Annotated in this window: 101 protein-coding genes and 3 tRNA genes (2 of these 104 running past the window's edge); 55 read left to right on the top strand and 49 right to left on the bottom strand. The window is 47.1% G+C overall.

The features are described from left to right. Positions 1 to 647 carry the 5' portion of a signal peptidase I gene (lepB, locus tag V7S65_RS13205; RefSeq protein WP_111577653.1) on the bottom strand. Its footprint begins 541 nt before the window's first position, so the window shows 647 of its 1,188 coding nt (coding positions 1–647); its start codon is at positions 645 to 647; the stop codon falls past the left edge of the window. A 345-nt stretch (positions 648 to 992) separates the two neighbouring features. On the opposite strand from lepB, the gene V7S65_RS13210 reads away from it, so the two are divergent. Together V7S65_RS13210 and V7S65_RS13215 are read left to right on the top strand one after the other, a co-directional pair. After that, complete coding sequence (locus tag V7S65_RS13210; protein WP_111577654.1) at positions 993 to 1,970, top strand: sugar phosphate isomerase/epimerase family protein; 978 nt, start codon at positions 993 to 995, stop codon at positions 1,968 to 1,970. Positions 1,971 to 2,195: 225 nt separating this feature from the next. Beyond that, positions 2,196 to 3,416 (top strand): tetratricopeptide repeat protein, encoded by a 1,221-nt coding sequence (locus tag V7S65_RS13215; RefSeq protein ID WP_336386820.1) that lies wholly within the window; start codon positions 2,196 to 2,198, stop codon positions 3,414 to 3,416. A gap of 47 nt (positions 3,417 to 3,463) precedes the next feature. On the opposite strand, the gene V7S65_RS13220 is transcribed toward V7S65_RS13215, so the two are convergent. Further along, complete coding sequence (locus tag V7S65_RS13220; RefSeq protein ID WP_336386819.1) at positions 3,464 to 4,132, bottom strand: ankyrin repeat domain-containing protein; 669 nt, start codon at positions 4,130 to 4,132, stop codon at positions 3,464 to 3,466. Between the two features lie 189 nt (positions 4,133 to 4,321). Between V7S65_RS13220 and V7S65_RS13225 the strand changes: the two genes are divergently transcribed. From V7S65_RS13225 to V7S65_RS13260, 8 genes are all read left to right on the top strand, one after another. After that, positions 4,322 to 4,957, top strand: a complete 636-nt coding sequence (locus tag V7S65_RS13225) for a (2Fe-2S)-binding protein (RefSeq protein ID WP_079470334.1) — start codon at positions 4,322 to 4,324, stop codon at positions 4,955 to 4,957. Further along, the gene (locus V7S65_RS13230) at positions 4,954 to 5,934 is read left to right on the top strand and encodes an FAD binding domain-containing protein (protein WP_079470335.1); all 981 of its coding nucleotides are present in this window, start codon (positions 4,954 to 4,956) and stop codon (positions 5,932 to 5,934) included. Before V7S65_RS13225 ends, V7S65_RS13230 begins: the two co-directional genes overlap by 4 nt. Further along, on the top strand, positions 5,931 to 8,168 hold the full coding sequence (locus tag V7S65_RS13235) for a xanthine dehydrogenase family protein molybdopterin-binding subunit (RefSeq protein WP_336386818.1): 2,238 nt from the start codon (positions 5,931 to 5,933) through the stop codon (positions 8,166 to 8,168). Before V7S65_RS13230 ends, V7S65_RS13235 begins: the two co-directional genes overlap by 4 nt. Further along, positions 8,165 to 9,319: an XdhC family protein gene (locus tag V7S65_RS13240; RefSeq protein WP_336386817.1), complete on the top strand. Its 1,155-nt coding sequence runs from the start codon at positions 8,165 to 8,167 to the stop codon at positions 9,317 to 9,319. The genes V7S65_RS13235 and V7S65_RS13240 overlap by 4 nt, the downstream gene beginning before the upstream one ends. Continuing rightward, complete coding sequence (locus V7S65_RS13245; protein ID WP_336386816.1) at positions 9,319 to 9,912, top strand: nucleotidyltransferase family protein; 594 nt, start codon at positions 9,319 to 9,321, stop codon at positions 9,910 to 9,912. The genes V7S65_RS13240 and V7S65_RS13245 overlap by 1 nt, the downstream gene beginning before the upstream one ends. Before the next feature lie 380 nt (positions 9,913 to 10,292). Beyond that, positions 10,293 to 11,186: a phytanoyl-CoA dioxygenase family protein gene (locus V7S65_RS13250; RefSeq protein WP_079470339.1), complete on the top strand. Its 894-nt coding sequence runs from the start codon at positions 10,293 to 10,295 to the stop codon at positions 11,184 to 11,186. Positions 11,187 to 11,199: 13 nt separating this feature from the next. Then, entirely contained in the window at positions 11,200 to 12,012 is an 813-nt protein-coding gene (locus tag V7S65_RS13255) for an SDR family NAD(P)-dependent oxidoreductase (RefSeq protein WP_336386815.1), read from the top strand. A gap of 100 nt (positions 12,013 to 12,112) precedes the next feature. Then, entirely contained in the window at positions 12,113 to 12,853 is a 741-nt protein-coding gene (locus tag V7S65_RS13260; protein ID WP_336386814.1) for a DUF72 domain-containing protein, read from the top strand. On the opposite strand, the gene V7S65_RS13265 is transcribed toward V7S65_RS13260, so the two are convergent. Then, positions 12,842 to 13,621, bottom strand: coding sequence for a DNA-formamidopyrimidine glycosylase family protein (locus tag V7S65_RS13265; RefSeq protein WP_336386813.1), 780 nt, complete (start codon positions 13,619 to 13,621; stop codon positions 12,842 to 12,844). The two genes, V7S65_RS13260 and V7S65_RS13265, sit on opposite strands and share 12 nt — an antisense overlap. Before the next feature lie 325 nt (positions 13,622 to 13,946). Here V7S65_RS13265 and V7S65_RS13270 point away from each other — a divergent pair, with 325 nt between their 5' ends. Continuing rightward, complete coding sequence (locus tag V7S65_RS13270; protein WP_336386812.1) at positions 13,947 to 14,705, top strand: murein L,D-transpeptidase catalytic domain family protein; 759 nt, start codon at positions 13,947 to 13,949, stop codon at positions 14,703 to 14,705. A 1-nt stretch (position 14,706) separates the two neighbouring features. Here V7S65_RS13270 and V7S65_RS13275 read toward each other — a convergent pair whose 3' ends face one another. Together V7S65_RS13275 and V7S65_RS13280 are read right to left on the bottom strand one after the other, a co-directional pair. Next, the gene (locus tag V7S65_RS13275; RefSeq protein ID WP_336386811.1) at positions 14,707 to 16,266 is read right to left on the bottom strand and encodes a L,D-transpeptidase family protein; all 1,560 of its coding nucleotides are present in this window, start codon (positions 16,264 to 16,266) and stop codon (positions 14,707 to 14,709) included. Positions 16,267 to 16,424: 158 nt separating this feature from the next. Next, positions 16,425 to 17,012, bottom strand: coding sequence for a hypothetical protein (locus V7S65_RS13280; protein WP_079470345.1), 588 nt, complete (start codon positions 17,010 to 17,012; stop codon positions 16,425 to 16,427). Between the two features lie 286 nt (positions 17,013 to 17,298). On the opposite strand from V7S65_RS13280, the gene V7S65_RS13285 reads away from it, so the two are divergent. The 6 genes from V7S65_RS13285 (at position 17,299) to V7S65_RS13310 (ending at position 22,420) form a co-directional block, all read left to right on the top strand. Continuing rightward, positions 17,299 to 18,057 carry a DUF5672 family protein gene (locus V7S65_RS13285; RefSeq protein ID WP_336386810.1) on the top strand — a complete coding sequence of 253 codons (759 nt, stop codon included), beginning with the start codon at positions 17,299 to 17,301 and terminating at the stop codon, positions 18,055 to 18,057. Between the two features lie 75 nt (positions 18,058 to 18,132). Further along, complete coding sequence (locus V7S65_RS13290; protein ID WP_111577665.1) at positions 18,133 to 19,083, top strand: nucleotide-diphospho-sugar transferase; 951 nt, start codon at positions 18,133 to 18,135, stop codon at positions 19,081 to 19,083. 35 nt (positions 19,084 to 19,118) lie between these two features. Further along, the gene (locus tag V7S65_RS13295) at positions 19,119 to 19,718 is read left to right on the top strand and encodes a class I SAM-dependent methyltransferase (RefSeq protein WP_336386809.1); all 600 of its coding nucleotides are present in this window, start codon (positions 19,119 to 19,121) and stop codon (positions 19,716 to 19,718) included. After that, the gene (locus V7S65_RS13300) at positions 19,697 to 20,710 is read left to right on the top strand and encodes a glycosyltransferase (protein ID WP_336386808.1); all 1,014 of its coding nucleotides are present in this window, start codon (positions 19,697 to 19,699) and stop codon (positions 20,708 to 20,710) included. The genes V7S65_RS13295 and V7S65_RS13300 overlap by 22 nt, the downstream gene beginning before the upstream one ends. Before the next feature lie 19 nt (positions 20,711 to 20,729). Beyond that, positions 20,730 to 21,728, top strand: a complete 999-nt coding sequence (locus tag V7S65_RS13305) for a glycosyltransferase (protein WP_336386807.1) — start codon at positions 20,730 to 20,732, stop codon at positions 21,726 to 21,728. Then, on the top strand, positions 21,728 to 22,420 hold the full coding sequence (locus V7S65_RS13310) for a hypothetical protein (RefSeq protein WP_136374537.1): 693 nt from the start codon (positions 21,728 to 21,730) through the stop codon (positions 22,418 to 22,420). The genes V7S65_RS13305 and V7S65_RS13310 overlap by 1 nt, the downstream gene beginning before the upstream one ends. 53 nt (positions 22,421 to 22,473) lie before the next feature. Here V7S65_RS13310 and V7S65_RS13315 read toward each other — a convergent pair whose 3' ends face one another. Both V7S65_RS13315 and V7S65_RS13320 read right to left on the bottom strand, forming a co-directional pair. Beyond that, the gene (locus V7S65_RS13315) at positions 22,474 to 25,011 is read right to left on the bottom strand and encodes a phosphocholine-specific phospholipase C (protein WP_336386806.1); all 2,538 of its coding nucleotides are present in this window, start codon (positions 25,009 to 25,011) and stop codon (positions 22,474 to 22,476) included. A 191-nt stretch (positions 25,012 to 25,202) separates the two neighbouring features. Beyond that, positions 25,203 to 25,622: a hypothetical protein gene (locus V7S65_RS13320; protein ID WP_079470353.1), complete on the bottom strand. Its 420-nt coding sequence runs from the start codon at positions 25,620 to 25,622 to the stop codon at positions 25,203 to 25,205. A gap of 79 nt (positions 25,623 to 25,701) precedes the next feature. On the opposite strand from V7S65_RS13320, the gene V7S65_RS13325 reads away from it, so the two are divergent. Then, positions 25,702 to 26,568: a helix-turn-helix transcriptional regulator gene (locus V7S65_RS13325; protein ID WP_336386805.1), complete on the top strand. Its 867-nt coding sequence runs from the start codon at positions 25,702 to 25,704 to the stop codon at positions 26,566 to 26,568. 61 nt (positions 26,569 to 26,629) lie between these two features. Further along, entirely contained in the window at positions 26,630 to 27,499 is an 870-nt protein-coding gene (locus V7S65_RS13330; protein ID WP_336386804.1) for a hypothetical protein, read from the top strand. 46 nt (positions 27,500 to 27,545) lie between these two features. Here V7S65_RS13330 and V7S65_RS13335 read toward each other — a convergent pair whose 3' ends face one another. From V7S65_RS13335 to V7S65_RS13350, 4 genes are all read right to left on the bottom strand, one after another. Next, on the bottom strand, positions 27,546 to 28,685 hold the full coding sequence (locus V7S65_RS13335) for a hypothetical protein (RefSeq protein ID WP_336386803.1): 1,140 nt from the start codon (positions 28,683 to 28,685) through the stop codon (positions 27,546 to 27,548). Between the two features lie 72 nt (positions 28,686 to 28,757). Beyond that, positions 28,758 to 30,566: an STN and carboxypeptidase regulatory-like domain-containing protein gene (locus tag V7S65_RS13340; protein ID WP_336386802.1), complete on the bottom strand. Its 1,809-nt coding sequence runs from the start codon at positions 30,564 to 30,566 to the stop codon at positions 28,758 to 28,760. 15 nt (positions 30,567 to 30,581) lie between these two features. Further along, positions 30,582 to 31,559 carry a FecR family protein gene (locus V7S65_RS13345; protein WP_111577675.1) on the bottom strand — a complete coding sequence of 326 codons (978 nt, stop codon included), beginning with the start codon at positions 31,557 to 31,559 and terminating at the stop codon, positions 30,582 to 30,584. Between the two features lie 10 nt (positions 31,560 to 31,569). Then, a complete protein-coding gene (locus V7S65_RS13350; protein ID WP_111577676.1) occupies positions 31,570 to 32,145 on the bottom strand; it encodes an RNA polymerase sigma-70 factor in 576 nt (191 codons plus the stop codon). Between the two features lie 415 nt (positions 32,146 to 32,560). On the opposite strand from V7S65_RS13350, the gene V7S65_RS13355 reads away from it, so the two are divergent. Next, positions 32,561 to 33,061 carry an OmpH family outer membrane protein gene (locus V7S65_RS13355; protein ID WP_079470359.1) on the top strand — a complete coding sequence of 167 codons (501 nt, stop codon included), beginning with the start codon at positions 32,561 to 32,563 and terminating at the stop codon, positions 33,059 to 33,061. A 138-nt stretch (positions 33,062 to 33,199) separates the two neighbouring features. On the opposite strand, the gene V7S65_RS13360 is transcribed toward V7S65_RS13355, so the two are convergent. Both V7S65_RS13360 and V7S65_RS13365 read right to left on the bottom strand, forming a co-directional pair. Next, entirely contained in the window at positions 33,200 to 33,493 is a 294-nt protein-coding gene (locus tag V7S65_RS13360) for a GNAT family N-acetyltransferase (RefSeq protein ID WP_159454320.1), read from the bottom strand. A gap of 183 nt (positions 33,494 to 33,676) precedes the next feature. Then, positions 33,677 to 34,549: an SMP-30/gluconolactonase/LRE family protein gene (locus V7S65_RS13365; RefSeq protein WP_336386801.1), complete on the bottom strand. Its 873-nt coding sequence runs from the start codon at positions 34,547 to 34,549 to the stop codon at positions 33,677 to 33,679. A 119-nt stretch (positions 34,550 to 34,668) separates the two neighbouring features. On the opposite strand from V7S65_RS13365, the gene V7S65_RS13370 reads away from it, so the two are divergent. Both V7S65_RS13370 and V7S65_RS13375 read left to right on the top strand, forming a co-directional pair. Then, a complete protein-coding gene (locus tag V7S65_RS13370) occupies positions 34,669 to 35,649 on the top strand; it encodes a DUF2157 domain-containing protein (RefSeq protein WP_336386800.1) in 981 nt (326 codons plus the stop codon). Beyond that, positions 35,636 to 36,805, top strand: coding sequence for a hypothetical protein (locus tag V7S65_RS13375; RefSeq protein WP_336386799.1), 1,170 nt, complete (start codon positions 35,636 to 35,638; stop codon positions 36,803 to 36,805). Before V7S65_RS13370 ends, V7S65_RS13375 begins: the two co-directional genes overlap by 14 nt. A gap of 70 nt (positions 36,806 to 36,875) precedes the next feature. On the opposite strand, the gene V7S65_RS13380 is transcribed toward V7S65_RS13375, so the two are convergent. The 5 genes from V7S65_RS13380 to V7S65_RS13400 all read right to left on the bottom strand — a co-directional run bounded on the left by V7S65_RS13380 (position 36,876) and on the right by V7S65_RS13400 (position 39,998). Next, positions 36,876 to 36,948 (bottom strand) — tRNA-Gly (locus tag V7S65_RS13380). 27 nt (positions 36,949 to 36,975) lie between these two features. After that, positions 36,976 to 37,051 (bottom strand) — tRNA-Gly (locus V7S65_RS13385). Between the two features lie 228 nt (positions 37,052 to 37,279). Then, the gene (locus V7S65_RS13390) at positions 37,280 to 38,506 is read right to left on the bottom strand and encodes a PepSY-associated TM helix domain-containing protein (RefSeq protein ID WP_336386798.1); all 1,227 of its coding nucleotides are present in this window, start codon (positions 38,504 to 38,506) and stop codon (positions 37,280 to 37,282) included. A gap of 165 nt (positions 38,507 to 38,671) precedes the next feature. Continuing rightward, a complete protein-coding gene (locus V7S65_RS13395; protein WP_079470365.1) occupies positions 38,672 to 38,872 on the bottom strand; it encodes a hypothetical protein in 201 nt (66 codons plus the stop codon). Between the two features lie 106 nt (positions 38,873 to 38,978). After that, positions 38,979 to 39,998 (bottom strand): glycosyltransferase family 2 protein, encoded by a 1,020-nt coding sequence (locus V7S65_RS13400; RefSeq protein WP_336386797.1) that lies wholly within the window; start codon positions 39,996 to 39,998, stop codon positions 38,979 to 38,981. Between the two features lie 118 nt (positions 39,999 to 40,116). On the opposite strand from V7S65_RS13400, the gene V7S65_RS13405 reads away from it, so the two are divergent. From V7S65_RS13405 to V7S65_RS13420, 4 genes are all read left to right on the top strand, one after another. Then, a complete protein-coding gene (locus V7S65_RS13405; protein ID WP_079470367.1) occupies positions 40,117 to 41,265 on the top strand; it encodes a sensor histidine kinase in 1,149 nt (382 codons plus the stop codon). 81 nt (positions 41,266 to 41,346) lie between these two features. After that, positions 41,347 to 41,430, top strand: a tRNA-Leu gene (locus V7S65_RS13410). Between the two features lie 337 nt (positions 41,431 to 41,767). Beyond that, positions 41,768 to 42,346, top strand: a complete 579-nt coding sequence (locus tag V7S65_RS13415; RefSeq protein WP_079470376.1) for a Crp/Fnr family transcriptional regulator — start codon at positions 41,768 to 41,770, stop codon at positions 42,344 to 42,346. A 115-nt stretch (positions 42,347 to 42,461) separates the two neighbouring features. Next, positions 42,462 to 42,974 carry a hypothetical protein gene (locus tag V7S65_RS13420; protein ID WP_336386796.1) on the top strand — a complete coding sequence of 171 codons (513 nt, stop codon included), beginning with the start codon at positions 42,462 to 42,464 and terminating at the stop codon, positions 42,972 to 42,974. An 84-nt stretch (positions 42,975 to 43,058) separates the two neighbouring features. Here V7S65_RS13420 and V7S65_RS13425 read toward each other — a convergent pair whose 3' ends face one another. The 3 genes from V7S65_RS13425 to V7S65_RS13435 all read right to left on the bottom strand — a co-directional run bounded on the left by V7S65_RS13425 (position 43,059) and on the right by V7S65_RS13435 (position 46,957). After that, positions 43,059 to 44,978 carry an alpha/beta hydrolase-fold protein gene (locus V7S65_RS13425; RefSeq protein WP_336386795.1) on the bottom strand — a complete coding sequence of 640 codons (1,920 nt, stop codon included), beginning with the start codon at positions 44,976 to 44,978 and terminating at the stop codon, positions 43,059 to 43,061. Positions 44,979 to 45,179: 201 nt separating this feature from the next. Then, positions 45,180 to 46,334: a FecR family protein gene (locus tag V7S65_RS13430; protein WP_336386794.1), complete on the bottom strand. Its 1,155-nt coding sequence runs from the start codon at positions 46,332 to 46,334 to the stop codon at positions 45,180 to 45,182. A 44-nt stretch (positions 46,335 to 46,378) separates the two neighbouring features. Next, on the bottom strand, positions 46,379 to 46,957 hold the full coding sequence (locus V7S65_RS13435) for a sigma-70 family RNA polymerase sigma factor (RefSeq protein ID WP_336386793.1): 579 nt from the start codon (positions 46,955 to 46,957) through the stop codon (positions 46,379 to 46,381). Positions 46,958 to 47,200: 243 nt separating this feature from the next. On the opposite strand from V7S65_RS13435, the gene V7S65_RS13440 reads away from it, so the two are divergent. The 8 genes from V7S65_RS13440 (at position 47,201) to V7S65_RS13475 (ending at position 59,070) form a co-directional block, all read left to right on the top strand. Beyond that, positions 47,201 to 50,683: a SusC/RagA family TonB-linked outer membrane protein gene (locus V7S65_RS13440; protein ID WP_336386792.1), complete on the top strand. Its 3,483-nt coding sequence runs from the start codon at positions 47,201 to 47,203 to the stop codon at positions 50,681 to 50,683. A 24-nt stretch (positions 50,684 to 50,707) separates the two neighbouring features. After that, complete coding sequence (locus V7S65_RS13445) at positions 50,708 to 52,690, top strand: RagB/SusD family nutrient uptake outer membrane protein (protein WP_336386791.1); 1,983 nt, start codon at positions 50,708 to 50,710, stop codon at positions 52,688 to 52,690. A gap of 43 nt (positions 52,691 to 52,733) precedes the next feature. Then, positions 52,734 to 53,945: a DUF5000 domain-containing lipoprotein gene (locus V7S65_RS13450; protein ID WP_336386790.1), complete on the top strand. Its 1,212-nt coding sequence runs from the start codon at positions 52,734 to 52,736 to the stop codon at positions 53,943 to 53,945. 29 nt (positions 53,946 to 53,974) lie between these two features. Continuing rightward, positions 53,975 to 55,180, top strand: a complete 1,206-nt coding sequence (locus tag V7S65_RS13455; protein WP_336386789.1) for a DUF4998 domain-containing protein — start codon at positions 53,975 to 53,977, stop codon at positions 55,178 to 55,180. 466 nt (positions 55,181 to 55,646) lie between these two features. Further along, positions 55,647 to 56,939 carry a DUF2130 domain-containing protein gene (locus tag V7S65_RS13460; RefSeq protein WP_079470381.1) on the top strand — a complete coding sequence of 431 codons (1,293 nt, stop codon included), beginning with the start codon at positions 55,647 to 55,649 and terminating at the stop codon, positions 56,937 to 56,939. A 10-nt stretch (positions 56,940 to 56,949) separates the two neighbouring features. Further along, complete coding sequence (locus V7S65_RS13465) at positions 56,950 to 57,570, top strand: HAD family hydrolase (protein WP_336386788.1); 621 nt, start codon at positions 56,950 to 56,952, stop codon at positions 57,568 to 57,570. Between the two features lie 203 nt (positions 57,571 to 57,773). Next, positions 57,774 to 58,418 carry a DUF4136 domain-containing protein gene (locus V7S65_RS13470; protein ID WP_079470382.1) on the top strand — a complete coding sequence of 215 codons (645 nt, stop codon included), beginning with the start codon at positions 57,774 to 57,776 and terminating at the stop codon, positions 58,416 to 58,418. Positions 58,419 to 58,449: 31 nt separating this feature from the next. Continuing rightward, positions 58,450 to 59,070 (top strand): outer membrane beta-barrel protein, encoded by a 621-nt coding sequence (locus tag V7S65_RS13475; protein WP_079470383.1) that lies wholly within the window; start codon positions 58,450 to 58,452, stop codon positions 59,068 to 59,070. A gap of 77 nt (positions 59,071 to 59,147) precedes the next feature. Here the strand turns inward: V7S65_RS13475 and V7S65_RS13480 are convergent, their stop codons facing one another. After that, on the bottom strand, positions 59,148 to 60,164 hold the full coding sequence (locus tag V7S65_RS13480) for an FAD:protein FMN transferase (protein ID WP_336386787.1): 1,017 nt from the start codon (positions 60,162 to 60,164) through the stop codon (positions 59,148 to 59,150). A 16-nt stretch (positions 60,165 to 60,180) separates the two neighbouring features. Further along, positions 60,181 to 61,359, bottom strand: a complete 1,179-nt coding sequence (locus V7S65_RS13485) for an acyl-CoA dehydrogenase family protein (protein WP_336386786.1) — start codon at positions 61,357 to 61,359, stop codon at positions 60,181 to 60,183. A gap of 308 nt (positions 61,360 to 61,667) precedes the next feature. Here V7S65_RS13485 and V7S65_RS13490 point away from each other — a divergent pair, with 308 nt between their 5' ends. Then, the gene (locus tag V7S65_RS13490; RefSeq protein WP_159454323.1) at positions 61,668 to 61,952 is read left to right on the top strand and encodes a YciI family protein; all 285 of its coding nucleotides are present in this window, start codon (positions 61,668 to 61,670) and stop codon (positions 61,950 to 61,952) included. Positions 61,953 to 62,024: 72 nt separating this feature from the next. Here the strand turns inward: V7S65_RS13490 and pyrF are convergent, their stop codons facing one another. From pyrF to V7S65_RS13505, 3 genes are all read right to left on the bottom strand, one after another. Next, entirely contained in the window at positions 62,025 to 62,846 is an 822-nt protein-coding gene (pyrF, locus tag V7S65_RS13495) for an orotidine-5'-phosphate decarboxylase (protein WP_079470387.1), read from the bottom strand. A gap of 215 nt (positions 62,847 to 63,061) precedes the next feature. Next, positions 63,062 to 63,688 (bottom strand): FMN-binding negative transcriptional regulator, encoded by a 627-nt coding sequence (locus V7S65_RS13500; RefSeq protein WP_336386785.1) that lies wholly within the window; start codon positions 63,686 to 63,688, stop codon positions 63,062 to 63,064. 70 nt (positions 63,689 to 63,758) lie between these two features. Continuing rightward, a complete protein-coding gene (locus V7S65_RS13505) occupies positions 63,759 to 64,856 on the bottom strand; it encodes an Mrp/NBP35 family ATP-binding protein (protein ID WP_079470389.1) in 1,098 nt (365 codons plus the stop codon). 189 nt (positions 64,857 to 65,045) lie between these two features. Between V7S65_RS13505 and V7S65_RS13510 the strand changes: the two genes are divergently transcribed. After that, positions 65,046 to 65,651, top strand: a complete 606-nt coding sequence (locus V7S65_RS13510; protein WP_227024489.1) for a carboxypeptidase-like regulatory domain-containing protein — start codon at positions 65,046 to 65,048, stop codon at positions 65,649 to 65,651. Positions 65,652 to 65,709: 58 nt separating this feature from the next. After that, the gene (locus V7S65_RS13515) at positions 65,710 to 66,594 is read left to right on the top strand and encodes a 3-hydroxyacyl-CoA dehydrogenase family protein (protein WP_336386784.1); all 885 of its coding nucleotides are present in this window, start codon (positions 65,710 to 65,712) and stop codon (positions 66,592 to 66,594) included. A gap of 141 nt (positions 66,595 to 66,735) precedes the next feature. Here the strand turns inward: V7S65_RS13515 and V7S65_RS13520 are convergent, their stop codons facing one another. From V7S65_RS13520 to ribD, 6 genes are all read right to left on the bottom strand, one after another. Further along, a complete protein-coding gene (locus V7S65_RS13520) occupies positions 66,736 to 67,347 on the bottom strand; it encodes an Imm25 family immunity protein (RefSeq protein WP_143313614.1) in 612 nt (203 codons plus the stop codon). A 14-nt stretch (positions 67,348 to 67,361) separates the two neighbouring features. Continuing rightward, positions 67,362 to 71,690 (bottom strand): DUF6531 domain-containing protein, encoded by a 4,329-nt coding sequence (locus V7S65_RS13525; RefSeq protein ID WP_336386783.1) that lies wholly within the window; start codon positions 71,688 to 71,690, stop codon positions 67,362 to 67,364. A 35-nt stretch (positions 71,691 to 71,725) separates the two neighbouring features. Beyond that, the gene (locus V7S65_RS13530) at positions 71,726 to 73,096 is read right to left on the bottom strand and encodes a hypothetical protein (RefSeq protein WP_336386782.1); all 1,371 of its coding nucleotides are present in this window, start codon (positions 73,094 to 73,096) and stop codon (positions 71,726 to 71,728) included. Positions 73,097 to 73,112: 16 nt separating this feature from the next. After that, positions 73,113 to 74,921, bottom strand: coding sequence for a type VI secretion system Vgr family protein (locus V7S65_RS13535; protein ID WP_159454324.1), 1,809 nt, complete (start codon positions 74,919 to 74,921; stop codon positions 73,113 to 73,115). Positions 74,922 to 75,206: 285 nt separating this feature from the next. Then, positions 75,207 to 75,809 carry an IMPACT family protein gene (locus tag V7S65_RS13540; protein ID WP_079470395.1) on the bottom strand — a complete coding sequence of 201 codons (603 nt, stop codon included), beginning with the start codon at positions 75,807 to 75,809 and terminating at the stop codon, positions 75,207 to 75,209. A 26-nt stretch (positions 75,810 to 75,835) separates the two neighbouring features. After that, complete coding sequence (gene ribD, locus V7S65_RS13545; RefSeq protein WP_336386781.1) at positions 75,836 to 76,879, bottom strand: bifunctional diaminohydroxyphosphoribosylaminopyrimidine deaminase/5-amino-6-(5-phosphoribosylamino)uracil reductase RibD; 1,044 nt, start codon at positions 76,877 to 76,879, stop codon at positions 75,836 to 75,838. 108 nt (positions 76,880 to 76,987) lie between these two features. Here ribD and prmC point away from each other — a divergent pair, with 108 nt between their 5' ends. Further along, the gene (prmC, locus tag V7S65_RS13550; RefSeq protein ID WP_159454325.1) at positions 76,988 to 77,842 is read left to right on the top strand and encodes a peptide chain release factor N(5)-glutamine methyltransferase; all 855 of its coding nucleotides are present in this window, start codon (positions 76,988 to 76,990) and stop codon (positions 77,840 to 77,842) included. Positions 77,843 to 77,897: 55 nt separating this feature from the next. On the opposite strand, the gene V7S65_RS13555 is transcribed toward prmC, so the two are convergent. The 3 genes from V7S65_RS13555 to pepT all read right to left on the bottom strand — a co-directional run bounded on the left by V7S65_RS13555 (position 77,898) and on the right by pepT (position 80,353). Continuing rightward, entirely contained in the window at positions 77,898 to 78,293 is a 396-nt protein-coding gene (locus V7S65_RS13555) for an ExbD/TolR family protein (RefSeq protein WP_079470398.1), read from the bottom strand. Positions 78,294 to 78,303: 10 nt separating this feature from the next. Then, positions 78,304 to 79,020 (bottom strand): MotA/TolQ/ExbB proton channel family protein, encoded by a 717-nt coding sequence (locus V7S65_RS13560; protein WP_079470399.1) that lies wholly within the window; start codon positions 79,018 to 79,020, stop codon positions 78,304 to 78,306. Between the two features lie 85 nt (positions 79,021 to 79,105). Continuing rightward, complete coding sequence (gene pepT, locus V7S65_RS13565) at positions 79,106 to 80,353, bottom strand: peptidase T (protein WP_336386780.1); 1,248 nt, start codon at positions 80,351 to 80,353, stop codon at positions 79,106 to 79,108. Between the two features lie 194 nt (positions 80,354 to 80,547). On the opposite strand from pepT, the gene metE reads away from it, so the two are divergent. Together metE and V7S65_RS13575 are read left to right on the top strand one after the other, a co-directional pair. After that, a complete protein-coding gene (gene metE, locus V7S65_RS13570; RefSeq protein WP_336386779.1) occupies positions 80,548 to 82,839 on the top strand; it encodes a 5-methyltetrahydropteroyltriglutamate--homocysteine S-methyltransferase in 2,292 nt (763 codons plus the stop codon). A gap of 80 nt (positions 82,840 to 82,919) precedes the next feature. Next, positions 82,920 to 83,114 (top strand): cysteine-rich CWC family protein, encoded by a 195-nt coding sequence (locus tag V7S65_RS13575; protein WP_079470401.1) that lies wholly within the window; start codon positions 82,920 to 82,922, stop codon positions 83,112 to 83,114. 71 nt (positions 83,115 to 83,185) lie between these two features. On the opposite strand, the gene V7S65_RS13580 is transcribed toward V7S65_RS13575, so the two are convergent. Further along, positions 83,186 to 83,614 carry an FKBP-type peptidyl-prolyl cis-trans isomerase gene (locus V7S65_RS13580; RefSeq protein WP_079470987.1) on the bottom strand — a complete coding sequence of 143 codons (429 nt, stop codon included), beginning with the start codon at positions 83,612 to 83,614 and terminating at the stop codon, positions 83,186 to 83,188. A gap of 104 nt (positions 83,615 to 83,718) precedes the next feature. Here V7S65_RS13580 and V7S65_RS13585 point away from each other — a divergent pair, with 104 nt between their 5' ends. Together V7S65_RS13585 and fmt are read left to right on the top strand one after the other, a co-directional pair. Further along, positions 83,719 to 84,885, top strand: coding sequence for an exo-beta-N-acetylmuramidase NamZ family protein (locus V7S65_RS13585; protein WP_336386778.1), 1,167 nt, complete (start codon positions 83,719 to 83,721; stop codon positions 84,883 to 84,885). Positions 84,886 to 84,956: 71 nt separating this feature from the next. Continuing rightward, a complete protein-coding gene (fmt, locus tag V7S65_RS13590; RefSeq protein WP_336386777.1) occupies positions 84,957 to 85,883 on the top strand; it encodes a methionyl-tRNA formyltransferase in 927 nt (308 codons plus the stop codon). Positions 85,884 to 86,085: 202 nt separating this feature from the next. On the opposite strand, the gene V7S65_RS13595 is transcribed toward fmt, so the two are convergent. The 7 genes from V7S65_RS13595 to hemH form a co-directional block, all read right to left on the bottom strand. Beyond that, positions 86,086 to 87,060, bottom strand: a complete 975-nt coding sequence (locus V7S65_RS13595) for a LysM peptidoglycan-binding domain-containing protein (RefSeq protein ID WP_336386776.1) — start codon at positions 87,058 to 87,060, stop codon at positions 86,086 to 86,088. Positions 87,061 to 87,269: 209 nt separating this feature from the next. Further along, the gene (locus V7S65_RS13600) at positions 87,270 to 88,673 is read right to left on the bottom strand and encodes a methyltransferase RsmF C-terminal domain-like protein (protein ID WP_079470405.1); all 1,404 of its coding nucleotides are present in this window, start codon (positions 88,671 to 88,673) and stop codon (positions 87,270 to 87,272) included. A 75-nt stretch (positions 88,674 to 88,748) separates the two neighbouring features. After that, on the bottom strand, positions 88,749 to 90,215 hold the full coding sequence (locus V7S65_RS13605; RefSeq protein WP_336386775.1) for an NAD(P)(+) transhydrogenase (Re/Si-specific) subunit beta: 1,467 nt from the start codon (positions 90,213 to 90,215) through the stop codon (positions 88,749 to 88,751). A gap of 96 nt (positions 90,216 to 90,311) precedes the next feature. Beyond that, positions 90,312 to 90,623, bottom strand: a complete 312-nt coding sequence (locus V7S65_RS13610; protein WP_079470407.1) for an NAD(P) transhydrogenase subunit alpha — start codon at positions 90,621 to 90,623, stop codon at positions 90,312 to 90,314. 29 nt (positions 90,624 to 90,652) lie between these two features. Continuing rightward, positions 90,653 to 91,783, bottom strand: coding sequence for a Re/Si-specific NAD(P)(+) transhydrogenase subunit alpha (locus tag V7S65_RS13615; RefSeq protein ID WP_111577702.1), 1,131 nt, complete (start codon positions 91,781 to 91,783; stop codon positions 90,653 to 90,655). 60 nt (positions 91,784 to 91,843) lie between these two features. Beyond that, positions 91,844 to 93,190, bottom strand: coding sequence for a protoporphyrinogen oxidase (hemG, locus tag V7S65_RS13620; RefSeq protein WP_336386774.1), 1,347 nt, complete (start codon positions 93,188 to 93,190; stop codon positions 91,844 to 91,846). 9 nt (positions 93,191 to 93,199) lie between these two features. After that, positions 93,200 to 94,243, bottom strand: a complete 1,044-nt coding sequence (gene hemH / locus V7S65_RS13625; protein WP_079470410.1) for a ferrochelatase — start codon at positions 94,241 to 94,243, stop codon at positions 93,200 to 93,202. 228 nt (positions 94,244 to 94,471) lie between these two features. Here hemH and hemA point away from each other — a divergent pair, with 228 nt between their 5' ends. The 11 genes from hemA (at position 94,472) to V7S65_RS13680 (ending at position 108,135) form a co-directional block, all read left to right on the top strand. Beyond that, the gene (gene hemA / locus V7S65_RS13630; protein ID WP_079470411.1) at positions 94,472 to 95,725 is read left to right on the top strand and encodes a glutamyl-tRNA reductase; all 1,254 of its coding nucleotides are present in this window, start codon (positions 94,472 to 94,474) and stop codon (positions 95,723 to 95,725) included. 4 nt (positions 95,726 to 95,729) lie between these two features. Further along, positions 95,730 to 96,650 carry a hydroxymethylbilane synthase gene (gene hemC / locus V7S65_RS13635; RefSeq protein ID WP_336386773.1) on the top strand — a complete coding sequence of 307 codons (921 nt, stop codon included), beginning with the start codon at positions 95,730 to 95,732 and terminating at the stop codon, positions 96,648 to 96,650. A 43-nt stretch (positions 96,651 to 96,693) separates the two neighbouring features. Continuing rightward, on the top strand, positions 96,694 to 97,419 hold the full coding sequence (locus V7S65_RS13640; RefSeq protein ID WP_339545865.1) for a uroporphyrinogen-III synthase: 726 nt from the start codon (positions 96,694 to 96,696) through the stop codon (positions 97,417 to 97,419). After that, entirely contained in the window at positions 97,416 to 98,444 is a 1,029-nt protein-coding gene (gene hemE / locus V7S65_RS13645) for a uroporphyrinogen decarboxylase (protein ID WP_336386771.1), read from the top strand. The genes V7S65_RS13640 and hemE overlap by 4 nt, the downstream gene beginning before the upstream one ends. 6 nt (positions 98,445 to 98,450) lie before the next feature. Continuing rightward, a complete protein-coding gene (gene hemF / locus V7S65_RS13650) occupies positions 98,451 to 99,362 on the top strand; it encodes an oxygen-dependent coproporphyrinogen oxidase (protein ID WP_079470415.1) in 912 nt (303 codons plus the stop codon). A gap of 45 nt (positions 99,363 to 99,407) precedes the next feature. Next, complete coding sequence (gene hemB, locus V7S65_RS13655) at positions 99,408 to 100,379, top strand: porphobilinogen synthase (protein ID WP_079470416.1); 972 nt, start codon at positions 99,408 to 99,410, stop codon at positions 100,377 to 100,379. Positions 100,380 to 100,415: 36 nt separating this feature from the next. Further along, complete coding sequence (hemL, locus tag V7S65_RS13660; protein WP_111577707.1) at positions 100,416 to 101,702, top strand: glutamate-1-semialdehyde 2,1-aminomutase; 1,287 nt, start codon at positions 100,416 to 100,418, stop codon at positions 101,700 to 101,702. A 154-nt stretch (positions 101,703 to 101,856) separates the two neighbouring features. Beyond that, complete coding sequence (locus tag V7S65_RS13665; RefSeq protein ID WP_336386770.1) at positions 101,857 to 102,282, top strand: hypothetical protein; 426 nt, start codon at positions 101,857 to 101,859, stop codon at positions 102,280 to 102,282. A 138-nt stretch (positions 102,283 to 102,420) separates the two neighbouring features. After that, entirely contained in the window at positions 102,421 to 103,539 is a 1,119-nt protein-coding gene (locus tag V7S65_RS13670) for an efflux RND transporter periplasmic adaptor subunit (RefSeq protein ID WP_336386769.1), read from the top strand. Positions 103,540 to 103,571: 32 nt separating this feature from the next. Further along, positions 103,572 to 106,712 (top strand): efflux RND transporter permease subunit, encoded by a 3,141-nt coding sequence (locus tag V7S65_RS13675; protein ID WP_336386768.1) that lies wholly within the window; start codon positions 103,572 to 103,574, stop codon positions 106,710 to 106,712. Beyond that, positions 106,705 to 108,135: an efflux transporter outer membrane subunit gene (locus tag V7S65_RS13680; protein ID WP_336386767.1), complete on the top strand. Its 1,431-nt coding sequence runs from the start codon at positions 106,705 to 106,707 to the stop codon at positions 108,133 to 108,135. Before V7S65_RS13675 ends, V7S65_RS13680 begins: the two co-directional genes overlap by 8 nt. A 48-nt stretch (positions 108,136 to 108,183) precedes the next feature. Here V7S65_RS13680 and V7S65_RS13685 read toward each other — a convergent pair whose 3' ends face one another. The 3 genes from V7S65_RS13685 to V7S65_RS13695 are packed head-to-tail and all read right to left on the bottom strand — an operon-like array spanning position 108,184 to position 110,569. Continuing rightward, positions 108,184 to 108,981 carry a carboxylesterase family protein gene (locus tag V7S65_RS13685; RefSeq protein WP_336386766.1) on the bottom strand — a complete coding sequence of 266 codons (798 nt, stop codon included), beginning with the start codon at positions 108,979 to 108,981 and terminating at the stop codon, positions 108,184 to 108,186. A gap of 37 nt (positions 108,982 to 109,018) precedes the next feature. Continuing rightward, positions 109,019 to 109,816: an O-methyltransferase gene (locus V7S65_RS13690; RefSeq protein WP_079470422.1), complete on the bottom strand. Its 798-nt coding sequence runs from the start codon at positions 109,814 to 109,816 to the stop codon at positions 109,019 to 109,021. Positions 109,817 to 109,831: 15 nt separating this feature from the next. Then, positions 109,832 to 110,569 carry a glycosyltransferase family 2 protein gene (locus tag V7S65_RS13695; RefSeq protein ID WP_079470423.1) on the bottom strand — a complete coding sequence of 246 codons (738 nt, stop codon included), beginning with the start codon at positions 110,567 to 110,569 and terminating at the stop codon, positions 109,832 to 109,834. A gap of 187 nt (positions 110,570 to 110,756) precedes the next feature. On the opposite strand from V7S65_RS13695, the gene V7S65_RS13700 reads away from it, so the two are divergent. After that, positions 110,757 to 112,085, top strand: coding sequence for a hypothetical protein (locus tag V7S65_RS13700; RefSeq protein WP_336386765.1), 1,329 nt, complete (start codon positions 110,757 to 110,759; stop codon positions 112,083 to 112,085). Positions 112,086 to 112,210: 125 nt separating this feature from the next. Then, on the top strand, positions 112,211 to 113,155 hold the full coding sequence (locus V7S65_RS13705) for a hydrogen peroxide-inducible genes activator (protein ID WP_079470425.1): 945 nt from the start codon (positions 112,211 to 112,213) through the stop codon (positions 113,153 to 113,155). Positions 113,156 to 113,219: 64 nt separating this feature from the next. On the opposite strand, the gene V7S65_RS13710 is transcribed toward V7S65_RS13705, so the two are convergent. The 3 genes from V7S65_RS13710 to prmA form a co-directional block, all read right to left on the bottom strand. Then, complete coding sequence (locus V7S65_RS13710) at positions 113,220 to 114,023, bottom strand: M48 family metallopeptidase (RefSeq protein ID WP_079470426.1); 804 nt, start codon at positions 114,021 to 114,023, stop codon at positions 113,220 to 113,222. Positions 114,024 to 114,129: 106 nt separating this feature from the next. Then, positions 114,130 to 114,771: a glycerol-3-phosphate 1-O-acyltransferase PlsY gene (plsY, locus tag V7S65_RS13715; protein WP_079470427.1), complete on the bottom strand. Its 642-nt coding sequence runs from the start codon at positions 114,769 to 114,771 to the stop codon at positions 114,130 to 114,132. 115 nt (positions 114,772 to 114,886) lie between these two features. After that, on the bottom strand, positions 114,887 to 115,343 hold the 3' portion of the coding sequence (gene prmA / locus V7S65_RS13720; RefSeq protein WP_336386764.1) for a 50S ribosomal protein L11 methyltransferase. 371 nt of this gene lie beyond the right edge of the window; 457 of the gene's 828 nt are visible here — the last part of the coding sequence; its start codon lies beyond the right edge, outside the window; its stop codon occupies positions 114,887 to 114,889.

A 115,343-nucleotide genomic window follows, 5' to 3' on the forward strand; every position in this document is an offset into this window, starting at 1 on the left:
TCTTTTTTATCCGGCATGGTAACATAATACCGCGCTTCAAAGTGTTCCGGTGAGGCCGTGGGCGCATGATTAATATACACGATGCCGTCGATGATCTGCAGCGTGTCACCCGGAACAGCGATGCATCGCTTGATCCAGTTTTCTCTTTTGTCGACTGGCCGGATTACAGGAGGAGGATAATTTTTATGAACGTATTCCGCACCAAGCGACCGCATATTCGTGTAGTAGTCCTCATCATCGCCGGTAATGGTTTTCAATACGGTATCCCCGCAGGGATAATTAAATACCACCACATCATTGTGTTGAATACTGCTGAAGCCCGGTAAACGTGTATAAGGCCACTGAACAGCGGTGGAAAAGGGTTTGGTGTTTCTGGTAAACGGAAGGGTGTGATGGGTAAAAGGCCATGCCAGTGGCGTGATGGGGATACGCGGACCGTAGCTGATTTTGCTGACAAAAATAAAATCGTTGATCAGCAATGTTTTTTCCATAGAAGCGCTGGGGATAACAAAAGCTTCAAAGATAAAGGTACGGATAAGGGTAGCGGCAACCACAGCAAAAAGAGCAGCTTCTATCCATTCTCTCACCTTCGATTTCTTCCGGGTACCTTCCTCTGGCTGCTTTACATCGCTGAAAGAAAAATTCATTTTACACGTGGTTTTGGATAAGTAACTACTAACAATTTAATTAATTATACCCACATCTTTTCAAAATTTATATGAGCAAAAAGGGCTGCTGTAATGACGCAGCAAGCAACGGGTAAAAACCTTTACAGCATTATCATACAGCCTAAATCAGCCTTTACTGCCATGAGACATCTGCGTTATTAAAAGCACGCATTTTATTGTACTATTATACCCGTTTCTGCAAAAAAGTATTATCTCCCGTATTTCTTTTTAAAAAATTTCAACAAGATAAAATCGTTTTATTAAATTGCTCTGCGTAACCACTTCAGTAGTTACACATTTACCCACGTTCCAAACATAATTACCATGCATACATCGAGACGTTCATTCATACAACAAACCGGGCTGATAGCCGCAGGTATGATGTTGCCCGGTGCTTTGGCCGCCATGACCGGCAACAAAGCGCTCCCAAAGAAAATAGGTTTGCAGCTGTATACCCTCCGCGAGCAGCTGGCCAAAGACCCTAAAGGTACGCTGGCCAAAGTAGCAGGTATCGGCTACAAAGAAGTAGAAACTTTTTACGGCTTCCAGGGTGCAGACGATAAAGGAGAATTCTGGGGACTGAAGCCCGCCGAACTGAATGCCGTATTGAAACAACACCAGCTTAGTACACCCAGCGGCCACTATCAGCTCAACGATTACCTGACCAAAGGCAATGGCAATGCGGATGCCCTGCAGCCACAGATCGACCTGGCTGCCGCACTCGGACAACAATATTTTATCGTTCCCGTACTCCCCCTCTCCCTCTGGGATAAGAAACTGGGCGCTGACGATTATAAGTTCATGGCCGAACAACTGAATAAAGCCGGTGAACAATGTAAAAAAGCAAATCTGAAGATCGGTTATCATAACCACTACTGGGAATTCAAACCGCTGGCAGACAGTAACAGCACCGGTTATGAAATCATGCTGAAAGAAACAGATCCTGCACTCGTTGCCTTTGAACTGGATCTTTTCTGGGCGGTAAAATCCGGTCGTGATCCAATCACCCTGTTTAAAGAAGCACCGGGCAGATTTGTAGCCTGGCATGTGAAAGACATGGACAAAGCTAATACTGCCAGTCTTACCGCCAGCGGCACGGAAAACAAAACCTCTATGGAGCTGCTCTCCGGCGTTACTTTTGCAGAAGTAGGAACCGGCAGCATCAACTTCTCCAAAATATTTGCCCAGGCAAAACTTGCCGGTGTAAAACATCTTTTCGTAGAGCAGGACAAAATTACTATCGATCCGTTCGACAGCGTAACGCAGAGTTATAAATATGTGAAGAACGTTTTGCTGAAATAACGGAGTTTGTCTTTTTCAGGATTAGACTGATTATACTGATTGAGGGATTTTACTTTTTGGATTTTATAAATGATTTTAAAAGATAAAGGGAGATACAAGCGGGTATTCGCTTATATCTCCCTTTATCTTTTAAAATCAAAAATGATCAAATCCCTCAATCAGTATAATCAGTCTAATCCTGAAAAAGACAAAATTCGCGTAGTTTTGCACCAAAGCAACTAACATATGGCGATGCATGAAATTGAAACATTGGTGGAACTATCTGTTCTTTGCCTGGATAAAAGCCAGGAAGAAGGACTGGATCGCAGGAGCCTCTTTTTTAATCTGTACAAATTACAACAGCAATACGATACCGGGTTTACCCATTTCCGGGTAATGGATGTATTAATCAAACATCATTTCGTATATACCTTTCCCGTTACTGCACATCCGGCTTATGCCGCGCATGCTGCCTGGTTTGATGCATTGGCTGCCAGTAAAAAGTTCAGCTTCATTTATGAAGAACCCACTGCTGAATGGAACCAGGAAACCAATCCTGTAGCGGGTTACGCTAACTTCGATTTCGCCACTCAATCCTATATTTTATACTGCGATGCCGGCTCCGCGCTCTGGGCGGCTATGGTAGCCAATGGCACCCTCACCGGTGATGACGCCATAGCGCCGGAAAAGATGGATACCTTCCCGCTGGCACATGAAGTAGCAGAAGCCGCCGGTGAACAAAAAGATAAAGACGTGCTGGGTCTGTGGTATCAGTTCCTTCCTTACCTGGTAATGGAAGCAGAACAGGAAGGTGAACCCATTCATTACAAAGCGCTGGAAGCCATACTGGAACTGGTGGTAGCCAATGATGCCATCCCGGATGAAGGATTGCCTCCGGCAGATGAACTGCCCGTAGGCGGTGAGCTGGGGAAATTCTGCAAGTGGTGGTACGCCCCCGCAGCAGATAAGATGCCTGCAACAGCGCCGGAAGAGACAGAAAAAGAAATAGACCTCGAAGCCGTACCATTTACAGAACAGGTGGATAAAAGCGCCGCCTGGTACGAGCAACAGGTAGTGCAGATCCTCCAGGATGCCAATGCAGCCATCACGCATATGGAAGACAGTGGCCCCAATGAAGCCACACAGCGAAGCGTTTATGAACGCCTGCAACAAGGATTAGTGTACGCTGATAAGGGACTGGAGTTGTCGCCCGGCCAGCCGCCGCTGCTCATGAACAAAGGCTCCATACTGATGCTGCTGGAACAATACGATCAGGCGCTGGCCGTTTATAACGAAGCGCTGGCCATTGCACCCGAAAATCCATATGTACATCTGAACCGGGCAGTACTCTTTTATCATATGGAACAGATCCCTGAAGCCATTGCCTCTTTTGAACACCTGCTGCAACTGGAACCGGGAAATGAATTTGCGCAACAGTGGCTTTCACATCTAAAAAACGGCGGGTGATTATCATCGCGCCTGCTGGCGGATATTAAAAGGTCTGAAGCATAAAACTACCTGGCGCCTGCCTGTTGCAGCATTTGTACGATCTCTTTATAATTTCTTTTCTGTGCATGTTGCAAAGGCGTTACGCCGTCTTTGTCCGCTATATTCGCATTGGCGCCCGCAGCAATCAGCATTTTTACCACCTGCTGATGCGCGGCGCCACCCTGGCCTAATATCACGGCCTCCAGGAGAGCAGTCCAGCCCAGGCGGTTGATGTGATCTACCGGGAAATTTTTATCTGCCAGCAATACCGCTATTACTTCAAGATGCGCACGCTCACAGGCAGGAATCAGCGCAGAGCCGCCGTAGCGGTTATAAACCTTATAATCTGCTCCGGGCATGTATAACTTTACCATATCCGTATAACCTTCAGCGCCGGCATACAGAAAGGGCGAGTTTAACAGCTGATCCTGCGCATTTACATTGGCGCCGGCTGCCGTCAATAATTTTGCGGCAGCAGTGTGATGATGATAGGTAGCCACCATTAATGGCGTGCGTCCCTGTGCATCTTTTGCCTCCAGCTGTTCGCCCCTGGCAATAGCTGTTTTGATGGCGCTGGTGTCGTTTCCGGCTGCCGCTTTGAAAATTGTATTATCACGTATCATCGTCTCCTTTTCTTTTTGTGCGCAGGCCGGATGTATGATCCAGAGCAGGCCCAGTAATAAAGTTAATCGCATTATGGAGGTTTGTTACACGAAAATAAAGCACCGTAGCGGTGATCAATGGTGTTATTCATGCATAAAACAGGACTAATTAAAACTACCTGTCTTCTTCCGCCCGGTAAAAAAGATATATCCGTTCATCTATTTTAAAAGCAAAATACCGGATTTATTTCCTAACTTATTAGTGATTAAATCTGGTAGAAAATGCCACAGGAAAACGACCAACAACACTATCCGCACAGGAAGGAAAAACATGAAGCCCGCCGCGACTTCCTGAAACAATCTTCCGCTATGATGGCACTGGCGCTCACGCCGCCGCTGGTAATAAAAGCGGCTCAGCACGATGAAGCCATTGCAGGCATCTTTGAAAAGATGCCGGTGAGCATGGAAATAAACGGTAAGAAAATAGAGGTTTCTGTAGAACCCCGTGTTACATTGCTGGATCTTCTCCGGGAACAACTGAATCTTACCGGCACCAAAAAAGGCTGCGATCATGGCCAGTGCGGCGCCTGTACGGTGCATGTAAACGGCCACCGCATTAATTCCTGTCTCACGCTCGCCGTTATGCAGGAAGGCAAAAAAATCACGACCATTGAGGGCCTCGCCAACGGCGAACAACTGCATCCGGTACAGGAAGCCTTTATTAAACACGATGGCTTCCAGTGTGGTTATTGTACGCCCGGCCAAATCATGTCGGCCGTAGCCTGCATCCGTGAAGGCCATGCCGGTTCCCCCGAAGAAATAAGAGAATTTATGAGTGGAAATATCTGCCGCTGCGGTGCATACGACAATATCGTTCACGCCATTACGGAAGTAAAACAGGGAGGGAAAACAGTATGAACCAATTCTCCTACGTACGCCCCGCGAGCCTGAAGGCAGCTATCGACGCGGTGGCAAAAGATAACACTGCCCGTTTCATCGCCGGCGGCACCAACCTGCTGGACCTGATGAAAAGCGGCGTGGTGATCCCGGAAAAACTGGTAGACATTAACCGTTTGCCGTTAAAAGATATCCAGTTAAATGGTAACACGCTGCATATAGGCGCCCTGGCACTTAACAGTGAACTGGCCGCACATGAACTGGTTACCACGCATCATCCGCTGCTGTCGCAGGCTTTACTGGCAGGCGCTTCACAGCAACTCCGCAATATGGCTACCGTAGGCGGCAATATGATGCAACGTACCCGCTGCACTTATTTTTATGATACTACCATGCCCTGCAATAAACGCAGCCCCAACAGCGGCTGTGGCGCTATTGGCGGCATCAACCGTATGCATGCCATCTTTGGCGCCAGCGAAAGCTGCATTGCCGTACACCCCAGCGATATGTGCGTGGCACTTGCTGCACTGGATGCTACCGTACTGGTAACCGGCCCGAAAGGTAACCGCCGCATTCCTTTTACAGATTTTCACCGCCTGCCGGGCAATACCCCGCAGCTGGATAACAACCTCGCAAAAGGAGAACTGATTACAGCAGTGGAAATTCCCGCTAACGCCTACACGAAAAATGTATACTACCTGAAGGTACGCGACCGCGCCTCATACGCATTTGCACTAGTATCTGTAGCCGCAGCGCTGGACATCAGCAATAATGTAATCCGGAGCGCCCGGCTGGCAATGGGCGGCGTAGCGCACAAACCCTGGCGACTATATGATGCCGAAAAAGCACTGGCCGGCAAAGCGCCTACGGAAGAAAATTTCCGCCATGCGGCAGACATTGCGTTGCAATCTGCCAAAGCATACACGCATAACCAATTTAAAACAGGTTTATCAGTCAACAGTATTCAAACCGCCTTACTTAAAGCTGCCAGCGTATGAAAAAGCAACAAACAGGACAGTCGATGGACCGTGTGGATGGCCGCCTGAAAGTAACCGGCGGCGCAAAATATTTCGCAGACCACCAGCTGCCGGAACTGCTGTATGCCGCACTGGTATGCAGCTCCATCAGCAACGGTACCATTAAAAGCATCAATACTACCAAAGCCCTCAGAGCCCCCGGCGTGCAGGATGTGATATCACATCTCAACGCCCCGCCGGTACCGGGATACAAAAATTCCGATCCCAATGCGAAAGACGGACTCAAAATATTCAAAGACGACCGCATCTACTCCAACGGTCAGCCGGTAGCTATCGTATTGGCCAACACGATGGAACGCGCTGTACACGCCGCTTCCCTCGTGGAAGTACAATACAACCAGGAAACGCATTACACCGATATGAATGCCAATATGGGTAAAGCCTTTCAGAATAACCGGATGAAAGACTATACACGCGGGGAAGCTGATGCCTGGAAAAAAGCGCCTGTTACCATTGACGCCACCTATAGCCTTCCGCTGGAAGTACATAACCCAATGGAACTGGCCGGCATCATTGCCCATTGGGATACACCGGACACACTGGTGCTCTACGCCAAAACACAGGGAGTAAAAAACGTACAGGATACCATCAAAAGATTATTCCAGATACCGGAACAGAATATCACTGTGCATTCGCAGTTTGTGGGCGGCGGATTTGGTATGGCATTACGTGTATGGCCGCTGGAAATAGCCACCATAGTGGCTGCAAAGAAAGTACGCAAACCAGTAAAACTGGTGATCACACGCGACCAGATGTTTACATTGGTAGGCTACCGGCCTAACGCAATACAACGATTAAGCCTGGGCGCCACTGCCGATGGTAAGCTCACTGGCATCACCCATGAAGCAGTAGCCGTTACGTCTCCCTACGAGGATTTTACAGAAGGCATTGTATCCATGAGCAAATTCATGTATGCCTGCCCCAATGTAACTACCCGGTACAAACTGGTACCGCTTAATATCAGCACGCCGATCTGGATGCGGGGCCCCGGCGAAGCTACCGGTGCATTTGCACTGGAATCGGCCATCGATGAACTGTCTTATAAACTCAACATCGATCCGCTGGAACTCCGGGTGCTGAACCATGCGGACACCGACCCTGAAAAAGATCTCCCTTTCTCCAGTAAATACCTCAAAGAAGCTTACCAGCTGGGAGCGGAGAAAATTGGATGGTCGAACCGGAAAGCCGCTCCCCGCAGTATGCAGGAAGATGGTATGCTGGTAGGCTATGGCATGAGCAGCGGCACCTTTGGCGCATTCCGCGGCAAAGCTACGGTATCGGCTACACTAAAAGCAGATGGTTCACTCATCCTGCAGAGTGCTGCCGCCGATATTGGCCCGGGTACTGCTACCGCAATGGTACAGATAGCTGCAGATGTAACCGGCATAGCGCCGGCAAAAATAAAATTCATGCTCGGCGAATCTGCCTACCCGTTTGCACCCCAGCAGGGCGGGTCCTCTACCGTGTCTACTTTAGGCAGCGCGGTAACAGACGCCTGTAAAGCATTGCAGCAGAAGCTGGCGGGTCTTGCAATCAGCCATGTACCGGCTTTTAAAAATGCCGCTCCGGAAACAATTATTTTTGAAGATGGACAACTGCTGAGAGCCGGACAATCTGAAAAAACATCTTACGAAACTATCTTACAACAACAACAGCTACCGGAAGTAAATGTAGTAGCCACTTCACAAAGCGGGGAAGAAAGAAAAAAATATTCCATGTATTCTTTCTCTGTGCATTTTACCAAAGTACATGTACATCCGGCTACCGGCGTGGTTCGTATAAAACATATTGTAAGCGTGGCAGATGCAGGTACCATCGTAAACGCCAAAACTGCCCGCAGCCAGATGATCGGCGGCGTAGTGGGCGGCATCGGTATGGCGCTCACCGAAGAAGCGGTTATGGATCACCGTTTCGGACGTTTTGTAAACAATAACTATGCAGACTATCACGTTCCGGTAAATGCAGATACGCCACCTACCGATGTATATTTTATTAACAAGAAAGATCCTTACATTAACCCGATGGGCTCAAAAGGCATGGGAGAAATAGCGCTGATCGGCTTTGCCGCCGCAGTTTCCAATGCCGTATACCACGCCACCGGTAAGCGGGTACGCGACCTGCCCATCACCCCGGATAAAGTACTGGATGAGAAAGGATATCAGCAATGGAAGCTGGAAAATAAAATGAGTACATGAAAGAACTGGAAGACATTGTAAAGTCATACCACGCTGCCTGCCGCCAGGGAATAAAAACGGCGCTGGCTACGGTAGTACATGTGGAAGGCTCTGCTTACCGCCAGCCAGGCGCAAGGATGCTGGTTACAGAAACCGGTATGCTCACCGGCGCCATCAGCGGCGGTTGCCTCGAAGGGGATGCCCTGCGTAAAGCGCAGCTGGTAATGATGCAGCAACGGCCCATGCTGGTGACTTACGATACCAACGATGAAGACGATGCCAAACTTGGCGTAGGACTTGGATGCAATGGTATCATTCATATACTGCTGGAACCCGTGAATGCAGAAGATCCCGGCAACCCCGTGGCTATGCTGCAGGAAATAACTTCCCATCGTACGCCCGCTGTACTGGTTACCCTGTTTACGCTGCGCCAGCGCAAAGCGCCGCAACCCGGTACCTGCCTGGTGCTCACCGCCAATGGTCAGTTGCATCACTGCATCACCGATGCTCAGCTGCAAAACGCCATCACCGCCGATGCACATCAGGCTTTGCAAACCCGCACTTCTTTTACAAAAACATACGTCTCTACCGGCAACGACTACACGACACATACGGCCTACATTCCGCCGGCGCCACAGCTATTAATTGCAGGTGCAGGCAACGATGTAATCCCGCTGGTGAAAATGGCAGCATTGCTCGGATGGCACACTACCGTTATTGATGGCCGCCCCGGTTACGCCACCACCATGCGTTTTCCGGAAGCCACACAGGTGATCACCGCCAAACCCGTACTGGTACTTCCACAGGTGCAAACAGATCAATATACCGTGGCAGTACTGATGACTCACAATTACAATTACGATCTTGCCCTGCTGGCGCAACTGCTCCCGCTGCCGTTGCCCTACATAGGGGTATTGGGGCCTGCCAAAAAACTACAGCGTATGCTCGACGAGCTGGCAGAAAGCGGCATCTGCATTTCCCCGATACAGCGGGAACGTATACACGGACCAGCCGGATTGGACCTGGGCGCTGAAACATCAGAGGAAATTGCCTTGTCTGTTATCAGTGAAATAAAATCCGTACTGTCTGCCGCTGCCGCTACATCACTGCGGGAAAAAACAACAGCTATCCATTCCCGCGAACAACAGATCATACATCAACAACAACTATAATGGAAACAACTGGTATCATCATCCTGGCCGCCGGCGCCTCTAAACGACTGGGAACACCCAAACAGCAACTCCCCTTCCAAAACAAAAGCCTGCTGCAAAACGTAGTGCACACGGCCCGTCAGTGCGATATGCCCACCGTAGTAGTGCTGGGCGCCTTTGCCACACAGATCAGGGAACAACTGGTGTCTGAAAAAGTACATACTGTTGTAAATCCCAACTGGCCTGCCGGTATAGGCGGCTCCATCCACACCGGGTTACAGCACCTGCTGCGTATAGCCCCTCACGTGAGTAATGCACTGCTGCTGCTATGTGACCAGCCTTTTATTACCACCGCGCTGCTGGAAGAAATGTTTGCGCTGAAAAACTCCTCCGGCAAAGCGATTGTAGCCTGCACCTACGGCAATTCCACCGGCACGCCGGCGCTTTTTGGCAAATCCTTTTTTCCACAATTGCTGGCACTCAATGGCCAGGAAGGCGCAAAGAAAATATTATTGCAACATCCGGAGCAGGTGGCTACGGTCGATTTCCCACAGGGAGCAGTGGATATAGATACCAATGGCGACTATGAGCAACTGCTCACCAGCACAAAATAAACCACCTTTTAAAGAGGCTTCTTCCCCGCAACTGTATATTTTCTTCCTGTCACCTCCCCTGAAAACCTTCATGGTCCTGTATTACAGGATCCTGATGAGATATTCTTTGCTTTTTCCTGAAAAATTTTTTTGGTAAATAAAATGACATGCTTATATTTGTCTACAAGATTGGTAGACTAATAAAAATCATACTCACCATGAACACAGATCAGCGTCATCGAAATCCGCGCCGGATAAGCGCCTCAACCAACCGCCTCACAATAGCGGCATCATATTGTTGTTGTTAACACCCACTCCCCTCTGCGGCCACCCCACCAATTGCCGCGATAGTATTTTCTATTTCAACAACTGATTTAACACTGTCAACAAAAATTTTCGTCATGAAAACGACCAACCAACCCGTATTCTCTCTCGCCGGGGGAGTAACTGCAGCGCACCTTGCCTGGTTTCGCACCTATGGCATCATACAGTTTAAAAATTTCCTCGATAAAAATGCACTCGCTACTGTGCATGAAGAAGTACAACGTGTACAGGAACTACTGATCCGGAATAACATTCAGAAAGTAAATGGCATTCCGCTCAAATTCGGTACAGACGTGGACGGCAGCCCGCTGATCCAGCGCATCGCCTTCGCATCGCATTATAGTAATGCATTGCGGGAACTGTTAAAAGACAAAAGACTGCAAACACTCACTGCTTTGCTGGGCCCCTACTCCGGCAGGATCGGTGAAAACGAAAAAGACGGACTGGTAGTAAACCACTACGTAAACACCACGGACAGCCAGTTTAAACAACTCGGCTGGCACACCGACAGCCCCCGCGATCTGTTCCTGGGCTCACGCATCCTGCCGATGCTCAATGTAGGCATTCACCTCGATGATTGCCCGCTGGACAATGGCGGCCTCAGAGTATTGCCCGGCACACATGAGCAGGGAATATTAAAACTGCTATTCAGAAAGAAATACTTCATAGACAATAACCCTGATGAAAAAGAAGTAGGCTTTGATATTGAAGCCGGCGATCTCACGGTTCACGACGGGCGCCTCTGGCACCGCGTGCAGCAGTCGCCCTACACTGGCGAAAAAAGCCGCAGAAGAGTGATGTATATTCCCATCATCACCGGCGCTTACCAGCCTAAAACGGCTGCCAGCCCTACTCCTTTTTATCACAAACTGGCACATCTGAAACAACATCTGTACGGTGGCAGACCACAGTGGGTGAATGTAAAAGCCCGGTCAGAAAGCCTTGCGGAAGTAAACACTCCATCTCTCTAAAAAATATAATCCGATGTCATACGCATTAATAACCGGCGCAGCAAAAGGAATAGGAAAAGCCATCGCTGCACAACTGGCGGAAAGAAATTATCATTTGCTGCTGGTAGATATAGATGAAAAAAGCCTCGCAGCTACCGCGGAAACACTTGCAGCGCAATATCACGTGAACGTACATACGTTGCACCAGGATCTGTCGGCCCCGGATGCTTTATCAAATGTTACCGGCTGGAGCAGCACCTGGCATCATTCGCTTTCCGTAGTGGTGAACAACGCCGGTTATGGTATCAACGGACCATTTGAGCAACTCACCCTACAGGAACAGTTCAACATCATTGATGTAAATATCAGGGCACAGGTAGGGTTATCCTATGCCTATATACCAGTGCTGCGGCAGTTTCCGAAAGCGTACCTGCTCAACCTCGCCAGCACAACGGCCTATCAAACCGTTCCATATCTCAATATTTACGCGTCTACAAAAGCCTTTGCGCTTTCCTTTACACGCGGACTCCGGTATGAACTCAGGCACTCCCCCATATCGGTCAGTGCCCTGAGTCCCGGCAGCACCGACACGGATTTCGTAAACCGGGCGCGCATGGGCGACTACACCCGTAATGTTGCCAACCGCTTCAATATGACGCCGGAAAAAGTCGCCAAAATTGCGGTAGACGGCCTCTTCAAAGGAAAAGCGGAGATCGTTCCCGGCTTCACCAATAAACTGAATGCCTGGCTGCCAAAATTCTTTCCCAAATTATTTGTGGAGAAAATTGCCGCGGGTATCTATGAACCAAAAGAGAAAGAAACCAGCACCGTAGCACTCACTGCCTGAAATACACCCTCTGCTTATATGAGAAAGCGGCATCGTACCTGGTGCCGCTTTCTTATGTATATGGGAACAACATTTGCAGCACTTCTATTCAAAAAAACGAATGGCAACTGCAGGCATTCATATCGGCACATCCGGCTGGAGCTACAGGCATTGGCGCGAAATATTTTATCCAACAGGATTAAAACCCGTTGACTATCTCCCCTGGTATGCAAAAAAATTTAAGGTAACAGAAATAAACACCAGCTTTTATCACCTGCCCAAACCGGCTACGGTAAAAGCCTGGGTAGAAAAGGTACCTGCACACTTCTATTTCTGTCCGAAGATCAGCAGGTATATCACCCATGTAAAAAGATTACTGGACCCCGAAGAATCTCTACCCAAATTCTTTGACCTCTTCGATCCCTTCATAAAACACCTGGGCCCCGTACTCATCCAGTTGCCTCCAACTGCCGCTTTTGAGGCAGCAAGAGCAGATCACTTCTTCAAAGTACTTACAAAAAACTATTCTGGTTATCACTTCGCATTAGAAGCGCGGCACCAAAGCTGGCTTTCCGGTGAAGCCACAGCTTTACTGCAGCAATACAAAATTGCCTGGGTGATTGCACTGTCGGGGCGCCGGTGGCCGTTTGCAGAAACCATTACCGCAAAACATATCTATGTCCGTTTCCACGGGCCAGACGGCAGGTACGATCAATTATATCCCGAAAAAACAATGGATACCTATGCGGGGAAATTCAAAGAGTGGCAACAGGACAAACATACTATCTGGGCATTTTTTAACAACGACGGGCACGGTTATGCTTTACAAAATGCACAGCAAATGATGGCGCTACTCAAATAGCTCCTGTTCGTCTGTATAATAAGTTTTCCGGCCACCACCGGTGTCTTTCTTAATAGGAACGCCACCGGGGCTTTCGGTTAATTTGGAGTTATGCACCAGCATAAAATCGCGGACCTCTCCATTAATGATATCAGGATTACTTTTCAGGATTTTCTTTTCCGCTCCTTCCAGGATCTTTTTTACTGATTTCAACAGCGCTTTGATCTTTGGGGCCGGTATTTTATTAGCGATAGAAAAAGGTGAAATTTTTGCGTCCCATAAAATATCATCTGCATACGCGTTTCCAATCCCCAATACATTGTGCTGATCCAGCAGGTATTTTTTAATGGTTATTTTCTTCTTTGCCAGCTGTGCTGCCAGGTAGCTTTCGTTGAAGTCTTTCGACATCGCATCCGGAGCAGTTTTCTCTTCCGGATCGAGAGTGATATTGGCAGCGGCCTGGAAATCCGTTAAGGCCAGCCCGGTACCATCTCCAAACAACAATTCTACAATGGTATACTTTTGCTCATTCTTCTTCTCAAACAAATATAATTTCCCATGCAACATTAAATGCATACCCAGCACATGCCCGTTTTTAAATACAAAATGCAGCTCCTTTCCCACCCGCTGTATGTGTTCCAATGCCTGCCCTTCCAATGCGGCCTGCAGGTCGGCTTCTTTGGTATGTAATTTCTTCGCATTCTTTACCGTAACAGACTTCAGTTTTTTATGAAGCAGCGCTTTTTCCAGGTTATGCCGGAAGGCTTGCAGATCAGGTAACTCAGGCATGATAAATATTTTTAAGATAAGTTAACGAATGTGCGGGAAATAATAAAGGGCCGGCAGCAATAACCGACCCGTTTTTTATGGCAGTTTTTTCCTTCTACGAAACAATAAACCAAAGATAATTATCATAACAGATCAGCTTATGCTGATATTGTCCATCATTTAACCAATATTAGCCACTTATAAATATTTTTCATGTATGTGAATAAGCTGTTAAAATAATTGCCCAGCGGCCTCAGACGCGACTTTGCGGGATTTTTAAACGCAAAAATCGCTATATTTGTGCCCTATGCCTTTTCTTTAAACCAATAAAACACGGAGTGTGAACATGAAATTGAAGCAAGTGATTAAACCGTTGATTTTTATTATTACAATTTGTCTTTTCGTATTTCTATTTACCAATTTCACCAACCTTACCACAGCTGGAACATCCACTGCAGCTACCCAACCGGCTACGGCTGTAAAAACTGACTCGGTTCAGCGGGAAAGTTTGTACGACATGATGCGGCTGGATACTACCGGTCTTTCCAGGGAGGCGTTTGAAAATGCGATGGTAGGATACGAACACCTGCAGGAAAACGGACGGATAAAAAATCCGGATATATTGTCTATTATCGACTTCTCCCTGCCCAGTACCAAAAAGCGTTTGTTTGTAATAGATCTGAAAAACAAACTATTACTTTTCAATACCCTCGTATCTCATGGCCGGAATTCCGGAAAAGATATCGCCAACGCTTTTTCCAACAAAATGAACAGCTTTAAAAGCAGTCTGGGTTTTTATGTTACCGGCGATACCTATAACGGCGAACATGGCTACTCCCTCCGCCTTGAAGGCGAAGAAGCCGGCATCAACGATAACGCCCTCAGCAGGGGTATTGTAATGCACAGTGCAAACTATGTAAATGACAACCTCGGTAAATTACAGGGTTATATTGGCCGCAGCCTGGGATGCCCCGCCATCCCCGAAAATGTGCACCGTAAAGTGATCAGCAGCATCAGGAATGGTACCTGCCTGTTTCTTTACAGCCCGGATAAATATTATTCCGCGCATACCAAAATCCTTGTAAAAGACAGCACTGCGTCTTAAATTATTTAAACAGCTTTTGCTGAAAAACGGCATCATGCCCATATACATCGGAGGCAAAGTATAACTTGCCTCCTTCCATCCATGCAGTGAAATAGGTAATAATCACCGGCACCGGGTCCTTCACCGCTACAAACTTTTCCTTTCCACTGTTCATAGCACTGTCAATTTTTTCGTTGGTCCATTGAGGTGAGCCTTCCAGGACAAACTGCGCCATTTTTACCGGATCTTTCAGCCGGATGCAACCATGACTGTACGCCCGGTTATCCCTTTCAAAAAGACTTTTCTCAGGCGTATCATGAAAGTAGATATTGTAACTGTTCGGGAACAGGAACTTCACCCGCCCCAGTGCGTTGCGCTGCCCCGGCCGCTGCCGGATAACCGGCAACCCGTTCGCCTGCCCGGTAACCTCCATACCTTTCGACGCCAGGTATCCCCTGTTGCGCTGGATGGCCGGCAGGATCTCCTTCCGTACAATGCTGCGGGGAATATTCCAGTAAGGACTAAACACCACCTGGTTCAGCATTCCTGAAAACATAGTAGTGCTGTGCCCTTCCTTTCCCACCACAATATCCATATCAAATAAACGTTTATCCCCGTCCGTTACATGAAGTATAAAAGCAGGTATGTTTACCAGGATCAGCTTCCCCTGCGGTTTTACAGGCATCCACTTCATGCGTTCCATATTTACCAGCAACTCCTGCAGCCGTTCTTCCGCAGGGATGTTTAACGCATTGATCACCGTATCATTCAAGACGCCGTTTTGCGTATATCCGTTGCTGTTACGGAATGTATTGACGGCCGTTTCCAGTTCATCATTAAATACATCGGTGCTGTCATTATTCTTCAGCTCCCCGGTTATCAGCAACCGTTTTTTTACAGCTATAATTTCGGGAGATGATTGCCCCTTTTTCAATCCCTTCTTTATTGCGGGCAATGGCTGCCAGCCACCATTTTTGACATATTCCCGGTAGGCTTTGAGCGGCTCTTTCATAGGAGCAACCGCCGGGAACATCTTATCATTGGTTTTAAGCATGGAATCTGCCAGCTCCATTACAGCGTAACGCTGTCCCGGCACCATATGCTCCAGCTGACCAATGCTGCCGCCGGTTTCCCTGAAATAGTTAATGAGCCGCCAGGTAAGCTGCAGTTCCGTTTTAATAATCTCTTTGTCGGTAGCGCTCACTACCAGGCTGTCTTCATCGATAAGGGCATTCAGCCGCTTATCAAGCGCCCGGTTGCTGGTGCTGTCTTTACTGTAATTATACAGGCTCCGGAAGGCGGCAGCCTGTTCTACCGGCCCCTTACTGTCGAACCAGGCAAATTCGAAGTTACGCGCATTGTAAAAGCTGCGTAGCCGGTTAGCGATGGTATCGTTCAGCTTTTCTGCGGTGATGAATGCGGCAATAGCCGAGCTGTCCAGGAACAAGTCGTTGTAGGCATTTTCCGGGGTAATCCCTGCATTCCGGGGACTAATGTGTTCATCAGACGTGGCAGGGGCAGATGGGGAGTTGCAGCCATTAAGCATGTATGCAAACAATGCAATCAGTAGTAGCCTTTTCATACCTGATCATCTATCAAATAGGAAGCCGGTTGCAGGATGCCCTTTTACCGGGGCAAAAAAAGAGCGGACGTAGCCGCCGCGGAACAAACTGTGCATATAGCGCAACAAAAAGTCCCCCTGCGGGGTGCAGGAGGACTTTCTCACAAAAAATATTTGCGCTAATTCTTTAGTCCCAGGTATTGTTGTACAGACTTATAATTTTTCCAGTCCACTCCACTGGCACTGCGGGCAGCAACGCCGCCGGGAACCAGCACGTAGCGGAACTGCTGGATCACTTTCTCACCGGGGTAATTGCCGGAGCTGAGATCATGACTGGCCAGGATGATGATGCCTCCTTCAGCAGCGCGGAAACTTACAAACAGGTAAGGATCCACATAAGGCAAAGGTACTATATAAGGCGCATCGGCGGAATCAAGGTTAAAGTAAACATTTATAACGCCCTTGGTCAGTATCTCTTTGGTCAGTTTTGGAATTTCGATGGAACCAATAAAGCCATCGCCGGTTGGCACGCCATTTTCATCCCGGATACTATCAAAGGCTACATTGAGCCACTCCGAGTAGATCACGTTCGCTACACCGGTATCGCCTTTGGGACCAGCAGGGCCGGCAGGACCGCCAGGACCCGCAGGGCCGGCTGGACCGGGATTTCCGGCAGGGCCCTGATCTCCATCTTTGGAGCAGGCAGCAAAAGCCAGAATTACAGCAAACAGAAACATGAGGGGCAGGTGACGGGAAGATAATTTCATAAAGGAAGATTTTGGATGATTTAATATAATTAATGATATGTGGAGATTCGAGGCAACGGGATCTTTACACGTTAGTCAATATACAAAAAAACAAATAACAAAAATGGTATAATTTAGTTCAAACACCCATCCATAACTCTCTCCCTTTTCTTAAACAAAATCGTCACTTGTTGGTTTAAATATAATGTGCCCCCTTTTTGTCATCTGAACCATTTCTTTAATAACCTATAATTAGAATATGACAGTGCGCCGTAAACTTTGTGTAATAATACCTGTACATAAATCTGTGCTATCTGAGGAAGAAGTTTTGTCCCTGCATGCATGCCACAGGCATCTGAAAGCATTCGACTGTTTCCTTGTTTACCCGGAAGGACTGCCCATTGATCGCTACCTGGCAATACATCCCGGGCTCAAACTTAAACCGGTTGCGCCGTCGTGGCTTTCTTCTCTGGGAAATTATAACAGGATGAAACTATCGGTTCCGTTTTACCAGCAATTTGCTGACTACGAATTTATGATGACCTACGAACTGGATGCTTATATCTTTAGCTCTAAAGTTCATGAACATCATGGGTTCGACTTCGATTTTATAGGGGCGCCTGTTTTTGAGGGATACCTGAATGCAACACCGGATGCACCATTCCACGGTGCGCTTAATTCCGGTTTTTCTATCCGCAATATACAGTCATGTCTGACGGTTCTGAAATTACTCAGAAGGTATAAGTTAAGATGGAAATTCTATCATTTCATTTACGCCAATTGTGCCGCTTTACGGAAAAGGATAAAACAGGATCAGGACGCTATCTTTTTTAACATTCATCTTAAAAAATATTATACAGGAAAAAATTTTAATGAAGATATGATCTGGACACAGGTAGTTCCCCTCCTGGAACCGTCCTTCAGAACTGCTCCTCCGGAAACCGCTGCTGTATTCAGTTTCGAAGTAAATCCGGAACGGCTGTATGAACTAAATAATGGCCGGTTGCCACTCGGATGTCATGCCTGGTTCAGATTTCCTTTCTGGAAAGAATATATCAAAGTATGAGCAGCCGCTTATCAGGTATATGCTTGTTTTCCATTCATCATTTTATTAAATTTACTATACATCTATTTATCAGGTATGGCCAATTATCATGTGCAATCTCCTGTCTTATTATTATCCTTCAACCGACCTGATACTGCCTTAAAGATATTTGAACGGGTAAGAGAAGCCCGGCCCGCTAAGTTATATATCGCTGCAGACGGACCACGAGCCGGCGTAGAAAAAGATACACAGCTATGCAGGGAAACAAGGATGATATATGACCAGGTAGATTGGGACTGTAGCATATACAAATTATTCAGTGAAGAAAATAAAGGCTGTAAAGTAGCCGTGGCAGAAGCTGTGACCTGGTTTTTCCAACAGGAAGAAGAAGGCATTATCCTGGAAGACGATTGTTTACCGACCAACGACTTCTTCTATTTTTGCGACCAGCTGCTCCCGCGCTACCGGCACGATACACGTATGGTGAATATCACCGGCACCAATCTGCAGATGGGAAAAAAGTGGGGAAACGGCAGCTACTATTTCTCACAATACAGCCACATCTGGGGATGGGCAAGCTGGCGGCGGGCATGGGAAGCATACGACATCGACCTCGAGCAATACGACGAAAAGGAAACCGTTGCTGTACTGAAAAATATCTTTACGGATCAATTCCTGATCGACGGCTGGATAGACATCTTTCAAAGACTAAAAAGAAAAGAAATAGACTCCTGGGACTACCAGTTTAACCTGATTAACTTTTTCCGGAACGGACTATGTATTACACCCAATGTAAATCTTATCAGCAACTTAGGGTTCAGGCCGGATGCCACCCATACATACAACGTTCCGGAAGATCACGCCAACCTGCCGGCGGAACAACTGGAAAAACCGCTGGTGCATCCTTTGCATTTTACACCGGAGAAACAGGCCGATTATTATTTTTTAAGTAAAGACTTTAGGCTCGAAGAGAAATGGCGGAAAGTAAAAAAAGAACAACTGTTGAGAAGACGGTTTAAACGATGGGTAAGAAGTCTTTTTAAATAAATCATCATCAAACGTCCAGCAGTATGTTTCAAAAAATGATAGAAAGATCTGCCCTGAAAAAGATCCATCCCTATTACGAAATAGATGGATGGCTCACCGAACGGGAGGCACTGGGACTGTTCCTCACCGCACGTAAACTACGCCGCGATGCGGTAGTGGTAGAAATTGGCAGCTGGCAGGGAAAAAGCACCTACTGTATTTCAAAAGGACTCCGGTCAGGAAAAATATATGCCATCGATCCATTCAATGCAGACGCCGGGTTTGACCAGGAAAGCCGTAAAGAATATGCAGAGAAAGGCGCCAGCACCGATCTCCTGATACGCTTTACGGAAAATATGGAACGCCTCTCTGTTCATGATAAGATCATCGTGAAAAAAGGCTATTCGTATGAAATGCATAACGACTTTGAAAAAATCGACTTCCTCTTTATCGATGGCGACCACTCCATCGCAGGATGCAGATCGGATTTTGAATTGTACGCTTCCAAAGTTATAAGAGGCGGCTACATCGCTTTCCACGACTACTACCCCGACCGGGATGAACTGGGTCCTACTTATGTGATCGAAAACCTGGTGGGCAACCATTTCAATTTTTTCAGGCAATATGACTCGTTATGGATTGGGAAAAAAAGATAGATTATTCACTGGTTATATGCACCTTTAACCCGGACAAACGTATCCTGCAACGTTGCCTGGAAGCCGTGTGGCAGCTGGATACCACCGGCATTTCCACCGAAGTGATTTTAGTGGATAACAACAGCGATCTCCCACTTCACCAACAATCATATATAAAGATATTCGAAGAAAAGATCCCCGGCATGCACATCCTGCTGGTACCGGAGCAGGGCGTAAATTATGCACGCATGGCGGCCATCGAAAAAGCTGCCGGCAACTATATCGTATATTTTGACTACGACAATGAACCCGAAAGCGACTACCTCCAGGAATTGAAAAAACTAAACGAACAATTTCCTGCGGTGGCAGCCTGGGGCCCCGGTAAAGTGACAGTAGATTTCATTGACGGAGTAGATAACGCCATCAGGCATTTTGCCAGCATGGCCTTTCAGCAGCGGGAAGAAAAAACGGTAAGAACTGCCCGGGAAAATTCGTGGCAATCCTGTTATCCTTTTGGTACCGGTCTTTGCACCACCGCTTCCCTGTTGAAAGAATTTGTGCAACTGGCCCGCCAGGGACGCTTTACCGCTTCCGGCAGAAAAGGGAATAAACTCAGCAGCGGGGAAGACACACAAATGGTATTGCATTGCATCAGCAAAGGATATGCTGCAGGCGTATCTCCGGCGCTGAAACTCACACATATCATACCGCAGAGCCGGGCCAACAGCCAATACCTGCAACGTTTGCTGTATGGCACGTTTATCTGTTATGAAACCTGCCTGCTGCAGGTATTTCCCGAACAAAAAAAATCACTCGAACAAAAAATAATGCCGCGGTGGAAATTCTCCCGGAAATCCCTGAAGAAATTCATCAGGGCCCGCTGGAGCAAAGATCCACACAAAATGTTTGATCTCGTGGAATTCATTGCCACCAACGCAGGAACCTATGCAGCACTGAACAAACCGGTACCATTACCGGTGAACCAGATAGTCAGGATCCTGAAAGTAGAATAGCTTAAAATTAAATATAACCATGAAGTGGAAGATTCCGGAAAGTAATATCAAAGGCGTTTCAGTTATTATCTGCTGTTATAACAGTGCTTCCCGGCTGCCGCAAACATTAGCTCATCTGAATGAACAGGTAGTGCCGGAAGATTTTTTCTGGGAGATAATACTGGTCAACAATGCCTCAACAGATAACACGGTTGAATGCACCCGGGCCATCTGGCAGGAAAATAAACCGGTGAATGCTACGTGCAGGATAGTGGATGAGTTTACACGCGGACAAATGTACGCCCGGAAAAGAGGCGCCAGGGAAGCTAATTATGAATGCCTCATATTTTGTGACGATGATAACCTGCTGGATAAAAACTACGTTTATCTTTCCTGGCAGGTGATGCTGAAAGATAAAATGATCGGTGCAGCTGGCGGACAAAATGTACCGGTAACAGATTCGGCAGCGTATCCCGACTGGTTTGAAGAATATAAAGATAAATATGCCATCGGTATCCCCGCAGAAGAATCGGGAGATGTAACCCATCGTGGGTTTGTTCTCGGCGCCGGACTGATTACCCGCAGAGCCCTGTTCCTACAGGTGTTTGACGACAGGTATCCTTCCCTCCTGAATGGCAGGAATGGCGAAAAACTTACCACCGGCGATGATTTCGAATACTGCAAACGCCTGCTCCTGTGGGGGTTTACCTTATATTATGATAAAGATCTGAAACTGAAACATTTTATACCGGCAGAAAGATTAACAATAGATTACAGGGATCGCCTGATGGACGGCATCCGCGAGGCCACAAAAGTGCTGAGCGTGTACGACAGGGCACTCTTTCTCCACAACAAAAACAAACATAAAAACAGGTGGCGTTTACTTGTTATGACCCCGATCCGGATATTGTTTGCAAGAATAGGTTTGTCTAAACGGGACCTGACAACAGAAAGACAAGTACTCTTCTACCTGTCGCCGTTCGCCCGCAAACAGGACGAGGTGACCTACTCAATTAAAAAATTCTTAAATAATAAATGATGGCAAGAGAAAGAAGAAAGCAGTTTAAGATATTCTCGTTTTATAATCATAAAGTAAATCCCAGGGTGCCCCGGTATCAAAAAGCAGTGTTTGGTAAATTCGGCGTGCCGGTACATCACATTGTTGATGAACAGTTCAGCCATGGCGACTTTCTGAATCATATATGCAGAACTGTTACAGATACTGACTACCTTATTTTCTTTGATATTGATTGCGTGCCTACACGTAAGGAGTGGTTATCTGAGCTATTGGAAGATCTTCGTGAACCCCGCACCATCGCCGGCGCGGCGCAAACAGCCAATCACCTGCGCGACGCAAAAAACCTGTATGTTTCTCCCTTCTTCTTTGGTATTTCCACCGCTTACCTGAAAGAGCTGGGATATCCGGATATGAATATGACGGAAGATATGGATGCGGGACAAAATCTAACGGAAGAGATTATACGACGTGGTGGCAATGTAAAATACTGGTGGCCCACTCACATCGAAGATGAGCAATGGTACCTGCATCATCCGGAACACAATAAATTCGGGTACGGCACTACCTACAACGACCGTATTTACCATGCGTTCCTGTCGCGGCACGATTTGTCGCAGCGCTTTATAAAGAAGTGCAAATCAATATTGCCTTTACTTACCAAACTTCGTTTGAAGCTAACGGACAAAAAACAATCGCCTCCAGTAGGACAATAAAAAGGCGCCTCATACTAATGAGACGCCTTCTTTCCTATCGTTGTAAATAAATATTATACTCTTCCCATCACCGGGTCGCTGATGCTTTCCTTCCCGGTTTCCACCCTGCCGGCATAACGCTGCGCAAATACATCGCTACCGGTGGCTTTCACGGAAAAATCGTACCAGCCGTGGCTTTTAGCCAGGTCTATTACCAACGTGGCGGTGGTGCGTGCGGCTACTGTTTTCTTCAGTACGCCCTTGTTATATCCCAGGTCGGTGATGGTAAAAGTGGCCGGTTGTGTACCGTGGTTCACCAGTTTAAGTTCCACGTTGCCAGTCAGTTTCTTACTGTTGGAAAGACTCCGCTGATAGCTGCATTGTATTTCCACCTGCGGATCATTGGCTGCGCCGGTGAATTCACGGTAAAAGCCATTAGGGCCGTATACCCTCAGGTGATAGTACGCGTTTTCAAAAGCCGTCAGTGGCCAGGCATCTTTCAACTGGTCGCCGGCCTTCACGGCATACGACCAGGTTCTTACCGGCTCCATTGTTTGGGTGGTTTCCTGCAGGTATTTACCGGGTGCATATACATTGAATGGAGCACCGGCAGCCCGGTCGCCAAACACCTTGCTGGCGGCCTCAAAGCTGATTTCAAATGATTGCTTATCCGCTCCCAGTTTCCCTCCAACATATAATTCATAAGGCAATGCATTGGAAACACGGGTGCCTTTCTCCTGCTGTGGCATCCACTCTGCGGCGGCGGGGTTGGCATTGATCTTTGCAATTTCCTCCGCTGTGAGCAGCTTGAATTCATCCGGCAGCTTCTTGAACTTCGCATTGTAGATCGTTTCAATAAACTCGTTCCTTTCCGGGAAGGGCACGGAGATTTTTTCCCCGTTAAAAGGACGGAATACGGAAGTAAGATCACTGCACACCGTACGGCGCCAGGCAGATATGTTCGTTTCTTTGATAGGCTTTCCCGTTTTGTGCTGCAGGAAATGTTCCATCAACTGCAGGATAGAAGTATGATCGCATACCTGCGAATTTACATAGCCACCGCGGCTCCAGGGCGATGCAATCACCAATGGCACACGGTAACCCAGCCCGATAGGGCTTTCCCGGATTTCATCTGCGCTGAGATATTTCTTTGCTTCTTCTTCCTCGCGTGTTACATATTCAATACCGGTATCAATTCCTGCAGATACCTTGCCGGTGCCGGGTTTATGTGGTGCGGTAAACGGAGGTACGTGGTCGAAGTAGCCATCATTCTCATCATAACATAAAATGAAGATGGTCTTTTTCCACACCTCTTCCTGGCGGGTCAGGATATCCAGCACTTCAGACACATACCAGGCGCCATACCACGGCGATCCGGGGTGATCAGAAAACTCGCCCGGCGCCACCAGCCAGGAAATAGTTGGCAGCTTGCCTTCATTTACATCTGTTCTGAACTGATGCAGGATGTCGCCCTTCGGCACCTGTACCGTTCTTTCCGTACCACCATCTTTGTAGGTGAGGGTTTCCAGTTCGTGGTAATCAGGGTCGGCGATATTGGTGGTAAATGCTTTATTATGGAGATTTTGTGCACGTTGCGGCAATTTCGCAAAATTAGCCGCTGTAAATTTTTCTGCGTCTGACTTTGCCCGTTCCAGTTCCGTTTTACGTTGTTCCAGTTGCTTTTGCAGCTTGGTGGCTTCTTCCCCGGAAGTACCACCCAGTTTTGATTCCAGCGTTTTTATTTCGGCAGGCAGCTCTTTGATTTTGCGTTGCAGATATTGGATATGCCCGGCAGCAAAGCGAACGTTATAGGCAGCAAACCACTCTATGGGGTTATCGGTAAAGTTGGCCAGCATACCATCTTTTTCTCCTTCCAGGCCTGCAGCACTGATTTCATTCTGGTAAATTTTCCAGGAAACGCCGTTGTCTTCGAGGCGTTCGGGGAAACTGGTCCAATGCGCCTCCCGGCCATAGTCCACATCTTCATTCCATACATTGGCTTTGGAATCGGCTTTCTGTTCATCGCGCAGGGTACCCGTCCAGAGATAAAGCCTGTTGGGTGTTGTACCGGTTAACGAAGAACAGAAATTCTGATCGCATACGGTAAAGGCATCTGCCAGGGAATAATAAAACGGAATATCCTCCCGGTTATAATACCCCAGTGTGAGTGGCATAGGCGCCCATTCTTTGTTACCTGATTTCTTTACCAGCAGCCACTGATCATATTTACCATTGTTGCGGGCATCTACCTGGTTACCCCATGAATGCGGCAGGCTGCTCATCCAGGTGGCTTTTGTTTCCTTCAGGTTGAGCCGGAAAGGGGCGTACGTTTCATTCTTTGCATTGCTCTGCAGCCATACCAGGTTTTTGTTGGGCAGCTGAATGGCACGTGGATCATTGTAGCCCCGCACTCCGCGGAGCGTTCCATAACAGTGGTCAAAGGAACGGTTCTCCTGCATCAGCACCACGATGTGCTCTGCATCCAGGAAAGTAGTACCCGGCTTAGGGTCAATAGCCATTGCCCGCTGGATAGACGCCGGCAGGGCGCTAAAAACACCGGCAGCCCCGGATAGCAACGCTGCCTTCTTAATAAAATCTCTTCTGTTATCCATTATTCGTTGAATTTTTCTTGTACACTGTAAAGGGATTACGAAAGATGGAAAATAGTAAAAATCCCTTGCTATACGCCACTTACTATGAAGAATGGTGGTTATTTTATTATTATGGTTCTGACTTAACGGAAATAAAAAAGGCGCCCGTTTCCACGGAAGCCTTATGTATGTTGAGAAATGGTAAAGCCGGTTTACTGTGCAGAAGGTATCAATACAATTTTCACTCTCACTTTGGTAGCCGGCTTTTGTGATGCAGCGCCGTTCACACCTTTGATATCCACCTCTACTGCCTGATCATCGTGGATAACGAAATAAGATTGGTTGTTATACACCTGTGGCAATAATTCAAATGCCTGTGGCACCACTGTTGGAGCGTTGGCATCATATCTGGCCATAGAAACAATCACACCATCCAACTGGTTCACATTATTCAGCTCCGATACAGGAATGGAATAAAAGTAAACGCCGGTATTGTTATCGAATCCCCAGTCGGCCGGATTTATTTCAAACAAAATCGTCTGGTTAGGGATTACTACTTCGTTAGTTGTTTTGGTGCAACCGGGCAATATAAAACCCAGTAACAGCAGCGGCAGGTAAAACCATGTTTTCATATTGAGTTGCTTTTAACATCATTTTACCAAATACAATGCCATAAACATATAATTCCATGCTAATCCGTAATTTTATGGCATGTTACTGCGATATCCAAAAGCCTTTGAACATATTCCCGATGTACGGTTGCAGCACGCCGGAAAGTCAATAGTGGCGTGGTTCAGGCAATCTGACGAACCCGGCAAAGAACAGGGTTTTCTTACAGAAAACTCCCTGGTATTCATTCTCCGGGGCACCAAACATATGCATTTCCCGGAAGGAGACATGATTGCCCACGCCGGCGACCTCGTATTGCTGAAAAGAGGCGTTTACCTCATGACCGATTTTATTACGGATGGCGCCGATTATCAATCGCTTTTACTGTGCATAGATGATACCCTGCTACGTTCTTTTATCAGTGAAGATGGCGCTCCCGCCCCGGCCACAAACGCGACGCTGCCATTAATCATCTCCTGTAAAAATGACCTGTTACAGGTGCGCAACAGCATCCTGAATTACCTGGAGCATCCCAACACCCACACCACCCGGTTGCTGGAATTAAAAATACACGAGGTACTGCTGCTATTGCTTTGCGGCGAATGCCGGGAAACCGTCCGGGCATTCCTGTCCCATCTTTTCGACAACAGTGCGGAAAATATTTCCCTGATCATCCGCAATAATCTCTTCCAGCCTTTTACCCTCGAAGAATATGCGAAAATGTGCGGGCTAAGTTTGAGCAGCTTCAAAAGGGAATTTGCCCGCCTCTATGATGCGCCTCCCAAAAAATGGATCAATGAAGAACGGCTGAAACATGCACGGGAACTCCTGCTGCATTCCCGCAACAACGTCAATGAAATCGCTTATGAGTGCGGTTTTGAAAATGTATCTTACTTTATAAAACAATACCGGCAGCTTTACGGCACTACGCCAAAAAATGCGCAACGAACCAAAAATGCTATTTTTTGAACGATTCGTGCTACAGCTCCATCTCCGGCGGATATACCTTTGATGAAAAATAACATCAACTATGAAACGTATATCTGTAATGGCTTTCATCCTGATGGCCGGCCAAACCTTTGCCCAGCAAAAGCTCAATAACTCCGCATTCATGCACGCCCCGGAAAGCGTGGCCACGGACAACAACAACTATTATATCGCAGACATAGGCGAAGGCGGCAACCCCACAAAAAAAGATGGTAACGGCAGCATTTCCCGCATGGACAAAAAAGGTAACGGCAGCATCCTGGCAAAAGGGCTGGATGCGCCCAAAGGCGCGTTCATCCTGCATCACACGCTCTTTGTAGCAGACATCGATAAAGTAAAAGGATACGACATCGCTACCGGCGCACAACTATACAATATAGATTTTGCGCCCGCCACCGCTTTCCTGAATGATATTGCCGCCATCAACGACACTACCCTGGTGGTTTCTGCTACCGATGTAAATAAACTCTTCCTGGTACATCTCAGTAAACATCCACGCATGGAAGAACTGGTATACACCAATCCCATAAAAGGTACCAATGGCGTGGTTTACGACACCCACACTAAAAAGCTGTATGTATGCGGCTTTGGCGGTGATAATAAGCCAGATGGACAAATTGGTTATATTGATATGGCAGCAACGGAAAAAGTATTCAAACCACTCACCAGCCGGCCGGGTTATTACGATGGTATTGCGCTCACCGCGCATAATACACAACTGATCATTTCCGACTGGGTAGCTTTTGAAAAGAAAGGGATACTGCTAAAACTGGATCTGGCCAGTGGCAAGGTTACCACCCTGAATGAGGAACCGGTTGCCGGCCCTGCAGATTTTACACTGGATGCCGCTGGTGCGGCAATTGTACCCGCTATGCTGGAAGGGAATATATTGAGATACAATATTTCAAAATAAAAATATTTCAGCGGAGGAAGTATACTTCCTCCGCTGAAAATAATGATTACAATCTTACCTGTACACCAGCGGTACCACCAATATATCCGCCGCGAAATTTGTTGTTGCTCCTATACTTCGACCAGATATAATGGTTGCTCAGCTCCTCTCCCACACCATGTTCCGTTTGCACAACATTAAACGTAGGACCTGCAAATACTTCTACCCTGCTGCCAAAGCGGTAGGCAGGAAATATGCCCAGCGACTGACGGTGATAATAACCTTTTTTGAAATCGGTAAGTATCAGCGACGTGGCTTCTGCATTGATTCTGAAATGTGATAACAGCGGAAAATGCGCACCCATACCCGCCTGCAGGGCATACAGCGGATTAGGGTTATCCTTAAAGTTATATCCCACCCCGAGGATACCGTATAATATTCTTCCACCCGATTTGAAAGACGCAATGGTAGTAGCAGTTTCATCGATGCTCACACTTACCTGCTTTTCGCCGCCTTTCACAATGTTGATCACCCCAATCGGATATTCGCTGCTGTCCGCGATGTTAATAAAACCAACCTGCACGCCTTTCACTTTCTTTGCCATATTCAGGAAACCAGCCACCTGTGTGTGCACGTTCTCCGATTTATTCATAAAACCGGCTATCTGTATGCCGGCATCTTTCTTTACAATATTCGTAAATCCCGCTACCTGCGCCTGTGAATTATTTGCACTCATATTCATAAAACCGGCTACCTGCGTGCCTTTCACATCATGCTGCACAAGATTGGCGAAACCTGCCATCTGGACACCATGCATGCTTCCGGACAAATTCAGAAAACCCGCCACCATAGCGCCATCGGCGCTGGTTTTCACCTGGTTCATAAAACCTGCTACCGTAGCAGCGTGAAACGTTTTGCCAATATGATTGGAAAAAGCCGCTACTTCTGCACCGGTAGCGTTGTCTTTAATGATATTGGAAATGCCCGCGATAGCCGCGCCTGTTTCAGCTTTGGACACGCCGGCAATGATATGCAATGAAAAATGATTGGTATAGGCAGCCGCATTTTTTCCATTGCTGCTCAAGGGGTATACAAAACCAATATGCGCAGGACTGGTAAGCGGCGTTTGCGCGTAAGCCGCTGTGACAAAGGAAAAAACGGAAACAAAGAAACAAATGATCCGGCTGCTGAAGTAAAATATTCTCATAGTGTGTTAGTTATTTCGTACTGTATAACGACACGTTGAAGAACTTATACCCCTATGCGGAAGAAATGAAATTTAAAAAAGACTAATGCCCGCCTGCCATCCCAACCAGGAAGTAACGGAGTTTCCAATGTTAAAAGAAGGATAGTGCCTGCTAAAGTCCACCGACTTATAACCCGGCATAGGCGCTATTTTATCATCGATGTAAATCGCCATCGCCGGCCCCGCAAATAAGGTGATGCGTTTGGATAATTTAACATTGAGAGAAGGTTGCAAACGGAAGATCTGTGTATTGCGCTCCCAGCTGCCCAGGAAAATATTCTGTGCGGTAATTTCTGTGGATAACGACAACGTTTTATTAAATGGAATAATTTTACCTACACCATATCCCAGCGACCACGCTTTGTTGTTTTCGCCAAAGCTGGCGCCACCCAGCAGGATGCTGTACAGCTCACTGCGACCGGCTTTCCAGGCAATATTAAAAGGCAGCACATCGGTACTGAATATGGCAACTTTCTTGTAACCTCTCCGCACAATATTGATGATGCCGATACTATATCCGTTCACCGTATCTGCAATATTTACCAGGCCAATCTGTACACCATCCATTTGCCGCGCGTAGTTAAAAATAGCGGCGAGCTGCAAGCCTTTCATCACACCGCGGTTGATATTTCCACCGCCCGCGAGCTGCATACCCTGCGCATCTTTCCCGTTGTAATTGGCAATGCCGCTCAGTTGCAGCCCGTCGAGGTTTTTACCATTGTAGTTGAGCGCGCCCGCTACCTGCCAGCCCTGCGTATTGCCACGTGTAACGCCGGCGATGCCCTGTATGGATACGCCTTTAATATTACCGTACACCTGGCCGATGGCGCCGGTGAGTTGCACTCCTTCCATATTACCTTCTGTAATATTGCTGATACCAGCTACCTGTACGCCTTTCATAGAGTCCAGTACGTTATTGTGAAACCCCGCCAGCTGCACCCCTTTGGTTTTTCCACCCACTATATTCACCATGCCCGCGATCTGTACATGCTGCATATCATTTTTCACGATGTTGAAAACGGTGCCTATTTCCAAGCCATCTACACCTGCGGCGTAGCCGCCGAGCATGTTCACCGAAAATTTATTCACTACCTGTCCGCTCATCCTGCCGTGAGTACCCAGGCCCGGCGTGAGCGACACCTGGTAAGGCTTGTCAGCCAGGAAAGCGCCGATGTTCAAACTGGTTAACTTCTGACGGGAAGATAAAAACATGCTACCGAGCCAGGTTTTTTCCACATGTGGGTGCCCGGTGATATCCACCACTTTCAGCTGATAAGTAGCAGGGGCAATGCTTACCGCGATTTCCTGGTCGTAGCCGGCAGTAAGTAACAGGGAGGTATCTGCATAAAGGTCCTTATTAACACTGATGGCTGCGGTAGGATATTTATCCTTTAACCGCAGCCTGAAGTAACCGTCGTTGTTTGTTAGGGTAGAAATGAGTTGCTGTCGTTCATACACACTGGCATTGGGTAGCCGTTGACCTGTTTTCCGGTCCGTGACCACCCCGCTGATCAGATAGTATACTTGTCCCGATGATTTTTTTAAAAGGATAATATAGTTCCCCGATTCTTTATATAAAAAATCACCGTTGAATAAAATATCAAGTACCTGTTTTACACTTTTATTTTTTACAGAGATGCTTACCAGGCTGTCTTGTGGAAGGATGGTACTGAGATACGAGAAATAAAAATTGCCTTGTTTGCTGATGGTGGTGAGCACTTCCGAAAGTGGGCGCTGCTTCACGTCAATGCTAACGGTTTTATTCAGTAGCTGCTGGGCAGCCAGTGGTAATGAAAAACAACAAACAAATATTAATGTCAGCAATTGCTTAGGTAGTAACATACAGTACGAAGGCTATTATTTCAGTATAATTTGTGATCCCTGTTTCTCCACGGCGATCTCATAAGTAAGCCCGATTACTTTTAAAGTACTATCCAGCGAACTGTTGGTAAAGGTAGAATTAATCTGCAGATCGCGTTTAGCATTGTTGGCAATAACGATGTTTACACCATATGCTTCATTCAGGATCTCCACCAGTTTCCATAAAGGCGTGTTATTACATACAAACGTTTGGGTGCGGTAGTAGCTGTACAATTCATCTGTATTACTTTGCTTGCTGGGGGCAGCCTGTTGTTCGGTTACCACTGCTTTTTCGTGTTGTTTCAGTTGTACGCTGTTATTGTTTTTTGTTACTTCCACAGCGCCGGTTTCCACAATTACTTCTGTTTTACCGTGTACGCTTTTAACATTGAAAGAAGTACCCAATACAGTTACGGTTACATCGTTCACTTTTATCACGAATGGTTTTCCCGGGTCCTGTGCCACATTAAAAAATGCTTCTCCTTCCAGTTTTACAGAGCGTTGTTTTCTGTTGCCTGCATAGGTGATAGTGGATTGTTTATTTAGCGTTACCTGGGAGCCATCCGGCAAAACGTCCTGCTTGATTTGTTCCCCTGAGCTTACGATCAGCGGGGTGTTGCGGTTTTGCGAGATAAACCAGGCGCCGGCAGCGCCTATCATGACGATGAGTATGGCGGCAATGCGGAGAATAGGTCGCCAGGCAATACCGGTATCCAGTTTTACGATGCGGGTTGTATTTTCGTTGGTACCTACCCGTTGCTGGAAGCGCGACCATGCGTCATTTTCATTCACGGTGCTTACCGCAGCCAGTTTGCGGCTTTCCTCCCATATCAGGCGGAAGTGTTCAAAGTAGCGTTGATGCTCCTCCTTTTCTGCCAGCCATGCGGTTACAGCTGCTTTTTCGGATGGTGTGGTGATATCCAGCAGATGCTTTACCAGCAGGTCGTCGTTTATATGTGTAGATATTTTTTTCACGGATGCACTTTTACAGGTGGAGCAAAATTAATAACAAGGGCAGAAAATCTACCAGGTTGAGTCGTAATAAGCGCAACGCTTTGCCCATCTGATTTTCCACAGTTTTTATAGAGATATCCAGGCGATCTGCTATTTCCTGGTATTTCAGTTCTTCGAAGCGGCTCAGCTGAAAAACGGTGCGGCACTTTTCAGGTAGTGCCATCAAAGCTTTTTCCAGCTTCTCTTCCAGCTCCCGCAGCATTACTTTTCCGGATGCGTTGCCGGTATCATGGTCATTGCTCATCTGGTATTTGGTATGTGCCTGGTGGGTAGCTTTCACTTTCTGGTGCCGCAGATAATTAATGCACTCGTGATACACCGCCCGGTATAGGTATCCCGAAACAGATTGCTTTATTTTTATATCACCTGATTTTTCCCATAGTTTACAAAAGACATTCTGTACCATCTCTTCCGCCATCACTTCGTCTTTTAATAAAGTACATGCATATGCGTGCAAGCCTTTAAAATGAGTTTTAAAAACCTGTTCAAATGTTAATGAGTTTTCTATTACCGGTGCTGCAGTATTACCCGGATTCATAAATTCCATGCCTAGGGTTTGATATCTAACGTCAAATATAATTCCTTCTGCCAATTGAACTGATTTATTATACGACACCTTTCTAAGTACTTACCCCTACGCGGAGATTGTTTTTTTTCAGGATTAAACACGGAGGTTGTCTTTTCCAGGATTAAACTTATTTAGCTGATTACCCTGATTTTATTCTTATCACATTTATTCTCATGTTTTCGCTTAATACAAAGTGATTATTAACATATAATTACATATAAATAATTAAATAATAAAACAATAAAAAATACAGTTCATGAAAATGAAATCAGGGTAATCAGCTAAATAAGTTTAATCCTGAAAAAGACAAAATCCCCGTCACTTTAACATTACTTTATATTCGTGTTAAAGAATATTTCACAACTGGACGATTATTATTGTGAAAATTATCCCGATGAAATATATCTGTACACTTTGCCTGTTACTGTTAGGAAGTACTGTTCTTTTTGCCCAATCCAAAACGGGCTACATCAATTTTCAACAAATGATCGGCATGATGCCGGAAAGTAAACTGGCAGGAGATTCATTAAATATTTTACAGGAGAAGTTGAACGCCGACGGGCAACAGCTGGTAGCCGAGTACACGAAGAAGGTAACTGAATTTGACAGTACACAGGGTAAGTTGAGTGAGACTTTGAAAGAAGTGAAAGTATCTGAAATCAAAGCGCTGCAAGCCAATATCCAGAAATATAAAGAGATGTCTGAGCAGGCCATGAATGCCAGGGAACAGCAATTACTGACTCCTATTCTTGATAAAGCAAAAAAGATATTAAAGGCGGTAGCTAACGAAAAGGGCTATACGCTGGTGATTGATAACTCCAGAGACGCGGTGTTGGTATCCGCAGAAGCCGATGACCTGATGTCAGCAGTAAAGGTGAAGATGGGAATCAGGTAAGAGGGCATTTGAATATTTAGTTATTTAGTTATCTGACTGGTCTCAATGTTCGATGAATCTTCCGCCATTCTTATTTTCTGATAATGTGGATGGCCGGCAAATAATTAAATAACTAAATGTCAAATGTAAAATAAAGAGCTATATGTGTAAACCATGCGCCAGCAGCGTTTTCCACTGAGGATTACTGCGTACAAATTCTGCCACTTTTTTGCTGGAAGGCACCATACGGATATTCTGTGCAGAAATTTCCTCCATTACTTTTCCCAGCATCATTGGTAATACACCCTGTTTTTCCAATACCGGCGGCACTTCTGCACCAGTCAGGAAAATACGGCTTCCGTTTCTTTCGTAAATAACTTTAGCCATTTGTCCGGCGATATGCGCCTCAAACTGCCTGGCCTCTTTGTTGTCAATAATTTTAAAATCCTTCATGATCATAATTATTTTTTACATGATGTTTCTAGCGGTAGCATACTAAAGGGAAGTATCTTATGCAAAGGGAAGTTGAAATAAGATAGTACGAATGGTATTAAAATACCCTGAAAAAGCTGATTCCGTCTGCAAATATACTAATAATATAGCAGAAAACCGTGAAACAATAATATGTAAAAATAATTAATACTTAAAGTAGTTGGCAGGTAAGCCTTTAATTGGAAGCCTTACGTGAAACACACTGCCACTAAGGGGATATTCAGCTACCTGTTCAGCTGTCATGTGCTCCCGGGCGGTTGTAATCAGCAGTTCATTCATATCCGGCCCGCCAAAAGCACATGAAGATACATGCGGCGCCGGCACAGCCACTTTTCCCCGCAATTCACCCGTTTCAGGATTCCAGCAATATACGCCATAACCGCCCCAGTGGGCAACCCACAACATCCCCCGGCTGTCTATCGCCATACCATCCGGCCAGCCCAGTTCCGGCGGAATACGTACGGCTACCCTTGTAAAGGCAATAGCACCACTGGATTCATCATAACTGAACTCCTGCACCGTACGGGTATGCGTATCGTTGTAATACATTTTATCCCCTTTCCACACCAACCCGTTTGAGATGGTTACGCCAGCCAGTTTCAATACAGGCGCCGCGGATCCGCTGATACAATACAGGTTGCCCGTTCCTTCATCCGCCGGCATCTGCATGGTACCGATCCACAGCCGCCCCGCAGGATCACATTTACCATCGTTGCAACGCACGTTGCTGCGTTCTTCCAGCACAGCGATACGTTTGCCCAGTCCATGCTCCGGCGAAAAAAAGGCAATACCGTCTTTCAACCCCACCAACAGCTCATTCCTGCCCGCCACCGGCACCAGCGTGGTTACATAGTTACCGGTGTCAAACTGTTGCTGATACCCATTCAGGTCACGTATATAAATCGTAAAGCCCAGGATATCCACCCAGCACCAGCTGTTTCTTTCAGGCCACCAGCAAGCGCCTTCGCCTAATTCACAAGTTAATGATGATAATATGGAAGCCTGGTATGTTTTCATGTTCGTGCGGTGGATTTACTGCGAATCATTTCCGTATACCACAATATATAGTTTTGTGCGCTGATATTGTATATTGCAGCGGGTAACGATTGTTAATTCCAACTACTTTAACTCCATCTATGAACATCAAAGTATTTGAAAAACTCCGCGCAGCAGCACTGATAAATGATGCGGAGCTTACAGCAGTAAAAACTGCGGAAGATCAGCAGCTATTCTCCCTCCACTGGGAAATAAAAACACTACTCTACCTCGGCGTACTACTGCTGAGTGGTGGTTTGGGTATCCTGATCTATAAAAATATCGATACTCTTGGTCACCAGGTAATCCTTTTGATCATTGGTGTGATCTGCGCCGGTTGCTTTAGTTATTGTATCCGGAAAAAAGCGCCGTTTTCATGGGCAAAAGTGAACTCGCCCAATGCTTTTTTCGATTATGCGTTACTGTTAGGTTGTCTCACGTTCGTTACGTTTGTGGGTTATCTCCAGTTTCAGTACACGGCATTTGGCACTGCGTACGGACTGGCCACTTTTATCCCGCTGACTGTACTCACCGTGAGCGCGTATTACTTCGATCACCTGGGTGTGCTGTCGATGGCTATCACCAACCTCGCCGCCTGGATGGGTATTGCAGTAACGCCTTTCCAGTTATTATCCGCCAATGATTTCGGCAGCGTACAACTTATTTATACCGGCGTGATACTGGGAGGGCTCCTGTTGCTGCTGGCATTTATATCTGCCAGAAAAAATCTGAAAAAACACTTTGCCTTTACCTACCAGAACTTTGGTGCGCATATCATTTTCATTGCCTGTGTAGCCGGCATGTGTGTATATGATGCAGGTTGGCTAGCCTGGTTCGCATTTATGGCGGTTATTGGTTTCTTTATTTTCAAAGAAGCATTCAGGGAACGGTCTTTCTACTTTGTACTGATCACTGTTTTATATGGGTATATCGCTTTGAGTATTGCCGTAGTGCGTTTACTTATTATAACAAACGATATCGGCGGCGTATATCTCGGATTGCTATACTTCATCGGTTCTGCCATTGGCGTAATTGTATTATTGATCAGCCTCAACAAAAAAATCAAACATGCTAGCGTATAATTCCCAAACACTCGATAATCTTGAAATACAGGAGGAAGCAGAAAAAGCACTGCGGAAAAACTGTATCACCGTACCCACCTACAAAGCAATTGAAGCGGCACACCCGGTAAATTTCTATACACCCAATCCCGTGATTAAAATCGGGTTGTTTATTCTTACGGTTGTTATTATCTCGTTTTCGCTTGGCTTATTGTCGCTCATGGCAATGGATATGCTGCGTAATGAAGATGGATTTGCGGGTCTTTGTATTTTCGCCGGACTGGTATGTTACGGTATCCTGGAAATATTTATCCGCGAGAAGAAGTTATTCCGCGCAGGAGTTGATGATGCCCTGTTATGGGGCGCCATACTGCTCATTTGCAGCAGCATGGTAATTGTAGGTCATATCTCTGCTTCTACTGTCTGTTTGGTGGTTTGTATAGTTACCGTGCTGGCAACTTTGCGCTTTGCAGATATGATGATAGCGGGTGTAGCTTACCTGGCTTTCCTGGGTTTTATATTCACAGTAGCTATCAAACTGGGGCCTGTAGCCAAAACCATTGTGCCGTTTCTTATCATGTTTATCTCTATTACCGTGTACATTGCGGCAAAAAAAATATCAGCCTATCATAGCAGCAGGCATTATAAACATTGCCTGACGATTGTATCGGTACTGTCGTTACTCACGCTTTACCTGGCGGGTAATTATTTCGTAGTGAGAGAGGTGAGTAATGAAATGTTTGATTTGCAGCTGCAGGATGGACAAAGTATTCCGGGTGCGATATTCTTCTGGATCTATACAGCCGTTATTCCGGTGGTATATCTCTACCTGGGTATCCGGAAAAAAGATGCCGTGCTGCTGCGTACGGGTATGATATTACTGGCGGCCATTGTATTTACCATCCGTTACTATCACAGCGTGCTTCCGTTGGAAACGGCGATGGTAATTGGCGGACTGGTACTCACCGTAGGCGCCTGGGCACTGATCCGTTACCTGAAAGAACCGAAGCATGGCTTCACTTATGCAGAGCCGGAAGATCCTTCCCTGGCAGACAAATTAAGGCTGGAGTCGCTGATCATTGCGCAAACATATGTACCGGGTGCACAGCCTGCCGGTAATGATGTGCAGTTTGGCGGCGGTACCGGTGGCGGTGGCGGAGCAAGCGGAGGATATTAACCAAAGGCGCGGAGGGCTTTCGCTTCCGCGCATAAAAAAAGCCTGACTGAAATGATCAGTCAGGCTTTAGAGCGAAAGACCGGGCTCGAACCGGCCACCCCGACCTTGGCAAGGTCGTGCTCTACCAAATGAGCTACTTTCGCAGATGTATTAAGAACTTTATAAAAAACTGGAGCGAAAGACCGGGCTCGAACCGGCCACCCCGACCTTGGCAAGGTCGTGCTCTACCAAATGAGCTACTTTCGCAGGTATTAAAAACTTTCTTATTTTAAGAACTCTTCCTTTCGAACCGCATTCTTTCGTTTGCTTTGCCCCGTGGCGTTTTCGTTGGGATTGCAAAGATAGGAAACGGACTGAAAACACAAAATTTTTTTTGAAACTTTTTCGAATATTTTTTACGCTGCTGTATACAGCAACTTGCTGGAACACAGCAGGGAAAAGCATTTCAGCAGAAAAATAAGTAACACTTTTTATTTACATTGTGCTCGGTACAGCAGATGCACGGATCACTACCGGTTTCTTTTTCGACTTCTTTCTTTTACCCCACCACACATAAAAACCCGTTACCGGTAACGATGCGCAGATCAGGCTGATGATGAAGGCCAGGATCTTTCCGGGCAGTCCGGCGATAGCGCCCACGTGGATATCATAGTTCATGTCTATTAACCGCTCTCCCGCATTTTTATGCGAGTCGTTCCTTCTTCCGAGCAACGCGCCGCTGTACTGGTCAAACGTAAGATTATCCGAACCATAATAGGTTTCCTCTCCTTTATTTCCGCTGATAGTGTTCACCCCGGTTTCACCAAACGCCGGGGCAATGAATATGCGCTTTGCATCTTTCAGTATGGGCAGCGCCTTGCTGTAGGCGATATCCAGCGGATCCTGACTCAGCTGTGCAGCTGTTTTGGCAGATTCATATTGTTTTACATCAGGAGGAGTAATGCTGCGGGAAGCCACTACATATACCGTGGTCTGAAACCATGTAAATGCCCACACCATACCGGTAAAGGCAATTACCAATGCAATGATCATAGCATAAAAGCCCAGTACATTGTGCAGGTCGTAGTTCACTCTTTTGAAGCCTGCTTTCCATTTTATTTTAAAGCTCTTATCGCGGTTGGCTTTGTTCCATTTCTTTGGCCACCACATGATCAACCCGGTGATCATCAGGACCACAAAAATGAGCGTGCTCCAGCCTACAATGGTTTGCCCGTACTTATCATTCAGCAAAAGACTCCAGTGGATGCCTTTTACAATGGAAAAGAAATTGTACTTATAGTCGATCCTTCCGGTCACCTTTCCGGTGTAAGGGTTCACCAGCACAGATTCATAATATTCCAATGTGCCAAAATAGGTTAGTGCAGTATCGTTGCCTTTATAAGCCATAAACTCCCAGGCCATGTCCGGCCTGGCGTAAGTAGTGATGCTCATCGCCGGTTTATCAGGTCCCAGGGCGGCCTGCGCGATCTTTTTCAGTTCGCTTACCGGGCGTAAGGGCGTATTTTCCGGGGTAACATATAATATTTTACGATAATAATAATCGTTCACTTCTTTCTGAAAAACAAACAAACAGCCGGTTATGCTGATAATAAGCACAATAATGCCAGCCCCCAGCCCCAGCCAGAGATGCAGCTTATCCACAACTATCCTGAACAGCGATTTATGCTGTTTCTTCTTTAACTTATCCGTCCGTTTAAACATATACTAACACCCACCGGTAGATATCATGCCGGAGATACAAAAGTCGATTCAAATGGCCAGAAAAGCTGATCGGATCGGGAATTTTATTTACGCAAAACGGAAAGGCATAAAAAAACCTCCACCGGAAAACCGGTGGAGGCTGGATAATTATGTTTAAGCCGTGGCTTATTTATATTTTGGATTGTACAGCGAGCTTTCCTGCACCTTTACTTCCGGCTTGCCCTTGTATCTATGTGCGTAAAGCCCGTAGCTAACTCCCAGGATGAAGGCTACCATACAAAACAATTGTACGTAAAAAAGCCAGCGGGAACGGGAAACCTTGTCTAAGGTGATGTCGTATTTATTTTCTACTGTATTCTGTTCCATAATCAGTTTATTTCCGGTGCAAACCTACATAATATTTTGAAATTTTCGAATTTTCATAGCTGGTAATTTTGTGAGATAAGAAACTTCCCCCGGAGATTACCGCTGCTTAAATCAATTCAGAAAAATGTTTGTGTCCGAGAAAGTAGTAGCGCCAGATCATAATACCGTGAAACACACCACTCATTTTCATCAGCTTCATTTCCGGCAGATCATCTTTCTTCACATAAGTCCTCCGCCAGCGATAATAATCCTTATAGGCACGGTAAATAGCCGCCATATCCTTTGGTTTTCCTGCTACCAGGCTTTTTACGCCCGCGAGTATATCCAGGAAAAAGCGTTGTACCAGCACAATCCAGCGGTCTTCGCTATGCAGGTTTTTCCACAGCATCATCAGGTTATTCCTGAAGTTCAGGTACAGCTTGCGGGGATTCCCCTGCGGTAAGCTCCCCCCGCCTACGTGAAACACCCTGGAATCAGGACAGTAACAAATGCGGTAACCCGCTCTTTGCAGCCGCCAGCAGAGGTCCACTTCTTCCATATGCGCAAAAAAATCGCGGTCGAAGCCCCCCACCTGGTGATAACAGGCCGAACGGATAAACAATGCCGCCCCGGTTGCCCAGAAAATATCCTTTACATCGTCATATTGCCCGTTGTCTTTCTCCGTGGTATACAGGATCCGTCCCCGGCAAAAAGTATAGCCCAGGATATCCATCCAGCCGCCGGCTGCCCCGGCATATTCAAATTCGTCAGGGTCTTTGTAAGCCCTCATTTTAGGCTGACAGGCAGCTATCTTTGTATCCTGCTGCATGAGCGCCACTACCGGCTCTATCCAGCCCGGTTCCACCTCTACGTCCTGGTTAAGCAGCACGTAAATGTCGGCCTGCACATGTTGCAGGGCATCATTGTACCCGCCGGCAAACCCATCATTCCGGGGATTCCGGATAATCCGGATCTGCGGGTAATGCGCCGCCACAAAAGCCACACTGTCGTCCGTAGAGGCGTTATCGGCCAGCACCAGCTGCAGGTTGCCGTAGGTAGAACGGCAAACAGACGGCAGGAACTTTTCCAGAAAAGATCTCCCATTCCAATTTAAAATAACAACTGCTACTGATGGCAATACGGACAACGGCAATTACGTTTATGCGTGAACAATTATTTTTGAGATGCAAATATGCAACAAAGGATTCTAATATTTGCGAATCATTACAGATTCAGGTAAGTCGAATAAGGCTTAAATTAGAAGTATGTTTAAACAGTATATCGGTTGGAAGTTTGTACTGGCCTCCATAGCAGTGCTCATCATAGGCACTACTATCTGGTTTGTAAGTAATTTATCCCGGAACATTCAGGAGGAAGAAAGAAAAAAAGTTGCTACCTGGGTGGAAGCCAACCGCGAACTCCTGCGGGCAAGTTCTGAAGCCAACCTTAACCTGGCAGTAGACATCGTTACCAACAATACCACCATCCCGCTGATATTAACCGACGAAACCGGCAAGATCCTCGATAGCCGCAACCTCGACTCCATGCGCATTATGCAGGACCCCCACTTCCTGAACAACGAACTGCAGGCATTTAAAAAGCAACATCCGCCGTTTATCATGGAAGTGGATTCCAAACAGAAACTATATAACTACATCTACTACGGCGATTCGCTGATTCTCCGGCAGATCCGCTACTACCCGTACATTCAGCTGATAGTGGTGACCCTTTTCATTGCCATTGTACTCTTTGCCCTGTCCAGCACCAACCGCGCCACCCAAAACCAGGTGTGGGTAGGACTGGCCAAAGAAACGGCCCATCAGCTGGGCACGCCCCTCTCGTCTATGGAAGCCTGGCTGGAAATTCTCCGCGATAATGAAGCCAATGCCACCATCGTAACAGAACTCTCCAAAGATGTAGACCGCCTGAAACTGATCACCGACCGCTTCTCCAAAATAGGAAGCGTTCCAAAACTGGAAGAGAAAGATATCGTAGCACAAATAGAAAACATGACCAATTACATCCGCAAACGGGCGCCCCAGAAGGTGATACTCACCGTTCACAGCGCGGAAGAAGAGCTGCCTGCCATGTTTTCTCCCCCGCTTTTCGACTGGGTTGTGGAAAACTTATTAAAAAATGCCCTTGATGCGATGGAAGGAAAAGGAAAGATCGATATTACCATAGAAAACCACCCTACTTTTATCACCATCGATGTAGCCGACACCGGTAAAGGCATCCCTAAACTGAGCTTCGAAAAAGTGTTCAAACCCGGATTCAGCACCAAAAAGCGGGGATGGGGCCTGGGCCTGTCACTGGCCAAACGGATTATTGAAGAATACCATCGCGGCCGGCTGTATGTGAAGTCGTCCGAAATAAATAAAGGCACCACTTTCCGGATCCTATTACGGAAATAACGACCCTTTTCAGTAAAATATGAATAAAAAAATTTGCTTATTTTAAAAAAGCCATTATTTTTGCACCCCATTCTACCAGATGCGAAGGTGGCGAAATTGGTAGACGCGCTACTTTGAGGTGGTAGTGCCTGAAAGGGCTTGGGAGTTCGAATCTCCTCCTTCGCACAACTAAAAGGATTAGTTATTACTGTGGCAGCTTTGCGGAGCGTCAATTGAAAAAAGGTAAACAGAAATCAATTGAACATGTCAAAGCAGCACTACACGAATCCTAAAATTCTCGAACCACTGTTCAGATCCTTCTGAGCAGTGGTTTTTTCGTTTCAGCCCCCTTCATTTTTGCACTTTCTTCTTCTTTCTTAATAGCCTTACGGTAGCGTATCACAGGCAAAGTATTGTAATTTGCTGTGAAACCGGCAACTCTGACAGGCTATAAATACTGGCTCCTGATTGTTAATTTTAACCACTTTAGCACCCAGTGCATCAAAGTTCAAAACACCAGCGTATGAGTGAGATATTAAAACAGCATCTGATGAACTTTGCGGCGCTTACGCCCAAAGATATCACAGACAGCAGTCCTTATTGGAAAACCCGCAAAATAAAAAAAGGTGATTTTTTTAATATGCAGAATGTGGTCTGCAACGACCTGGGATTGGTAGTGAAAGGAATTTTCAGGATTTATTACAATGATCCTGTGACGGACGAAGAAAAGAATATTTTCTTCTTTTCTGAAAATCAGTTTATTGTATCATTCAGGAGCTTCATCACCCGTTATCCCTGTGTATACTTCATAGAGGCGTTAGAGGACTCCGAAATTATATATATCACTTACCGTGATTTAAACAATTTGTACGATACGCATCCTAACTGGAGCAAATTCGGACGGCTGTTGGCCGAGTTATTTTTTAATTACTCTCAGGCCCGGACAGAAGAGTTCCTGTTCTATTCACATGAAGAGCGCTATGTTAAATTGTTGAAAGAACACCCTAATATCGTGAACCGTATCCCAGCCTATCATATATCCTCTTATCTGGGTATCACCACTCCTTCGTTAAGCCGTATCCGTAAGAGAATTAATCGTTGATTCCGCATTAACATCCATTTTTTGCCGAACAAAGTGAAAAAAGTTATTCCGGATTAACTTAAGTGAATGTTTCCCATTTTTTTTCTCTGAATTTTTGCAGAAAGAAAATAACAATATGGGACTATCAAATTTGGGCATTTTTCATACCATCATTGGTATCATTGCCATTGTAGCAGCATTAATATCGTTTGTAAAGTATGCTAAAATCAATCTTGCTAACACATCCGGGAAAATATATTTTTACGGAACAATCATCACTTCCTTAACAGCATTAGGGCTTTCAAAGCAAGGTGGCTTTAACGCCGGGCATCTTTTTTCGTTATTGATTTTAATCCTGGTAATAATTGCTTTTTTCCTTTATTACAAGATGGGACAGCATAACAAAGCCCGTTACTTCGAAAACTTTCTGCTGTCGCTCAGTTTTTTTCTGTCCATGGTTCCTACCGTTAACGAAACACTAACCCGGATCCCAATCGGGAACCCTTTGGCCAAAAATAGCGGCGACCCTTTGATAGGGAAAACACTGCTTATATTTTTCATACTGTTTCTTGCAGGTTCGGTTTACCAATTCATTAAGCAAAAAAGAAGTAATAAAAATTCATCAGGAGAAGTCGCCAGGGGTATATAGCATTTTCCATCTGCCGGTCCGCCTTATCGGGGTAAGGTGGACCAGCAATTTTCCCAATGTCAAAATCTGTTCCCCTGCGCAAATTTATTTAAAAATCACCTGCGCAAAATTGAACAGGTTATTCCGCCATACCGGCCAAGTGTGGCCTCCCTGGTATTCGCTATAAGTATGTTTAATATTCAACTCATCCAATTTTGCCAGCATCAGCTGGCAGTTCCCGTAGGCAATATCTTCCTTTCCACCCATCGCAATCCAGAACGTCTTCAGGTTGTTGTTAATCATGGCGGCATGGGCTTTCATGAAATCGTACTGGGCTGCCGCAATACCGGCCTGCCGCGACTGCATCCAGCCGGAACTGAATACTCCCAGGGAAGAAAACAGATCCGTGTTTTTGATACCTGTATAAAGCGTATGGATGCCGCCCATCGATAAACCCGCCAATGCCCTTTTATTGGCAGCTGTTTCCGCACGATAGTTTTTTTCTACCAGCGGAATAATAATATCCTTCAGTTCTGTTTCAAATGTCTTTAATGCAGATTCGTCGAAAGCAGTGCCGCCTACGTTGGCATCGGGCATCACGATCAGCATAGGCCCGGCTTTCTTTGCAGCGATGAGGTTATCCATGATCAGGTCCGTTTTACCTTGCATAGCCCACCCGGTTTCGTCTTCACCGCCTCCATGCAAAATATAGAGCACAGGATATTTTTCGGTTGTATTGGCATCATAACCGGGCGGAGTATAGATATACAACTGCCGCCATGAACCGGTAACCTTTGAGAAATACTTCCTGATCCGGATATCGCCATGCGGTACATCTCTTAACGCATAATAGTTACCACCGGCAAACGGTATTTCAATACCGCTTGCCATTCTTCCCATGCCGTAAAAGGTTTCACTGGCGGGGTCTGCAACGGCCACCCCATCTATCAGCAGGGAATAGTAATGAAAACCTTCGCCTATGGAATCTGTTGTTACGGTCCATAAACCGCCGGTGTCCTTCACCATATCATACCTGCGGCCCAGGTCCACCTGTACCTTCCGCGCTTCCGGCGCTTTGGTGCGGAAAACAACGCGATGGTCGGCCAGTACCTGCGGATACTTTGCATTGCGCACATTGGTTTCGGCAGGAGCGCCCACCACCGGGTATTTTGAGAAGGTAGTAGTATCCACGGGCTTAAAGATCAGCTGGGAAAACATAAACAATCCGTTCTTCCATACCTTAAAGTCATGCACACCCGGTTCAATGTAATAGATATGCGGTACGTTGTTTTTTTGGAGATAATCATGCGTGCGTTTGCTGAAAGCAATTAATCCGTCGCTGGCGCCGCAGGAAATCCAGAGTAGTTTTATTTGCTCCCTGGCCTTAACAGGATCCGGTATCAACTGCTCCGGTACTTTGGTGTTTGGGGCCGAGGAAAAACCGCCGATCCATGCAAACCTATCCAGGTTACCCAGTCCAAAATTCAATGACTGCCCTCCTCCCATCGATAGTCCGGCTATGGCCCGGTGCTCCCTGTCTGTATAAACAGGATACTTCTTTTGTATGTAGGGAATAAGATCGCTCAACAAATCTTTTTCAAAAGTGGCAAATGCCTCCACTTTGTCGGGAGCCATGATATTCCCCGTGGCCCGGTCGTCTTTCATAGCCCTTCCGTTAGGCATAACAACAATCATCGGCTCAATTTTTCCTTCTGCGTACAGGTTGTCCAGGATTACCTGGGGCGTGCCGCCTCTCAGCCATTCCTGTTCATCGCCGCCAATGCCATGCAACAGGTATAACACCGGGTATTTATTTTTCTTTGAAAACCCTGGCGGCAAATATATCAGTGCTTTGCGCGGATTACCCACCGTTGCTGAATTATACGTGATGGTATCAATACTGCCATGCGGTATATCTGTACGCGGGGCGTCAAAACCGGGCAGGGCGTGCTCAATAATGCCTTGTGTAAAAGCGGTTACAGCAAACAATAGAAGGATGGTAACATTAAATACTATCTTTTTCATGTGGAATAAGTGTTTTATTACAAATGCAGCTTAGTTACTTCCGGGTGATTAACGTAATATCATCAGAGCCGGTGATAAAACAAAAATACAGGAAGCCGCTTTTAACTAATAGCTTATTTGTTGAAATTGATGGTATAATTGTCTTATAGACAATAAAACAATTAAGCGGTGAGTGGAATGTATCTTAAAACCGGTAAAATGTCAGAGGATTTCAAGCATGCTGCCCCTCAGCTCATATTTAATATCAGTAGTTTTAGACAGGTTATCCATAAATTCCGGGAGCCCGTCTTTTTTGGTAAGTACGCCGCTCACCGTGATGTTTTCCGCACCCGGTGTATTGAATTGTACCTTCACATCAAACAGACGCCCGATCACCACTGCAATTTCCTTCAGCGCCGTATTTTTGAAATAATATTTCCCCTCCATCCAGGCAAGCGTATTTCTTGCATTAAACTCATCCACTTTAAAACCATTACCCTGCTGGGAATTGTAGATAGCTTCATAACCCGGCGACAATTGAACGCTTTGATTACCGGTTTTACTTTTCAGGGCAACCTTGCCTGAAGAAAGCGAAAGCCGGGGGTTATTGCTGCTGTAGGTGTTGACATTAAATGCAGTACCAAGCACATTCACTGAAAACTGCCCGGTATGTACAATAAAGGGGCGGTTAATATCTTTGCGGACAGAAAAATAGGCTTCTCCATTTACAAACACTTCGCGGGTACGGCCACTGAACGACACCGGGAACCGGATTTCAGACATCGCATTCAGCCATATTTCTGTGCTGTCCGGCAACATAAGTTTATAATCTTTTCCGGCAGGCACCTGCAACAGGTTCATCGCTGTAGGCGCATCAGTACCGGCAGCTTCATATTGCAGGCTTTTGGGCGACACCCGCATCTGCACGGCGCCGATATTGAGCAACGATGCCTGCGTGGTATCTGAAAGATTGATGGTTTGTCCGTTAGCCATCTGCAGGATAATACTATTACCCGGCGCTTCGCTCTTTGCGGCGACAACCGGATGTTGCGGCTGTTCCCGGAAAAAGAACAGGCACAAAGCGCTTCCCATCAGCAGCAATAAACCGGCGGCTACCCGGTACAGTACCTTCATGTGGCGGGTATTGTTTTTCTTAAACAGGTGCTTTCTTTCTTCCCACAGCTGCGTTTCATCCAGCTGGTTGAGATATTGCTTTGCAGCGGGATCATTGAGTTGCTGCTGCAAACGGGTGAATGCATCTTTCAATGCCGGATCGGCAGCCATCAGCTGCCGGAGCGCATGGTCATCTTCCCCGGAAATATTCCCGGTCAGCTTTTCCAGCATTAACTGATCAATATGTTGCTTATCAGAGGTCATTGATAGTAAACTTAAATGAGAGAGGTGAACGCTTGCAGTACATTTCATTCCGACACTGGTGGATGCAGCTTGTTACGCAATGTTTTAACAGCCATTTTAAGATGGGTTTTCAGTGAATTAATACTGATCCCCATATTGTCGGCCACTTCATGATACTTCTTTTGTTGCATGTACACAAGGGTAAATGCCCGCTGACGCTGGGCCGGAAGCTCCTGCAACAGTTCATGCAGCTGCCGGTGAAGCTGCTCCTGCGCGCTCCAACGGTCTTCCAGTTCCCTTTCTTTAAGAATATTTGACTCGGAGTGGCTTACCGTTTCAGCATACTTCTCAATCTTTTTTAACGCCCGTTGCTTCACTTTATGATAATCGTTCACCTGGTTACGGACTGCCGTGAGCAGGTAGCTTTTAAGACAACCATTGATATTCCGGTACAATTTCTTTTCCCACATACCGGTTAATACCAACTGAACAAGATCGTCTGCCGCCACCGCATCGCCGGTGCCGAGATAGGCTTTCGTCCACATTAACCGGTAATATTTCTTAAAAATAAACTCAAAAGCATCACCGGTATTTCCAGTTTTTAATAACGCAAGTATGACTTCATCTCCCGGATATTCAGGCATAAAAATACTTTTTAGGCTGGTTGATTAGATAACGCGGATAATATTCATTTGGGACGTAGAAGTTAAATATATATCGTTTGTCTGATAAAATGTTAGTTTGACACTTATTAATTTTTTTAAGCAAGCGGAATAACGGTTTTTTCATTCACCCATTTTTTAAATGTGTCGTCTTAGTATAGTGCACCACAAAAATTAAGCACCCATAGTTACCACGTTACAGTCATTGTCAACCAAACAAGGAAAATGAAAAGAAGTATCCCGTTATTGAATACTGGCCGGCGCCTTTTTGCCGGGCCCAGGGTGTGCATCACCATTTTTTTGCTCTTTTTTTTAAACTTAAATGCACGAAGTCAGCCTGTTCCTGCATCCACAGTGACCATCAAAGGAAACAACATGACGCTGGAAGGTATTTTCCAGGCAATTGAAAAACAAACAGACCTTACTTTTTTTTACAGCGACGACCTCCTGAAAAGCGAAGTAATCAGCGGCCCTATTGATTATACAAATGCCAGGGTAACCGCCGTCCTGACCGAAATACTGAAAGGCCGCAGCTTGTTGTATGAAATGAAGAAAAACGTGGTGCTGATTAAACGCGGCCCGAAGCCCGCTGCCAGCGATGCGGGGCCCGCAGAAAAAAAGAATCCCGGCGCCGCGCAGGACCGGCAGGTGGCCGGCCTGGTGCTCGCAGAAGATACCCGGGCCCCCTTACCCCTGGCAACAGTAATGCTGAAAGGAACCACTATCGGCGCTAAAACAGACCAGGACGGCCGTTTTAAACTGAAAATTACCGGTGATAATAAAATACTGGTGGTGCAATATGTCGGTTACCTGTCGAAAGAAATACCCGTTAAAAACGGTGTGGGCGATTATGAGATATTGCTTTCCCCCCGGGACAATACCATTAAAGATGTGGTGGTAGTGGCTTACGGCACCCAGAAAAAATCCAGCATGGTGAGTTCTATTACCGCTATCGATCCAAAGGAACTGAAAGGACCAACCGGGAACCTTACCACCATGCTGGCGGGCAGAATTCCGGGGGTGATTTCTTACCAGCGGAGTGGCGAACCCGGTGCGGACAATGCGCAGTTTTTTGTAAGAGGCGTAGGCACCTTTGGCGCCGGAAAAGTAGACCCGCTTATTTTAATTGATAATATAGAATCATCGTCCAGGGACCTTGCCAGGCTGCAGCCGGACGATATCGCCGGTTTTTCTGTATTGAAGGATGCTACGGCTTCCTCGCTGTACGGGGCCAGGGGCGCCAATGGCGTGATACTGGTAACCACCAAAACCGGGAACCTCGGAAAAATGCGTTTTAATTTCCGCGTGGAAAATTCCACCTCTGCCAACACACAGAATTTTAAACTGGCAGATAATATTACCTATATGAAACTCGCCAACGAGGCGGTACTTACCAGGAACCCGCTGGGAGTTTTACCCTATTCACAAAATAAAATTGATCATACCGCCGCCGGAGACGATCCGTTATTATATCCCAATAACAACTGGATCCAACAGCTGATCAAGGACCGCACCACCAACCAGCGCTTTAACATCAATGCCAGCGGTGGGTCTGACAAGGCAAAGTACTACCTGGCCATGACCTATAATATTGACAATGGGATCCTCAAGGAAAACGAACTGAATAATTTCAGCAATAACATCAAGCTCCGTTCTTATTCCATCTTATCAAACGTTACTTTAAACCTCACCAAAACAACAGAAGCATTGGTAAGCCTGAAAGGGCAGTTCGATGATTACAACGGCCCTATCGGCGGCGGCGCCGCCACCTTTAACAATGCCATCTGGAGCAACCCGGTGGCGTTTCCGGCGGTGTACCCGTCCAGCCTCCTGCCCTATGCCAAACACCCACTGTTTGGAAACGCCCTGACACCAGGCGGCGGCGGGTTATATGTAAATCCTTATGCACAGTCGCTCTCCGGGTTCCAGGCTACCAATAGCAGCACGCTCACAGCCCAGCTCAGTTTACGGCAAGACCTGGAAGCCATTACCCCCGGCCTTTCCGCGAGGATGATGGCCTATACCGGGCGGTATGCGAATTTTGCTGTGTCGCGCCAGTACAGTCCCTATTATTACCAGTCGGGTTCTGTAGACGGAAAATTTACCGGCTTAAACCTGATCAACGACGGTAGCGCAGGAAGCGTTGGCGCAACGCCCACCGAGTATCTTACCTATGCTCCCGGCGATAAAAATGTAAACACTACCACCTATGCAGAAGTAGCGGTAAACTATTCCAGGATCTTCGATAAAATACACAACGTAGGCGGTATGGTGATAGGCACCATCAGGAATTACCTTACCGGTAATGCCTCCACTTTGCAGCTTTCTTTGCCGGCCCGCAACCAGGGCATATCAGGCAGGTTCACCTATGGATACGATAATCGCTATCTCTTTGAATTTAACTTCGGATATAATGGCTCAGAAAGATTTGCCGCCAACCACCGGTTTGGCTTCTTCCCTTCAGTAGGAGGCGGCTGGATTGTATCCAATGAAAAGTTTTTTAAGCCCCTGGCCAATACCGTTAACCAGCTGAAGTTCCGGTTCACCTACGGACTGGTGGGCAACGACCAGATCGGCAGTGCCACCGACCGTTTCTTTTATCTCTCAGATGTTAACTTAAATGGCGGCGCAGCAGGATACTTCGGTACCAACTTCACCTACAACCGCCCTACCGTAGCCATTAACCGGTATGAAAACCGGGACATCACCTGGGAGCTGTCGAAACAAACCAACATCGGGATGGACCTCACCGTGTTCAAGGACTTTACCTTAACAGTAGATGCCTATGAGCAAAAGCGCACCAATATCCTCATGGTAAGAAGCACCGTGCCCAGTTCAATGGGATTGCAGGCGAATATTTCTTCCAATGCAGGAAAGGCATACAGCCGGGGAATTGACCTCGTGGCCGATTACCGTAAAACGTTTAACAATTCCCTGTGGATACAGGCACGCGGCACCTTTACCTACGCCAAAAGTAAGCTGCTGGTAAACGAAGAACCACAATACGCGGAAAATAACCGGAACCTGTCGAAGGTAGGTAACTCGCTGGGGCAGATCTACGGCCTCATCGCAGAGAAACTGTTTATTGACCAGGCGGAAGTAAATAACTCTCCTCAACAATACGGCAGTATCATGGGCGGGGATATTAAATACCGGGATATTAATGGAGATGGAAAAATTACTGATGCCGACTATGTACCAATCGGATACCCCTCTACACCGGAAATAATATATGGCTTCGGTTTCTCCGTTGGATATAAAAATTTTGATCTGAGTACATTCTTCCAGGGTTCTGCCAGATCTTCTTTTATCATTAACGCCGCCAATACCACTCCTTTCTACCTGAATGGCGGTTACCAGAATGGCTTGCTGCAGGTGATCGCCGACAGTCACTGGTCCGAAGATAACCGCGACTCCTACGCTTTCTGGCCACGGTTAAGCAATACCATCTCAGAAAATAACACGCAAACATCTACCTGGTGGTTAAGAGATGGCTCTTTTTTACGCATGAAATCAGCAGAGATCGGGTATAACATTACCGGTCAGCTTTTGAAGAAACTACACCTGAGCAGCGGACGCATTTATGCCAATGGCCTGAATTTATTCAGCATCAGCGCCTTTAAGCTATGGGACCCCGAAATGGGTGCATCCGGATTGGGATACCCTGTTCAGCGGGTTTATAACGTGGGAGTAGCTGTCGGTTTCTAACATTCAAATAAAGCATTCATTCATATGAACGATCATAAGTTTAATCACAACGGCCTGGTAAACATATCCACATGCAGTAACACCCTGCATCGTGTTGCCGGTTCCATCATCTGCCTGTTCCTCCTCATCATCTCCGGAACGGCCTGTAAAAAACCTTTCCTGGATGTAGTGCCGGATAACGTGGCCACCATCGACAACGCTTTTACTTCCAAAACGGAAGCCGAAAAATATCTTTTCTCCTGTTATGCCTATCTGCCTGTTAACTACGACCCTACTTATAACGTGGGGCTTTCAGCCAGTGATGAAGTATTTGTGCTCGACCCCACCAATAATATCAGGTCTACCAATGTGCTAAGGCTGAATTATGGAGACCAGAATACGTCAAATCCCATCGCCAACTACATGACCGGCGACAGGGACGGCGTGGGCTGCTACAGGGCTATCAGGGATTGTAATATTTTCCTGGAGAATGTAGGCGATCAAAGTAAAGTAGCCGATCTTGATATTGATACCAGGAACAGGTGGATAGCAGAAGCCACCTTTCTGAAAGCCTACTATCATTTTATTATGTTCAGGGCCTACGGCCCGATACCGGTGATAGATAAAAACCTGCCTATCAGCGCTTCTATCGATGAGATGTTTGTTAAACGCCAGCCGGTAGATTCTGTGGTAAATTATATCGCCGGTTTGCTCGACGCCGCAGCGGTGAATCTGCCGGTGAGCATCGCCAATATCTCTTCAGAATCAGGGCGTATTACTAAACCCGCCGCATTAAGTTTAAAGGCCAAATTATTGGTAACTGCCGCCAGCCCTTTATTTAACGGTAACTCCGACTATGGATCTTTTAAAAATAAAGACGGGGTACAACTTTTCAACACTGTTTTCAACGCCGCCAAATGGCAGCGGGCAGCGGATGCGTGTAAAGCAGCCATAGACCTCTGCGCTGCACAGGGAATCCGTTTGTATACTTTCCCGGAGCAAACAATACCACTGAGCGCCACTACCATGACGCAGATGAGCATCCGCAACTCCATGAGCGAACCCTGGAACAGCGAGCTGGTATGGGGTTCCACAAGCGGCGTTACCTGGGGTTGCACTTTTCTGCAACGCTGCGGTATAGGTCAGTTTGATTTTGCGAATGCTGTAGCATCAAAAACAGGCGGACATCCACTGCTGGGTCCTACCATCAAGATGGCTAAAATGTTTTACACGCAAAACGGCGTTCCGATCGATGAAGATAAAACACTCGACTTTTCAAATATCGCCGCACTGCGGGTAGCTACACACGCCGAAAGGTTTAACATCAAAGAAGGGGAAACTACAGCCCGCCTGAACTTCGACCGGGAGCCACGATACTATGCTGATATGGGATTCGACAGAGGTGTTTGGTACATGGCCAACAGCCCGTCGAAAAACGATGAGAACACCTTCTGGCTTATGGCCCGCGGCAGTGAACTGAGCCAGTCGTCGCCGGTGCCTATCGCAGGATTTTATATGAAGAAAGTAGTGAACTGGCACATGGACTGGAACACGGTTACCTACCCTTCTTATCCCTATCCCGAAATACGCCTGGCAGACCTGTACCTGCTGTACGCGGAAGCGCTGAATGAAGTACAGGGCCCCACCGCAGATGTATATGATTATGTGAACAGGATAAGGGCCAGGGCCGGTTTGCAAACCGTACAAAGCTCATGGTCCACCTACAGCCGGAACCCATCCAAATACACTACCAAAGAAGGTATGCGGGCCATCATCCAGCGGGAAAGAGCCATTGAACTTTGTTTTGAAGGACATCGCTACTGGGATCTGTTACGCTGGAAAACAGCCGCACAGGAACTCAGCGGCAACATCACCGGTTGGGTGGTAAGCGGTCGCACCGCAGAACTCTACTACCGCGAAATTTCTTTCCTCTCCAGGCATTTCGTAGCCCCGCGTGACTACCTGTGGCCGATAAAAGAAAGTGATCTGCTGGTGAATCCCAACCTCGTGCAAAATCCCAACTGGTAAACTGCACAGCGTGCGGATGTATTTAACATTAAATCATTAAGAAGTGAAAACAATAAAACCAAGTACGATCTTATATACAGCGTTTGCCCTGATGCTGGTATCGGGCTGTGAAAGAGAGGAACTGAATAAGGCTATTGTTACCAACACCAATCCTCCCGGCGTAGTAACAGGAATAACAGTAGTGAACGCAAATGGAAAATCAGTGATCACCTATTCCCTGCCATCCGATGCAGATCTTTCCTATGTAAAAGCGGTGTATGAAACTTCTCCGGGACATCCGGCCGAAGTAAAAGCTTCTCACTATCAAAATACATTAACGGTGGAAGGCTTCGGTGATACGCTGGCCCATACCATTCAACTGTATTCCGTAAACGCCAGTGAAGTATCCTCCCCACCAGTTACCGTTACGGTGAATCCTCTGACGCCCGCCATCAACCTGGCTTACAGGTCCCTGGCAATAGAAGCCACCTTTGGCGGATTCAATCTTACCTGTAATAATCCAACGCTGGAAAATCTGGCGATCATTCCGCTCGTAGATACCTCGGGCGCCGGGAAATGGGTGCAAACAGTGGGCATGGACAATGTATACAGTAACGATCCCGTAATCAAAAGCGCAGTGAGAGAGCAACCTGCCATCAAAAGAAATTACGCTTTTGTGGTGAGAGACCGGTGGATGAATTTTTCAGATACCTTGTTTGTATCACTCACCCCATTTTTTGAACAGCTGTTACCAAAATCAGAATGGAGTAATTATGTATTACCCAATGATGCAGAGATCCTGAATAACGGCGGAAGAACCGATGTACGGTACATCTACGACGGCGACTTCCACCCCGGGTGGCCACGTTGCCTGTTTACCGTGGAACAGGCCGGCAGTCCGCAAATGGTAACACTGGACCTGGGCAAGGCGCATATCTTCAGCCGTATGCAGGTGAATCCTTACAAAGAGGTGGGTGATAATTACTATGTAAGGGGCAATGTAAAAGACTTTGAAATATGGGCTTCCAATAGTCCCAGCCTGAGCGGCAACCTGGATGAAAGCTGGATCAAATTAACTACGTGTCATGTTGTAAAACCATCCGGCTCACCTTACGCCACTGAAACCGCATCCGACCAAACACTGGCCTACAACGGCTGGCAGTTCGATTTCCCTGCGGGGCAAACCGCTTACCGCTATATCAGGATCAGGAGCTTGTCCAACTGGCAGGGATCTTACTTTATCAATATCGCGGAGCTTACATTATGGGGTAACTAGTTATGATCAACCAACGAAATTTAAAACAAATGAAACAGCATCAACTTACAGCTTCGGGTATTATACTGGCGCTGATGTTCATAATAAGCGCCTGTTCCAAAATGGATGATTACAGGGATAAATATATGGCCGGCGGAGCAATCGCCTACCCCGGTAAAATGGATTCTGTAAAAGCATTTTCCGGTAAAAGCAGGGTGATGATCACCGGTCTTTTTACCTCCGATCCCAAGATCGCTACTTACAAAGTATTCTGGAACAGCCGGCAGGATTCTGTTGAAGTAGCAGTTAAAAGAACAGCCGGCGTAGACACGGCGAGAGTAATTATCCCCAATTTACCTGAAGGACTGATGAACTTTGAAATCAGGACTTACGATGCCGCCGGCCACGTGTCTATCCCCGTAAATACCGCTGCCAATGTATTCGGACAACTGTACGAAAGCGCGCTCATTAACCGGGGGATTGCCAATGCCGAGATGCAACCCGACGGTTCTGCCCTCATCAACTGGGCAGACGTTAATGCAGATGCAGGCGTGGTAAACATCCGGATAAAGTATGAGGATAATGCCGGTAACATGCACGATACCCTCGTCGTATCCGGCAATACCGCCTTCAACACTTCATTACCCGCTTTTAAATCGGGCAATACAATCAGTTACAGAACCGCGTATCTGCCCAATCCAACAGCGTTTGACACCTTTTATGTGGCCTTCCAGGAACATAGTGTAAAAGCAGATGTAACAGCCCAATACATGCAGAATACCGGTCCTTTTGCACGGGCCACCTACGATGGCGGCAGATGGGGTACCCTGGCGGCGCCCTGGATCACCAGCGCCAACGTAATGAACCACGGCGGTTTTGGCGGCTATGTAGCTGATGCCGGTGGTTGCCTCGTAATGGAATCCGGATGGGGCGGAACAGCCAGTATTATCAATGGTAAAATTTATCAAACGGTGACGCTACCTGCAGGGAATTATATTTTCCTCGTGAACTGCTACACAGAAGCGCTCGACCCTGTATACGTGGTAGCTGCTGCCGGCAATACGCTGCCGGATATAAGCGACCTGTCTACTGCAGCGGGATATGCCGCGTTCACCACCACCAGGTTTGTGAATGCAACGGTGCAGTGCCAGTTTAGCATCGCTCAGCCGCAAACCGTTTCGCTAGGCTTTGTAGCCACCATGACGTCCGGCAACCAGTACTGGCGCGTGCCTTCTGTTAAGCTGATAAAAAACTGATCCTTTCCATATCCTATGCCTGAGAGCCTGTTCCTCACCGGAACAGGCTCTTTTCGTTATTGGCAACCTCTGCCATATGCCACCCCAAGCATAGGATAACCCGTAGATAAGCCGTATATGAGCCGTAGATAAGCCGTAGATAAGCTGTACCTATAGAGATACGGCTTATCACCGTTTTTACTCCGTATCAACCATAAATAAACCCGGAATGGCTTATATATCGGTAATTGCGAATATATCAGGAACACATCCTTAACAATTCCCTAACCCATACTTAACTTCAGGCTAACAATCATTTCCCATCTTGCCGTTGTTACCCCGGCAGGAAATGCTATCCAATTGAAAAACCTATTACTATTGTTTGTTTCAGCCATTATGGATGCAGGAGGAAGGAAGAGCAAGCTCCTTCCTTTTTTTATTCCGGCCGCCAAACCCCTATCTTTACGTAATTTTTTACTGAGATACTATGGGAACATCAATTACCTGTCCCAGTTGCAGGCACCAGTTTGTTATCGAGGATGCTTTTGCAGCGGATATAGAAAAAGAAATGCGGGGAAAAATGGAAGATGAATGGCGCAGACGCCTGAAATCTCTCCAGGAGGAAAAAGATACACTTCTTTCTGAAAAAAATAAGATGGCACTCGAACGCCGGCAGATAGAAACACTGAAACAGCAACAGGAAGAAGAAGTGAACCGCCGTGTACTCGCAGAAAAAAAACAGCTCCAGGACACTATGGAGCAGGAACTACGCAAAACCATTACGGCCGATTTCGGCAGCCAGCTGTCGGCTTTGAAGGAAGCCAACCAGGAACAGGAAGAAAAGCTCCGCGAAGCCCGCAAACAGGAGCTGGAGTTCCTCCGTAAAGAGCAGGACCTGAAAACCAAAGAACAGGAACTGGAAATTGATCTCCAGAAAAGACTACTGGAAGCCCGGTCAGAACTGGCCGATCAGATACGAAGGGAAGAATCCGAACGTAACTCCCTCAGAGATACAGAACACCAGCTACGCCTCCGTGAACTGGAAAAGCAATTGGAAGACCAGCGCAAACTGGCAGAAGAAATGAGACGCCGGGCAGAACAAGGCTCCATGCAGCTGCAGGGTGAAGCACAGGAACTGATACTGGAAGAAATGCTGCGTCTCCATTTCCCCTTTGATGAAGTGACGCCGGTAGGCAAAGGCGTTCGCGGAGCCGATTGCATACAACTGATCCGCAACCAGTACGGACAGGAATGCGGACGCATCATCTATGAAAGCAAACGTACCAAAGAGTTTATCAAAGACTGGGTAGAGAAGCTGAAAGCAGACATGCGCAGCCAGGGAGTGGATGTAGCCATCCTGGTTACCCAAACCATGCCCAAAGACATGGAGCGGTTTGGTGAAAAAGAAGGCATCTGGATCTGCACCTTCGCAGAGGTGAAAGCACTGGCCTATGTGCTGAGAGATGGAATCATCAAAATTTCAGGTAAGCTCCGCTCACAGGAAAACAAAGGAGATAAAATGCACATGCTCTACGAATATCTTACCGGTGGCGAGTTTGCAGAGCAATGGAAAGCTATCCGCGAAGGGTTTATGTCTATGAAATTATCCATACAGCGCGAACGCGATGCGATGGAAAAACTCTGGAAAGCACGCGAAAAACAACTGGAAAAAGTATTGCTCAATGCAGCGCATATCAAAGGCTCTATTGAAGGTATTGCCGGCAGCGATTCGGTAGACCTGCAACTGCTGGAAGATGCAGCCGATGAACTTCCTGAATAAATATAAACCTATGCAAAACAAAAAGATCGAAACGATTATATTCGACCTGGGCGCAGTATTGATCGACTGGAATCCCCGTCATTTATACCGTAAAATTTTTTCTTCGGAAGAAGAAATGGAAAACTTCCTCCGCGATGTATGTACTTCAGATTGGAACGAAACACAGGATGAGGGCAGAACATTAGCAGAAGGCACTGAACTGCTGGTTAACAGCTTTCCGCACCATGAAGAAAATATCCGCGCCTACTACGGCAGGTGGGATGAAATGCTTGGCGGAGAAATTGAAGGCACAAAAAATATATTGCATCGACTAAAAGAAAGCGGCCAATATAAATTATACGCGCTCACCAACTGGTCTGATGAAACTTTTCCCATTGCCTGGGCCATGTATCCTTCCCTCCACTGGTTCGATGGTATCGTAGTTTCCGGCAAAGAAAAAATGCGCAAACCAGCCCATGCATTTTTCCAGCTCTTACTTGACAGATATAACGCAGACGCACATACGTCGTTGTTCATCGATGATAATTTACGCAATGTATTAGCGGCGCGTGAGTTTGGTATTGATACTATTTTATTTGAAAGTCCGGAACAGTTAAAAACAGCATTAGAAAATCGATCTATAATAATTTAACCCACTACATTACTTATTGTATTTGTTAACCCTTCTCCCACTTTAGGATTTCATTAACACTCCACAGATAAACTTTCTGTAACAATCAACCATCTAATCCGTTCAAGAAAGATACACGGAAATCGGAATGTCAGGATACCAATCTGTTTGGTCCATGATCGTTAACCTGTAGATTTTATTTTTTTAAATTAATACGCTAGGACATGAAAAGAACTTTGTTTTTATTCAGCGCCGCTGCCGCAGTGGTAGCGATGGTTTCATTCAGCAGCTGCCGTAAAGATCCCTTAAAAGATATGACTAATGAAGAGTCGAGGATCTATATCACTAACCACGACAGCACCGCTAACTTCACCTCATATTCAACTTTTAGCATAGTAGATTCAGTAGCAGTGCTGACGCGTACCAGCGATTCAGCTAAAAAAGAGCTGACCGACTACGACAAAAAATTAATTGCTTCCGTAACCACCGCTATGCAGCAACGGGGTTACACACTTGTGAACAAAGCCGCCAAACCCGATCTGGCAGTGAACCTCACACGTATCGACAACTCCTACACCAACATCTCCTGGAATCCGGGATGGTGGGGCGGTGGCGGCTACTGGGATCCAGGTTACTGGGGATATCCGGGTGGCGGCTGGTACTGGCCTTCTTACTACACCGTTTATCAGGTGAATGAAAGACAGGTAGCCATCGATGTTTTTGACCTCAAAAACCCCAAAAACAATAAGCTGACAGCTGTATGGAATTCATTATGGCGCGGCTCGGGCGTATGGAGTATTGGTAATATCGATTCAATGGTGCAGGCATCTTTTGCCCAATCGCCCTACCTGAGTAAAACCGCTAATTAATGTTGATTGAGAACTTTTAAACTGACAGGAAATGAAAAAGATAAGAAACTGGATATTGATTTTTGCAGGATGTTTTGCTGCCCAGGCAGTATCCGCACAGGTTCGTCCGCCTTTATCCGTAGATGTTAATTACTCCATTGCACAACCCCTGGGTTCATTAAAGGACTATTCCGATAAAACCAGCTTCCGTGGCTGGAGTGCAGGGTTACAATATCAATTGAATAATCAGTGGTCCGTAGGATTACGTTCCGGGTTCCAGGACTTTTACCAACGGCTTCCACGTGCAGTATATCCCGATAAACAAGGTGATGTATCTGCTGTTCAGTCGCGCACATTGCAGGTAATTCCGATCCAGGCAACAGTGAGTTATGCATTCACCCAACCATCTGCAGCGGTTATTCCGTATGCTACCGTTGGTGTAGGTACTGCTAATATGAATTATGAAAAATACTGGGGTGAATTTGTAGAGAAAGATAACAGCTGGCAATTCCTCGTGAGCCCGGAAATAGGCATCAATGTGCCTTTTGGAAAGGCTTCACCGTTGATGTTCAATGCCAATGTACGGTATAACTATGCGCCTTATAAGTATGGCGATATCACCAATTACAATACCGTTCAGGGAAATATTGGATTGAAGTTCTCACTGAACTAAATCCTTTTATGTCCATATTCTAAGAAGAAAGCGTGAGAGTGAGTCCCGTTCGTGAACCAGCGAACGGGACATTTTTTTTAGAATTCCATATACGCCTTAAAGCCTTTACTAAAGGCTTCTTTAATAGCGCCATCTTTATCTTTATAAATATAAATTGCTTCCAGCCCATACTCCGGATGCTGTGCAATAAAGGCAAGTCCCTTTTCCACACCCATCAGGATAAGCGGATTATCAAACGCATCTGCAGTAAAACAATCCTTTGCAATCACCGTTACGCTGATAATATTATTATGCAACGCCACTCCGGTTCCGGGGTGAATGGTATGCGCAAAACGTGTACGTCCCTGGTCAAAAAAGCGGCGGTAGTTTCCGCTGGTGGCAATGCCTTTGCCGGGAAGCCGTACCAGCCCCTGTACCGGCTCATAGGCAGTATCGCCGGGCGATGGTCTTTCGATCCCCACACTCCATACTTTATGCTGATGATTATGTCCTTTTGCACATAATTCACCCCCTACATCTACCAGGTAATTATCTATTCCCTGTTGCGATAAAAAATGTCCGATAACATCTACTGTATATCCCTGCGCGATACCGTTGCAATCAATCTGTACGCCTTTCTTTGCTGCATACAGCTGATCCCCTTTTACACGGAGATAACGGTAACCAATATACGACATGGCAGCTTTGATGCTGTCCGGTGGTGGCACGCCTTTGAAAGAAGGTTTGGTAACGCCAAAGCCCCACAGGTAAACCAGCGGTTTTACCGTAACATCAAACAGGCCATTGGTGGCTTTACTGGTAAATAAGGCTTTTTGAATCACTGCTTTCATGTGTTCATCCATCGTGATATGGCCGGTTTCATTAAACCGGTTAATGGTTGATCCGGGTTTATACAGCGACAACGACTGATCGATCACGCCAAATAAAGAATCAATTCGTTTATCCATTGACGTGGTATCGGCCGATAAATATTTCACGAGATAATAGGTACCCTGTGCTTTTCCTTCGCAGGTGATCAGCTTCAGGGCAGGCGTCTGCTGCGCCCGGGTGTTGGCAGACCACAGAAGAATGGCCAGGAAAAAAAATCGTTTCATGTAACCGCTGATGCTGCTATTTAAATGCGTCTAACCCGGTAATATCCATACCGGTGATAAGTAAATGTATTTCGTGTGTTCCTTCGTAAGTCATTACGCTTTCCAGGTTCATCATATGACGCATTACCGGGAATTCACCGGTGATACCCATTCCACCTAAAATGCTGCGGGCGTTGCGGGCTATATTGGCGGCCACTTCGCAGGAGTTGCGCTTGGCCATGGATATTTGTGCAGCCGTTGCCTTTCCTTCATTTTTTAACACGCCGAGGCGCCAGTTGAGCAGCTGCGCTTTGGTGATTTCTGTGATCATCTCTGCCAGTTTCTTCTGCGTAAGCTGAAATCCGCCAATGGGACGGTCAAACTGAATACGCTCTTTGGCATATCTGAGGGCCGTATCGTAACAATCCATCGCGGCGCCTATCACTCCCCAGGCAATGCCATAACGCGCCGAAGAAAGGCAGGTTAACGGCCCTTTTAATCCGCGGGCTTCGGGCAGAATATTTTCTTTAGGTACTTTTACATTGTCAAATACCAGCTCGCCGGTAGCGCTGGCGCGTAAACTCCACTTCCCTTTCGTCTCAGGTGTGGTAAAACCTTCCATCCCTCTTTCCACAATAATACCGCGGATCACACCACTTTCATCTTTTGCCCACACTACAGCGATATCTGCAAATGGCGCATTGGAGATCCACATTTTAGCGCCGTTCAGGATCACATGATCTCCTTCTTCCCGGAAGTTAGTAAGCATGCCGGCAGGATTGGAACCGTGGTCAGGTTCTGTAAGGCCAAAGCAGCCCATCCATTCTCCTGTAGCCAGTTTGGGCAGGTACTTCTTTTTCTGGGCTTCGCTGCCAAAAGTAAAGATCGGGAACATCACCAGCGATCCCTGCACCGAAGCGGTGGACCGGATGCCACTGTCGCCCCGTTCCAGCTCCTGCATCATCAGTCCGTAAGCAATATGATCCATTCCGCCTCCGCCGTATTCCACCGGGATGGTGGGGCCGAAGCAGCCCAGTTCTCCGAGTCCTCCTAAAATATGTGATGGAAAAGCAGCGCGCTGGCAATAGTCTTCGATAATGGGGGATACTTCTTTCTTCACCCACTGGCGTACTGCGTCGCGGATCAAAAGGTGTTCTTCTTTCAGCAAATCATCTATAGCAAAGTAATCAGGTGACTGAAACAGATCTTGTTGCATTAACTACGGGTTTAATACCCAATATAAGAAATTACCTGTTAGGAACCACGTCCACGGGGAGATTTCAGCCATGTATGCCCGCATTAAAATACCGGGAAGACAAGCATGTTATTTCATGACAAGTTTGTACCTTTCCTTCAAATTCAATAACTATGGCAAGCAAAGTTATACCTGCGCTTTTGCTATTGGGATTTTTAGTCATTGTGATGTTATCATTTCACCCCACACCATTACAATCTGTTGCACTGAACAAAGTGCTACCCCCAAAAGTCAAATCAGGCGCACCTCCTGAACTAAAACGGTATTGGATGGTTCTGCTCAAGAAGGGTCCCATCCGGAACCAGGATACTGCCCTTGCAGCGAAAATCCAACAGGCCCATATGGATAACATCAACAAAATGGCAACCGCCGGTAAACTGCTGGTAGCAGGGCCTTTTGAAAATGATGAAGAACTGCGTGGTATTTTAATTATGGATTGTAAAGACAGCCTGGAGGTGGTGTCGTTGGTGAATAAGGATGCTGCTGTGATAGCAGGCCGGCTGGTATTCGAGGTAAAGCCGTGGTGGACCGTAAAGAACTGTATTTTTAAATAGAAATCAGGGAGATACCGGTACCTGGTGTCTGCTGCAAACCGCAGCTGCCCGGTACCGGTATTAAAAAATTATTTACACGGCTGCAACCATCTTGTTCAGGTAACCGGCCATTTCCACCTGGTATTGTTTGGCGACACGACGGGCGTCTGTAGCAAAATCGTCTCCATTGCCTGCATAAATGATAGCACGGCTGGCATTTACCAGCAGTCCGCAATCCTTATTCATGGCCTGTGTGGAAATTTCCTCGAGGCTTCCGCCCTGTGCGCCTACCCCTGGTACAAGGAAGAAATGATCCGGTACCAGTTTGCGGATGTAGCCCAGTTGTGATGACTGGGTAGCTCCTACCACGAACATCAGGTTTTCCGGAGTGCCCCATTCCATACCGGCTTTCAGCACTTTTTCAAACAGGAACTCGTCCCCGATCTGTTGCATCTGGAAGTCCTGGCTGCCTTCATTGGAAGTTAATCCCAGCAGGATCGCCCATTTTTCAGAGAACTGGAGGAAAGGCGTTACGCTGTCTTTACCCATGTATGGCGCAACGGTCACAGAATCGAACTTATAGGTTTCGAAAAATGTTTTGGCGTACTGGGTGGAAGTATTGCCGATATCACCGCGTTTGGCATCAGCAATAGTGAATATACCCTCAGGGATATATTCAATGGTGCGTTGTAAACTTTCCCAGCCGCGCATGCCCATGCTTTCGTAAAAGGCCGTATTAATTTTATACGCCACGCAAAGATCCTTGGTAGCGTCAATAATCGCCTTGTTAAAGGCAAACACCGGATCTGCATGAGAAAGCAGGTGTTTTGGAATCTTTTGAATGTCCGTATCCAGTCCTACACACAGGTAAGACTGCTTTTCCTTAATCAGATTCACCAATTCCTGTCGATTCATAGTCGGTTAATTTGGGGCGCAAAGTTAAGAAAAACTTAAGCATTGACGCTTCTTTAAACATATTATGATTACCTGTAATTGAAAAACAACTCTTTTTTTATTCACTGTGGTAGTTGTGGCTTACCAGCAATGTGGATTTTCGTTAACGCGGAAGATTAAAATAAAGATATTCCTTTTTGGGATTACGACCATCAACAAAAATAAAATGTTTCTGTCTATTTTTCAGTTGACCGGCGGGCCTCCATTTCTGCCGCCACGCGCAGTGAATTTTCATCGCCCAATGCCCGCAAATGTGCAATCACGCTGAAATAATCCATATCTTTTTTATTCTGGCTGAGCTTATAATTGGCGTTCACCTCCCGGATGCTCATTTCAAATCCCACAATGGCTTTTACATTGTTACGGAGCGTTTTATCATCAATATCGCTGATATGCACCGGGCAGGCAGATGCCGCCTCGTAGTGATCCATTAATGTGCCCAACGCCTGCACCACTTCTGCTTCTTCCTGGATACGGATGGTACCATGAATATGTACTGCCATATAATTCCAGGTAGGTATCTTTTCCTTTTCGTACCACGAGGAGGAAATGTACGCGTGATGTCCTGAAAATACGGCCAGTGTTTCGTTTTTCTCAAAAAATTCCCATTGTGGGTTAATCCGTGCGATATGTCCGTGTAACACAAATTCTCCGGGTGTTTTTTCCACCAGCGTCATGGGAATATGCGTGGCATGGGGAGTTCCGGCGTTATCGGTATTAATCAGCAAACCAAAACCATTTTCCCTGATAAAATTGGCAATAGTATCCCAGTTGGTTTCCCTGGTATGTTTTGGAGTATACATATGAAGCTATTAGAGAAGATAATTACGGATCACAGATATTCTTATCTGTAATCCGTAACCGCTGATTCTTTTATACAATAATTTCCACAATCCTGGTAGGAGCAATATTGGCGTTGCGCATAGCGATGCTGCGGGCAGCTGCACCGGCAACATCCAGGAAGGCCTTGCGGGTTAGCTTTTCGTCGCCGGCCATAGCGGGCACACCGGCATCACCGCCTTCGCGGATGCTTTGTACCAGCGGGATCTGGCCGAGGAACGGGATATCCATTTCTTCTGCCAGTTGTTTTCCGCCTTCTTTACCAAAAATGTAATATTTATTTTCAGGCAGTTCAGCAGGCGTGAAATAGGCCATATTTTCCACTAATCCGAGAATTGGCACATTGATCTGCTGTCCCATGAACATGGAAATCCCTTTTTTAGCATCCGCCAGGGCTACATCCTGCGGTGTGGTTACAATTACAGCGCCGGTAACAGGCACCGTTTGTACCAGGGTGAGGTGAATATCGCCGGTACCGGGAGGCATATCGATGATCAGGTAATCCAGTTCATCCCAGTATACATCGGTAATAAACTGCTTCAAAGCACTGCTGGCCATAGGTCCGCGCCAAACAACGGCCTGTCTTTCATCTATCAGCAAACCAATAGACATTACCTTGATACCGAATTTTTCTATCGGCTGGATCATGCCTTTGCCATCTACATTCACCATCAGCGGCCTTTCGCCACGTAATCCGAACATAATGGGAACGGACGGACCGTAAATATCCGCATCCATCAGCCCTACTTTGGCGCCATCACGGCCCAAAGCCAGCGCCAGGTTGGCTGCCACAGTGGATTTACCCACTCCCCCTTTACCAGAGGCCACCACAATGATATTTTTTACATTAGACAGGACACCCTGCCCGTTTGCTCTTTTGGTATTTACGTTGGCCGTCATGACAACTTCTACTTCTGCATCCTTGCTTACCAGCATGTGAATAGCATTCACACAGGCATTGCGGATCAGGTCCTTTAACGGACATGCCGGCGTGGTAAGAATGACCGTAAATTTTACTTTATTGCCATCAATCTCTATATCTTTTACCATGTTCAGCGTAACGAGATCCTTGCCCAGATCCGGCTCTTCTACGTTGCTCAGGGCCTTTAAAACCTGCTCTTTCGTGATCATAAATTGTTGTTAATTTTGAATCCAGACAGCAAAGTTAACCCAATTGGGATTTAATTTACAATTTCTCTGGGCAGGTGACCAACTGCATGGAAACACGTAATTAAATTTTTATATCTTAGGGCCGGCATGCATCAGAAAAGATCCTACATACTGTCACTCATAATAGTTTTCGTTTTATCTCCTTTCCTTTTGAAAGCTCAGATCGCGGAATTCAGAGACAGCGTTATACAAATTTCGGGTATTACCATGACGGCAGACAGCCTACGGGCCATCCCCGCGGTAAGCATCCTGGTAAAAGGACAAAACAGGGGAACTATCTCCAACAGATCCGGCATCTTCTCTATCGTTGTATTCAAAGGCGATACCCTGTCGTTCAGTGCAGTGGGCTTCAAACATAAAAATTACCGCATACCTCCTGACATCAAAGGCAACAGTTTTTCCCTGATACAGCTGATGGTGGAAGATACCACCTATCTCCCGGTAACTATCATCAAACCTTATCTTTCCAGGGAAGAATTTGAACGGGCCTTTGCCAATATGGACATCCCCGATGATGCATATGAGGTGGCGCGAAAAAATACAAGTAATGCCAGGCTTCGCGCTATGGCCCGCTATACACCGGTTGACGGCAGGGAAGGCACCAGCCAATACCTCAAGAAACAGGCCCAGAGCCTTTACTATGCCGGTCAGCCTCCTCCGCAAAATATCTTCAATCCGCTGGCATGGGCCCAGTTTATCCAGGCATGGAAACAAGGCGACTTTAAAAGGAAAGACGACAGTTATGGCAGTTACTGACCGTAACGTGTAATACCTTAAATTAGCGCCTTATTCAATTCCGACAAATCACTACACCATGCAAAAAATTGCGGTTATCGGCGCTGGTACTATGGGAAATGGTATTGCGCATGTATTTGCTCAACACGGCTACGCCGTAAACCTGATAGATGTTTCGGCCCCGGCACTGGATAAGGCGCTGCAAACCATTACCAAAAACCTGGACCGCCAGGTGGCAAAAGGCACCATTACCGAAGCCATAAAGGCGGATACCCTGGGTAACATTTCCCTGCAAACCGACCTGGCTACCGGCGTAAAAGAAGTATCCCTGGTAGTGGAAGCCGCCACAGAAAATATTGCGCTGAAGCTGAAAATATTCCAGGACCTCGACCTCCACGCCCCGGCTGATGCCATTCTCGCCACCAACACCTCTTCTATCTCCATTACAAAAATTGCTGCCGTTACCAAACGTCCGGCAAAAGTAATAGGCATGCACTTCATGAATCCTGTACCGGTAATGAAACTGGTAGAGATCATCAATGGCTACGCCACCGATAAAGAAGTAACCGCTACTATCGTAACGCTTTCCGAAAAACTGGAAAAAGTTCCCTGCGTAGTAAATGATTATCCCGGCTTTATCGCCAACCGCATCCTGATGCCCATGATCAACGAAGCTATCTGCTCCCTTTTTGAAGGCGTGGCCGGCGTAGCTGAAATTGATACAGTGATGAAACTGGGTATGGCACACCCGATGGGCCCCTTGCAGCTGGCGGACTTCATCGGGCTGGATGTTTGCCTCTCCATTCTGCAGGTACTGCACGACGGCTTTGGCAATCCTAAATATGCACCCTGCCCGCTGCTTGTAAACATGGTAACAGCAGGTTATCTCGGTGTTAAAAGCGGTGAAGGATTTTATAAATACACCCCAGGCAGTAAAGACCTGGTTGTGAGCGAACGGTTTTAAATAAAGGGCAGGAATTTATTCAACACCAGGAAAGAGATATAGGCAGTATCGGCGGTTACACTTTTATATGCAGCTGCCGGTTCCTGTTCTTTTTCATGGACGCAAGAACCGATGTTTTTCATTAGCTATAACACTTGCATATTACAGGGAATAAATATAACATAACTCCCAAATGCTGTCTTTAGTAGCCTTTAGTCCAAATTTATCAAAGAATGCTTTCATCTCACCTTCCAGATTTGAAAACTCTTTTTCAATAACTGCTTCGCATTTCACTTTACTCTTCAGCACTTTTACATCATTGTCTGTCACGGCTAAAACCTTCTTAAAAAAAGGTAACAGATAAGCTGTATACACCTCATACCTCCTGTTATTAACAGACGGATCAGCCAGTTCTTTTTTTGAGGTAGCTAATAATGAAGTTAAAGTTCCTTCTTCGATCAGGTGGATGATTTTCTTTTCACAATTCCGGAAAAAATTCTCATCGAGGATTTGTGTATAACCAATATCTACCTTAATATGAGCCGAAAGACTACTAAGTCCATCATCAGGCCTGTCAATAGGTCCAACCCACATAGTGGTTTGTAACGAACCATCATCCTTATATACCCTGGCGATGACATAACAATAGAAAATATCTTCGATATGTTTGCTCAATGCCACGAGATGGGAATACCATAATTTCTTCGGCTGTTTAAAATCAAATTGCTTAATCAGATCTTCAAATTCATTAACTACGCTAAAAAACTCAGACATACTATATCTCTTATTTAGTGGTGACCAGGATATGTTTTGCCATGTGTATGGGTAATTCCGTTTTCATCCATTTTCTTCAGTAAATCCTGCATATCTGCCGCTTTACTTGGATCGTGGTCAAAATGCCAGTGCGGATCTGCTCTTCCGGCAACCTTGTTGGCAATATCCTTATCCACCTGTTTATCCATCCTGGCTAAAGATTCTTTTGATCTCGGGCCTTTGGAGAAGTTATCAGATTTGAACTCAATATCTTTGCCGTCATAATATTTATCATAATTACGCCCGGCGATAGAACGTCCCTTATTGCCTGTTCCGAATATCTCATCGGCACGTTTATCATGCCATTGTTTGGCCCAGTTCAGCCAGCCCCGGCCTGATCCTGCTCCTGCACCGCCCGTCAATCCATACACGTCTACCCAGCTATTCGGATCATGCACATAGCCGTACATTTTCATCCCCCCCAGCAATCCAATAGGGTCCTGGGAAATATACATGCCGCTTCCTGAGTCGTAATAACGGAACCTGTTATAACTTAATCCTGTTTCTGCATCTTCATACTGCCCCTGATAAAGATAATTACAAAATGTTTTATCACCATACAGACGTCTTACTTTTCCATAGCAATCGAGTTCCCGCTCCCACACTTTATTTCCCGCCATATCAAATGCATGCACCGGCGTGCCGAGGTGATCTGCAATAATACTGTAAGACCCCGCTGCGGTGAGCTTCGCACAGGGCACCAGTGAACTTTCTTCAAATACCCAGGTCACCAGGTTGTTTACCGGCTCCTGTTCTATCTGCAACACACCATCTGCCACCGCTTCAAGATGTGGTGGATAATCGCCGGTATACTGCCATTCATGCAATGGCACATTGCCATCCCATAGCCAGCGGGTTACCTCCTGCTTCCTTTTATTCACCTTCGCGATACGCCTGCCCAGCGGATCATAACTGAATACAATTTCTCCGCCTGAAGGTGTGATCACTTTCCACAGCCATCCGTTTGCCTTCCACTCATACACCCAACCTGTATGGCTTCCTTTTAATACTACTTTATTTGCCTTCGCCCATGCCTGCTTATCTTCCGCCACCTGGTGATTGTGCCGGAATTCCTTACAGATAAGATTTCCTTCTCCATCGTAATAATAGAAGTAATCCGGACATTCCAGCAGGCGCCCGCCTTTACCATACACGCGATCTGTTCGTGCGGGTGTCCTGAAAAGATGCCCCAGCTTATCGGGTATGCGATAAACAGTGTCTACTGCAGCGCCGTTTGCCTGGCCATAGGTGGCACTTACCAGGTTATCAAATTCATCATAGGAAAACTGCGTCTGCGCCCCACTCAGTTCATTCACCATCCGGCGCAACTTTGTATTCCTTCCCCATTCATAACGGATGCGGCTTTGTTCTGCCTTATGTACGCCGATAGATTGCCTCACTACCTTTCCTTGTTTGTCGCGCTGCGTTTGCACGGTTACTCCACCGGACAACATCCGCAATACTTCCAGTCCGCTTTCATTGTGTTTCCACTGCGCCTGCCAGGAATCTCCCGGTCCATTGGCCGCCTGCATTTCCTGTACATATCCTGCGGCATGGTGTTCCAGTTGAATAGCAGCGCCCAGGGTGCTTCCTACAAAAACCGGTTCTCCCCATTCATTGTATTCACGGTTCACTGCGTAAGCGCCCTGCACCTCGCTGATGGTGTGACCATAGGCGTCCCGTTGAATAGTAACTGCTCCGTCTTCATTGAAGGCGCCGGTCAGCTGCCCGTCTTTGTTATATCCATATGCAGTAACGCTGCCATCGTTGTATTCTTCCCGTACCAGTAAACCGGTACCATCATATTCGCAGGTGGTCCAGCGATTATCCGGCCGGAATATTTTTTTCACATGGCCTGCGGCATCCCGTTCGTAGTGGTAATGCACACCATCGAAACCCCATTCATTGATGATATTCCCATTTGCATCCGGCTCCTGCCGGTACAGCTCTCCGCCTTCGTTGGCAATACTGCGCAACTGCAATTCCTGGTCATAATTAAACCGCACATTCACACCATGCTGACTCCTGCCCGTTAACACGCCCAGTGGTCCATAGGTAAAGCTTACTTCCCGCTGACCGTCCCCCGCTTTCACCAGGTTATCAGCAGCGTCGTAACTGAACTGATGAATACTGCCATCTGCTTCTTCCACATGGATAACATTACCGGCAGCATCGTATTCATACGCGTACCAATAGCCTGTTTCAGTAGTTTCTTTTATCAACTGTCCTAATTCATCATACTTCCAGTGACGTTGTGTATTTTCCGGGGAGGTAATCACGCTGAGATTATGCTGTTCATCATACTCCAGCTCAAAGGTGCGGCCATTTTTATAGGTTACCTGTGTAAGATATGGACCTCTGTACCTGTACCGTGTTACCACTCCTTCCATGTTCTTTTTCTTCACCAACAACCCTTCTTCATTGTAGGTCCATTCCATTCGTCTGCCACCGGGTGTTTTAACGCCTGTTAACCGTTGCTCTTCGTCATAATAAAACAAGGTGGATTCTCCGTTGCCATTGGTTTCTTTCACTTTATTTCCATAGGCATCATATTCGTATTTCACGGTATTACCCGCAGGATCTACCACTACTTCCAGTTCATCATACCGGTTGTAATGCTGCAGGGTAGCCCCTCCGTTGCCATCAATGAATTTATAAATAAGATTACGTTCGTCGTAATAGTATATTGTCGTATGACCAAGACCGTTAGTAACAACAGTTTTCCCTTTTCCATACTGTGCATGGTATTCCAATACGCCTTCATCTCCCCAGGTATGAACACAACGCGCCTCATCTCCCCTGCCTTCATACTCCCAGTAAAAATTTAATCCGCTCTGGTTGGTTAACCGCACCATTAAATGCCCTTTGTAAAAAAAGTATTTGCTGACATCCCGCGCATTGGTGGTGCTTGCGAGGTTACCAGCTTCATCAAAGGAATAACGTACGAGGTGAATAACTTCCGCTCCTTTGCGGGTGTGAATCCCTTCAATACGGCCTTGTTCATCGGTAGTTACCTGCAGTAGCCGGTTGCCGCTGTCGATGATCTGTTGCAGATAGCCGTGCCCGTTATACCGGAACTGAATCCGGAATCCTGCCCTATATATTTCAGATAGCATGCAACTGCCATCGGGAGCTGGCCGGGCATTGAAGCGATACTGGAGCTGCTCTTTATCTTCCAGGTAATAACCGCTGTTGTCGCGGCGCCACCACAACTGTTCCGCCCTGTTAAAATAGCTGCTGTTTGCAGGCAGTGCCGGCATCACTGTTTCGCGGCCATCTGCCAGGCGGATACTGAAGTAGCCGTTATGCAGATTGTACAGACTGAGATTATAGCTGTGGTGCCAGTTGTAACCCAACGGCCCCTGCACTTCTGCATCGCTGTAATAAGTGCGTTCCCATACCAGCGGTATGGGGCCGGGTAATTCAAAATCTATATTGGAAGACACCACTCTTCCGGTTACCGCGTCCACAGGTTCTCCAAACCTTTTACACTTAAAATCCTGCAGTACGCCTGCCAGCTTTGGAAACCGGCTTTCTATCTTATTAACTACTTTTTGTAAAGCAGCGCCTGCTGCTTTAGACAGTCCTTTCAACCCCAGTTTAAACATGAGCTGAAACAGGTCGATAGTCGGCGGACCACCCACCAGCACCGGTTTCCCGGAAGAAGTCATGATCAGCAACATGGAAGTAGGCGCCATTAACGCCATAGCCGTACTCTTTTTATTCAGCCGTGGCGGTGAAGGAAGTCCCACCAGGTTACACGACAGCGCGGGATGAAACTGCGTGGAAAAAGGGCCGCCGTCTGCCAGCACAGTAGAACTACCCATCCACATTTCGGATGCCGCTTTGGGCTTCACAATGGGAAAGGGCAAATGTGCAATGATGGCGGGTAAATGCAGGATGGGTGTACCGGCATTGGCCACCCATTGGTTATGTACTTTTACGGAAGGGCTGAGTGCATGTACCAGCATTTGTGCGGTAGCTGCCAGTGAAAACGGTTCCGGCGCCGGTTCTTTTCCTTCCTCTGCAGGCGGCGGTGGTGGTGGCGGTGGCACCACGCTGGCAATAGCAGCCATAATAGCACCTATAATATCGAACACCATACCGATGTGAGGGACCGGCAATAACGGTGATGGAGGAAATACGGAATCGTGAAAGTCGATACCTATGCCGAGGTCAAAATATTTTGCGGCGGGCATTCCCGGGAAAGCGGGTAAGATACTGGCCATTCCTTTCTGGATATGGTCCAGTGAGTTTTTCTTTTCCGCAAATAATGCCCCAAAGCCTTTGTTTTCTACAGCCATGATATGATTACTTTATTCCCCCGTGGGATAGGATCTTAGTTAAACTCAAACAAGGTGGATTTACGTCTCACTGTTGCTTTGTCCATGCCTTCCGCCTGTAGTAATGTATGCCAGTCGTCGCCTAATAATTCCTGCAGGTTACTTTCCAATATGGCGAGATCTTCCGGTCCCCGGATCTTTTCACACAGGTGCACTGCCATCGCGGCCGCATGCAGGAAAGTTGATTGCCTTCTTACTTCCCGTTCCAGGTAGCTGCCGCCGGTCATGGACAGCAACAGGTTTTCAAAGGCCGTATTCAATTGTCCCAGTTCATAATGCAGGTGCCCGCAAAGCCGGTATCCTTCCATGATCATAAAGGCATCGCCTTTATTTACGGCTTCCAGCGCCAGTGCTTCATACAGTGCAATGGCCTGTTTTCTTTTCTTCCTGCCGGCCAGTATAGCGGCGTGGATCATCACGCAGGATTTCCAGGTAGGATAGCCTGCCGGATCATTCCTGTCCATCAGCTGCCTGGATAACCGGATGGCTTTATCTGCATATCCCGCGCTCTTATCAGATTCACGCGCCATGAAATACGCCTGGGCAGCTATCATCATACCGGCTACTTCGTGGGGTTCACCGCCCATTTTTTTACTGAGTGAAAGCAGTGCTGATACTTCCTGATCCAGCGCAGGTGAATCGGGTTGTGTAGTGCAATCCATCACTTTACGGATCTGTTTACGGAAACGTGCATCTACACTGATGGTGTCGGAATTGCCACCACCTTTATCCATTTCGTGATTAATGGCCGCCACCATTTGCAGGGATGGCTGCAATACTTTTACCTGGTTGGAAAATATTTTGGGAATAGTGATACGGGAATTGGCCACTATATCTATGGTAACAAGCCGGATACCTTCCGGCAATCCTTTTTTCAGCACATCCGCGTACCATGCGCCGGCATCGGGCTGGTCGGGTCTTAAAGCGGGAAAATAAATGCAGCAGCCGGTATCTTCCAGGCTGCGGATGCAGCCCATAAAACGCCGCAGTTCCTTCCAGATACTTTGTGCTGTTGGCGGCAGACTGCGGTCGGGATGATAATCTGTTTTCAGCAGGCCATCTTTTTTCATGGCGGCGTACACATCATATTCTTCGCGTGGCAGGGGTTCAAACCATTCCAGGAATTCATTCCACAGCGCTTGTTCATATGCCTGGTGATCTTCCTGGTAAGGGGAATCAAATCTGAAAAATATCTCTTTAAAAACACCAATGGCAGTGCGTTCGGTTTCCAGGAATTTATCAATAATTTCCACGTCGGCATATTGTATCTGCCAGATGGCCAGTTTCCATTGGTGATCACTGTCGGCGGTAGCCCATGTTTCCCTTACTTTATAAAACTCCTGCCCGATAGTTGGTGAGGTTGTCATAAGTGAGCTTTAAGGATCAGGAATTTATTTTCACCAGCCCACCGGATACTATTACATCGCCATGCCCGCTTACGGTAACATCCTTTGTACCATTTACCATAACGGAGGCGCCGGTAACGTTGGCATTTTTACTGCCGGAGGCAAGCAGGTCTTTCGATATCAGTGTAAGTGAGTCGCCTCCTTTCACTACGGCATCCTTACTGTTTACGGTGACCGTTTCAGTGCCTTCCAGGTAGATGCCTTTCTTGGCAACAATAGAGCCCTGTTCAGAGGCTGCGATGCTAAATTTCTCGGAGGTTATTTCAACTTCTTTGGAAGATATTGACATTTTTGTTTTGGAGAAGAGCGACATTTTATCTGTGCCATCGATGAAGATGGTATTACCGGCTTTATCTGAAACGGTAACGCTGCCGTCGGCATCATTCAGTAAAATGGAAATACCGGTGCGGGTGCGGATGGCTTTCATGTCGTTGTTGGCGGTGCCAAATCCCGATTTGCCTTCCCCGTTGTAAGTGGTTCCCAATACGAAGGGGAGTTCGGGGTTGCCACCTTCAAAGTCCACCACTACTTCTTCTCCTTTTTCCGGTACCATATACATGCCTTTGCTGCCACCACCGTGGGGTGCCACCACTCTCATCCAGGGCGTCATGCCCTGTTGCTGCCATTTGAAACGCGCTCTTACACGCCCGAGGTCTTTAGGATCATGATTGTCTACTACTGTGGCACTCTGTGCTTCACAGAAGGGGATATTTTCCAGGTTCACCGGCGGAACGGCCGCATCTGCCGGGATACCTTCAAACTCGTTGTAATAGTCGCCGTTGCCGGTTACATGATGGGTAAGCCCCCAGATCATGAATTTCCCGTGATCATCTTTTGCGTATACACTCTCCTGGATGGAAATATGATCCCCAACCCGGAGCGAGGTATGCCTGCTGCTGCCCTTCAGTTGCACCATAGCGGCCATACGTCCTTTTTTTTGCCGGGTTACCAGCGTATCCAGTTCTGCTTTGGCGTTGCTGGTAAAGGCGTGGTTCATTTTATAGGTGGAGGGGGTACTGTATAATTTTTCGCTTAGTCCCTGTACATGTGAGGTATAATCGTTGACTTTCCCGGCAGGCTGCGCCACTGTGGTATTTTCCACCACTTTGTTGTTCCGGTAGTCAAATCCATTCAACTGCTGATTATTTGGCTGCACTTTCATTTCGAGGTCGAAGCTCATGAGGTCAACCAGGTGTACCAGTGATACCTCACGGGGTTGGTATTTTCCAAAAACCACCTGTTGCCCGTTATAAAAAAACCATTCCCCGAAACGTTCTGAGAGCCGGTGCAGGAAATCGAACGATGTTTCTTTGTACTGCACAATATATTTCAGTGGCGATGTGGTATTGGGATCTACCAGCGGACGTGATACGTAGGGACCACCCGCTTTCAGCGTAGTGTTCACAATAGCGCTGAGGTCCTGGTTTTCAAACGTCTGTACATGCAGGTCGTTACTCAGCAAAACGGTGGGACTGTATCCGCGGATCACGCAAAAACCATGTGTACCATCGCTTTCTTTTCCGGAGCTGACAGACATTACAATGCCATTGAAAATAAGCGGTTCGTATGTTTGTAATTGTTCAAAAGCCTGTATGGTGATGCTCACTTCTTTTCCCAGAAAAGCTTTGGTAGCCGACACCATACCGGGGCCCAGCTCCTGCAGCCAGTCGTAGCCTATTTTCAGCTCAAAATGATGATGTCCCTGTAACTGTTGTTCCAGGCGCAGGGAATGAAATTGTTTAAACTGTTTGTCAGCAATAGATACGGTTGTTATGGTATGTAACATATACAGGGGGGCTTTTAATATTAATATGGTCCTATATCTGATCTGAAAAAGCTGGATGGGCGCTGCTGTACGGGCAGATCTCATCTCAAAAAACACCTGAAAAACGGGTTAAGGAAATCCTAGTTAACAAAATTAAATTTAAGGAAATTTATATTACGACTCTCTCATTTTATCTAAATGGAGAAAATATTTTCGGGGGTATTTTGGGGAGATGATCCTGAAGTACGGATTCCTATCTACATGTTGTAACATCCGCCTGCTTACCAGGATCATCCATTCTTCTTATCAGGGTTTTTGTGGTTGTATCTGTAATCCGTAAATATCTTTTAAGCGCAGCAGGCAAAGCTCTTCGCCCGATTTTGGAACGCCGATCACCATTTCGCAGAACAGCTGCAATTCCTGTGAAATAACGGTGCAGTTATTTTGCTTCACCACCATCATTACGTCGTTCATAATGGTGTAATCAAAGCTGAGATGATATTTGGCTTCAATGTTTTTCTGGATCACGGGGATGAGTTGCAGCACCATGGCTGCGCTCATTTTGTACGCATTGATGAGTCCGGGTACGCCGAGCAGGCTACCGCCAAAATAACGCACCACTACAATGAGCACATCCGTAATTTGTTTACTGTCTATTTGCCCCAGGATAGGTTTGCCTGCTGAGCCGGAAGGTTCTCCATCGTCGCTGGCGCGGAACTGGAGCCCGGCGGTGCCGAGGCGGTAAGCATAACAGTGATGGGTGGCCTTTGGATGTTCCTTTTTCACCTCTCCGAGGCATTCTTTTACTTCCTCAGGCGATTTAACGGGAAATGCGTACGCGAGAAATTTGCTGCCTCTGTCTTTAAATTCTGCTACTGCTGTTTTATCAATTGTAAAATAAACCTCCATCAAAATAATTTAATACGCGCTTAAAACTACGCGGGATGATAAAAATCGATACGATCGCCGGCTACCTGTAAGGTATGCGTGAGCGATGCGTTGGTGAGTACCGGCGCTGCCAGTCCTTCCGGCAGTGTATCCGTACCCGTGATAACACGCGCCTCATCCCACAAACCGGCTGCAATAAATTGCTGCAGCACATTGCTGCCTCCTTCCACCAGGATGCTCTGGATCTGCCGCCGGTGTAACTGCTGCAACAGTTGCGGCAGCAGGGCGGTATTGAAATCGAGCTGCAGGGTTTCGGTAAGACCATGCGTTTCCGCCGCTGTGGCCGTGATGAAGATAGTAGGAATGCTGCCGTCCCATACGTGATGGGACCTTGGCACTTTCAGCTCCCGGTCAATGATCAGGCGCACCGGGTCTTTCCCCGTCCACAGCCGGTTATTGAGCCGGGGGTTATCATTTATCGCGGTGCGGGTGCCTGCCAGGATACCCATTTCCTCGCTGCGCCATTTGTGTACCAGGCGGTCGCTGTATTTATTGGATATCCGCACGGGCGCCCCGCCGGCGCCGGCGATCAGGCCATTGCTGCTCTGCGCCCACTTCAGTACAATATAAGGGCGTTGTTGTTCATGAAAAGTAAAAAAACGGCGGTTGATTTGCCTGCAGGCCGCTTCCAGCACGCCTGTTTGCACCTGTACACCGGCTTTCTCCAGTTTTTCGATGCCCTTTCCGGCTACAGCTGAAAAGGTATCCACGCAACCAATCACCACCTGCCGGATGCCTTGCGATACTATGAGATCCGCGCAGGGCGGCGTTTTACCATGATGCGCACAGGGTTCCAGGCTTACATACATGGTAGCCAGCGGAATGAGCGAACGTTCTTCCGGCGCCACGCTGTTCACACAGTTCACTTCCGCGTGGGCTTGCCCGTATTGCCGGTGATAGCCTTCCCCGATGATACGCCCCTGGTGTACCAGTACGGCTCCCACCATTGGATTGGGCGCCACCTGACCAGCTCCCATAGCGGCCAGTTCGAGGCAACGCTGCATATAAAATTCATTGAACGTGCTATTCATAATCACCGGGCGAAGTAATATTTTTGCAAAAGTATCGTTTTTAACGAATGGAAAATGCCGCTCCCCCAGGTTTGCACTTTTCCTGTCACATGCCTTAAACTGATTATATTGACTATACAAACGGCCTTTACCTATATTACGGGCGCCATCAGTGAACTATATGATGAGCGGGAAGCCGCCAACATTGCACATATCATAATGGAATACCTAACGGGTATGAGTAAACTGGACCGGATTGTTCACAAAACAAAAATCCTTTCCCCCGATCAGAAGCAACGTCTCCAGGCGGCCATAGAAGCCCTGCAGCGCCATGAACCGGTACAATACATCACCGGTACCAGCTGGTTTTACGGCATGGAACTCCTCGTAAATAAAAATGTATTGATTCCCCGTCCGGAAACGGAAGAACTGGTAGAATGGATGGTGCAGGACGCCGCACACCGCCACCGGCTTCACCTGCTGGACGTAGGCACCGGCAGCGGATGCATTCCGCTGGCATTAAAAAAATCATTGCCGGATGCACAGGTATCTGCCATAGATGTGAGCGAAGGCGCGCTGGAAGTGGCGCGCAGCAATGCTGCACGCCAACGGCTGGATGTTGGGTTCCTTCACCTGGATGCGCTGAACCCGCAACAGATGGCAGGCTTACCGGAGTTTGATATGATTGTGAGTAATCCCCCCTATATCACGCAGAGTGAGCAAACCTCCATGCAGCAGCGGGTTTGGGACTTCGAGCCGTCGCTGGCCCTGTTTGTTCCGGATAATGATGCGCTGCTGTTTTACCGGCATATCTCCGAAATGGCGCACTCCAGGCTGGTTTCCGGCGGCGCCCTCTATTTTGAAATCAATGAAGCGCTGGGAAAAGAAGTGGTAGCGTTAATGGAGCATATTGGGTTTACACAAGTAACACTGAAGCAGGATATGTTTGGGAAAGACAGGATGGTAAAAGGAAAGAAGATATAAATAAAAAAACCTGGTGGTATGATACCACCAGGTTCTGTATAAGTTAAAGGCATTATTACTTATGTGCGGTGGCCAGCACTACTTTGGCCCCCATCTCCCTGGCCACTTCCATCACACTCACCACGTCTTCCACCGGTACAGATTTTTCCGCATTGATAACAATGGTGGGATCAATCTTTTCATTACCGATAGAAGGCGCCAGCGCCTGTTTCAGGTGGTCAAAGGTCACTTTATTGGTGCCTACAAAAAACTCGCGTTTATCGTTGATACTGACTACTACTGTTTGTTTCGACTTGGTATTGCTCTTCGCTTTGGGCAGCAGCAGTTTAATCACATTCGGATTAGCCAGGGTGGAAACAATAAGAAAGAACAACAACAGAATGAACAGAATGTCATTCAGTGCTGAGTTGTGCATTTCCACCTGTCTCTTATTTCGTCTGCGTAAATTCATGAGGGTGGTTTTAGCGGGTTGGTTCCTGCAAAATATCGATGAATTCAGCAGAAGCGCCTTCCATCTTGTTTACTACCTTGTCTATCTGGGCATTCAGGTAGCTGTAGCCGATGAAAGCCACGATACCGATAATTAACCCGGAAGCAGAAGTAATCATCTTTACATAGATACCGCCGGCAATGGTTCCCAGTGTGATATCAGAAGTAATGGAGATATTGAAGAAAGTCTGGATCATCCCTGCAATGGTACCGAGGAAGCCGAACATGGGAGCAATACCTGCAATAATAGACAGGATTACCAGGTTCTTCTCCATCCGGTAAATTTCCAGTTTACCCACATTCTCCATCGATTTTTCAATATTTTCAATAGGCTTGCCTATGCGCTGAATTCCTTTCTCAATCATACGGGCAATGGGTCCGTAGGTGTTTTTTGCCAGTGATCTGGCAGATTGCATGTTCCCCGTGGTGATCTGATCACGGATCATGGGCATAAAGTTATCAGGCAACCGGCCGGCTTTACTGATGGTGATGGCTCTTTCCACAAATACATATACAGCTATCAGGGAAAGTATCCCCAGTGGGATCATCAGCACACCGCCCTTCATCAGCATATCTATCAGATGAATTTCCGGCGCCGGGGCTCCGGCAGCACCGGCTGCCAGGGCTGCTGAATCAGCCGGAAGAGACGATAAAGAATCCTGTAATAACGTAATAAAACCTAACAACATGAACTATATTTTAACGGGTGCATAAGTAGAACACTACTATAAACGGTTAAAGTAATAAAATATTTGCGAATGTGCGCGGCAATATTTATGCCTTCTCTTCCCAAACCTGTGCCAGATACACAATTGTTTGCACCGCTTTCTGCATATCCTGTATGCTTACGTATTCATGTTTGCTGTGAAGCGCCATTTCACCGGTAAAAATATTGGGACAGGGAAGCCCCATAAAAGACAGGCGGGAACCATCGGTACCGCCCCGGATGCTCATTCTCAGGGGTTGTACGCCGGCGCGGCGGATGGCTTCCGCTGCATTGGCTGTTACTTCGGGATGATTTACCAGCACCTCTTTCATATTGCGGTACTGCTCTGTTACTTTCAGCGTAGCCTTTGCGCCATGATGTTTTGCCAGCACCTTTTCCATGATCCTGCGCAGGAAAGTTTCATGCGCTTCGAGGTGGGCGGTTTCAAAATCACGTATAATAAAATCGATTTCTGTTTTTTCTACGGTGCCCTGTATACGAACCGGGTGGATAAAGCCTTCGCGGTCGTCGGTGGTTTCAGGGGAAAGACTGTCTTTCGGTAACGCATCTACGATTTCGCCGGCTATTTTGATAGCGCTTACCAGTTTATCCTTTGCGGAACCGGGATGGGCGCTGATGCCATAAACCGTGATCCTGGCGCCATCTGCCGAGAAATTCTCATCTTCCAGGGAACCCAGTTCTCCACCATCCATGGTATAACCAAAATCGGCGGCCAGCTTCTTCATATCCACTTTTTCCACACCGCGGCCCACTTCTTCATCCGGGGTAAACAGGATACGGATGGCTCCATGCTTTACTTCGGGATGCGTCATCAGGAAATTGGCGGCATCCATGATTTCGGCCACACCGGCTTTATCGTCTGCTCCCAGCAGTGTGGTACCGCTGGCAGTAATAATATCGTCGCCTTTTTTACTGGCCAGGTAAGGATGTTCTTTTGCGCTGATCACTACTGTTTCGTCATCGGGCAAAACAATATCGCCGCCATCGTATTGGTGGTGTACAATCGGCTTTACACCAGTGCCACTGCTGTCTGAAGAAGTATCCACATGTGAACAAAAGCAGATCACGGGTACTTTTTTGTCCGTGTTGGCCGGGATGGTGGCATACACATAGCCATGTTCGTCCAGTTCTGCATCGGTAATACCCATTTCCTGTAATTCCTTTACCAGCAACCGGGAAAGATCCTTTTGTTTTTCCGTGGTAGGAAAAGTGTTGCTCATCGGGTCCGACTGTGTATCTATCTGTGCGTAACGCATGAAGCGTTTATCTACTGTATATGAGTAATTTGTAAACATATTGCAAACGTAAGGAAAATCATCTTCACACTTCTGCCGTAGATTATTCTGTTTTACCATCTCTCACAATATCCAAAACAGTAATTTATTCTTCAAAAGTCTATTTTTTTAAGACAAAAAACCAAAATTATAGGGTATGATCGAACAAAGATCTAATAATGATAGGTTTGTGTAGAATAAAATACATCCTATATATGCTTACCAACATTCCAGGCTATCCGAGAATAGGTAGCCAGCGGGAGCTGAAAAAAGCCTGCGAAAATTACTGGGCCGGAAAAATTTCCCTGGAGCGTCTTGAGCTAACGTCAAGGCAGCTACGAAAAGAGAACTGGAACGGGTTACAGGAAGCCGGTATTGACCTGATTCCCTCCAACGATTTTTCCTGGTACGACCAGGTACTGGATATGTGCATGACCCTGGGCGTAATTCCTTCGCGTTTCAAAGCATTACAACAAACATTCGCCAACCCGGGTTGCCCGGAGCTGTATTTCGCTATGGCAAGGGGTTACCAGAAAAATAACTTCGATATCACTGCCCTGGAAATGACCAAATGGTTTGATACCAATTATCATTACCTGGTACCTGAATTTGAATCCGTTCAGCAATATACCCTGCACCAGCCAAAGTGTGTGGAAGAATTCAAAGAAGCGCTTAGTCATGGCATCACCACCAAACCCGTACTCATCGGGCCTGTTACCTTTATTTTATGTGGAAAAATTAAGGGAGATGACCTTACGCACACCCAGCTGCTGGAAAAACTGCTGCCCGTTTATATCGAATTGTTAAGATCCCTTCAACAGGCTGGCGCTACATGGATCCAGCTGGATGAACCTTTCCTGGTGACCGACCTGGACCCCGCCACCAGAGACCTTTACCACGCCGCATACACCGCTATAAGCCAGGCATTACCTGCGCTCAGCATATTACTGACTACTTATTTCGGTGCGCTGGAAGACAATACCACCCTGGCTTTGCAGCTGCCGGTGCAGGCGGTGCATATCGACCTGGTAAGGGCTCCGGAGCAACTGGATGCCGTACTGGCGGCTCTCCCGGCAGATAAATGGTTATCGCTCGGCGTAGTGGACGGTCGCAATATCTGGAAAAATGATTACGCCGCTTCCATGGCGCTGATTGAGAAAGCGATACAGCAAATCGGTGAAGAACGTGTACTGCTGGGCACTTCCTGCTCCCTCCTGCATGTTCCCTACAACCTGGAAGATGAAACCGCGCTGGACCCGGAAGTAAAACAATGGATGGCTTTTGCCAAGCAGAAAGTAGCTGAAGTGATAGCGCTGAAGCACATCATAGCAGGCGATGCCTCCCTGCTCATTGATAATGAAACAGTCATGAACAGCCGCAAAATATCTTCCAGGATACATCAGCCGGAAGTGAAAGCCCGGCTGGAAAGTGTTACCACAGCGGATACACAGCGGCACAGCATCTTCCCGCACCGTCAGAAATTACAGCAATCGGTATTACAACTTCCGCTGTTTCCAACCACCACCATCGGCTCATTCCCGCAAACCACGGAAATAAGACAACTCCGCGCCGATCTTAAAAAAGGGATCATTACGCCGGAAACTTATAACGCGGATATCCGTAACGCTATCACGGAAACCATTTACCGCCAGGAAAGCCTCGGGCTGGATGTGCTGGTGCATGGCGAGTTTGAGCGGAATGACATGGTGGAATACTTTGGGGAACAACTGGATGGATTTGTATTTACCCAAAATGGCTGGGTACAGAGTTACGGCACCCGGTGTGTAAAACCCCCGGTTATTTTTGGAGATGTACAACGGCCGGAACCCATGACCGTTGCCTGGAGCCGTTTTGCACAGTCGCTGACCAGCAAGCCTGTTAAAGGCATGTTGACCGGCCCCATCACCATTCTGCAATGGTCTTTTGTAAGAAATGACCAGCCGCGTATGCAAACCGCTATGCAAATTGCACTCGCCATCCGTGATGAAGTAAAAGACCTGGAAGATGCCGGTATTACCATCATACAGGTAGATGAGCCGGCGCTCCGCGAAGGGCTGCCACTGCGTAAAGCACAACGCGCTGCCTATCTCAGTGAGGCGGTGAAAGCCTTCCGCCTTGCGGTAAGTACGGTGGATGATTCCACCCAGATCCACACGCATATGTGCTATGCGGAATTTAATGATATTATAGCGCACATCGCCGCGATGGATGCCGATGTGATTACCATAGAAACATCGCGCTCACAGATGGAGTTACTGGAAGCATTTGCAGGATTTAAATATCCGAATGAAACCGGTCCGGGTGTATACGACATCCACTCCCCAAGAGTGCCGGCAATAGCGGAAATGGAGGCATTACTGCATAAGGCGGCTGCCTTACTGCCGCTGCGCAATATATGGGTGAACCCCGACTGCGGGCTTAAAACGCGGAAATGGCCGGAAACAGAAATGGCCTTGCGTAATATGGTTACCGCCGCAAAAAATGTGCGATTGGCGATGAGCAACTAGTGCCGGGCTTTTAGTAAATGCAGCGAAAATCATCCGCGCTGCATTTACTGAATGCAGCCTAAAATCCGTAATTTTAGGACATGGCATGTCATGAAACCGTAACCTGTCCGCGGTGCGAACGCACCTTTGAATGCCGCGTAGGCACCATTCTACGCTGTCAGTGCCAGGATGTGGTGTTAACCGAAGAAGAGCGTTATTTTATCCAGCAAAACTATAGTGGTTGTCTTTGCGCAGATTGTTTGCGCGATATGAAAGCAATGTATCAGCAGACATAAAAAATTTACGGATGCAAGGGTAGTTTTATCAACCAGTTCCTGCATCCGTAAATCAAAAAAATACCTGAATATTATACGATTTCAACCAGTTCGAGGTCAAATACCAGGTCTTCGCCAGCCAGCGCGTGGTTAGCATCCAGGGTAATAAACTCGTCGCCGATAGCAGCTACTTTTACCTGGAAAACCTGTCCCTGAGGGTTGCTCATCTGCAATTCCATACCTACTTCAGGATTCAGATCAGCCGGGATATTTTCTTTTGGAAAATCCATGATCATTTCATCACTTTTGGGACCATATGCCTGATCAACAGGGATATGAATGGTTTTCTTGTCGCCAACTTTCATGTCCAGCACACCATTCTCAAAACCTTTGATAACCATACCGGCACCTACCTTGAATTCGAGCGGAGCTCTACCTTCGGAAGAATCAAAAGTAGTTCCGTTCGTTAAACGGCCGTGGTAATGCACCTTCACTGTATCCCCGTTTTTAACAGTTTGCATAAAAATTAATTGTTTAGTGTTAATAATTACGCGCAAGATACAAAAAGCAGCCATAATCCGCACTTTTTGATACAGTCAATAAAGCTTTGCATTATCTTAACGGTATGAACCGTATTCTCCTTCTTTGCGTCCTCCTGGCAGGGTGCATTTATGAAACCTCCGCACAATATGCGGAACATGTATTGCCAGGCGCCACACAAACGGCGCGTTACCTTCCACTGCTGAAAAACAAGCGGGTAGCCATGATGGTGAATCAAACCGCCACCATCGATAATACGCACCTGGTAGACTCCCTGTTAAAACTGAATATAAAAATACAGAAGATCTTCAGCCCTGAGCATGGCTTCCGTGGCAATGCTGGTCATGGTGAAAAAGTAGCCAACAGCGTTGATTCTGCTACCGGTATTCCCATTGTGTCGCTCTACGGGCAACACCGTAAAGCTACCGCAGCCGATCTGGAAGATGTGGACATCCTGCTGTTCGACATCCAGGATGTAGGCACCCGCTTTTTTACTTACATCTCTTCCCTGCAGGAGCTGATGGAATCCGCAGCAGAAAATAAAAAAACGCTCGTAATACTGGACCGTCCTAATCCTAATGGCGACTATGTAGACGGTCCCATCCTCGATACCGCGTACCGTTCCTTTATAGGCATGCAACCCATCCCCGTGGTACATGGCATGACCGTTGGTGAATATGCCCGGATGCTGAATGGAGAACACATGCTCCGCAAAGGCGTACACTGCGATATTAAAGTGATTCCCTGTGAAAATTATGACCACAAAACATTTTACCGCGTACCCATCAAACCGTCGCCCAACCTGCCCAATATGGCCGCTATCAACCTCTATGCCTCCCTCTGCTTTTTTGAAGGTACCGCACTTAGCCTGGGACGTGGTACTGACAAGCCTTTCCAGGTATATGGCTCACCGGCTTTTCCAAAAAAGGGTTACTCATTTACGCCCCGCGCCAGCGCTACTAATCCAACACCGGTGCTGAAAGACCAGCTGTGCTACGGCTTTGACCTGAGCGATGCCCCGGAAGCAACTCCCCACGCAGGCCGTAAAATTGAACTGAAATGGCTGCTGAATGCATATCGCATGTTCCCGGATAAATCTAAATTCTTCATTCCCTTCTTCAGCAAACTGGCCGGTAACACCATACTGCAACAGCAGATCGTGAAAGGTATGTCTGAAGCAGAGATCCGCAAAAGCTGGGAACCCGGACTGGCGAAGTTTAAGATAATACGGGCCAAATACCTGTTATACTAAAAAGCAAAGGGGAATGGCTTTCCGTCTTCCCTCTCGCTAAAATCCGCGAAAGGTCGTTATTTTTGCATCCTATGAGTAAAGAGCTTCGCATTGTTTTTATGGGTACTCCTGATTTTGCAGTGGCATCCCTTGATATATTAGTACAGAACGGATTTAATGTAGTGGGTGTGATCACAGCACCGGACAAGCCCGCCGGTCGTGGATTACAGCTGCAGGAGAGTGCAGTAAAACAATATGCAGTGAGTAAAGGACTCACTGTTTTGCAACCGGAGAAACTGAAAAATCCTGATTTCATTGCTGCCCTAAAAGAGCTGAAAGCCGACCTTCAGGTAGTAGTGGCTTTCCGCATGTTACCTGAAATAGTATGGAATATGCCTCCCGAAGGCACCATCAATGTACATGCTTCGCTGCTGCCCAATTACCGCGGCGCAGCACCCATTAACTGGGCTATTATCAACGGCGAAAAAGAGTCCGGCGTTACCACCTTCAAACTACAGCATGAAATAGATACCGGCAACATCCTGTTCAGCGATAAAGTAGCTATCCGCGACGATGAAACCGCCGGTGAACTACATGATGCCCTGATGCAAACAGGCGCCCGCTTACTGCTTAAAACTGTACAGGCTATTGCCACAGGCAACGTACAGGAAACGCCACAGGCCAATATCCCGGCAGCGGAAATAAAACATGCGCCAAAAATTTTCAAGGAAACCTGCCAGATCAACTGGAACCAGCCGCTGGACAGCATTTACAACCTGGTACGCGGGCTTAGCCCCTACCCTGCTGCGTGGACTACTTTCCAGGGAAAAACACTGAAAATATACAAAGCCCGTAAGGAACATACCACACCGGCAAAAGCACCGGGCGATTTTGATACCGATCAAAAAAGCTATATCAAAATAGCAGCACCAGACGGTTATCTTTACCTGGATGAAATCCAGCTGGAAGGCAAGAAGAAAATGGATGTGGAAGCGTTTCTGCGGGGGTATCGCTTTTAGGCCGGGGAGATCGCCTTCGGCGATGGAAATTGTCCTGGAGCAGGATTACGCTGATTATACTGATTTATTGGATTTGATCATATTTGATTTTAAAGATTAAGGGAGATAAAAGTGTGTATCCACTTCTATCTCCCTTAATCATTTATAAAAATCCAATAAATCAGTATAATCAGCGTAATCCTGCGCCAAGACAACATCCGCGTTAATCCTCGTAACTCAGCTCGCAGTAAAACTTGGTTTCATTGCTGCCGAGTGCCTGCATCGCACTGTCGCTCAGTTTGATGATAAGGCCTGCATTGGCTTTCATCTGCGGGATTACGTCCAGTACTTTTGCGTATACGGCTTTGCCATTCAGGGGATTGGTTACCTTGATGATGGTGCCACGTGGTGCGGTGTTATGCAGCGCGTAATATTTACCTACAGCATTGCTCTTGAACCAGGTACCGGGGCCTTTTTCAGAAGTCGTTTTTTTGCCGCCGTTGGTTTGCTGCTCATACAACTGTTCAAAATCGGTGCTGCTGCTAACAGGAGCGGATTTAACCGGCGTGGGGGCAGGAGTAACCGTTTCTGTTGTTTCTGCTGCAGGGCGGGCTTCCGGTTCTTTTTCTTTCTTAGGCGTTTCCTTTACTGCCGGAGGCGGTGGTGGTGGTGGAGATAAAGTAACCACCGGTTCTGCTGCCGGGGTAGCTTTTTCCTTTACTTTTTCAGGACGGGGGGCAGCTTCAGCAGCGGCGCCACCAGCTTTCATAAAGCCCACAATCAGGTAGCTGTCTTTTTTCAGTCCATCTCCGGAAAAACTATTCCACTGACGGATATTATCCAGCGGTACTTTGTTATAGTTCACACTCACACGGTATAAAGTTTCCTTATCGGATACTTTATGATATACCGGCTTGCCGGAGGCATCTGCTTTCTGTGAAAAGTTGGCAGCGGTGAGAGGGATATGCAGCTTATGACCCAGCTGTAATCCCTGTTCCATATTCACTTTATTGGCGGCCGCAATTTCTTTTGGCGGTAAGCCATAAGCACGGCTGAGACTATAAAAATTTTCTCCTTTTTTAACAACATGGGATATGTAGAGAGCGGGGGAAGTACCTTGTACCTCCAGCGTGTCCTGCGCTTGCGCCGCTACTGCACTAAAACCAAACAAGACGATTGAAAGAATCGATTTTATCATACTAACTCTGTTTATGATGCAGCAGAATATCTTAAATTTTATCTGCTATTTCGGGCAACGAATATATGCGTTAAAATTGACAAAATTATTTAATAAACCAAACGGAGAAAATCCCTTTTTGTTGTGGCTGCCGTTATAAAACGGCGCCCCCGTTGGCACTGTATTTCAAAGTTAGTATCATTCCCGGATAAATAGCAGTCGTTTATTCTTTACAATCCTGTAATCTCTTTCAGGATGCGCAGCTCTTTCGGATAGTAGTTGTTCATGCGGTTGGGTAATATTTTTGCCCAGCCGAGGTTCATGTCCTCATATCTTACCAGCGCCCAGCCCCGCACCCGTGTGCTCATTCCCGGATCTTCCTTGCGCAGGTATTGCAACGCCTGCCGCAAATCCAGGGAAACTACCGGCAGCTCATCGGATACTAATGTGCTGGCTGCCAGCTGATGATCGGGGATCAGTTCTTTCGCGCTGGGATGACCCGCTTTTACACCCGCCTTGCGAATATACAATTGTTGCCGCAACAATGGTATTTCTGCTGCCACAGAAGGTGGCAAAATCAATACTTCCTCCTGGTGCATGAAATACTGGTAATCGTCAGGCATGTTTATCCAGGGAGTAATTACCTCCTGCTGACGGGCAGTGAGTGCAGTTGATTTATGTTGCTTCGGCTTACGCGGGGTTTCGCTGCTGCGCTTACGGAAAGCTGCTATAAAAAATCCTTCTCCCTTCAGCCTGTCGGGGTAAAACCGGTAACCGGTGCAATTTCGTTTGTGCGTTACCGTTGCAACAATATTCCATTCGGGGTTCAGTGTAACCGGGATATTCTCCAGTTCAAAATGATCGGCCAGCCAATCCAGGATTGCTTCATCTTCTTCTGCAGAAAAAGAGCAGGTGGAATAAATAACAACACCGCCTTCTTTTACCGATGGCAGCACATCTGCCATAATCCTTTGCTGCCGCTGGCTGCAGAGCGTTACATTCTCCGGCGACCATTCCTCCACCAGCTCCGGATCGCGGCGGAATAAACCGGAGCCGGAACAAGGGGCATCCACTACCGCCAGGTCGAAGTAACCAGGCAGCCTTGAAAAATCACGCGGATCATTATTGCTCACCACTACATTTGCAGCGCCCCATTTTGTGAGGTTGTCTGTCAGCAGCGCGGCCCGCGGCTTGATCACCTCGTTGGCCACCAGCAGGCTATCCCGGCTGATCAGGGATTGCAGCAAAGTGGATTTACCTCCCGGAGAAGCGCAAAGGTCCAATACCTTCAATGGCTGTGTAAGATCCACCGTTGCACGTACCATCTGTTCCAGGAACATAGAGGAAGCCTCCTGCACATAGTAGGCGCCCGCATGAAAATAAGGATCAAATGTAAAGGAGGGCCGCTCCGGTAAATAATACCCATCCCTGCTCCAGGGAACCGGGGTGGCGCCGGTGGCCGACAGGGATTGCAGCACAGCGGCCGTTCGTTCCGGCGTTTTTATTTTATTGGGATTCAATCGCAGTGAAGTAATTTTTTCGGCGGCGGCATGCACCTGCTCAAAAGTTTCCCGGTTATAACCCGGAAGTCCCGCTAACGAATCTAGTAGCGCTGCTGGTAATTGACTGGACAAAGGAATTTTTTTTCCGCAAATTTAGCAAAAAATGTTTTATGCGGGAATAGCCGGGGAGAAGGTTTTCTTTCCGGCTCACACCTCCTTGATGGCGGAAAGCAGCTCCTGCAACACCTTCTTTGCATCTCCAAACAGCATGGATGTTTTGGGTTGGAAAAAGAGATCGTTTTCGATACCGGCATATCCCGGTTTCATACTGCGTTTATTGACGATCACTACTTTCGCGTTTTCAACTTCCAGGATAGGCATCCCGTAAATGGGACTGGCGGGATCGCTCTTCGCTGCAGGGTTTACCACATCATTGGCACCCAAGATCAATACCGCATCGGTAGTGGGAAATTCAGCGTTGGCATCTTCCATTTCCAATAACTTCTCATAGGGAACATCTGCTTCTGCCAGCAATACATTCATATGCCCTGGCATACGGCCCGCTACCGGGTGAATAGCGTATTTTACTTCCACGCCCTTTTCTTCCAGCTGCTTCTCCAACTCATGACAGGCATGCTGGGCCTGCGCCACCGCCAATCCGTACCCTGGTACAATGATCACTTTATTGGCATATGCCAGCACTACAGCGGCATCATTCAAACTGATTTCTTTATAATTACCCTGCTCCTTCCCGGAGGCCGCAGCACCTGCTGCACCACCGCCAAAAGAGCCTATCAGCACGTTTTTCAGGGAACGGTTCATGGCCTTGCACATGAGGATGGTGAGGATAGTTCCGGCCGAACCTACCAGGATACCGCCCGTGAGCATCACCGGGTTGCTATACAGGAACCCGCCACAGGCTGCGGCTACTCCGGTAAATGAATTCAACAGGGAAATCACCACAGGCATATCCGCCCCACCAATCGGCAGCACGAATAACACGCCATAAAACAACGCCAGCAGGAAAACAACGTAAAACACAATCAGACCTGTTCCCGGCGAAACACCAAAGATACACACCAGCCAAACGGATAACCCTACTATCAGCGCCAGTACACCCATGTTGAGGAAATGCTGGCCATTAAAGGAAAAATCCTTCACCTTTCCGGTGAGCTTTCCCCAGGCAACAATGCTGCCCGCGCAGGATACCGCGCCAATGATGAGACTCAGCAAAATGATGATCACCATTCCTTTTGAGGCAGACGACTCCAGTAACTGAAGTGCCAGGTGATCGTCGGAAACAGGTGCGTATAAATTCTTTATCAGCTTGATCAGGTGGTCAAATTCCACGATAGAAATAAGCGCAGCACATGCCCCGCCCATTCCGTTGAACATACTTACCATTTCCGGCATGGCCGTCATCTTCACCTTCTTTGCAGACAACACGCCGATAACACCACCGATAACCAACCCGGTAAATATCCAACCATAATTATGCAGGGGGGCATCGTTTACCCGGTAGAGAAAGATAGTGCCGAGAATGGCCAGCGACATTCCCGCAGCGGCTACCAGGTTGCCTTTGCGGGCAGTATCCGGTTTACTTAACATTTTCAGTCCGAGGATAAAAGTAACAGAGCCGATCAGGTAGATAATTGATAAAATGCTGGATCCCATAAGTATTATGCTTTTAGCCGTTAGCTTTAAGCTGTTAAACAGTTAGCATCTGTCTGCCGTAAAAAAAAACAACAGATAACGGTAACCCTTTACCAGCTATTTCTTTTTTCCTTTGAACATTTCCAGCATACGGTCGGTTACCACAAAACCTCCTACCACATTGATCGTACCCAGGATCACCGCCAGGAAGCCGATGATCAGCGCGGGATAATTATCCGCTTCCGCCTTCCCCATCACAATGATAGCCCCGATAATTACAACGCCGTGAATAGCGTTGGCGCCGCTCATCAGCGGTGTATGCAATACAGACGGCACTCTCGAAATCACCTCTATTCCTAAAAAAACAGACAGGATAACGATGTAGATAAGATCGATATGCTGGTGAAGAAAAGTTAAAATATATTCCATGTCAGACAGGTATTTTACGATCTCGACTACTAAGCTGGCTGCATCAGGTTTTTCACACGGTCGTTCACAATTTCACCGTTGTGTGTAATACAGGCGCCTTTCACAATATCATCTTCAAAATTCAGGTGCAGTGCTCCTTCTTTTGTCAGTATCAGTTTCAGGAAATTGAATAGATTTTTTGCATATAGCTTACTGGCGTCGGCCGGCATCGTAGCGGGCAGGTTGGAATTTCCGATGATGGTCACTCCTTTGTACTGCACGGTTTCATTGTTCTTTGTAGCACTGGTGTTACCGCCCGTGGCGGCGGCAAGATCCACAATCACGGAACCGGGCCGCATACGGTCCAGCATTTCATTGCTTACCAGTACCGGCGCTGCTTTACCCGGAATTTGCGCAGTGGTGATCACAATATCTGCTTTGGCAATGCTTTCCCCAATACGCTGCTGTTGCTGCTGCTTATATGTTTCGCTTTGTTCAACCGCGTAACCGCCGGCGGAGGAAGCATCTGCGGCTCCTTCCACTTCCACAAATTTGGCGCCCAGGCTCATTACTTCTTCTTTCACAGCGGGCCTGGTATCAAATACTTCCACTACAGCGCCCAAACGGCGGGCGGTGGCAATAGCTTGCAAACCCGCTACACCGGCGCCCAGTATCAATACTTTGGCGGGAGCAATACTGCCTGCTGCGGTCATAAACATGGGGAAATAACGGGAATAGCTATACGCTGCCAGCAATACTGCCTTATAACCGGCGATATTGGCCTGCGAACTAAGCACATCCATTACCTGCGCACGGGTAGTGCGGGGGATAGTATCTAAACTGAAAGCGGTGATATTACGGGATGCCCAGTACTCCACTTCGTTTACGCGGTACAGTGGTTGCAAAATACCGGCGATAATTTTTCCCGGAGGGATCTGGTCTGTTATCTCTTTTGACGGAGGCTGCAGGGTAAAGATGATATCTGCTCCGGCGAGGATGCTGGCAGCTGTTTTTATTTCCGCGCCCGCCTGCATATAGGCGTCATCGTTATAAAAAGCATGGTCGCCGGCTCCCTGCTCCACCCACACGGTCACCGACATTTGCTGCAGTTGCTTTACTACTTCAGGGACGAGAGACACCCTGGTTTCGCCGTTTTTTTCTTTTAAAATTCCTGCAATCATCTGGTGGAAATTTATAATGGAATTTAAAGAAAAAACGGCAACAACGAACTATTTTTCTGTTTAATTTTTCTTCAGAGAAGCGGCCAAAGCAGCGGCATGTTGCAGTAAAGCCGGGATGGCTACGCCTTGCAGGTAATTTCCGGAGATATGAATGCCCGGATATTTTTTTTCAAAGTCTTTTACAGCATTCCGCAACTTAACATGACCTATATTCAGCTGCGGGATGGCCTTGTTCCATGTACTGAACCGCTGCATCACCGGTGGGGCCGACAGGTGCAGTAAAGAGCGTACTTCCGAAACTACCTGCTGCTGCAGGGTTTCCGGGGGCATCTGGTCAAACAGGCTTTCCTGCCTCGCACCTCCCAGGAATACGGTAAACAGGATTTTGCCCGCGGGGGCTTTATCCGGGAAGATAGCAGAGTTGCAGATAGCGCCGAGGAAATGCATATTTTCCGCATTGGGCACCAGGAAGCCAAAGCCTTCCAGCGGCTGTGGCAGCGCGGCGGCGTCAAAGCCCAGGTGCAGCACACCCATGCGGGGGTAGTGAATGTTGTTTAATAAGGCTGCGGCAGCCGCATCGAGGTGGGTAATGGTTTCTGCCGTGCTGTATGCCGGGGTGGTCAGTACAACTTTTGAAGCGGTATAGCTTTCTGATACCCCGTTTTCCACCGCACTCACAATATATCCGCCATTGGCGGCAGTGATGCCGGTTACGTTGCAGTTAAACCGTACCGGGGTAGTCAGCAATTGATGTAAACGGTTTGTGAGCAACTGGTTGCCGCCTTTGAAGCTGATGATTTTCCGGCCGCCCATAGCGCCCTTATCTTTCATCAATCCTTTGGTAACGCTGCCGTATTCCCGCTCCCACCGCGGGAGTGCGGGCAATACTTCCGCTACGCTCATCAGGTCGGGATTACCGGCATAAATGCCTGATAACACCGGGTCAAAAACATATTCGGCAATCTCTTTATTAAATCTTCTTGTTACAAAATCACTTACTGTTTCTTCTCCTGCTACAGTGGCCGGTTTACGGAAACGCTCTGTAAACAGCCGCCACTTGCTGCCGCGGCTCAGATAAGGAGAAGCCATGATTTTGAAAGGATGTGGGGAAACCGCATGTAGTTGGTGTCTTCTTACCAGGAAGCGGTTTTTGCTGGCGGCGCTGGCCTGCAGAATTTCTTTATCAAGACCCAGTTCTGTAAAATACTGCAGCAGTTCCGGCGACGCCGCGATGGTGTTGGCGCCTGCATCCAGCTCAAAGCCATTTTCCCGTATAGATTTCATTACACCACCGGTATGATCAGAAACCTCCAGTACCTGGTATGGCACCTGCAGTTTCTGCAATTCATATGCAATACTCAGCCCGGACAGACCGGCGCCGACAATCAATACGGGTTGATCAGACATATGATAAATTTAAACGGCTTCAGTTGCGATTATCTGCGTGCAATATTTAACCACAGCTTTTACCCATAACGGGTGAATATTCAAACACGGAATCATAGTAAAAGATTCGCCGCCACTGTTCAGGAAAGAATGTTTTCCTTCTACAGCTATCTCCTCCAGTGTTTCAAGGCAATCTGAAACAAAAGCAGGACACACGATGAGCAGTCGTTTTTTGCCTTCAGCCGGCAGTGTTTCCAGCAAACCGGCGGTGTAGGGCTTCAGCCATTCTTCACGGCCCAGTCTTGATTGAAAAGAGATACCCCATTTTTCCCGCGGCAGTCCCAGCTTTTCCGCTACCAGCTCAGTAGTAACCGTGATCTGGTGACGATAGCAATAATCATGTGCGGGTGACTTTACATGACAGCAGTCATTTACCTTCATGCAATGCGCACCGGTTGGATCGGCTTTACGCATATGCCTTTCCGGTAATCCATGATAACTGAATAATACGTAATCATAGTCCTGCTGAAGATATGGACGCATGCTTTCAGTAAGTGCATTGATATAATCCGGTTCATCATAAAACGGAGGCACTACCGACAGCTTGAATTTATATTTTTTCTTTTTATAGACTTCCTGCGCGTATTCCACGGCTGTTTCATAAGAAGACATGGCATAATGCGGATACAGGGGCAACAGCACCACTTCTTTCAGACCAGGATTTTGTTTGAGCAGGTTGTCGTAAGCCACCTGCGGATGCGGGTTACCATAACGCATGGCTATTTCCACCGGGATTTCCATGTCGTTCTGCACCGCCATCTGCAGCTGCTTTGTTAAGGCTACCAATGGCGATCCTTCTTCCCACCAGATAGATTCATAAGCCCTGGCAGATTGCTCCGCACGTTTTGGCACAATGATACCTTCAATTAAGATCTTGCGGAACAACCACGGATAATCAATTACACGCTTGTCCATCAGGAACTCATTCAGATAACGCTTAACATCCGGCACGGCGGTAGAATCAGGCGATCCGAGGTTCATTAATACTATTCCAACATCAGATTTAGATACCATTTCTTTTAAATTGGTGCAAAAGTAAGCAAAAAGCCGAAAGCGAAAAGCATTATAGTCCACGTATAGCCAGGCTGATTAGTGTCATTCTTTTGTAAAGGCAAAACCTGATAAAAATCATTTTTTCGTCGTAATGATTACCAGTAGTAGAAATGACACACTAATGACAGCTAACCCCTTTTGTTTGGGACGTATGAAAGTACTTTTGCAACCGGAAGCTTATACAAAAACATGCAGGTCAGTCATTCAAAAGAAATAGCAAATTTTCATATCGTTGGCATCAACTATAAGAAAACAGACGCTGCTATCAGGGGATTATACGCCATCAATCCGGCTCAGTATCAACAACTCCTGGAGCATGCCAGGGTAGTGCAATTAGACGATCTCTTTGTGCTCTCTACATGTAACAGAACAGAAGTATACGGATTTGCAGCGAACCCGGGGCAGTTGATAGATTTGCTTTGCAGGGAATCAAACGGCGACAGAAGCCAGTTGGAAGAATTAGCCTATACCAAGTCAGGAGAAGAAGCGATCAGGCATTTGTACCAGGTAGGTACCGGTCTTGACTCCCAGATTCTCGGCGACTACGAAATCATAGGTCAGATCCGTAATGCCACTAAGTTTGCCAAAGCGCATCACAGCCTGGGCAGCTTCCTGGAAAGGCTTGTCAACAGCGTTTTACAGGTTTCCAAACTCATCAAAACTGAAACAGGACTCAGCAAAGGCACGGTATCAGTGGCTTTTGCCACCGTGAGAATGCTGGAACGCATCTGTCCTGATATAAAAGATAAAAAAATTGTATTGCTGGGTGTAGGTAAAATAGGCCGCAACACCTGCAAGAACATGATCGAATACCTCGGCGTAAAAGAAGTAACCCTCATTAACCGCACCCTGCAGGTGGCCGCCGAATTCGCCGGCCAGCACGGACTGAAATACGCTCCCATCGAAGATATGGTAAGCGAAATGCAGCAGGCAGATGTGATACTCGTTGCTTCCAATGCCCCACACCCAACAGTGCTGGCAGAACATCTCCGCAATACTTCTCCAAAACTCATCGTCGACTTATCCATTCCTTTCAATGTGGAAGCAGCTGTAGGTGAACTTCCGCATATTACCCTCGTGAATGTGGATGAACTCTCCAAAGTACAGGATGAAACCCTGCAAAACAGGCTGGGAGAAGTACCAAAGGCAATCTCCATCATCGACGAACATATGGAGGAATTCCTTTACTGGTACAAAATGCGCAAACACGCAGTAGTACTGAAAGCCGTAAAAGATAAGCTGCAGGAAATACATACCCGCGAAATACAGCAACAGAAAAACGGCGGTCACTACAACATGGAAGACATTGAACTCGTATCTTCCCGCATCATACAAAAAATGATTAATCTCATGGCTGGTAAAGTACGCAAGGAAACAGACAAAAGCGACCAGTACATCGCCATGATCAACGATATTTTTGAGACCGGAGTTAACCAGGAATAAACAAATGGATAAAGTTATCAGGATAGGCACAAGAGAAAGTCAGCTGGCCTTGTGGCAGGCAAACCAGGTAAATGATCTGCTCACCGCACAAGGTTACCGTACAGAACTGGTACCCATCAAAAGCGAAGGAGATATAGACCTGGTAACACCCCTGTATGAAATAGGCGTACAGGGCATCTTCACAAAAAGCCTCGATCTGGCATTGCTCAATAACCGTATAGACATTGCCGTTCACTCCTTCAAAGACGTTCCCACACAGCTTCCGAAGCAAATTGTACATGCCGCTATCCTGCAACGCGGGCCGGTAAAAGATTTGCTGGTATATAAAAACGATACTGATTTCCTTTCACAACCGGATTATATAGCTAACATCGCTACCAGCAGCGTACGCCGTAAAGCACAGTGGCTGCGGAAATATCCACAGCACCAGCTGCATAACCTGCGTGGCAATGTTAATACCCGCTTAAGAAAACTGGCGGAAGAAAACTGGGACGGCGCCATTTTCGCGGTAGCCGGACTGGAAAGGATCAACGTACGTCCTGCTAATTCCATTGATCTCGACTGGATGCTGCCAGCTCCCGCACAGGGCGCAGTGGTGGCAGTGTGCAGGGAAGATGATCAATTTTGCCTGGATGCATGCGCTGCTTTTAATCATGCAGATACCGCCCTCGCCACACACATTGAACGCGAATTTTTACGTACCCTGATGGGCGGATGCACCACCCCTATCAGCGCTTACGCTTATATACAAAACAATCACATACATTTCAGCGGCGAACTGTGCAGCCTGGATGGCGCCCGGTTCTTCACTGTTTCACGCGAAGTACCATTGGAACAGGCCCAACACCTCGGACAGGAAGCTGCAGAAGATATTATGGCGCAGGGTGGCGCTGAAATAGTAGCACAGATCAGAAATGCTAAATGATAAATACCGCATATTAAGCACCAGGCATTTAACAGACAGCTCTGTGGCTGTTGCTGGTGAAAGTGGTATACACATAGATGTACAGGATTTTATACAGATAAAGCCGGTAACACTTCCTTCATTAAAAGGCAATAAACCCGGTTGGAACGATACCTGTATATCTGATATTTTCCAGGCGCCCAATGTATCGGTTTTTACAAGTGCGAATGCACTGAAAGTGCTGAAACAACATTACTTTGGCGTAAATGGTCTGCGTAATGATCTCCGGACTATTTTCCTTACCGACAACGCCCGCATTGGCTGTATCTCCGGCAAAACGCTGCAAAAGGCCCGTGAAATTTTTCCAGACGCTGAAATACTGGCGTCCTCTCCTTATGGCAGCGAACTGGCGGCAGCCCTCATTGCATTGGGAACTATAAATGAAGTAAATTTTTATTGCGGCAGCCAGAGAAGACATGAATTGCCGGATGCATTAAAGCAGGCAGGTATTACCGTACATGAATACGTGATCTACGAAAATATTCCTGCACCCGCTGTAACAGCCGATGATTACGACGGTGTATTATTTTTCAGTCCCAGCGCCGTAAAAAGCTACCTGTCTGCCAACAGGCTGAATAGTAAAACCGTTTGCTTCGCCATTGGCAGAACAACCGCCACCGAACTGAGAGAACACACCGATAACAAAATTATAATGAGCACCGATATCAGCGAAGAAAGCATGGTGCAAACTGCTATATTTTATTTTAACAACATTAACTGCTACGAATGAGCGCATTGAAGAACGACTTATTGCTGAAGGCCCTTAAAGGCGAAACTGTTTCCCGCACACCGGTATGGATGATGCGTCAGGCTGGTCGCTATTTACCGGATTATATCAAACTGCGTGATAAATATACGTTCTTTGAACGCTGCGAAAACCCGGAGCTGGCAACAGAAATAACGGTGATGCCGGTAGACCAGGTGGGCGTTGATGCTGCTATTATCTTCTCCGATATCCTCGTGGTTCCACAGGCAATGGGCATGGAAGTACAGCTGGTGGAAAAAGTAGGACCACTGCTGCCCGCTCCCATTAAAACCGCTCAGGATCTGCAACGTTTATGCGTTCCCGATGTACAGGAAAGACTGCACTATGTGTTTGATGCACTGAAGCTCACCAAAAAAACACTGGATGGCAGGGTACCGCTGATAGGCTTTGGTGGCGCGCCCTGGACCTTGCTCTGCTACATGGTACAAGGCAAGGGTTCTAAAACTTTTGATGAAGCAAAAGCATTCTGCTATCAGCAGCCTGCTGTAGCACATCAGTTGTTGCAGATGATCACCGATACCACCATCGCTTACCTGAAAGCACAGGTAGCCGCAGGCGCTGATACCGTACAGGTATTTGACTCCTGGGGCGGGTTGCTCAGTCCGCAGGATTTTGAAGTATTCTCTTTACAATATATCCGCCAGATAGTTGCCGCGATGAAGGATGTTTGTCCTACTATCGTATTTGCCAAAGGCGCCTGGTTTGCCCTGGAAGACATGGCCGCTACCGGTGCACACGGACTGGGTATCGACTGGTGTATTAAACCGGAACTGGCCCGCCAGTTTGCCGGCAGCAACATCACCCTGCAGGGAAATTTTGATCCGGCTAAATTGCTGGCGCCTGTTCCTGAAATTGAAAAGGCTGTAAAAGAAATGCTGAAAGGCTTTGGCAGACAGCGTTACATTGCCAACCTCGGACATGGTATCTTACCAAATGTTCCGGTTGATCACGCCAAAGCATTCGTAGAAACAGTTAAAGCACACGGATAATTAACCATGAGCATCAAAGATAATTTCATATCATTCATACACGGCTTACAGGATGAGATCTGCGCTGCGCTGGAGAAAACAGACGGCAAAGCTACTTTCCTGGAAGACCGCTGGGAACGCCCTGGTGGCGGCGGTGGTAAAACACGCGTGATCGCCAACGGGAATGTGTTTGAAAAAGGCGGTGTAAATACTTCGGTTGTTCATGGTGAGTTGCCGGAGGCAATGGCACAACAGTTTGGCGTTACCAACAGCCAGTTCATGGCATGTGGTATTTCGCTGGTGCTGCATCCCGTGAATCCTTTTGTGCCTACCGTGCATGCCAACTTCCGCTATTTTGAATTGTATGACCAGGATGGAACGCTGAAAGACAGCTGGTTTGGCGGTGGCGCGGATCTTACGCCCTATTACCTGCAGGAAGAAGACGGTATACATTTTCACCGTACCTTTAAAGATGCCTGTGATCCTTTTGGAAAAGAATTGTATCCTGCATATAAAAAACACTGCGACGAATACTTTATCAATAAACACCGTAATAACGAAGCGCGCGGAATAGGCGGTATCTTTTACGATTACCTCCGGCCTAACGCAGAAAGGACCGCAGAAGAACTCCTGAATTTCTCCAAAGCAAATGGAAACGCTTTCCTTGAAGCATATCTTCCGCTGGTAGAGAAAACAAAAAATCTGCCTTATACCGACGCACATAAAAACTGGCAGGCGTATAGACGTGGACGTTACGTGGAGTTCAATCTCGTTCACGACAGGGGCACGCTGTTTGGCCTGAAAACAAACGGCCGTACAGAATCCATCCTGATGAGCTTACCACCTGTAGCCCGCTGGGAGTACGACTTTCATCCCGCACCCGGCAGCCCGGAAGCACAGCTGGAAGAATATCTGAAGCCCAGGGAATGGGTAAAATAATAAGCCGGCAGACGACTATATAAAAACAATAAAATTTTTATAAAGATGATCAGAAGAAACAGAATTTTAAGAGTATCTCCTGCTATTCGTGCAATGGTAGCGGAAACAATTTTAACACCCAGCGATTTTATAGCGCCGTTATTTGTTACCGAAGGAGAAAATGTGAAAGAAGAGATCAGCTCTATGCCGGGTTATTTCAGGTACTCCCTGGACCTTACCATTAAAGAAGCCAGGGAACTCTGGAGCCTGGGTATTAAAAGCGTACTGCTGTTTGTGAAAGCGCCGGACAGTGTAAAAGATAATAAAGGTACCGAAGCAGTAAACCCCAACGGGTTGATGCAGCGTGCCATCCGCGGCATTAAAAACGCCATTCCCGAAATGGTGGTGATGACAGATGTTGCACTGGACCCCTACTCTTCCTACGGCCACGATGGTATTGTAGACGGGACAGAAATTGTAAACGATCCTACGGTAGAAGTACTGGCACGCATGAGCCTGAGCCATGCACAGGCAGGCGCCGATTTTGTAGCGCCCAGCGATATGATGGACGGCCGCATCCTGGCAATCCGCAATATCCTCGAAGAGAATGGGTTCGACAAAACAGGCATTATGGCTTACAGCGCCAAATACGCGTCCTGTTTTTACGGTCCTTTCCGTGATGCACTGGACTCTGCTCCCGGCTTCGGCGATAAAAAAACCTACCAGATGGATTATGCCAATTCCCGCGAAGCTATCCGGGAAACGCTGATGGATATTGAAGAGGGCGCCGACATTGTGATGGTAAAACCTGCTATGGCTTACCTCGATATTATGCGCATTATTAAAGATCGTGTAACCGTACCAGTGAGTGCTTATCATGTAAGCGGTGAATACGCCATGATCAAAGCAGCGGCAGAAAGAGGCTGGCTCGATGAAAACAAGGCCATCATGGAATGTATGACCAGTATGAAACGCGCCGGCGCGGATCTGATCGCTACCTACTTTGCAAAAGACGCTGTAAAACTGCTGAATGCATAATTCCCTATCTTGCGTAAAATAATAAACCACCAACAGATGTACAGTAAAAGTGAAATGTTATTCGGGAAAGCAAAGCAGGTAATTCCCGGCGGTGTTAACTCTCCCGTACGTGCATTTAAAAGTGTAGGCGGCACTCCCGTATTTATGGAACGTGCCAAAGGCGCCTATATGTACGATGTAGATGGCAACCGTTATATCGACTATATCAATTCCTGGGGCCCCATGATCCTCGGCCATGCATATGAGCCGGTGGTAAAGGCCATACAGGAATACGCCACCTACTCCACATCTTTCGGGGCTCCTACAGAACTGGAAACAAAGATCGCAGAACTGATCACAGGCATGGTGCCTAATATCGATATGATACGCATGGTAAACTCCGGTACGGAAGCCTGTATGACAGCCATCCGGCTGGCAAGAGGCTATACCGGCCGTAATAAGTTTATCAAATTTGATGGTTGCTACCACGGTCACGCTGATGCGTTCCTGGTAAGCGCCGGCAGTGGCGTAGCTACGCTGGGCATTCAATCTGTGCCGGGCGTTACCACTGCAGTAGCAGAAGATACGCTTACAGCTCCATACAATAATTTACCCGCAGTAGAGCAATTGATTGCCGATAACACTAACCAGATTGCTGCTATTATCATTGAACCGGTAGCGGGCAACATGGGCTGTATCCTTCCTCAGCCGGGCTTCCTGGAAGGGCTCCGCCAGCTTTGTGATGCAAACAATATCCTGCTCATCTTCGATGAAGTAATGACAGGGTTCCGTTTGGCGCGCGGTGGTGCACAGGAATTACTCGGCATCCGGGCCGATCTTGTTACTTTTGGTAAAATCATCGGGGCAGGTATGCCGGTGGGCGCAGTAGCAGGTCCGAAAGAAATCATGGAACATCTTGCTCCGGCCGGAAAGGTATACCAGGCGGGCACTTTAAGCGGTAATCCTATTGCAATGATTGCCGGTTATACTTTGCTGCAAACGCTGAATGAAAATCCTGTTATCTACCAGCAACTGGAAGAAAAAGCCAGCTACCTGGTGAATGGATTAAAAGAAGCATTTGGCGCTGCTGGTATCGTGCATAGCATCAACCAGATGGGATCTATGCTGAGCGCACATTTCACTGAATATCCGATTGTGGATTTCTCTGCTGCCTCTGCCGCTAATAATGAATTATTCAAACGTTTCTTCCATGCGATGCTGGACCGTGGTATTTATTTGCCGCCTTCCGCTTTCGAAAGCTGGTTTATGAGTAATGCACTCACTACCGAAGACCTGGATGAAACCATTGCTGCTGCTAAATCTGCCATGCAGGCGATAAAATAGTTAACAATTCAATCCTGTGCAGAGTGGAAAGAGCTGTCTCTATAAAATGAGACGGCTCTTTATTTTTATACACATCTTACCGGTTATCAAAAAATAGATCCTTTACAATAAACTAATCTTTAAATAAATCAAAAACTATTAATTTTGCGGTTTAATGAATGATCGTGCGCACATATTAAAACGTTGGACACTCGTCTGCTTCCTGCTGTGTTTACAGCTGGCAACCGGCATCCTGCCTTCGTTTGCAGCACATCGTCATTATTTTCTGTTACCCGATCTGCACAAGCAACAGGTAGAGCAGGACAGGTTATTAAGTCTTGTTAATAAAATTCCTGTACATCTCGAAGCAGATGATGAAGGTACCGAAGTATGGCATATCACGAAGCACCGGCGCAAAACACGCTGGTATCTTTCTGCAGCTGCCCCGCAGGTAAGTACCGCCACCCGCATTGTATATCTCGATGCAGATAATACTGCACGCAGCATTTATATTCCTGAAAACAAAACCGGTGAGTATGGCCGCCAGAAATCCTTCCGGCCCGCCTACTATTCCTTTCTCTTCCGGTTTACTCCCTTTTGAATACCAGCACACCTTTTATTGTAATCATTTTTAATTTTTTTCAGGGAGATGCCTGCCTTTTCTGCTATCACAGCGGATGGCCTCCTATTGTGTTGTATTCACCTATTCCGGTTATGCCGGGATCAATATCTTATTGCTATGCGTCAATATACAGGGATCTTAACATCGCTGATCGCTCTTTTCATGGCCGGTTGTGCCACCAAGGGAGAAAGTACCAACAACGAGGATCTTAAAGTTTTACCGGTTACCACACTGGTAACAAAAGATACACTGCTGCACCGTTCTTATGTAACAGATATCCAGGCGGTGCAGAATGTGGAAATACGCGCCCGTGTAAATGGCTTTCTTGATAAAATATTTATCGACGAAGGTCAGGAAGTAAAAAAAGGACAACTGCTGTTTGGTATCAATGATGCGGAATACCGGGCAGAACTGGCCAAAGCAAAAGCCGTTCTCAGCAGCATGGTAGCAGAAAGCAAAGCCGCTGCACTGGAACTCGACCGGGTAAAGCTGCTGGTAGAGAAAAAAGTAGTAGCGCCTTCCGAACTGGAAGTAGCCAATGCAAAACTCGCTGCGGCACAGGCAAAAATAGAAGAAGCCCGCTCTGCCGCCTCCAACGCGGAAATGCGCCTGTCGTATACCAGCATCCGCGCCCCTTTTGATGGTATCATCGACCGTATTCCCTTAAAGAAAGGAAGCCTGATCAGTGAAGGCACCCTGCTGACTACGGTGTCGGATACACGCGAATTTTATGCTTATTTCAACGTATCAGAAACAGAGTATCTACAATATAATAAAGCGCTGGCCAAAGGCGACAACAGCTACCGGCAGGTAGCGCTTGTATTGGCAGATGGTACAGATTATAATCACACTGGTAAAATAGAAACCATAGAAGGTGAGTTTGAAGAAAACACCGGCTCCATTGCATTCCGTGCCCGCTTCCCCAACCCTTCCAAGCTGCTGAAACATGGCGCCAGCGGGAAGGTGCGTCTTACCACTGAAATAGACAGTGCGGTGATCATCCCGCAAAAAGCGGTATTCGAAATGCAGGACAAAAACTATGTGTTCGTGGTAGACGGCAGCAACAAAGTGAAGATGAGAAACTTTATTCCACAGGCCCGCTTTGCCCATTTCTACATCGTTCAGTCCGGACTTCAGCCCGGAGAACGTATTGTGTGTGAAGGCGTACGCAACATCCGCGATGGTATCCGGATTTCACCACGCGGCGTACCAATGGATAGTTTACTCAGTTTATAATCACACAGCTTTTGAGCTGAAATCACGGAACAATGTTTGAAACTTTTATAAAAAGGCCAGTGCTGTCACTGGTCATATCGCTTATTATCACACTGGTAGGCCTGCTCGCGCTATTTACCTTACCGGTTACCCAGTTCCCCGATATTGTGCCGCCTTCGGTAACGGTAACTGCTAAATATACCGGCGCCAATGCGGAAGTATCTGCCAAAGCAGTGTCTACACCACTGGAAAGGGCCATCAACGGGGTACCGGGCATGACGTATATGTCGTCCGTATCCAGTAACGACGGGATCACCGTGATCCAGGTGTTTTTCCAGGTGGGTACAGACCCCGACCAGGCCGCAGTGAACGTACAAAACCGCGTAGCCACCATTATTGATGAGCTGCCCGAAGAAGTGATCAAGGCCGGCGTAACCACGGAAAAAGAGGTAAACAGTATGTTGCTATACCTCAACGTGATGAGCGAGGACACCACCCTGGATGAACAGTTTATTTACAACTTTGCCGACATCAACGTACTCCAGGAATTAAAACGTATCGATGGAGTAGGCCGTGCGGAAATCATGGGCGCTAAAGAATACGCCATGCGCGTGTGGCTGAAACCTGATCGTATGCTGGCCTACAACGTATCTGCCGATGAAGTGATTCAGGCTATCCGCAAACAGAATATTGAAGCAGCTCCCGGTAAAACCGGCGAAAGCTCCGATAAAGATGCGATGATGCTGCAATATGTGTTACGCTACACCGGTAAATTTTTTGAACCGGAGCAATACCGGCAAATCGTGCTGCGGGCAGGACAGGACGGATCTGTACTGCATCTTAAAGATGTAGCCGATGTAGAATTTGGCTCGCTCACCTATAGCATGGTATCCAAAACAGACGGCAAGCCTTCCGCTTCCATCATGCTTAAACAACGACCCGGCTCCAATGCACGCGAAGTAATTAACAATGTGAAGGCAAAAATGGAAGAAATGAAGAATTCCTCGTTTCCTCCGGGCATGACCTTTAACTTCAACTACGACGTTTCCCGCTTTCTCGACGCCTCTATCCACGAAGTGGTAAGAACCCTGTTTGAAGCATTCCTGCTGGTATTTATCGTGGTGTTCATTTTCCTGCAGGACTTCCGCTCCACCCTCATTCCTGCACTTGCAGTACCGGTAGCGTTAATTGGTACGTTAGCCTTTATGCAGATGATGGGCTTCTCCATTAACCTGCTCACGCTCTTTGCACTGGTACTGGCTATTGGTATTGTGGTAGATAATGCCATTGTGGTAGTAGAAGCCGTACACGTGAAAATGAGTGAAGAACATCTCCCTCCGATGGAAGCCACGCTGGCAGCCATGAAAGAAATCAGCGGGGCGTTGGTGGCCATCACGCTCGTAATGTCTGCTGTATTTATACCAGTGGCGTTTTTATCAGGTCCGGTAGGTGTATTCTACCGGCAGTTCTCGCTCACACTGGCCATTTCCATCGTGATTTCAGGTATTAACGCAGTAACGTTAACGCCTGCACTCTGCGCCATCATGTTAAAAGACACACATGGCAAACCCCGTAAAAAGAGCCTGCTGCAGCGCTTCTTCAACGGTTTCAACAAAGGCTATAATGCTACTGAAAATAAATATGCAAAGCTGATCAGCTTTATCGCCGGCAGGAGACTGATTACACTGGCCTGCCTCGTATTCTTCTTCGCCGCTACCTGGGGCGTTAGCGCCATCCTGCCTTCCGGGTTCATTCCTACCGAAGACCAGGGGATGATCTATGTAAACGTAACCACTCCTCCGGGAGCAACAGTAGAACGTACCGAAGCCATACTGGACCAGGTGCAGGCTATTGCTGCTGAACTGGGAGAAGTGGAATCCGTATCCACCCTTGCAGGTTACAGCCTGGTAAACGAAGTGGCCGGCGCCTCTTACGGGATGGGCATGGTAAACCTGAAACCCTGGGACGACCGCAAAGCATCTGTACAGGATATCATTGAAATATTACAAAAGAAAACAGCTGGTATTGCAGATGCCAGCATAGAATTTTTCCCGCCGCCTACCGTTCCCGGATTCGGTAACTCCAGCGGGTTTGAACTACGGCTGCTCGACCGCAGCGGCAGCGGCGATCTCCGGCAAACCGCGCAGATCACCAACCAGTTCATCGACGCACTGAAAAAGAGACCGGAAATAGGCAGCGCCTTCACCAGCTTTGATGCGGAGTTCCCGCAATACCTGATCCATGTAGACCAGGCCATGGCTGCAAAAAAAGGTGTGAGTATAGAAAATGCCATGAGCAATCTTCAAACGCTGATGGGTAGCTTCTATGCTTCCAACTTCATCCGCTTCGGGCAAATGTATAAGGTAATGGTGCAGGCGGGTCCCTCCTACCGCACCAAACCCGACGACCTGCTGCGTCTCTACGTAAAAAACGACCGCGGCGAAATGGTGTCGTATTCCGACTTCGTAAAACTGGAACGTGTATACGGACCGGAACAACTGACCCGCTATAACATGTATACCGCCGCCATGATCAATGGCGACGCCAAACCAGGATTCAGCAGCAGCCAGGCCATTGCCGCCGTACAGGAAGTAGCCGCGAAAGAATTGCCCAGGGGATATAGCTACGAATGGAGTGGTATGACGAGAGAACAAATCCTTTCCGGTAACCAGGCCTTCTATATTTTCATCATCGTACTGGTGTTTGTATACCTGTTGCTGGCCGCTCAATACGAAAGCTTCCTGTTGCCACTGCCGGTATTGTTATCGCTGCCAGCCGGTATTTTCGGCGCCTTCCTTTCTCTGAAGGTACTGGGCCTGGAAAATAACATCTATGCACAGGTGGCATTGGTAATGCTGATAGGTTTACTTGGAAAGAACGCCATCCTCATTGTGGAATTTGCCATCCTGAGAAATAAGCATGGCGCTACCATCCTCGCCGCTGCGAAAGAAGGCGCCGTATCCAGGCTACGCCCCATTCTCATGACGTCGTTCGCATTCATCGCCGGGTTAATACCATTGTGTATTGCCTCCGGCGCCGGCGCTATGGGCAACCGTTCCATTGGTACAGCCGCAGCCGGCGGCATGCTCATCGGAACCATTTTCGGTGTATTGATCATACCCGGATTATACGTGCTGTTTGCTTCCATGATCAGGAAAAAATCCGTTGAACTAAAAGCTTACACCAATGAATAAACGAATATATCAATACGCATTATATGCTGCGATGGCCACTGCAACAGTGGCCTGCAGCACACAAAAAGAACTGGCGCTGCCGGAACGTATAAGCGTTCCCGTGGTATCAGGTAATAGCAGTGATACCATTTCACTGCACAATTTCGCGCAGGTGTTTAATGATCCAAATTTGCGGAGCCTCATTGATACCGCCTTGCGTAACAACTACGACCTGCTCTCTGCTGCACAACGCGTAGCCACGGCGCAGGCCAACCTGATGATGGCAAAAAACGCATGGCTGCCGTCGCTGAATCTTTCCTTATCAGCCGGTGTGGATAAGTATGCAGACTACACGCTCAATGGTGTAGGTAATTTCGATACCAACCTGTCGCCCAATATCAGTAAAGATCAACGCATTCCCGGTCCAACACCTGAATACTTTGCAGGGCTAAGAAGCAGCTGGGAAATAGATCTCTGGGGTAAACTGAAAAGCCAGCGCCAGGCCACCTACGCACGCTTTCTCGGCAGTGAACAGGGCCGCCGCCTGCTTACCACGCAAATAGTGGCAGGCGTTACCGGGCTGTATTACGAGCTCACCGCGATGGACAATGAGCTGGCTATTATACAACGCAATATTAAATTACAGGAAACCGCAGTCGCCACCGTGCATATTCAAAAGGCCGGCGGACGCGCTACCGAGCTGGCAGTGCAACAGTTCACCGCCCAGTTACTGAGCACGCAGGCATTGGAGTATGGCGTAAAACAGGAAATCGCTTCTTTGGAAAACCAGCTCAACGCCCTCCTGGGAAGGCTGCCACAGCCCATTGTACGCAGCACGGTAAAAGATGCGCAGGCATTGCCGGCGGCGATAAAAAAAGGGATCCCTGCCAGCCTGCTGCTGCAACGCCCGGATGTACAGCGGGCGGAGCTTGAACTGGCCGCCACAAAAGCCGATGTGAAAGCTGCGCGGGCGGCCTTTTTACCCGGACTCACCATTACGCCCTATGCGGGCTTTAATGCTTTCAAGGCAGGGTTGCTGTTCCAGTCGCCCGCGTCCATAGCATGGGGCGCTGTAGGGAATTTAACCGCTCCCATCTTCAATAAAAAACAAATACAGGCGCAATACAATATCAGTACCGCCAACGCCTGGACGGCATTCTACGAATACCAGCAGACCATTGTAAATGGCTACCAGGAAGTAGCTTCTGCCTTAAATAAAGTAGAAAACCAGCAGGAAGCCTATGCGCTGAAAAGCAGGGAGGTATTGGTGTTGCAGGAGGCCGTATCTACCGCTAACATTCTTTTTACTACCGGTTACGCCAATTACCTGGAAGTGATCACCGCACAGAAGAGTGTGCTGGAAGCAGAGCTGGCACTGGTAACTACACGCCGGAATGTGTACCAGGGAATGGTATCGCTGTATCGCGCGTTGGGTGGTAACTAAAGCTTTTTTAACAGAAGGGATCGCCTGTACGGCGATCCCTTCTGTATTTTATTTTTTACGGTGCTGAAACAACCACGGCATCACACCGGGTTCCACAAACACATTGTCCCAACTGTTGTGTCCTACGCCGGGATATTCGGTATATTTTTCTTCTGCACCCAATGCTTTCAGTTTGGCATCATAAGCCCTGGAGGCTTCTACCGGCACTACTTTATCGTCGCCGCCATGAAAAATCCACACCGGTACTTTTTTAGCAAACCTATCAGCTGCTGCTACGTTGCCTGCGCCACAGATAGGAAATGCGGCAGCAAAAATATTGGGACGTTTGGTGATTTCATAAAAGGTGCCCATTCCGCCGAGCGATAAACCGCCGATGTATACACGTTTGGTATCCACTTTTCCGCCGGCCAGTAAACTATCCAGCAATTGGTTGAGTAAAGCGGTGGGAGGTGTGGGGGCGCCATCCAGCGGAAAATCTGCCTGGATTACTTTACCCGTGCTGTCACGCTCAAATTTCATGGGCGCCCATGTTTGATCGGGAGGGCATTGCGGGAAAACCACAAATGCAGGGTAATTGGCACGGATCGTATCCCGCACGAACATGGCGCCGCCATGCAGCAGCTGCGCGTTATTATCAGTGCCCCTTTCTCCGGCTCCATGCAGGAAAACGATCAGGGGATATTTTTTGTGACTATCGTAGTTGGCCGGCAGCAGGAGACGGTAGCGGAGGGTATCACCCTTACGGATAAACGATTCACGGCTGTACTGGGAAAGATCGTCCTGTGCAGCGGCTACCAGGCTACCGGTGAGCATGCAGGCCAGGAAGAATAATTTCAGGTAACGCATAACTGGGGAATTTTACACCCAATATACTACGGCAAAATCAGTATTTCAGTGTAAAATGCTGTTTAACTTTAAAATCTTTCCGGAAAAAAACCAGCCCGATAAAAAACAGGTCGATGGTCATGGTCACCTGCGGATGTTCCTGTATAGTATGCCAGGCGGCTTCCATATCCGGGGTCCAGTGGATATCGTCAAAAATAAAAACGGAGTATTCATCAGCAAACTGCAGGCACTGCTCAAAATAGGCCAGGGTGGGTTCTTTGCGATGGTTCCCATCTATATACACCCAGTCGGGCAGCTGCATTTGTTTTAACACGTCCGGTAACACGGTATCAAAATTCCCCGTTACCTGCGTGATGTTTTTGATGTGAAGCGCCTCAAAGTTTTTGGCAGCCCGGGCTGCTATATTAGGGCATCCTTCAATGGTATAAATACGGGCCTGCGGGGCGGCCTTTGCCATATATGCTGTAGAAAGCCCCATAGAAGTACCCAATTCAAGGATACGGCCCGGTTGGAGGTATTGTATCAGCCGGTAAAATAACTGCCCGAATTTGGGCTGTTTTGCCGCATAGCGGGTAATATCCCGTACCCGGCGTTCATTACCGGCCGATATCAGCGACCCGGCGCCCAGGTCGGTTACCTGGAGCGTTTCATTACTTTGCAGCAACTGTTTGCGCAACTGTTCTATTTCCCGGAAAGCCGGATGCTGTTTTTTATCCAGCAATACATCCTCTATCAGTGAAAATACAAAGGGAGAATGTACGTCATGACGATTGCCTGAAGTAAAATAATACTTCAGGTACTTTCCGGCTAAATTATACTGTTGCGCTAAACCCACTGGCTAAATTATTTTTTAATAGATCTTTCCTTTTATCATGCCCCACATATGCAAACGATGCTGCAGGGATACTCTCAACACACCTAAACCATAAATGGCGCTGCGTTTGAAATTGATACTGGAGGCCTCGTCGAAGTATTTGGTAGGACAGGTAATCTCTGCAATATCGTATCCTTTCATAAATATCTGCGAAACCATTTCATTATCGAACACAAAATCGTCATTATCAGCCATATAGTTGATATCACGCAATACTTCCGATGAAAAAGTGCGGTAGCCGGTGTGGTATTCACTCAGCTTCTGACCAATCAGGATGTTTTGTGTCAATGTTAAGAAACGATTAAATATGTACTTATACATTGGCATTCCCCCTTTCAGGGCGCCTTTTCCCAGGATCCTGGACCCGAAAACCACCGGGTACACATCGTTTGCAATAATACTGCACATGGCGGTAATGAGCTTTGGCGTATACTGATAATCGGGATGCAGCATCACCACAATATCAGCTCCGAGGTCCAGCGCTTTGTTGTAGCAGGATTTCTGGTTACCTCCATAACCTTTGTTGTTATCGTGACGTATCAGGTGCTGAATCCCCAGCCGCCTGCCGACTTCAAGGGTATCATCTCTGCTGGCATCATCTACCAGTACTACATCATCAACTATGTCAAAAGGGATTTCCCGGAATGTTTTTTCCAGCGTAAGTGCTGCGTTGTAGGCCGGTAATACAACCACGATCTTTTTGTTATTAAGCATGAAAGTGGATCAAATTTGGCAGCAAAGGTAACTCACCTGCTGATAATTCAAAATATCTCCCGGAAATGCGTTCCGGACACCACCTATCATGATTTAATTTTAACTGTTATTAATTATTTATCTTTGCCTGATGATGTTTTTGGCATCATATTTTCTTAAATTTTTGTTAACAAAAAGCAAAAACAACATGTTAAAACACCTACCAACGGAAATGAGGCATGATAAACGCTTGACCTGCAAGCCCGATGAGTCATTACCGTTAGTACACCTGACTCAAAAATTTCTGAACACCAGATGGATTAAAGTGCTACCAGCCCCACTTGTTTTACTTTTTACTTTCCAGACAGCCTATGCACAGGACCCGGAACTGAAAAGCACCACGTCTCCTGTTATCAGAACCCAGGATACCACCATCCGCAAACTGCTGGAAGACGTACAGCGGATCACCGACAATGACAAACAAAACTCTACCGCTATACAGGCCCTGTTACAGGGAAAGGAAATAGATAATATCACGAAGTATGAGCTGATAAAAAATAATATCATCAATGCCAGTGAAACCTATTATCTGCTGAATAAGAAAATTATCGATCTAAAGTCACGTACCACTACCAATAACCTCGATGTTTTCATCACCTCGCTGAATAACCCGGAAAGTAAAGCGCTGGGCTTTTCTCTGAGCGACCGCATTGTAGAACTGGTAGAAAAGATCATCCTGAAAAACAAAGGAGATAAAGGAGAAAAGAATTCTAAAATTGTTGAGTCTACCAAGTCGATCATCAACAGTCCTATCTTCCAGAGCTTTACCTCCCTCACGCCCCCGCTGGCAATTGCCAACTCAGTGATGAACTTCCTGCACAGCGTGAGTGTGAATAACAAACAGATCAATCAGAAGTCATTACAGGATTTTGAAAAAGAGCTGAACAAATATGTGGTGTATTACACCGCATTAAATGATGCCAACCAGAAATTTGAATATGGCCTGAACTTCAATAAAGATCAGTTAAGCCTGTTGCAGGATAACCTGTTTGATCATCTTTCGTTTACCGCCACTTCTCTCAAATTTCCTGCTCCGCAGAAAGGGAATCAGGGTTTGAGCCAAACGATGAATGAATACTTTTTTGATTTTAAGAAAGAAAAAGTAGTGGATTACTTCGCTAAACTGGAAGAGAAATATACCAAAGGCAAACGGATCGACTATGAATCCCTGCTGCGCGAAAACTCTTCCCTGAAAGAAGTAAATAACCAGCTGGAAGACCTGGTATTACAAACCAAACGATTTGAAAATCTTTACAACGAGTATTTCACTTTACTGGATTCTTACTATACCAAAGTAAACAACTCGCTGAAAATTGCTCAGGATAATGGTCTTGCCGACAAAAGCATCATCGATGCCAAACAGGCGGAGTTCAGGAACCTGAAAACAGAAGCAGTGGGCGAAATCCAGGCGTCTATCAATATACGGGAACTGTACAGCAATACAGAAAAAATCAAGTACCGTTACAGGATATTCTAGTTAAACATATTAATATAAAAGCAACAGGCGGTAGTGAAGGATTTCACTACCGCCTGTTGCTTTTATAGGATTTAACGTCTTCCTATAGATTTTATTTATACCTTTACGCCACAATCTTAGAGGAAATGACGACAGTTCAATTGGAGTACATTGTTGCGGTAGATACCTACAGAAGTTTTGTAGTAGCAGCAGAGAAATGCTTTGTAACCCAGCCAACACTGAGCATGCAGATTCAGAAGCTGGAAGATGAATTAGGCATTAAACTGTTTGATCGCAGCAAATTACCGGTAGTCCCTACAGAAATAGGCGTATCCGTGGTTGCCCAGGCCAGGATCATTATTAAGGAAAATGCCCGCATCCGCGAGATTATAGCAGACCAGAAAAAGGAAGTACAGGGTAACCTGAAAGTAGGCATCATTCCTACCCTGGCGCCTTACCTGCTTCCGCGTATCCTGACCGGGTTCATGAAAAAATATCCGAAGGTGCGGCTGGAGATATGGGAATATCCTACCGAACAAATTATGCAGCAACTAAAACAGGAACTGCTGGATTGTGGTTTGCTGGCTACTCCCCTGCATAACCCTCACCTGGAAGAACATCCTTTGTTTTATGAGTCCTTTGTGGTGTATACCGCTAAAAGCAATGCTTTATACGAGAAAAAAATTGTGAAAGCAGACGAGCTGGATATCAAAGATGTGTGGCTGCTCAACGAAGGTCATTGCATGCGCAACCAGGTGCTGAATATCTGTAAAGATAAATTCACAATGGGCGATAATAAGAACCTCGAATATAATACCGGTAGTGTGGAAACACTGAAAAGAATGGTAGACCTCAATGAAGGCTATACGATTTTACCGGAGCTGTCGCTGCAGGACCTTTCCTCCCGGCAGCTGAATATGGTGCGCTATTTCAAGGCGCCTGAACCGGTGAGGGAGATCAGCCTGGTAACACATCGTCACTTTATTAAACAGGCGTTGATAGAAGCCTTCAAAAAAGAGATCCTGGCACATGTGCCGGAGAAGATGAAGGTGCAGAAAAATAAGAAGGTAATTGAAATTATAACGGCATAACGGAAGATATAAAGAAAACGGGCTGGTAATAATACATTACCAGCCCGTTGCTTTTTAAAGAGATTTACGCTTTCGCCGGTGTATAATACTTCATTGCTTCCGGCATCAGCTGTTGTAATTTTTGTACGCGGGTAGCGTCGCTGGGGTGTGTACTCAGGAGTTCAGGTGGCTTCTGACCTTTGCTCATGTTAGCCATACGTTGCCAGAAAGGAATTGATTCCTGTGGATTGTAACCGGCCATTGCCATGAATATTACGCCCAGGTGATCGGCTTCCAGCTCATTACCGCGGGAAAAGGCAAGCGTACCTAAGTTACCGCCTATACCAAATGCCTGGTTGAAGAGGTTTACGGCAGTAGGATTCTTGTTCAGCGCTACGGCACCTGCTACCTGGATCCCCTGCATTACCAGTCCCTGGCTCATACGTTCGTTACCATGACGGGCAATCGCATGTGCTATTTCATGGCCCATTACACAGGCAAGTGCAGTTTCATTCTGGGTTACCGGCAACAAACCTGTATATACCACTACCTTACCGCCAGGCATACACCAGGCATTCACTTCTTTACTGTCTACCAGGTTAAATTCCCATTTATAGCTGGATATTTCATTCCCCATATTATTCTGGTTCATGTACCTGGTAACGGCGGACGCAATGCGCTGGCCCACTCTTCTTACCATTTCAGCGTCTTTACTGGTAGTTTGCGCCACTACTTTGTTTTCAGACAAAAACGACTGGTATTGTTGCACAGCCATTGATTGCATAGTGCTTTCAGGAACGAGGTTCAGCTGACTACGGCCGGTGATGGGTACACGCGAACAGGCCGCCAATGCGAGGCTTGCAGTAAAGAATAAAACATACTTTTTCATGGGAGCATCAATTTAAATATGCGGAAACGCACAATGCAAAAAGCAAAAAGCATGCACATTTTTATGGCTGTCGCTTTTTGCTTCCTGCTTTAATATATAACTATAACTAGTTCTTGTCTTTTCTGTTCTTAAACAGCGGAACTTTACTTTCCACACCTTTCAGCAGCCGCGTAATATTCTTCTGGTGGGTTAATACCACCATTAAAGCTACAGCAATAGCAAATATGCGATAGAAAATTTCCGGTTCATTGAAGATATAGAGGATAAGTATCGGGAAAGCGATACTGGCAATGATAGAACTGAGAGAAACGTATCTGGTTAAAAAAAGGATCATTAAAAATACGCCTACGCAGCACAGCGCTACCAGTGGCTGGATGGCAAGCACCAGTCCGAACAGGGTAGCAATTCCTTTACCGCCCTTGAAGTTTGCCCAGATAGGGAATATATGACCTACCACTGCAGCGAGCCCCAGACCGATCTGGAGATTCACGAGCTGTGTAAGATGCTCAGGATCAAGATAATAGGGAGCCAGATAAGCTAAACGTACAGCCAACACGCCTTTCAGCATGTCTACTACCATTACAAAAGTACCCGCTTTAGGCCCCAGCACCCTGAAAGTATTGGTAGCACCGGCATTGCCGCTGCCATACTCCCGGATATCCATACCAAAAACGCCTTTACTCACCCAAACAGCTGTAGGAACAGATCCTATCAGATAAGCACAAATAAGCAATAAAATTTCTATCATCACTACAAGTTAGGAATGCTAAGATAACAAATTCTGTGTTAAAATAGAGAGAATATTAGAAAAGATTGTAACACAAAAGTTGGATTATCAACACTATTTATATGTAACTTTTAATCTATTTTGTTGGGGGTACATAAAACTGAAGCGCCAGCCAGTTATCTTTTTCTATCCTTCCCTCCATGATAAAACCTGTTGAAACCGCGGCCGCTGCAATGTTTTCTTCGTCGGTTGGTAAGATCCCGCTCAATAGTAATTTGCCCCCCGGCACTAATAAATGCCGCATATCTCCCATAAATTTCAGTAAAATGTTATAGTTGATATTTGCCAGCAATATATCATATTTTCCGGTAATTGCATCAAGGTTGTCTGCCTGCCATACTTTTACCTTGTTCATGCCGTTGGCAGTAAGGTTTTCCAGCGTATTATTCACGGACCATTCGTCGTAGTCAATGGCATCCACCGTATCAGCTCCCATCATTTCTGCCAGGATGGCGAGAATACCGGTTCCTGTACCAAAATCAAATACCTTCTTCCCTTTAAAGTCCAGTGGCTCCATGAGTTTTATCATGGAA

The organism is Chitinophaga sp. CCNWYY40 (genome assembly GCF_037483205.1).
GTDB classification, from domain to species: Bacteria; Bacteroidota; Bacteroidia; order Chitinophagales; family Chitinophagaceae; genus Chitinophaga; species Chitinophaga ginsengisegetis.

What these genes read in the sequence shown, in the direction of transcription:
- V7S65_RS13370 (WP_336386800.1), top strand. Translation starts at nt 34,669, where the DNA reads ATGAACATCAAAGTATTTGAAAAACTCCGCGCAGCAGCACTGATAAAT.
- V7S65_RS13260 (WP_336386814.1), top strand. Translation starts at nt 12,113, where the DNA reads ATGGCAACTGCAGGCATTCATATCGGCACATCCGGCTGGAGCTACAGG.
- V7S65_RS13485 (WP_336386786.1), bottom strand. Translation starts at nt 61,359, where the DNA reads ATGCAACAAGATCTGTTTCAGTCACCTGATTACTTTGCTATAGATGAT.
- V7S65_RS13535 (WP_159454324.1), bottom strand. Translation starts at nt 74,921, where the DNA reads ATGTTACATACCATAACAACCGTATCTATTGCTGACAAACAGTTTAAA.
- V7S65_RS13255 (WP_336386815.1), top strand. Translation starts at nt 11,200, where the DNA reads ATGTCATACGCATTAATAACCGGCGCAGCAAAAGGAATAGGAAAAGCC.
- V7S65_RS13470 (WP_079470382.1), top strand. Translation starts at nt 57,774, where the DNA reads ATGAAAAGAACTTTGTTTTTATTCAGCGCCGCTGCCGCAGTGGTAGCG.
- V7S65_RS13685 (WP_336386766.1), bottom strand. Translation starts at nt 108,981, where the DNA reads ATGCGTTACCTGAAATTATTCTTCCTGGCCTGCATGCTCACCGGTAGC.
- V7S65_RS13215 (WP_336386820.1), top strand. Translation starts at nt 2,196, where the DNA reads ATGGCGATGCATGAAATTGAAACATTGGTGGAACTATCTGTTCTTTGC.
- V7S65_RS13575 (WP_079470401.1), top strand. Translation starts at nt 82,920, where the DNA reads ATGGCATGTCATGAAACCGTAACCTGTCCGCGGTGCGAACGCACCTTT.
- V7S65_RS13500 (WP_336386785.1), bottom strand. Translation starts at nt 63,688, where the DNA reads ATGTATACTCCAAAACATACCAGGGAAACCAACTGGGATACTATTGCC.
- V7S65_RS13455 (WP_336386789.1), top strand. Translation starts at nt 53,975, where the DNA reads ATGAAACAGCATCAACTTACAGCTTCGGGTATTATACTGGCGCTGATG.
- V7S65_RS13560 (WP_079470399.1), bottom strand. Translation starts at nt 79,020, where the DNA reads ATGTTGTTAGGTTTTATTACGTTATTACAGGATTCTTTATCGTCTCTT.
- V7S65_RS13540 (WP_079470395.1), bottom strand. Translation starts at nt 75,809, where the DNA reads ATGGAGGTTTATTTTACAATTGATAAAACAGCAGTAGCAGAATTTAAA.
- V7S65_RS13490 (WP_159454323.1), top strand. Translation starts at nt 61,668, where the DNA reads ATGGTTCTGCTCAAGAAGGGTCCCATCCGGAACCAGGATACTGCCCTT.
- V7S65_RS13415 (WP_079470376.1), top strand. Translation starts at nt 41,768, where the DNA reads ATGAGTGAGATATTAAAACAGCATCTGATGAACTTTGCGGCGCTTACG.
- V7S65_RS13670 (WP_336386769.1), top strand. Translation starts at nt 102,421, where the DNA reads ATGCGTCAATATACAGGGATCTTAACATCGCTGATCGCTCTTTTCATG.
- hemA (WP_079470411.1), top strand. Translation starts at nt 94,472, where the DNA reads ATGCAGGTCAGTCATTCAAAAGAAATAGCAAATTTTCATATCGTTGGC.
- V7S65_RS13295 (WP_336386809.1), top strand. Translation starts at nt 19,119, where the DNA reads ATGATAGAAAGATCTGCCCTGAAAAAGATCCATCCCTATTACGAAATA.
- V7S65_RS13225 (WP_079470334.1), top strand. Translation starts at nt 4,322, where the DNA reads ATGCCACAGGAAAACGACCAACAACACTATCCGCACAGGAAGGAAAAA.
- V7S65_RS13320 (WP_079470353.1), bottom strand. Translation starts at nt 25,622, where the DNA reads ATGAAAACATGGTTTTACCTGCCGCTGCTGTTACTGGGTTTTATATTG.
- V7S65_RS13395 (WP_079470365.1), bottom strand. Translation starts at nt 38,872, where the DNA reads ATGGAACAGAATACAGTAGAAAATAAATACGACATCACCTTAGACAAG.
- V7S65_RS13615 (WP_111577702.1), bottom strand. Translation starts at nt 91,783, where the DNA reads ATGATTGCAGGAATTTTAAAAGAAAAAAACGGCGAAACCAGGGTGTCT.
- V7S65_RS13440 (WP_336386792.1), top strand. Translation starts at nt 47,201, where the DNA reads ATGAAAAGAAGTATCCCGTTATTGAATACTGGCCGGCGCCTTTTTGCC.
- hemG (WP_336386774.1), bottom strand. Translation starts at nt 93,190, where the DNA reads ATGTCTGATCAACCCGTATTGATTGTCGGCGCCGGTCTGTCCGGGCTG.
- V7S65_RS13425 (WP_336386795.1), bottom strand. Translation starts at nt 44,978, where the DNA reads ATGAAAAAGATAGTATTTAATGTTACCATCCTTCTATTGTTTGCTGTA.
- V7S65_RS13405 (WP_079470367.1), top strand. Translation starts at nt 40,117, where the DNA reads ATGTTTAAACAGTATATCGGTTGGAAGTTTGTACTGGCCTCCATAGCA.
- V7S65_RS13525 (WP_336386783.1), bottom strand. Translation starts at nt 71,690, where the DNA reads ATGGCTGTAGAAAACAAAGGCTTTGGGGCATTATTTGCGGAAAAGAAA.
- V7S65_RS13360 (WP_159454320.1), bottom strand. Translation starts at nt 33,493, where the DNA reads ATGAAGGATTTTAAAATTATTGACAACAAAGAGGCCAGGCAGTTTGAG.
- V7S65_RS13265 (WP_336386813.1), bottom strand. Translation starts at nt 13,621, where the DNA reads ATGCCTGAGTTACCTGATCTGCAAGCCTTCCGGCATAACCTGGAAAAA.
- V7S65_RS13310 (WP_136374537.1), top strand. Translation starts at nt 21,728, where the DNA reads ATGGCAAGAGAAAGAAGAAAGCAGTTTAAGATATTCTCGTTTTATAAT.
- V7S65_RS13605 (WP_336386775.1), bottom strand. Translation starts at nt 90,215, where the DNA reads ATGGGATCCAGCATTTTATCAATTATCTACCTGATCGGCTCTGTTACT.
- V7S65_RS13280 (WP_079470345.1), bottom strand. Translation starts at nt 17,012, where the DNA reads ATGAAATTATCTTCCCGTCACCTGCCCCTCATGTTTCTGTTTGCTGTA.
- V7S65_RS13375 (WP_336386799.1), top strand. Translation starts at nt 35,636, where the DNA reads ATGCTAGCGTATAATTCCCAAACACTCGATAATCTTGAAATACAGGAG.
- V7S65_RS13335 (WP_336386803.1), bottom strand. Translation starts at nt 28,685, where the DNA reads ATGAGAATATTTTACTTCAGCAGCCGGATCATTTGTTTCTTTGTTTCC.
- V7S65_RS13460 (WP_079470381.1), top strand. Translation starts at nt 55,647, where the DNA reads ATGGGAACATCAATTACCTGTCCCAGTTGCAGGCACCAGTTTGTTATC.
- V7S65_RS13235 (WP_336386818.1), top strand. Translation starts at nt 5,931, where the DNA reads ATGAAAAAGCAACAAACAGGACAGTCGATGGACCGTGTGGATGGCCGC.
- V7S65_RS13315 (WP_336386806.1), bottom strand. Translation starts at nt 25,011, where the DNA reads ATGGATAACAGAAGAGATTTTATTAAGAAGGCAGCGTTGCTATCCGGG.
- V7S65_RS13480 (WP_336386787.1), bottom strand. Translation starts at nt 60,164, where the DNA reads ATGAAACGATTTTTTTTCCTGGCCATTCTTCTGTGGTCTGCCAACACC.
- V7S65_RS13710 (WP_079470426.1), bottom strand. Translation starts at nt 114,023, where the DNA reads ATGAAAAAGTATGTTTTATTCTTTACTGCAAGCCTCGCATTGGCGGCC.
- V7S65_RS13220 (WP_336386819.1), bottom strand. Translation starts at nt 4,132, where the DNA reads ATGCGATTAACTTTATTACTGGGCCTGCTCTGGATCATACATCCGGCC.
- V7S65_RS13325 (WP_336386805.1), top strand. Translation starts at nt 25,702, where the DNA reads ATGTTACTGCGATATCCAAAAGCCTTTGAACATATTCCCGATGTACGG.
- V7S65_RS13520 (WP_143313614.1), bottom strand. Translation starts at nt 67,347, where the DNA reads ATGTCTGAGTTTTTTAGCGTAGTTAATGAATTTGAAGATCTGATTAAG.
- V7S65_RS13445 (WP_336386791.1), top strand. Translation starts at nt 50,708, where the DNA reads ATGAACGATCATAAGTTTAATCACAACGGCCTGGTAAACATATCCACA.
- V7S65_RS13610 (WP_079470407.1), bottom strand. Translation starts at nt 90,623, where the DNA reads ATGGAATATATTTTAACTTTTCTTCACCAGCATATCGATCTTATCTAC.
- V7S65_RS13305 (WP_336386807.1), top strand. Translation starts at nt 20,730, where the DNA reads ATGAAGTGGAAGATTCCGGAAAGTAATATCAAAGGCGTTTCAGTTATT.
- hemH (WP_079470410.1), bottom strand. Translation starts at nt 94,243, where the DNA reads ATGGTATCTAAATCTGATGTTGGAATAGTATTAATGAACCTCGGATCG.
- metE (WP_336386779.1), top strand. Translation starts at nt 80,548, where the DNA reads ATGCTTACCAACATTCCAGGCTATCCGAGAATAGGTAGCCAGCGGGAG.
- V7S65_RS13705 (WP_079470425.1), top strand. Translation starts at nt 112,211, where the DNA reads ATGACGACAGTTCAATTGGAGTACATTGTTGCGGTAGATACCTACAGA.
- V7S65_RS13210 (WP_111577654.1), top strand. Translation starts at nt 993, where the DNA reads ATGCATACATCGAGACGTTCATTCATACAACAAACCGGGCTGATAGCC.
- V7S65_RS13355 (WP_079470359.1), top strand. Translation starts at nt 32,561, where the DNA reads ATGAAATATATCTGTACACTTTGCCTGTTACTGTTAGGAAGTACTGTT.
- V7S65_RS13435 (WP_336386793.1), bottom strand. Translation starts at nt 46,957, where the DNA reads ATGCCTGAATATCCGGGAGATGAAGTCATACTTGCGTTATTAAAAACT.
- hemL (WP_111577707.1), top strand. Translation starts at nt 100,416, where the DNA reads ATGTACAGTAAAAGTGAAATGTTATTCGGGAAAGCAAAGCAGGTAATT.
- V7S65_RS13245 (WP_336386816.1), top strand. Translation starts at nt 9,319, where the DNA reads ATGGAAACAACTGGTATCATCATCCTGGCCGCCGGCGCCTCTAAACGA.
- hemC (WP_336386773.1), top strand. Translation starts at nt 95,730, where the DNA reads ATGGATAAAGTTATCAGGATAGGCACAAGAGAAAGTCAGCTGGCCTTG.
- V7S65_RS13555 (WP_079470398.1), bottom strand. Translation starts at nt 78,293, where the DNA reads ATGAATTTACGCAGACGAAATAAGAGACAGGTGGAAATGCACAACTCA.
- V7S65_RS13700 (WP_336386765.1), top strand. Translation starts at nt 110,757, where the DNA reads ATGTTAAAACACCTACCAACGGAAATGAGGCATGATAAACGCTTGACC.
- V7S65_RS13250 (WP_079470339.1), top strand. Translation starts at nt 10,293, where the DNA reads ATGAAAACGACCAACCAACCCGTATTCTCTCTCGCCGGGGGAGTAACT.
- ribD (WP_336386781.1), bottom strand. Translation starts at nt 76,879, where the DNA reads ATGAATAGCACGTTCAATGAATTTTATATGCAGCGTTGCCTCGAACTG.
- V7S65_RS13330 (WP_336386804.1), top strand. Translation starts at nt 26,630, where the DNA reads ATGAAACGTATATCTGTAATGGCTTTCATCCTGATGGCCGGCCAAACC.
- pepT (WP_336386780.1), bottom strand. Translation starts at nt 80,353, where the DNA reads ATGTTTACAAATTACTCATATACAGTAGATAAACGCTTCATGCGTTAC.
- hemB (WP_079470416.1), top strand. Translation starts at nt 99,408, where the DNA reads ATGATCAGAAGAAACAGAATTTTAAGAGTATCTCCTGCTATTCGTGCA.
- V7S65_RS13350 (WP_111577676.1), bottom strand. Translation starts at nt 32,145, where the DNA reads ATGGAATTTATGAATCCGGGTAATACTGCAGCACCGGTAATAGAAAAC.
- V7S65_RS13475 (WP_079470383.1), top strand. Translation starts at nt 58,450, where the DNA reads ATGAAAAAGATAAGAAACTGGATATTGATTTTTGCAGGATGTTTTGCT.
- V7S65_RS13585 (WP_336386778.1), top strand. Translation starts at nt 83,719, where the DNA reads ATGAACCGTATTCTCCTTCTTTGCGTCCTCCTGGCAGGGTGCATTTAT.
- hemF (WP_079470415.1), top strand. Translation starts at nt 98,451, where the DNA reads ATGAGCATCAAAGATAATTTCATATCATTCATACACGGCTTACAGGAT.
- V7S65_RS13430 (WP_336386794.1), bottom strand. Translation starts at nt 46,334, where the DNA reads ATGACCTCTGATAAGCAACATATTGATCAGTTAATGCTGGAAAAGCTG.
- V7S65_RS13420 (WP_336386796.1), top strand. Translation starts at nt 42,462, where the DNA reads ATGGGACTATCAAATTTGGGCATTTTTCATACCATCATTGGTATCATT.
- V7S65_RS13240 (WP_336386817.1), top strand. Translation starts at nt 8,165, where the DNA reads ATGAAAGAACTGGAAGACATTGTAAAGTCATACCACGCTGCCTGCCGC.
- V7S65_RS13505 (WP_079470389.1), bottom strand. Translation starts at nt 64,856, where the DNA reads ATGATCACGAAAGAGCAGGTTTTAAAGGCCCTGAGCAACGTAGAAGAG.
- V7S65_RS13680 (WP_336386767.1), top strand. Translation starts at nt 106,705, where the DNA reads ATGAATAAACGAATATATCAATACGCATTATATGCTGCGATGGCCACT.
- V7S65_RS13340 (WP_336386802.1), bottom strand. Translation starts at nt 30,566, where the DNA reads ATGTTACTACCTAAGCAATTGCTGACATTAATATTTGTTTGTTGTTTT.
- V7S65_RS13530 (WP_336386782.1), bottom strand. Translation starts at nt 73,096, where the DNA reads ATGACAACCTCACCAACTATCGGGCAGGAGTTTTATAAAGTAAGGGAA.
- V7S65_RS13675 (WP_336386768.1), top strand. Translation starts at nt 103,572, where the DNA reads ATGTTTGAAACTTTTATAAAAAGGCCAGTGCTGTCACTGGTCATATCG.
- plsY (WP_079470427.1), bottom strand. Translation starts at nt 114,771, where the DNA reads ATGATAGAAATTTTATTGCTTATTTGTGCTTATCTGATAGGATCTGTT.
- V7S65_RS13595 (WP_336386776.1), bottom strand. Translation starts at nt 87,060, where the DNA reads ATGATAAAATCGATTCTTTCAATCGTCTTGTTTGGTTTTAGTGCAGTA.
- V7S65_RS13300 (WP_336386808.1), top strand. Translation starts at nt 19,697, where the DNA reads ATGGATTGGGAAAAAAAGATAGATTATTCACTGGTTATATGCACCTTT.
- V7S65_RS13580 (WP_079470987.1), bottom strand. Translation starts at nt 83,614, where the DNA reads ATGCAAACTGTTAAAAACGGGGATACAGTGAAGGTGCATTACCACGGC.
- hemE (WP_336386771.1), top strand. Translation starts at nt 97,416, where the DNA reads ATGAGCGCATTGAAGAACGACTTATTGCTGAAGGCCCTTAAAGGCGAA.
- V7S65_RS13270 (WP_336386812.1), top strand. Translation starts at nt 13,947, where the DNA reads ATGAAATTGAAGCAAGTGATTAAACCGTTGATTTTTATTATTACAATT.
- V7S65_RS13465 (WP_336386788.1), top strand. Translation starts at nt 56,950, where the DNA reads ATGCAAAACAAAAAGATCGAAACGATTATATTCGACCTGGGCGCAGTA.
- V7S65_RS13290 (WP_111577665.1), top strand. Translation starts at nt 18,133, where the DNA reads ATGGCCAATTATCATGTGCAATCTCCTGTCTTATTATTATCCTTCAAC.
- V7S65_RS13515 (WP_336386784.1), top strand. Translation starts at nt 65,710, where the DNA reads ATGCAAAAAATTGCGGTTATCGGCGCTGGTACTATGGGAAATGGTATT.
- V7S65_RS13390 (WP_336386798.1), bottom strand. Translation starts at nt 38,506, where the DNA reads ATGTTTAAACGGACGGATAAGTTAAAGAAGAAACAGCATAAATCGCTG.
- V7S65_RS13230 (WP_079470335.1), top strand. Translation starts at nt 4,954, where the DNA reads ATGAACCAATTCTCCTACGTACGCCCCGCGAGCCTGAAGGCAGCTATC.
- V7S65_RS13275 (WP_336386811.1), bottom strand. Translation starts at nt 16,266, where the DNA reads ATGAAAAGGCTACTACTGATTGCATTGTTTGCATACATGCTTAATGGC.
- V7S65_RS13365 (WP_336386801.1), bottom strand. Translation starts at nt 34,549, where the DNA reads ATGAAAACATACCAGGCTTCCATATTATCATCATTAACTTGTGAATTA.
- V7S65_RS13695 (WP_079470423.1), bottom strand. Translation starts at nt 110,569, where the DNA reads ATGCTTAATAACAAAAAGATCGTGGTTGTATTACCGGCCTACAACGCA.
- pyrF (WP_079470387.1), bottom strand. Translation starts at nt 62,846, where the DNA reads ATGAATCGACAGGAATTGGTGAATCTGATTAAGGAAAAGCAGTCTTAC.
- fmt (WP_336386777.1), top strand. Translation starts at nt 84,957, where the DNA reads ATGAGTAAAGAGCTTCGCATTGTTTTTATGGGTACTCCTGATTTTGCA.
- V7S65_RS13665 (WP_336386770.1), top strand. Translation starts at nt 101,857, where the DNA reads ATGAATGATCGTGCGCACATATTAAAACGTTGGACACTCGTCTGCTTC.